Source organism: Streptomyces sp. NBC_00663, assembly GCF_036226885.1.
Lineage (GTDB): Bacteria > Actinomycetota > Actinomycetes > Streptomycetales > Streptomycetaceae > Streptomyces.
In genome coordinates, this window is record NZ_CP109027.1 from 3368805 (window position 1) to 3482636 (window position 113832).

Sequence of the window (113832 nt, forward strand, 5' to 3'; positions counted from 1 at the left end):
TCGTCGTGGCTGTGGTCAGCAGCGGTGTCGTTCACGGATTTCGGCCTACCCGCCGATCCGAGGAAGCGCCTCAGCACCCCTCCGCGATCCCCAGGCGCAGCCGCACCTCCCCTGTCGGCTCTGGTGGTGTCCAGTGGAGCCCCTACCATAGCCACCTCGCCCGTTAGCTCCGGATAAGCGGTTTTACGAGAATTTGATCTGGGCTGATACCGCTCGTGCGGCTGCGTCACCGCCCGCTCGGGGCGCTGCCTGAGTGCCTGCCCGTCGTCGTGATCCAACTGTGTCCCCCCGTGTGCGTCTCCACCCCTCTAAACGCCCGGTCCCATCAGCAGGTTCCCGGCCCCAACGGATACAGTCACGCCCAGGCAACCACGGGGACAGGAGAGGGTCATTACCGGCAACCGGCAGACGAGCTGGGCGTTCGCCGACGCCTATGTCGCCGAGGACGAAGCGCTGCACTGGGCTCGTGACCGTGCCCGTGAGGCAGGGCTGCGCTCGGTGTCGCCCGGCGCGGGTGCGGCGCTGCGGTTGCTGGCGGCCTCGGTGGACGCCAAGGCCGTCGCCGAGATCGGCACCGGTACGGGAGTCTCCGGCATCCATCTGCTGCACGGCATGCGTCCCGACGGTGTGCTGACGACCGTCGACCCCGAGCCGGAGCACCAGCAGTTCGCCCGGCAGGCCTTCCGCGCCTGCGGCTTCGCCAGCAACCGGGCCCGCTTCATCCCCGGCCGCGCGCTCGACGTCCTCCCCCGCCTCGCGGACGCCGGCTACGACCTCGTCTTCTGCGACGGCGACCGGCAGGAGGTCATGGACTACCTCGCTGAATCGTTGCGCCTGCTGCGACCGGGCGGCCTGGTGGTTTTCGAGGGCGTCTTCGCGCACGGCCGGACGGTGGACTCGGGCCCGCAGCCGACCGAGGTGCTGCGACTTCGCGAGCTGCTGCGCGCGGTACGGGAGAGTCCGGACCTGGTGCCGTCGTTGCTGCCGGTGGGTGACGGGCTGCTCTGCGCGGTCAAGCGTTAGGGCGGGTCGCGGTCAAGCGTGAGAGCGGGTCGCGGTCAAGCGTCAGGGCGGGTCCGCGGTCGGTGGACAACAGGCCCCGAACAACCCCGCCCGCGGACAACGACAACCCCGGCACCGCGTGGGATGCCGGGGTTGTCGAAAGGGTATGGTCGCTTCCGCGTCAGCCGACGACCTTCTTGAGGGCGTCACCGAGCGCGTCGGCCTCGTCAGGGGTCAACTCGACGACGAGCCGACCGCCGCCTTCGAGCGGAACGCGCATGACAATGCCCCGCCCCTCCTTGGTCACCTCGAGCGGGCCATCGCCCGTCCGCGGCTTCATGGCCGCCATGCTCGTTCCCCTTCCTGAAACCAGCTCATCGTCTAAGCCGACGGCCCCTGGGAGGGCACGCGTGTCGTGCGTGAGCACGCGACACCGGCATCGAACACATTGCTTCCAGGCCATTATCCCGCATCTCAGGACCCGATGACCAACATCAGTCGGCATCGCTTGGGCAACGCGCGCGAGCAAAACCACTCAATTCGGCGATGTGACTGCGATACTGCGCCGCCGCGCACATGTTCGGCGACGGATTTCGGCCGCGGATTCTTTGACGCAGGTCACACGTCCGTTCCGGTCCCCCGGCGGTGATCTCCGCCATGCTGTCCTTTGTAACCCGCAAGTAACCCGCAAGGACGCAGGAGGGGACGCACCATGGCCGACACCGTGCTCTACGAGGTGAGCGACGGACTCGCGACGATCACGATCAACCGGCCCGAGGCGATGAACGCGCTGAACATCGCGACGAAGGTCGCGCTGCGGGACGCGGTCCAAGCCGCGGCCGGCGACGACACCGTACGGGCCGTGCTGCTCACCTCCGCCGGGGAGCGGGCGTTCTGTGTGGGGCAGGACCTCAAGGAGCACATCGGGCTGCTCGTCGAGGGCTCGACCTCGGTCATGAGCACGGTGAAGGAGCACTACAACCCGGTCGTACGGGCGCTGACGGAGATGCCCAAGCCGGTGGTGGCCGGGGTGAACGGTGTCGCGGCCGGGGCCGGGTTCGGTCTCGCGCTCGCGGCCGACTACCGGGTGGTCGCGGACACCGCGGGGTTCAACACCTCGTTCGCGGGCGTCGCGCTGACGGCGGACTCCGGCGTCTCGTGGACGCTGCCGCGGGTGGTGGGGCCGGGGCGCGCCGCGGACCTGCTGCTCTTCCCGCGCACGGTCAAGGCCCAGGAGGCGTACGAGCTGGGCATCGCGAACCGGCTGGTCCCTGCCGGTGAGCTGCACGCCGAGGCCGAGAAGGTGGCGCGGGCTCTCGCCGAGGGGCCGACCGTGGCGTACTCGGCGATCAAGGAGGCCGTGGCCTACGGGTTCTCGCACTCTCTGGCGGAGACGCTGGAGAAGGAGGACGAGTTGCAGACGCGGGCGGGCGCGTCGGAGGACCACGCGATCGCTGTGCGGGCGTTTGTGAACAAGGAGCAGCCCAAGTACTTGGGGCGCTGAGCACCGCGGGGGCTGCGGGTCCGTTGTGGCTGGTCGCGCAGTTCCCCGCGCCCCTTCAGGTGCGTCTGCTCACGCATGTTTCCAAGTGATCGTTCACCAATCCGCACGCTTGCATCAGGGCGTACGCCGTCGTCGGGCCCACGAAGCGCAGGCCCTTCTTCTTCAATGCCTTCGACAGGGCCGTCGACTCCGGAGTGATCGCCGGGACGTCGCTCACCGACTTCGGGGCCGGGCCCGGGGTCTTCGGGGCGTGGGACCAGATCAGGGTGTCCAGGTCGCCCGGGGCCCAGTCGGCCAGTACGCGCGCGTTGGCGAGCGTCGCCTCGATCTTGGCCCTGTTGCGGATGATGCCCTCGTCGAGCAGCAGGCGATCCCTGTCCGCGTCCGTGAACGTCGCCACCTTGGCGATCTCGAAGCCGGCGAAGGCCGCGCGGAAGCCCTCTCGGCGGCGCAGGATCGTGATCCAGGAGAGGCCGGACTGGAAGGCCTCCAGGCTGAGGCGTTCGTAGAGGGCGTCGTCGCCGTGGACCGGGCGGCCCCACTCCTCGTCGTGGTACGCGATGTAGTCCTCGGTGGAGACGCCCCAGGGGCAGCGCAGGCGGCCGTCCGGGCCGGCGAGGGCGGCTCCGTCGCTCACTGGTCCTCCTGGGCGGGCTTCTCCATGGAGACATGCGAGCCGTGCGAGCCGTGCGAGGCATGCGCACCGTGGGTGGCGGCCTGGGCGCCGGCCAGCGCGGACTCCAGGTCCGAGATGCGGGCGTCGCGCTCCGCCAGCTCGGCGCCGAGGCGGCCGAGGGCGTCGTCCACGTCGGCCATGCGGTAGCCGCGCGCGGCGAGCGGGAAGCGGAGGGACTCGACGTCGGCGCGGTTGACCGGGCGGTCGTACGGCAGGGGGTCCTGGAGGCGCTCCGGGGCGGCGTCCGGCAGCGGGCCCGTCTCACCGCCGCCCACGACGGCGAGCGTCACCGCGGCGATCACGACGGCGAGCGCGACGACGAGGAACAAGAACATAACCATCGCTGTGGGCCCCCACGCTCGGTGAATGTGTCGGAGTCGAATGTGTCAGAGTCCGATCGTGCCATGCGAGTCTGACAGTTAGGGTCGCAGGCGGCCGTAGGCCGACGACTTGCCAGGACGTACTAGGAGAGGTCACAGGGGATGCTCAGGCTGGGCAGGCGGGAATTCGAGCCGCACGAGCCGGTGATCATGGCGATCGTGAACCGGACCCCGGACTCCTTCTACGACCAGGGCGCGACGTTCCGTGACGAGCCCGCCCTCGCGCGCGTGGAGCAGGCGGTGGCCGAGGGCGCCGCGATCATCGACATCGGCGGGGTCAAGGCCGGGCCGGGCGAAGAGGTGTCCGCCGAGGAGGAGGCGCGGCGGACCGTCGGCTTCGTGGCGGAGGTACGGCGGCGGTTCCCGGATGTCGTCATCAGCGTGGACACCTGGCGGGCATCGGTCGGCGAGGCCGTGTGCGAGGCCGGGGCGGATCTGCTGAACGACGCGTGGGGCGGGGTCGATCCCGGGCTCGCGGAGGTGGCCGCGCGGTACGGGGTGGGGCTGGTGTGTACGCACGCGGGGGGTGCCGAGCCTCGTACGCGGCCGCATCGGGTGACGTACGACGATGTCGTGGCCGATGTGCTGCGGGTGACGGTGGGGCTGGCCGAGCGGGCCGTGGCGCTGGGGGTGCCCCGGGAGTCGGTGATGATCGATCCCGGGCACGACTTCGGGAAGAACACGCGGCACAGTCTTGAGGCGACGCGGCGGCTCGGCGAGATGGTCGAGACCGGGTGGCCGGTGCTGGTGTCGTTGTCCAACAAGGACTTCGTGGGCGAGACCTTGGACAAGCCGGTGAAGGAGCGGGTGATCGGGACGCTGGCGACGACGGCCGTGTCGGCGTGGCTGGGGGCGCAGGTGTACCGGGTGCACGAGGTCGCGGAGACGCGGCAGGTGCTGGACATGGTGGCGTCGATCGCGGGGCACCGGCCTCCGGCTGTCGCCCGGCGCGGGCTGGCGTAGGCATCGAACGCCGGACGGGCTGACGGCGTCGGTCCGTCCGGCGTTGCAAAGGCGCCTCGCTAGCGGCCCGCCTCCTTCGACACCAAAGCCACCGCCTCGTCCACGTCGTCCGTCACGTGGAAGAGGAGGAGGTCCTTCTCGGACGCCTTGCCCTGGGCGATCAGGGTGTTCTTGATCCAGTCCACCAGGCCGCCCCAGTAGGCGCTGCCGAAGAGGACGATCGGGAAGCGGGTGACCTTCTGGGTCTGGACGAGGGTCAGGGCCTCGAAGAGCTCGTCCAGGGTGCCGAGGCCGCCGGGCAGGACGACGAAGCCCTGCGCGTACTTCACGAACATCATCTTGCGGACGAAGAAGTACCGGAAGTTCAGGCCGATGTCGACGTAGGGGTTGAGGCCCTGCTCGAAGGGGAGCTCGATACCGAGGCCCACCGAGATGCCGTTCGCCTCGCAGGCGCCCTTGTTGGCCGCCTCCATCGCCCCTGGACCGCCGCCCGTGATCACGGCGAAGCCGGCCTCGACCAGGCCTCGACCGAGCTGCACACCCGCCTCGTACTCCGGGGAGTCCGCCGGGGTCCGCGCCGAGCCGAACACGCTGATCGCGGGCGGCAGTTCGGCGAGCGTGCCGAAGCCCTCGATGAACTCCGACTGGATGCGCAGGACCCGCCAGGGGTCGGTGTGGACCCAGTCGGAGGGGCCGCCCGCGTCGAGGAGCCGCTGGTCGGTGGTGCTGGCCGTCACCTGCCCACGCCTTCGGAGGACCGGTCCAAGGCGCTGCTCCGACGGTGGCTGCTTCTTCCCCTCGGGGTTGCCGGTAGCCATGTGCGCTCCCTCCAATAGCGGGTAGTTCCGCTTCAGCGTAGATCCACGCCGGTTACAGAGGGGGGACGTATGCGTGTCCGCCGTGCAGTCCCGGGCCGTCAGGCGGTCAGCCAGTTCCTCAGCCGCTCCTCCGCCACCGGGATCAGCGACGCCTTCACGCGCTCGTCGACCTTGTGGGCCAGCAGCGGGTTGCCGGGGCTGTAGTTGACGGCGGGAACGCCGAGGCGGCTGAAGCGGGCCACGTCCGTCCAGCCGTACTTGGGGTGCACCTCGCCGCCCACGGCCTTCACGAAGGCCGCCGCCGACGGGTCGTTCAGGCCCGGTCGCGCGCCGCCCGTGTGGTCGTCGACGACGAACTCGTCCACGCCGCAGTCGGCGAAGTAGTCGCGGACGAAGGCCTCGGCCTCCTCCTCGCTCCGGTCGGGCGCGTAGCGGAAGTTGACGGTGACCGTGCAGGCGTCGGGGATGACGTTCGTGGCGACGCCGCCTTCGATGCGGACCGCGTTGAGGCCCTCGTGGTACTTCAGCCCGTCCACCACCGGCTGCCGGGGCTCGTACTCCGCCAGCTTCGCCAGCACGCGCGCGGAGGCGTGGATCGCGTTGGAGCCCATCCACGCGCGCGCGGAGTGCGCCCGCTCCCCCGTGAACTTGAGCAGCATCCTGAGCGTGCCCTGGCAGCCGCCCTCCACCTGGCCGTCGGTGGGTTCGAGGAGCACCGCGAAGTCGCCCGCCAGCCACTCGGGGTGGGCCTCGGCGACATGACCCAGTCCGTTCAGATGGGCGGCGACCTCTTCGTTGTCGTAGAAGACGAAGGTGAGGTCGCGGTTGGGGGCCGGGACCGTCGCCGCGATGCGCAGCTGGACCGCGACGCCGGACTTCATGTCGCAGGTGCCGCAGCCCCAGAGGTAGCCGTCCTCGTCGAGGCGGGAGGGGACGTTGTCGGCGATCGGGACGGTGTCGATGTGGCCGGCGAGGATGACCCGCTCCGCGCGGCCCAGGTTCGTACGGGCCACGACGTTGTTGCCGTACCGGTCGACCGTCAGATGCGGCAGGGCGCGCAGCGCGGTCTCGATGGCGTCCGCCAGGGGCTTCTCGGTGCCGCTCGCCGAGGGGAAGTCGACGAGCCGCGCGGTCAGCTCCGCAGCGTCCAGCGTGAGGTCAAGCGGGGTATCGGCCATGGTCCCGACCCTAGCGCCCGGGCCCTCGCGCCCGTCGTCCACACCCGGCTCGGGCACCAAAGAACCCTCCAGTACCTTGTACGGATGCCAGAGCCGTCCCCCGCTCCCCGACGCCGTCGTCGTGGCCGCCTTCTCCGTTCCATGGCGGCCTTCGTGGTCCTGTGTGCCGTCGCGGGCTATCTCGTGGTGCAGTACGTCACCGGAGGCACGGGAAAGCCGGGCTGCACGGTCGTCTCGGGCACGGACGACGGGGGGGCGTACGAGTTCACGCCGGAGCAGGCGGTGAACGCGGCGACCATCACGGCCGTCGGCACCGGGCGCGGGCTGCCCGAGCGGGCGGTGGCGATCGCGCTGGCGACCTCGATCCAGGAGTCGGGGCTGCGCAACATCACCCACGGCGACCGGGACTCGCTCGGCCTGTTCCAGCAGCGGCCGTCGCAGGGCTGGGGCACGCAGAAGCAGATCATGGACCCGGCGTACGCGGCCGGGAAGTTCTACGAGCATCTGGTCAAGGTCGCCGGCTATACGAAGATGCCGCTCACCGAGGCCGCCCAGCGCGTGCAGCGCAGCGGCTACCCGGAGGCGTACGCCAAGCACGAGCCGGACGCGACGCTGCTCGCCGCCGCGCTCACCGGATCCTCGCCGGCCACGCTGACCTGCGACGGACGGCCGGCCGCCACCCAGGCCGCCGGACCGGCGGGGGTGCGGGACGCGCTGGTGAAGGACTTCGGGCGGGACGCGCTGGACACGGCCGCCGAGGACGTGGCCGAGGGCGCGTCCCCGTCCCCCGCCGCCGAGGCGACGGCGGCGGAGCGGACGCTGACCGTGCCCGTCACCGCCGACGACTCGGCCGCGAAGCGCACCGCGCGGCAGCGGGGCTGGCAGCTCGCGCACTGGGCGGTGGCCAACGCCGCCACGCTGCACATCGAGAGCGTCCGCTACGCCGGGCGGCAGTGGACCGCCGGGAACACCCAGAGCGAGTGGCGGGCCGTGGCGGCCGACGGTGCGGGCGGGGCGGAGAAGGCCACCGGGTCCGTGCGGATCGTGACTGCTCAGTAGTTCGGGCCGTCACCCGCAGGGGTTACGTGGGCCCGTGGCGGAGGCGGGTGTGCGCAGGTTTTCGTGGTCTCACCCTCGTATCCGCCGAATCCCTTGAGAACACAGGGCTGTAAGGATTCGGCGGACTTTCGGATCGGGCGCCTTTTGCCCGTTTTTATCCGCAGCCGATAATGCGACGCATTGCCAACTCTTTACGTTGGGCGTCCGCAACCTTCGCGGGCTTCGAGCGGTAGTCACTGCGTCCGAGCCCGGTGATCAACTGCCGGGAGCGGTTGGACACTTCCTCGTTCTCTCCCGTCAAAGGAGCATCATGTCCCTCCCCCTGACCCGCAGGATCGCCCGTGCCGCGCTGCTCGTCGCTGCGGGAGCGGCAGCCGGGGTCGGTGCGGCCGGCTCCGCCAGTGCGGCCCCCGCCGAGCTCCCCGCCACTCCGAACCTGGGCGGTCTGACCGCTCTGGACGCGGCGAGCGTCGGCAACAACGTCGACGGTGCCACGCAGAACGTCACCAAGCTCGCGGGCAACACCGGTGGCAACGCGGTCAAGAAGGCCGTGCCGACGGCGGGCAAGACCAGCGGCAAGGTCGCGAAGAAGGCGGCGCCCGCCGCACAGCAGACGGCCGGTGACGCGGCGGGCTCCGCCGGGGACATCCTGGGCGACACCACGTCCACCGCGACGAAGGGCGGCCTGCCGACGGACGCCCTCACCAAGGGTGGCCTGCCCGCGGCCGACTCGCTGCCGGTGAAGTCGCTGCCGCTCGGCTGAACCGCTTGAACCGCTGAGGGGGTCCGGGGATTTCCCTGGACCCCCTCAGCCGTGTCCGGTGGCTACAGGCGCTCGACCGCCGCCCGCACCCGTTCGTCCGTCGCCGTGAACGCCACGCGGACGTACGTCTCGCCCGCCTCGCCGTAGAAGTCGCCCGGCGCCACGAGGATGCCCAGCTCTGCCAGGTGGGCGACGGTGTCCCAGCAGGACTCGTCGCGGGTGGCCCAGAGGTAGAGGCTGGCCTCGCTGTGCTCGATGCGGAAGCCGTGCCGCTCCAGCGCCTCGCGCAGGGCCGCGCGGCGGGCCGCGTACCGCTCGCGCTGCTCGTGGACGTGGACGTCGTCGCCGAGCGCCGCGACGACCGCTGCCTGGGTCGTGGCCGACGTCATCATGCCGCCGTGCTTGCGGATCTCCAGCAGGGGGCCGAGGACGGCCGGGTCGCCGGCCAGGAAGGCCGCCCGGTACCCGGCCAGGTTCGAGCGCTTGGAGAGGGAGTGGACGGCCACGATGCCCTCGTACGAGCCGCCGTTCACGTCCGGGTGCAGGACCGAGACCGGGTCTGCCTCCCAGCCGAGCTCCAGGTAGCACTCGTCGGAGAAGAGCAGCACCCCGTGCTCGCGGGCCCAGGCGACGATCCGGGTCAGTTCCGCCTTCGACAGGACCTTGCCGGTCGGGTTCGACGGGGAGTTGAGCCACAGGAGCTTCAGGCCGGCCGGGTCGAGCGTCGTGGGGTCGTCGTAGACCTCGTACTCGGCGCGGGCCAGACGGGCGCCGACCTCGTACGTCGGGTAGGCCAGGCGCGGGTAGGCGACACGGTCGCCGGGGCCCAGGCCCAGCTGGGTGGGGAGCCAGGCGACGAGCTCCTTGGAGCCGACGATCGGCAGTACGTGCCGGTGGGTGACCTCACGGGCGCCCAGACGGCGCTCCAGCCAGCCCGTGATCGCGTCGCGCAGCGCCGGGGTGCCCCAGACCGTCGGGTAGCCCGGAGAGTCCGCCGCGTCGATCAGGGCCTTCTGGATCAGGTCGGGAACCGGGTCGACGGGGGTGCCGACAGAAAGGTCGACGATGCCGCCGGGGTGGGCCGCGGCCGTCTTCTTGTACGGCTCCAGCTTGTCCCAGGGGAAGGTGGGGAGGCGGTCGGAGACTGCGGACACGGGGACTGGCTCACTTTCTGGTACGTACGGCAAACGCCTCGGTCCCGTACGGCGATCAGAGGTGATCTGGCCGTACGGGACCGAGGCGGCACGAGGTTGCGGGCCGCTTACGCGCTTACGCCTGCGGCGGCAGCGCGGCGATGAAGGGGTGGTCCCGCTCGATCAGACCCAGCTTGCTGGCGCCGCCGGGGGAGCCGAGCTCGTCGAAGAACTCGACGTTCGCCTTGTAGTAGTCCTTCCACTCCTCCGGAGTGTCGTCCTCGTAGAAGATCGCCTCGACCGGGCAGACCGGCTCACAGGCACCACAGTCGACGCATTCGTCCGGGTGGATGTACAAGGACCGGGAGCCCTCGTAGATGCAGTCGACCGGGCACTCCTCGATGCACGCCTTGTCCTTCACGTCGACACAAGGCTGCGCGATGACGTAGGTCACGCTGTCGTTCCTCCTCGATAGGGCGCTGGCGGGCCTCCTCAGGCCCTGCCGCCTGGCGCGCGGGAGCGCGGCGTCGTCGATGCCCGCCCCTAGTATCTCCGTTCTTGGGCATGATCCGAACAGGAGGGGTGAACTGACCTGTGGAAATCTCTGCGACAGGGCGCCTTGAGGTCCGTATCACCGCTGCTGACGTGGGTAAACGGGTCTCTGTACGCCGCATGAACGATCCTGCGGTTCCGGGTGAGAAGTTCACCGACACGGTGGGTGTTCTCGCATCATGGGACAACGGTGTGCTGCTGATCACACGCAAGGACGGCGAGACCGTCCACATCGCGGAATCCTCGCTGGTCGCGGGCAAGGTGGTGCCGAGCGCCCCGGCCCGCCGCCGGGGGCCCTCCGCCTCGTACGCGGAACTCGCCCATGTCGCCACGCGCGCGTGGCGGCCGGTGGAGAGCGAGCGGCTCGGCGAGTGGGAGCTGCGGGCCGCGTCGGGGTTCACCCGGCGAGCCAACTCGGTACTGCCGGTCGGCGACCCGGGCCTGCCGCTGGACGACGCCCTGGACGCCGTACGGCGCTGGTACGGCGCTCACGGGCTGCCCGCGTACGTCCAGACCGCGACCGGCGCCGAGGGCACGCAGGAGCTGCTGTGCGCGGAGCTGGAGCGGCGCGGGTGGGTGCGCGAGGTGACGGCCGAGCTGTGGATCGGGGCGCTGGCGCCGATCGCCGACCGGGCCGAGGGCGCCGGGGTGGAGCTGTCCCGGGACGTGGACGAGGCGTGGCTCGCCCGGTACCAGCGCAAGGGGGTGAGCGAGGTGGCGCTCAAGGTGCTGTCGAGCGGGCCGTCGGTGTGGTTCGCGCAGGTGCCCGGCAGCGGTGACGTTCCCGCCGCCATCGGACGGTGTGTTGTGGACGGGCGGTGGGCGTCCTTCGCCGCGGTCGAGGTCGGTCCTGAGCAGCGGCGGCGGGGGCTCGCCACCGAGGTGATGGCCGCGCTGGCCCGGCGGGCGCTCGACGAGGGCGCGTCGGCGGCCTGGCTCCAGGTCGAGGAGGAGAACGCGGGGGCGCGGGCGCTGTACGCCGGGATGGGCTTCGCGGCGCATCACGCGTACCACCACTACCGGGAACCGGCCGGCGGACCGGCTGCCGGGGGAAACGGCCGGTGAGCGGCCGGTACCGATCGCTGTGAGAGGGCACGAGCCAGCTATGCGTCTGCCGCATCCACCGTCCCCGGAACGCTCCGCCGAGCTGCGCGAGCGGTTCGCCGAAGAGGCCCGCTCCGAGCGGCCCGACCTGGCCGCGCTCTGTCTGCTGCTGGGCGCCCAGGCGGACGGGGGCCTGGACGAGGCGGGCATCGACGCGGCGCAGATCGAACTGGACGAGCTGGCCGGGCGGCTGCCGTTCCGGCCGGGCGGGCCGCGGTCATGGGCGGTGGCGCTGCGCGAGCTGCTCGGGGAGCGGTGCGGGTTCCGCGGCTCCGCCGCGGACTATCAGCGGCTGGAGTCGTCGTTGCTGCACGAGGTGCTCCGGCGGCGGCGCGGGCTGCCGATCCTGCTGTCCGTGGTGTGGATGGAGGTGGCGCGGCGGGCGGGGGCTCATGTGTACGGGGTCGCGCTGCCGGGGCACTTCGTGGTCGGGTTCGGCGCCGCGGAGGAGCAGGTGCTGGCCGACCCCTTCGAGGGGGGCCGGGTGCTGACCGGGTCCGATGCGGAGTTGTTGGTCGTGGGGGCCACGGGGGCGTCTCTGGAGCCGTCGATGTTGGCGCCGGCCGATCCGTTGGATGTGGTGGTGCGGATTCTCAACAACGTGCGGGCTTGGGCGGCGGCTCGGCCGGAGCGGTCGGATGTCGCTTTGTGGGGTGTGGAGTTGTCGCTGCTGTTGCCTTCTCATCCGGCTCGGCTGCGGTACGAGCGGGCGCAGTTGCTGGTACAGCGGGGGGATTTTCTTACGGGGGCCTCGGAGTTGGAGGCCTACGCGGAGGTCGTGGGGGCCGTGGATGAGGGAGCGGCTGAGCGGGTGCGGAAGCAGGCTCGGTCGGCTCGGGCGATGTTGAACTGAGTTCGCCGTGGGGGCTTGTGCCGGTGGATCAGTGCCGGCACGTCGTGGCTCGTCGCGCAGTTCCCCGCGCCCCTAAAAGCCCAAAAGCCAAAAAGCCTCTACAGCCAGCCCTTCTCCCTCGCCAAGCGCGCTGCCTCTGCCCGGTTCCGCACCGCCAACTTCTGGATGGCCGTCGACAGGTAGTTGCGGACCGTGCCCTGGGACAGGTGCAGCTTCGCCGCCAGCTCCGCGTTCGTCGAGCCGTCCTCCGCTGCCCGCAGGACCTCGCGCTCCCGGTCCGTCAACGGGTTCGCGCCCTCCGCCAGTGCCGCTGCCGCCAGCGTCGGGTCGATGACTCGCTCGCCCGCCAGTACCTTGCGTACCGCCGCCGCCAGTTGAGCGGCCGGGGCGTCCTTGACCAGGAACGCGTCGGCGCCCGCCTCCATGGCGCTGCGGAGGTACCCGGGGCGGCCGAAGGTCGTCAGGACGACCAGCTTCACGCCGGGCAGGGCCTTGTGGACCTGGGCCGCCGCCTCGATGCCGGTCATGCCGGGCATCTCGATGTCGAGGAGGGCCACGTCCACCGCGTGAGTCTGAGCGGCGGCCAACACCTCGTCGCCCCGGGCCACTTGGGCGACCACCTCGATGTCGTCCTCAAGGCCGAGGAGGGCGGCGAGGGCCTCGCGGACCATCGACTGGTCCTCGGCGAGGAGGACCTTGATCGTAGGGCTCATGCCCCGGATCCTACGGGCGCCGGGGCGCCGGCGGGGACGCGGGCGACCAGGCGGAAGCCTTGCCTGGTGCGGGCCGCGTCCAGGGTGCCGCCCGCCTTCTCCAGGCGCTCGGTGAGACCCGTGAGGCCGTTGCCGGGGCCCTTGCCGGAGCCGCCCGAGCCGTTGTCCTCGACGGAGAGTTCCAGCACCGGTCCGTCGAGGGTCTGGCGGTGCAGGACCTCGACCGTGCAGCGGGTCGCGCCGCTGTGCCGTACGACGTTGGTGACCGCCTCGCGCAGCGCCCAGGCGAGGGCGCTCTCGCTCTCCTCGGGGATGTCCCCGAGGTCGGGTTCGGCGGGGACGTCGGCGGTGACCGACGCGGCCGTCAACGCGACCTGGGCGCCCGCGAGTTCCTCGGAGAGCCGGGGGCGGCGATAGCCGGTGACGGCCTCGCGGACGTCCACCAGGGCCTGGCGGCTGACCTGTTCGATGTCGGCGACCTGCTGGGCCGCCTTGTCGGGGTGGTCCGGGAGCATCCGGCCGGCCAGTTCGCTCTTCAGCGTGATCAGGGAGAGGGAGTGGCCGAGGAGGTCGTGCAGGTCGCGGGCGAGACGCAGGCGCTCCTCGTTGGCGGCGAGCTGGGCGACGGTGGCGCGGGCCTTGCGCAACTCGACGGTGGTGGCGACGAGTTGCCGGATGCCGGTCATGGAGTAGCCGACCAGGAGCACCACCAGGAACAGGCCCCAGGCCTCGTCCAGGTCGTGGGCGTGCCAGCCCGCCAGCATCATCGCGGCGGTGGTGAGCGGGATCGTCCAGTAGGCGGTCCGCAGCGGGAAGGCCACCCCGCAGGTGACCGAGACGTACACGAACAGGCCGAGCCATTCGCTGCCGAAGCCGAAGGCCAGGGCGACCCCGAGCGCCCAGAGGATCGCGGCCAGGACGTGGATGATCCCGCCGCGGAAGGGCCGGCCCATGGTCCGGAAGACAAGGGTGAGATAGATCGCGACGAAGGCCACGAGACCCGCCCAGCCTGCCGCCGTGGCCACGGTGGTGTGGTGACCGGCGTTCAGGTCCCGCACCGGGGAGGCGAGAAAGACCAGCCAGGGCAGGACCCACACCAGCTTCCGGATCGCCTCGCCCCGGTTGCGGGGTGGCCGGCCGATCCGGATCAGCCGTTCCGCCCGCGCTTCCTCGTCGGGCCGCAGATCGTCCGTCATCGCGCTCACGCCTTCAGCGTGTCCTTCCGGTACAGCCAGGCCGCGCCGCCGGTGAACAGGGCGAAGAAGACGGCGAGGACGGCGATGTCCTTGGCATGCGGGGCCTGGCTCTGTTCGATCGCCTGTCCCAGGGCAGCGTACGCGTGCGTGGGCACCCATTTGGCGATGTCCTGGAGCCAGTCCGGGAAGGTCGTCGTCGGCATCCACAGACCGCCGAGGATGGACAGCCCGAAGTAGGTGATCATCGTGATCGGCCGGACCGCGTCCCCGCTCGCCAGATACCCGATGGCCACGCCGAGCGCGGCGAACACGAGGCTGCCGGCCCAGATCACGGCGGTGAGCGCGAGCCACTGCCAGGCGTCCAGCCGTACGTCCTTCACGGCCGCGGCGACGACGAAGACGACGACTATGGAGGGCAAGCTGACCACGGCCGCGCTCGCCGTCTTCGCGAGGACATAGCCGTGCCCGGGCAGGGTCGTCAGCCGCAACTGCCGTACCCAGCCGCTCTCCCGCTCCTTGGCGATGCGCTCGCTGTTGCCCATCAGGACGGCCGTGAGGGCGCCGAAGGAGGCCATGGAGACCATCATGTAGGTCGGCAGGGTCAGGCCCGTGCCGTCGATCCGGTCCGTGCCGTCGGCGCTGCCGGCGATGAGCAGGAAGAGCAGGGACGGGTAGAGGACCGAGAAGAACAGGAACTTGCGGTTGCGCAGGGCGCGGCTGAGTTCCAGCTTGATCAGGCCCCGCGAGGCAAAGGTGTTCAGCATGACGTACGGGCCTCCTCGGCCTCGGTGATGGCGACGAAGGCCTGCTCCAGGCCGAGCCCGGCGACCTCCAGGTTGCGGGGGTGGAGGCCGAGGCCGTAGAGGGCGTGCACGGTGGTGTCGGCGTCGGAGGACTGGATGCGGACGGTGGTGCCGGAGACGTCGAGGCGGACCAGGAAGGGCAGGGCGCGCAGGACGGTCTCGTCGATGTCGGTGTCGTACAGGTCGAAGGAGATCCTCCGCGCCCCCGCCTTCGCCTTGATCTCGGCGGCCGTGCCGTCGGCCAGCAGCCGGCCGCGGTGCAGGACGAGCACCCGGTCGGCGATGGCGTCGGCCTCTTCGAGGTAGTGGGTGGCGAAGAGGACCGTCCGCCCCTGGTCGGCCTGTTCGCGCATGGTGGCCCAGAAGGCCTGACGGGTCGTGACGTCCATGCCGGTGGTCGGCTCGTCCAGGACGATCAGGTCGCTGTCGCCCGCGGTGGCGAGCGCGAAGCGGACGCGCTGGGCCTGGCCGCCGGAGAGCTTGTCGACCTTGCGGTCGGCGATCTGGGTGACGCCGGCCCGGGCGAGGACGTCGTTCGCCTTGTACGGCCTCGGGTGCAGGGCGCAGGCGAGGCGCACCAGCTCGGCGACGGTCACCTCGTCCATCAGCCCGCCGCTCTGAAGCATCGCGCCCACCCGCCCGGCGACGATCGCCTCACGCGGGCTGGTGCCGAACAGCCGGACACTGCCGCTGTCCGCCTGCTTGAGCCCGAGCAGCAGGTCGAGCGTGGTCGACTTGCCGGCGCCGTTGGGGCCCAGCAGGGCCACCGTCTCCCCGGGGTGCAGGCTCAGTGTCAGGCCGTCGACGGCCCGGACCTCGCCGTACGCCTTGCTCACCTGGTCGAACGCGACCACTGTCGTTGTCATGTGATCCAGAGTGGCCTTCGGGGGCCCTCGGACGGCAGTGTCGGTGATCCTGACTGCCGGATGACAGATGTCATACGCGGGGTGCCGTACGACGAGCAGGGGGCACCCGGCGTGTGCCGGGTGCCCCCTGTGCTCCTGCTGTGGTCCGAGCGGTCGGGCTAGCTCGGGTTGGTGTCGATGGTGACGACGCGTTCCGCCGACGTCTTGCCGCGCAGGGCCTTGCGGAGGGCCGAGGCGACGTCCTCGGGCAGGACGTCGCGCTTGCCGCTCGCGCCGTTGATCTGCACGCCGGCGAAGGTGGTGCCGTACGCGGCCTTGAGCGCCTTGAGGTCGTAGTAGTCGACGAGCTTGCCGTCGACGGCCTTGAAGCTCAGGATGTCCGGCAGCGACAGCTGGCCGAACTTGATGAAGTGCGCCGCGTCGGTCTGTACCTGGACGGGGTTGGCCATCGCCGGTTCGGCGATCGACTTCATCATCGCGTCGACCTGGGCGTTCGAGATCGTCGGCTGCTTGGTGGTGGTCGGGAGCGTGACCGCGCCGGCCGAGCCGGTCTCCACCTGGGTGCGGTACGCCTGCTCGACCGCGGCCGTCGACCTGGCGACGTCGATGCCCTTGCCTGCCTTGCCGTAGACGGCGACGGCCTTGCCGTTCTTGAACTTGATCGTGCCGTCGGTGGCCGAACCGGAGCTGCCGGAGGCGTCCTCCAGGGCCGCGGTGAGCTTCTCCTCGTCGACCGGCATCTCGGGATCGACGACACGCTGGCCGCCGAAGAGCGAGCCGATCACGGAGACCGGGTTGTAGTCGCTGGTCGCGGCCTTGCTGACGGTGGCCTGCATGTCGAACTGAAGGCCCGCCTGGTCCGGCTGGAGCTCGACCGTCTTGCCGTCCACCGACAGCTTCAGCGGCTCGTTCACCTTCTTGTCGAAGGCGGCGTCGAGCTTCTTGACCGCGTCGTCGCGGGTGCCGCCGCCGATGTCGACGCCGAGGACCGTGGTGCCCTTGGGCACGTCGGAGTGGTTCATCAGCAGGCCGGCGCCGTACGCGCCGCCGGCGATGACGACCACGCCCACGCCGACCAGGGTCAGCTTGCTGCGGCCCTTCTTCTTCGGCTTCTTCTTCGAGGACGCCGGCACGTTCTGTGCGACGGGCTCGGGCAGCTTCGGGGGCGTGTGCGGCAGCGGTCCGTCGGCGCCGGCGCCCGGCCCGAACGGGGAGTTCTGGCCGGTGGACGGCACGACCGGGATGCCGCTGGTGACGGTGTGCCCGGAGACGTTGTCCGGCGGGGTGCCGTAGCCGGGGGTGCCCGGTTCGGGGGCCGGCTTCTGCGGGGTGAGGATCGCGGTGTCGTCGCTCAGACCACCGCCGGGACCGCGACCGGGGCCGCCCTGCGGACCGGTGTGCGGGCCGACGCCGGGGGCGCCGGGCGGGGCGGCGACGCCGGGGCCGGCGAAACCGGTGGAGGCGGAGGCCGCGCCGGGAACACCGGGGCCGCCCGGGCGGCGCTGACCGCCGGGGGCACCAGGACCGCCGGGGGCACCAGGACCGCCGGGGGCACCGGGGCCGCCCGGGGCACGGGAACCGCCGAGCGCACCCGGTCCGCCCGGTCCGCCCTGCGGGCCGCCGACCGGCGGCAGGACGGGGCCGTCGCCGGTGACCGGGCCGCCGGTCGGGCCTGCCGGGCCCTGCGGGCCGCCGTAGCCGGTCGGGCCGCCGAAGTCGTTCGGCCCGTTGAAGTCGTTGGCGGGCGGGAAGCGGTGCGAGCCGGTCGAGCTGTTGAAGTCGTCCGGGCCGCCGGGCAGGCCGCCCTGAGCGCCGTAACCGTTCTGCCCCATATGGCCATTCTGGCCGCTCTGGGCGTTCTGCGCGCCGTCGTTCTCCGAGAAGTACGGCAGGTCGTCGCGCCGCGGCTCGCCGCCGGGGCGTGTGCCGCCGCCCAGCGGGCCCGCCGCCAGCGCCTCGGTCACGTCGAAGGAGCCCGTGCCGCCGCCGTGCCCCGGGGCCACCGGGCCGCCGGTCGCGCCGGGCAGGCCCGCGCCGTTGGTGGAGCCGGACCGGGAACCGCCCGGCACGCTCATGGAGCCGACCACGCCACCGGGGCGCCCGGCACCGGGCCGCGCACCGCCGGGAGCGGCACCGGCCGGGGCACCCGGCGCGGCGCCGGAAGCGGTCGGCGCGGGCGCCGAACCCCCGGGCAGGCCTGCCCCGTTGGTGGCGCCGCCGCCCTGACCACCCTTGGCGGGGCCGGACTTGCGCGGGGCGAACCAGTCGCTCGTCTTCTCCTCGGCGGGCGGAGCCGGCTCGGCGGGAGCTTCGACGGTGCCGTTGGCCGCGCTGTCGGCGACGGGGGCGCTGGGCGCCGGCGTCTCGGCCGTGGTGTCGCCCGCGGTGCCCTCAGCGTCCGCGACGGGCGTCCGTACGACGACCGGCGGGATGGGCCGCGACCCGGGGATGTTGATCCGGATCCGGGTCGTCAGCGTGGTCTCGGTCTTGCGCTCCTCGGACTGCGAGGCCGAACGGCCCCCGTCCGTACCGTCGTCGGAAGCCATGGGGGTCCCGTAGGGCGGCGTGCCCGAGGGGTATGCGGCTCCGCCGCGCCCGTTGGGCCCGGAGGACGGACTGTCAGTTTCACGACTCAAGGCAGGTTCTCCCGGTTGGCTCCACCGCCGGTGTCGACCTCATCGCTTTGGACGGCTCGGCGGCGCGCACCACCATACTGGCCACTTCTGGCCCGTATCCCACGACCGCTGGGGAAACCCACACGGGACTCGCACGTCCCTGCCGCGGCGAAGTGGTACGTCACTTGGCAAGTCGGACGGGGGCGCCGTCCGGTTGCCGCCCCGCCCCGAGCGTGGCGCAGATCACAGCCGTAGCCATGCCACCGAGCAGGAAGAGGTACGAGCCCGCTCCCGCGCCGAAGAGGAAGTCGCCCTCCGGGCGGCTGGCGGTGAGCAGGATGACGGCGAGCATCCAGCCGCCCGCCGGTGCGACGGCCCCGCCCCGGCCGCCGACGGCGCGCGCACCGCCGAGGCAGAGTCCGGCCTCACCGGCGAGCGCGAGCAGCAGGCCGCCCGGGAACCAGCCGGACTGCACGAGGGACCCGGCGGCCCCGACGAGCGCGCCGAGCACGAACAGGCCCAGGTAGAGGAAGGCGCGTCCGACGGAGGGGGCCTTGAGGGGCTGGGCGAGCATGGATCCGTGGTCGTTCATGAGATGTCCCCGGTGCCGGCGAAGAGATCGGTCTCCCGATCCCCGGGTACCCGGTCCCCCCGTACCAACTCGTAGTACTCGGTGGTGAAGACGGGCTGGGCGAGTTCGTTGGAGAGGACGAAGTAGGGTGCCGCGACCGTGATCTGGGTGGCGTGCGCGGCCATCGCGGCGGCCTTGGCGGCGGCGTGGGCGGTGCCGTCGATCTCGGTGGTGATCCGCTCGTCGGCCACGACGCCCGGGACGTCGTCGAGGACGCCCGGCTTGTCGAAGGGCAGCCTCGGCAGCGCCTCGGCCAGCCGCTCGAAGGCCTGTTCGCCGACCGTGCGCGGGACGCGGTTCCAGTAGACCTTGGGGATCGTCCAGCCCGCTTCGGCCGCCAGGTCCGCGGCGCGCATGGCGACGCGGTGGGCCTGGATGTGGTCGGGGTGGCCGTAGCCGCCGTTCTCGTCGTAGGTCACGAGGACGTGCGGCCGTACCTCCAGGATCACCCGGACGAGAGCGGCGGCGGCCTCGTCGACGTCCGCCCGCCAGAAGCAGGCGGGGTCGTCGTTGTCGGCGAGGCCCATCATCCCGGAGTCCTGGTAGCGGCCCCGGCCGCCGAGGAGACGGAAGTCCTCGACGCCGAGTTCGCGCATCGCGGCGGTGAGCTCGCCGAGGCGGTACTCGCCCAGGGCGGTGCCCGACAGGTGCCGCAGCTCCGGCGGAATGACCTCGCCGCGCTCACCGAGCGTGCAGGTGACCAGGGTCACCCGGGCACCCTCGGCCGCATAGCGAGCCATCGTCGCGCCGTTGTTGATCGACTCGTCGTCCGGGTGCGCGTGCACCAGGAGGAGGCGTCGGGCCGGTGGTTCCGTCATGGGACCACCCTAAAGGCGACCTCGGGACGGGTCAGAACTTGATGCTGCCGATCATCCCCGCGATGTTCGTCGTCAGCTCGCTGATCGTCGGCGCCATGGTCGAAGAGGCCAGGTAGAAGCCGAGCAGCATGCAGACGACCGCATGTCCGGCCTTGAGTCCTGACTTCTTGACCAGCAGGAAGACGATGATCGCCAGCAGCACTACCGCCGAAATCGAGAGCGCCACGGCGGCTCACCTCCAAAGATCCCAAGAGCGCGGGGGGTTCGGACCAGGGGGGCAGATAAATCCATACGACAGCCAGCGGGTTCATACCCACTATGCGCTAGTGATCATAACTATCCGTACTCGCGCATCGGTCGGCGCACGGACGCACAAGGGGGCGTATGGCCAATATGGTCGGGGCATGACGACGACGTCCGACTCCTTTCCTCGCCGGCACGCCCGCACCCAGCGCTTCACGCTCGGCGCGCCGCGTGCGTTCACCGTGGCTCCCGACGGTTCCCGTGTCGTGTTCCTGCGCTCGTCCTCCGGTACGGACCGGGCCAGTTCGCTGTGGGTGCTCGACCCCTCGGACGGCGGGGAGCGCGTGGCGGCCGACCCGCGCGCCCTCCTCGGCGGGTCCACGGAGGATCTCTCGCCGCAGGAGCGGGCGCGGCGCGAACGCAGCCGGGAGGGCGGCGCCGGGATCGTCGGCTACGCCACCGACGCGGCCGTGGAGTTGGCGTCTTTCGCCTTGTCAGGACGGCTTTTCGCGGCCGAGCTGCGGGCCGGTACGGCCCGTGAACTCCGGGTCCCGGGACCGGTGATCGACCCCCGCCCCTCCCCCGACGGCCGCTTCGTCGCGTACGTCGCCCAGGGCGCCCTGCGGGTGGTCGGCGCCGAGGGCGAGGGGGACCGGGCCCTCGCGGAACCGGAGTCGGATCAAGTCACCTACGGTCTCGCCGAGTTCATCGCGGCCGAGGAGATGGGCCGGTCACGGGGGTTCTGGTGGTCCCCGGAGTCGGACCGGCTGCTGGTGGCGCGCGCGGACGACACGCCGGTGCGGCGCTGGTGGATCTCCGACCCGGCCCATCCGGAACGTGATCCACAGCACGTCGCGTATCCGAAAGCCGGGACGGCCAACGCGGAGGTCCGGCTGTTCACGGTCGGCCTCGACGGGGCCCGCACGGAGGTCTCCTGGGACCGGGTCCGCTATCCGTATCTGGCGCATGTGCACTGGTCAGCGGCGAGTGCCCCGCTCCTGCTCGTACAGGCGCGCGACCAGCGCAGTCAGCTGTTCCTGGCCGTGGACCCGGCCTCGGGGACGACCCGGATGGTGCATGCCGACGAAGATCCAACTTGGCTTGATCTTTTCCCAGGGGTGCCCTGCTGGAGCCCGTCCGGGCGGCTGGTGCGGATCGCGGACGAGGGTGGCGCGCGGGTCCTCGCGGTGGGCGACCGTCCCCTGACGGGGCCGCAGTTGCACGTCCGTGCGGTGCTGGACGTGTCCGACGACGACGTGCTGGTCTCGGCGTCGGCCGGGGAGCGGGCGGCGGCGCCCGAGACCGGCGAGGTGCATGTGTACCGGGTCAACGAGCTCGGGGTGGAGCGGGTCTCGCAGGAGCCGGGGGTGCACTCGGCGGTGCGGGCCGGGGGCGTGAGCGTACTGGTCTCGGCGGTGCCGGGGCGGCCCGGGTCCGTGGCGCAGGTGCTGCGGGACGGGAAGCCGACGGCGACGATCACCTCGTACGCCGAAGATCCCGGTATGTCCCCGCGCCTGACGCTGACCGAGGGGGGCGCACGGCGGATCCCGTGCGCCGTGCTGTTGCCTCGGGACCACCAAGGGGATGAGCGTCTTCCGGTTTTGCTGGATCCGTACGGGGGACCGCACGGTCCGCGCGTCCTCGCGGCCCACAACGCGCACCTCACCAGCCAGTGGTTCGCCGACCAGGGTTTCGCGGTCGTGGTCGCGGACGGCCGGGGCACCCCGGGCCGTTCACCGGCCTGGGAGAAGGCGATCCGCGACGACTTCACGGTGTCCCTGGACGACCAGGTGGAGGCGGTGCGGGACCTGGCGGAGCGCTACCCGCTGGACCTGGACCGGGTGGCGATCCGGGGCTGGTCGTACGGCGGCTGGCTGGCGGGGCTGGCGGTCCTGCGCCGCCCCGACGTCTTCCACGCCGGGATCGCGGGCGCTCCGGTGACGGACTGGCGGCTGTACGACACCCACTACACGGAGCGGTACCTGGGCGATCCCGGTACGGCACCGGAGGTGTACGCCAAGAGCTCCCTGCTGACGGACGAGGGCCTGTCCGCCCCCGCCGAGCCGCACCGCCCGCTGATGATCGTGCACGGCACCGCAGACGACAACGTGGTCTTCGCCCACGCCCTGCGCCTGTCCTCGGCGCTCCTCGCCGCGGGCCGCCCGCACGAGGTGCTGCCCCTGTCCGGGGTGACCCACATGACCCCGCAGGAGGAGGTCGCGGAGAACCTGCTGCTGCTCCAGGTGGACTTCCTGAAGCGGTCGTTGGGGCTGTAGGAGGCCGGGTACGGCAACGGGCCGGGACGACATGGCGCGTCCCGGCCCGTTTACGGCACCCGCACGGCCGTACGTTGTTCAGCCTGACGCGTCCGTATATCGGAACCGGGTCAGCCAAGTTGCCTCCGTGTTACTCCGGCTCCTCGGGTGGCACCACCTGCATCTCCTCCGCGAAATGGCAGGCCGAGTCATGGGCCGCCGGGCCCGGCAGGAGGCGGAACTCGCTCGGGACCGCCAGGGCCGGCACCTCCATGGCGCAGCGTTCCTGGGCCTTCCAGCAGCGGGTGCGGAAGCGGCAGCCGGAGGGGATGTTGGTCGGGGAGGGGACGTCGCCGGACAGGATGATGCGTTCGCGGTGTTCGCGGGCCTCGGGGTCGGGGACCGGGACCGCGGAGAGCAGGGCCTGGGTGTAGGGGTGGGTGGGGTGGTCGTAGATCTCCGCGTCCCTGCCGATCTCCACGATCCGGCCGAGGTACATGACCCCGACGCGGTCCGAGATGTGGCGGACGATCGAGAGATCGTGGGCGATGAAGATGTAGGAGAGGTCGAACTCGTTCTGGAGGCTGTCCATCAGGTTGATGACCTGTGCCTGGACCGAGACGTCGAGCGCGGAGACCGGCTCGTCGGCGACGATCACCTCCGGGCGCAGGGCCAGGCCCCGTGCGATGCCGATGCGTTGGCGCTGGCCGCCGGAGAACTGGTGCGGATAGCGGTTGATGTACTCGGGGTTGAGACCGACGACGTCCAGGAGGTCCTGGACCTTGCGTCTGCGGTCGCCCTTGGGGGCCACCTCGGGGTGGATGTCGTAGGGCTCGCCGATGATGTCGCCGACCGTCATCCGGGGGTTGAGGGAGGTGTAGGGGTCCTGGAACACCATCTGGATGTTGCGGCGCACCGACTTGAGCGCCTTGCCGGACAGCTTGGTGATGTCCTCGCCCTTGTACTTGATCGAGCCGGCGGTCGGCTGCTCAAGGTTGACCAGCATCTTGGCGACCGTTGACTTGCCGCAGCCGGACTCCCCGACGATCCCGAGCGTCTCTCCACTGTTGAGGGTGAAGTCCACACCGTCGACCGCCTTGACGGCACCGACCTGCTTCTTGAACAGCACACCCTGGGTCAACGGGTAGTGCTTGACCAGTCCACTCACTTCCAGGATCGGCTCAGCCATTGAGGCACTCCCTCCAGAAGTGACAGGCGCTCGTCCGGTCCTGCGACACCTCGTACAGCGGGGGTTCGTCCGTCCTGCACACGTCCTGGGCCATCGGGCAGCGCGGGTGGAACGCGCAACCCGGCGGGATGTCCATCAGGTTCGGCGGCAGCCCCTTGATCGCGTACAGCTCCTGGCCCTTCTGATCCAGGCGCGGGATGGAGTCCAGCAGGCCGCGCGTGTAGGGGTGCGCCGGGGCCTTGTAGATGTCGTGCACCGGCGCCTGCTCGACGATGCGGCCCGCGTACATCACCGCGATCCGGTCGGCGACGTCGGCGACCACACCGAGGTCGTGGGTGATGAGGATGAGCCCCATGTTGAACTCGCGCTGCAACTCCGCGAGCAGCTCCATCACCTGGGCCTGGACGGTGACGTCGAGGGCCGTGGTCGGTTCGTCGGCGATGATCAGGGCCGGTTCCAGGGCCATCGCCATCGCGATCATGATGCGTTGGCGCATGCCGCCGGAGAACTGGTGCGGGTACTGCTTGACCCGCTCCTTCGCCGCCGGGATGCGCACCCGGTCCATCAGCTCGATCGCCTTGGCCCGCGCGTCCTTCTTCGACATGCCCCGGTGGACCACGAACATCTCACCGAGCTGATCGCCCACGGACAGCACCGGGTTCAGCGAGGACAGCGCGTCCTGGAAGATCATCGCCATCTCGGCACCACGGACCTTGCGCCGCTCCTCCTCCTTGAGCTTCAGCAGGTCCTTGCCCTGGAAGAGGATCTCGCCGCCCGCGATCCGCCCCGGCGGCATGTCGAGAATGCCCATGATCGCCTGAGCGGTCACGGACTTCCCGGACCCGGACTCCCCGAGCACGGCCAGGGTCTCCCCCGCGTCCACGGCATAGTCGACCCCGTTGACGGCTTTGGCGACCCCGTCCCGGGTCTTGAACTCCACGTGCAGATCACGCACTTCGAGCAGCACGATTCACCTCAGTCTGGGGTCGGGGGCAAGCGCGACGCGCCACCGGTACGGTCGCCAGCGGTGCGAGCCCCGCGCGGTGGCGGCGTTCTTCCCGCGCTCTCGCCATCTCCCCCGCGCTCACGGTCTCCCGCACGCTCATGACTCCCCGCACCCGCACGCCCTCACCTCAGCTTCGGGTCGAGGGCGTCGCGGACCGCGTCGCCGAGCATGATGAACGCGAGGACGGTGAGGGCGAGGGCGCCGGCGGGCCACAGGAGCATGTGGGGGGCCTGGCGGATGTAGGCGGAGGCCGCGGAGATGTCGATGCCCCAGCTGACGGTGGGGGGTTTGAGGCCCACGCCCAGGTAGGAGAGCGTCGCTTCCAGGGCGATGTAGGTGCCGAGCGCGATGGTCGCGACCACGATCACCGGGGCCACCGCGTTGGGGGCGATGTGGCGGAGCAGCTGGCGGGAGTTGGAGGCGCCCAGGGCACGCGCGGCCTGCACGTAGTCGTTCTGTTTCGCCGTGATGACCGAGCCTCTCGCGATGCGGGAGATCTGCGGCCAGCCCAGCAGCACCATGAAGCCGATCACCGGCCAGACCGTGTTGCTGGTGACCACGGAGAGGAGGACCAGGCCGCCCAGGACGACGGGGATCGCGAAGAACACGTCGGTGATGCGGGACAGGATCGAGTCCCAGAAGCCGCCGAAGAAGCCGGCCAGGCCGCCGAGGACCGAGCCCAGGAGGGCGACCCCGAGCGTGGCGCAGACGCCGACCGTGACGGACGTACGGGCGCCGTAGACGGTGCGGGTGTAGACGTCGCAGCCCTGGCCGTCGAAGCCGAACGGGTGTCCGGGCTGGGAGCCCTCCTGTGCTTTGGCCAGGTCGCACTTGAGCGGGTTGCCGGAGGCGATCAGGGACGGCCAGAGGGAGATGACGACCAGGAAGAGGATGACCAGGCCCGAGATGATGAAGACCGGGTTGCGGCGCAGGTCGCGCCAGGCGTCCGACCAGAGCGAGCGGGGCTTGCCCTGGGGTCCTCCCGACGGGCCGGGCCCCTTCTCCAGCGTGGTCGCCTCGCTGACCGCGAGGTCCATGGCGCCACCCATGCCGGTCCCGGCGATCGCGCCCTCGGGCTCCTGGGATTCAGGCATAGCGGATCCTCGGGTCGAGTACGGCGTACAGGAGGTCGACGAGCAGGTTGGCGACCAGGAAGACCAGCACGAGGACGGTGACGAAGCCGACCACCGTCTGGGTGTTCTGGCGCAGGATGCCCTGGTAGAGCTGGTAGCCGACGCCATGGATGTTGAAGATCCGCTCGGTGACGATCGCGCCGCCCATCAGCGCGCCGATGTCGGTGCCGATGAAGGTGACCACCGGGATCAGTGAGTTGCGCAGGAGGTGGCGGGTGATGACCCGCCGTCGCGGGAGGCCCTTCGCCACCGCCGTACGGACGTAGTCGCTCCGTCTGTTCTCCGCGATCGACGTCCGGGTCAGCCGGGTCACGTAGGCCAGCGACACCGACGCCAGCACCAGGCCCGGCACGATCAGCTCGCTGAACGTGGCGTCCGTGGACACCGACGGTTTGATCCAGCCCCACTCGACGCCGAGGAGGAGCTGGAGCAGCAGGCCGGTGACGAAGGTCGGGACCGAGATCACGACGAGCGTCAGCATCAGCACCGAGGTGTCGACGGGCTTGCCGCGGCGCAGGCCCGTGACGACACCCAGCGTGATGCCGATGACGATCTCGAAGAGGATCGCGACGATCGTCAGGCGGATCGTCACGGGGAACGCCGTCGACATCAGCTCGGTGACCTTCTGCCCGTTGAACGCGGTGCCGAAGTCGCCGGTGAAGACGTTCCCCATGTAGGTCAGGTACTGCTGCCAGACCGGCTTGTCGAGGCCGAACTCCTTCTCCAGCTGGGCGGCGGTGGCGGCGTCGCACTGCCGGTCGCCGCACAGGCCCGCGATGGGGTCGCCCATCACGTTGACCATGAGGAAGATGAGGAGCGTGGCGCCGATGAACACCGGGATCATCTGGAGCAGACGCCGGACGACGTAGCGTCCCATGGCGGGTCAGCTGACCTTGATCTCGTTGTAGACCGGGACGCTGAACGGGTTGAGTTTGACGTTGGACAGCCGCTCCGAGTAGCCGGCGCTGCCGTTCTGGTACCAGAGCGGGATCGCGCCCATGTTGTCCCGCAGCACCTTCTCGGCGTCCTGGAACGTGGAGACGGCCTTGGCGGTGTCGGTCTCGGCGTTGGCCTCGTCGACGAGCTTGTCGAAGTCCTTGTTGGACCACTTGCCGTCGTTGGAGGAGGCGTTGGTGTAGTAGAGCGGCTGGAGGAAGTTCTGGATGAGCGGGTAGTCCATCTGCCAGCCGGCCCGGAAGGGGCCGCTCATCTTCTTCGCGGTGATCTGGTTGCGGAAGTCGGCGAAGGTGCCGACCGGGTTGCCGACGCAGGCCTTGTCGTTGTCGAGCGCGTTGTTGATGGAGTTGCACACCGCGTCCACCCACTGCTTGTGCGAGCCCGTGTCCGCGTTGTACGTGATCTTGACCTGGCCGCCGGGGAGGCCGCCCCCCTCCTCGATGAGCTTCTTGGCGGCGTCGGGGTCGTATTCACAGGCGTCCCCGCACAGCCCCTTCTTGAAGCCGCCGGCCTCGCCGAGGACCGGAGAGGTCCAGTCGGAGGCGGGGGTGCGGGTGTCATTGAAGATGGTCTTGGTGATCTGGTCCCGGTTGATCGCCCGGGACAGTCCCGTGCGGACCTTCTCCATGCCCGCCTTGCTCCAGTTCTTGTCGTAGAACGGGAAGGCGAGGGTCTGGATGATGCCGGCCGGGGTGTTGAGGTAGCGGTCGCCGAGGTCGGCCTGGACGTTCTTGAGCTGGGCGGCGGGGACGTCGTCGACGAGGTCGAGGTTGCCGGCCATGAGATCGGTGTAGGCGGTGTTGTTGTCGGTGTAGACCTTGAGGGTCACGCCGCCGTTCTGCGCCTTGTCCTCGCCGGGGTAGCCGTCCCACTTCTTCAGGCTCATCTGGGAGCCCTTGGTGTACGAGTCGATGGTGTACGGGCCGTTGCCGACCGGCTTCTTCAGCCAGCCGTCGTGGTCGGTGAAGAAGGCCTGCGGGAGCGGGGCGTAGGCCGGGTAGCCGAGGGTGTCGGGGAAGGTCGAGAACTTCTGGTTGAGCTTGACGGTGAAGGTCAGGTCGCCGGTGAGCTTCAGACCGGAGAGCGTCTGCGCGGTCTGCTTGCCGCCGTCCTCGGGGTGGACCTTGTCGTAGCCGTCGATGTACCCGAAGAAGTACGCGTTCTTCTGGTTGTTCTTGAGGCTGGCCCCGTAGTTCCAGGCGTCGACGAAGGACTTGGCGGTGACCTTCTCGCCGTTGGAGAAGGTCCAGCCGTCCTTGACGGTGACGGTGAAGTTCTGCGAGTCGCTGGTCTCGATCTTGTCGGCCAGCATGTCCTCGGCCTTACCGGTCTCCGGGTTGTACTTCTTCAGGGACCGGAAGATCATGTCGAGCACCTTGCCGCCCTGCACCTCGTTGGTGTTGGCCGGCTCCAACGGGTTCTGCGGGTCGCCCCAGGAGGCGCTGAGCGTCGCGCTGCTGTCGCCACTGCCGCCGCCGCTGTCGCTGTCCCCACCTCCGCAGGCCGTCGCCGCGAGGGCTACCGCCGCCGCGCATGCGGCCCACTTGGCGTGCGTGGCTCCACGCATGGAGTGCCTCCTGATTGACTGCGCTGATCCGTTACCGCCAAATATCGACGTAAATCAGGCAAACCGCACACGTATTGAGCCCTTTAGGGGAACGGGTGGAGACCTCCCGGGAACGTCCGACCTCTCCGTCAATGGATCTTGCGTGTAGTGCGCAATGGATCTTCACGTTCCGATACAGAACCGTTGGATTGCGACCCGCCTATGTACGGATTTCGACACGCCACAGTCCGCATATCGAACTCATTGCCCGATTGGGGCAGTTGGCCCGATGTAAAACACGGATCGATCACGAGGCGCTACACGCGTAGCTACAGATTGGTCAAGCTCGGGTAAAGAAAGTAAAGAGAAACCCAAGTCGACCGAGAATTTATTGACCTTGAATGAATTGCGTTGAAAAAGTCCGGCGTAGCCCGTAGGGGAGTGCCCTGCGGAGTCATCAGACCCTCCCTTGGGCCAGGAGCACCATGACCCCCCCAACTCCATCGGCGGCTGCCCCGCTCGAGGTGACCGAAGAGAGCATCGAGAAGTCGATCACTTCTCCCTCTCCGAAGGCCAACGAAAGCCGGTCTCCCGGGCAGCTCGCCTGGCGCCGGTTCAAGCGCGACCGTACGGGCGTCATATCGGCGTGCATCGTGATCTTCTTCTTCACGATCGCGGTCGCCGCTCCGCTCATAGCCAAGCTGTACGGGAAGAACCCGTACGACCAGTACGGCCAGGACGCGCCGATCGGCACCCTCTTCAACGAGTCCGGCTATCCCATCAAGCCCAACGGCGGCATCGACGCCGACTTCTGGTTCGGCCTGGAGCCGCAGATGGGCCGCGACGTCTTCACCTTCCTGCTCTACGGCATCCGGACCTCGCTGATGATCGCCACGATCACCACGCTGCTGGTCACGGTCATCGGCGTGGTCGTCGGTGTCTCCGCCGGTTACCTGGGCGGCAAGACGGACTACCTCGTCAGCCGGGTGATCGACATCGTGCTGTCGTTCCCCTCCACCCTGTTCTTCATCGCCTTCACGCCCGTCGTGTACGGCCTCTTCTGGGCCGCCGACGAGGAGATCCCCGCCTGGGGACGCGGCGTCTGCCTGGTCGTGCTGCTGACGGCCTTCGGCTGGGCCTCCATCGCGCGACTGCTGCGGGGCCAGGTACTGGCCCTGCGTGAGCGCGAGTTCGTCGAGGCCGCCAAGGTGACCGGAGCCTCCCCGGCCCGGATCATCTTCAAGGAGCTGCTGCCCAACCTGTGGACGCCGATCCTCATCCAGTCCACCCTCGCCCTCCCGGCGTTCGTGACCGCGGAGGCGGGCCTCGCCTTCCTCGGCGTCGGCATCCAGGACCCGACCCCGGACTGGGGCGTGATGATCCAGCGCGGTGCGCAGTTCTACACCGACGACATCACCTTCATGATCTTCCCGGGCGTCTCGATGATCATCTTCGTCCTGGCGTTCAACCTTCTCGGCGACTCGGTCCGCGACGCACTCGACCCGAAGTCCAAGCGCTGAGTTCCCCGGCCAGGACACAGTCGTCCACCGGCCGTCAGCGGCAGCACGTCTCTCTCATCCCTCACGTCTAGGCAGGTAGCCATGTCCTTTTCCCGCAGAAACTTCCTGATCGCCACCGGTGTGGCGGCGGGTGCCAGCACCGTCCTGAGCGCTTGCAGCAGCGGCAACGCCGGGGGTTCGGGCAGCAAGACCCCGTCGGTCGAGAAGGGCAAGGCCGCCGAGATCGCCATCGGCACCGCCACCGACTCCAAGGGCCCCGCCCCGGAGATGCCGGGTGCCCGCAAGGGCGGCACGATCTACACGCTCGACCAGATCGACTACGACCACCTGGACCCGGCGCAGATCTACTCCTCGTACACGGGCGCCGGTTCGGTCCTGTTCCTGCGTGGTCTGACCGGCTACCGCGTCGACTCCAAGGGCAACACCACCCTGGTCGGCGACCTCGCCACCGACGCCGGCACCGTCAAGGACGGCGGCAAGACCTGGTCCTTCACGCTGAAGGACGGCGTCAAGTGGGAGGACGGCAAGGTCGTCACCATCGAGGACGTCCGCCACTCCTTCGAGCGCCTCTTCGCCGACTTCGTCACCGAGGGCCCCCGCTACCCGCAGAACTGGCTCGAGGGCGCCGACAAGTACAAGGGCCCCTACGACGGCAAGCACCTCTCCTCCATCGAGACGGACGGCAACACCGTCACCTTCCGTCTGAAGGAGGCGCACGCCGACTTCCCGTTCATGCTCGCCATGCGCGGCTACGCGATCGTGCCCAAGGCCAAGGACACGAAGAAGAAGTACGACCAGCGTCCGTTCTCCTGCGGCCCGTACAAGATCCAGTCCCGCAGCATCGACAAGTCCCTGACCCTGGTGCGCAACGAGAACTGGGACGCCAGCCTCGACCCGTGCCGCAACGGTTACCCGGACAAGATCGTCATGCAGTTCGGCTTCCAGTCCCTGGCCTCCACGGACCGCTACATCGCCGACTCGGGCAACGACCAGTACGCGCTGTCCCTGCTGAACGAGGTCGCCCCCGAGCGGGTCACCAAGGTGCTCGGCGACGCCAAGCTGAAGCAGCGGGTGCTGACCCAGGTCGACACGACCTGCTACTACTTCCCGATCAACATGACGCGCATCAAGGACGTCAAGGTCCGTCAGGCGATCAACTGGGCGTGGCCGGCGCAGCAGCTGAAGCAGCAGCGTGGTGGCTCGCAGGTCACCGCGACCGCGACCACGATCATCTCCCCGCTGACCCCGGGTCACGAGGACTTCGACCTGTACGGCAAGAAGACCAAGCCGACCGGTGACCCGGAGAAGGCCAAGGCGCTGCTGAAGGAAGCCGGCAAGGAGGGCCAGAAGCTGGTCATCGCCTTCCAGCAGTCCGACCGTGCCGTCAAGGAAGCCGTCACCATCAAGAACGCCCTCACCAAGGCGGGCTTCGACGTGGTGACCAAGCAGGTCGACAAGACCACCTTCTACTCCGAGATCGGTCAGCTGGACAACGGCTTCGACCTGTTCGCCGCGGGCTGGGGCCCGGACTGGCCGGCCGGTTACGCCGTCATCCAGCCCTGCTGGGACGGCAGCCAGATCGCCGACGGTGGCGTCAACTGGTCGCAGCTGAACAACACCAGCGTGAACAAGGCGATCGCCGCCGCCACCGCGATCACCGACGCGGACAAGGCCAACGCGGCCTGGGGCGCGATCGACAAGCAGATCATGGAACTCGCGGCCCTGGTCCCCGACTACAACCCGATCCGTAACTATTTCTACGGCTCGAAGGTCGGCGGCGTGGTCTACAACGCCGGTGACACCTGCGTCGCCATCGGCAAGGTCTTCGCGAAGGCCTGACGCTTTCCCGGGGCGGCGGTCCGACCGACCGCCGCCCCGGCCCCGTCCAAGCCCGCTCCCCACACCCCGGCGACGGCGCCCCGTCCGGAAAGTCTCACCCCATGTTCCGTTTCCTGGTCCGCCGAGTGCTCGGCGCACTCGTGATTCTGCTGATCATCAGCGCCGTCACCTTCTTCCTCTTCTACGCCATCCCGCGTGACCCGGCGCGGATGGCGTGCGGCAAGGTCTGCCCCGACGACCTGCTGGCACAGGTGCGGCAGAACCTCGGCATCGCCGACCCGATGCCGGTGCAGTACTGGCACTGGCTCCAGGCCATCTTCGTGGGCCGGGACTACGTGGGTGTCGGGCACTGTGACGCACCCTGCTTCGGCTACTCGTTCAGCAACAACGTGAACGTGTTCGACACGATCATGGAGCGGCTGCCCACCACCATCTCGCTCGCCCTCGGCGGCGCCTTCTTCTTCCTGATCATCGGTGTCGGCACCGGCATGCTGGCCGCGCTCAAGCAGGGCAAGTTCCTCGACAAGGCGGCGAGCTCGTTCTCGCTCATCGGCTCGTCGATGCAGATCTACTTCGTCGGCTACATCGCGATGTTCTTCCTGGTATCCCAGCTCCACCTGCTGGACCAGCCCTCGTACACGCCGTTCACCGAGAACCCCGGCGCCTGGCTCTCGGGCCTGCTGCTGCCCTGGCTCGTGCTGTCCATCATCTTCACGGCCAACTACACCCGTATGACCCGCTCCCAGCTGGTGGAACAGCTCAGCGAGGACTACGTGCGCACGGCGCGGGCCAAGGGTCTGTCCCGCAGTTCGGTCTTCTTCCGCTTCGCCTGGCGTGGTGCGATGGGCCCGATCGTGACGATCTTCGGTATCGACATGGGCACCCTGGTCGGCGGCGCGATCATCACCGAGTCCACGTTCAGCATCCAGGGTCTGGGCGCGCTCGCGGTCCGCTCGGTCGACGACAGCGACCTGCCCATGCTGCTCGGCGTCACCATGATCGCGGCGGCCGGCATCGTCTTCGCCAACATCATCGTGGACGCCGTCTACGCCCTCATCGACCCGCGCATCCGGCTCGCCTGATCCGGTCCCCCTCCAGCTACCCCCCGGCATGACCCCCAGGAGCGTCCCCGTGACGAGCACCGATCAGCAGGCCTTCCTCTCCGTCAGGGACCTGAAAGTCCACTTCTCCACCGAGGACGGCGTCGTCAAGGCCGTCGACGGTCTCTCGTTCGACCTCGAAAAGGGCAAGACCCTCGGCATCGTGGGCGAGTCCGGCTCAGGCAAGTCCGTCACCAACCTGACGATCCTCGGCCTGCACGACCGGCACCGCACCGCGATCGACGGCGAGATCCTGCTCGACGGCAAGGAGCTGACCACGGCTCGCGAGTCCGAGCTGGAGAAGCTGCGCGGCAACAAGATGGCGATGATCTTCCAGGACGCCCTGGCCTCGCTGTCGCCGTACCACACCATCGGCAAGCAGATCGGTGAGACGTACCGCAAGCACACCGGCGCCTCCAAGGCGGCGGCCCGGGCGCGGGCGATCGAGATGCTGCGCCGGGTCGGGATCCCCCAGCCGGACATGCGGGTGGACGACTATCCGCACCAGTTCTCCGGCGGTATGCGCCAGCGCGCGATGATCGCCATGGCGCTGGTCTGCGACCCCGAGCTGCTGATCGCCGACGAGCCGACCACCGCGCTCGACGTGACGGTGCAGGCCCAGATCATGGACCTGCTCAAGGACCTCCAGCAGGAGTTCGGCACCGCGATCATCTTCATCACCCACGACCTCGGGGTCATCGCCGACATCGCGGACGACGTGCTGGTGATGTACGGCGGCCGGTGTGTGGAGCGGGGTACGAAGGAGGAGGTGCTGCGCACGCCGCAGCACCCGTACACGGTCGGCCTGCTGAGCTCCATGCCGAGCCTGGACGGCCCGGTCGACGTGCCGCTGTCGCCGATCCCCGGTTCGCCGCCCTCGCTGCTGAACCCCCCGTCCGGCTGCCGCTTCCACCCGCGCTGCTCCTTCGCCGAGAAGGTCCCGGGCGGGCGGTGCTCCACCGAGCGCCCGCTGCTCACGGTCGAGGACGGCCGGGGTTCCGCCTGCCACCTCACGCTGGACCAGCGCCAGGAATTCTTCGCCGACCTCGCCGCGACCCGGCACTGACGTAACCGAGACGGGACTTCACCATCATGAGCAACACGAACCCCCTCCTGGACGTCACCGGCCTGACGAAGCACTTCCCGGTCAAGGGCGGCTTCCCGATCCGCCGTACGGTCGGCGCGGTCCAGGCCGTCGACGGCCTCGACTTCCAGGTGAACGAGGGCGAGGCCCTCGGCCTGGTGGGCGAGTCGGGCTGCGGCAAGTCCACGACGGGCCGCCTGATCACGCGCCTCCTGGAGCCCACCGGCGGCAAGATCTCCTACCGCGGGCAGGACATCACGCACGCGGGCCGCAAGGCGCTGGCGCCGATCCGCTCCGAGATCCAGATGATCTTCCAGGACCCGTACGCCTCGCTGAACCCGCGGCAGACGGTCGGCAAGATCATCGCGGGTCCGATGGAGATCAACGACCTCAACCCGGCGGGCGGGCGCGAGAAGCGCGTACGCGAACTCCTGGAGATCGTCGGCCTCAACCCCGAGCACTACAACCGCTTCCCGCACGAGTTCTCCGGCGGCCAGCGCCAGCGCATCGGCGTGGCCCGCGCGCTGGCCCTGGAGCCGAAGCTGATCGTGGCGGACGAGCCGGTCTCCGCGCTGGACGTCTCCATCCAGGCGCAGGTGGTCAACCTGCTCCAGAAGGTCCAGCAGGAGCTGGGCATCGCGTTCGTCTTCATCGCCCACGACCTCGCTGTCGTACGGCACTTCTCGCAGCGCGTGGCGGTCATGTACCTCGGCAAGATCGTCGAGATCGCCGACCGTGACGACCTGTACGGCAACCCGCGCCACCCGTACACGAAGGCGCTGCTGTCGGCGGTGCCGGAGGCCACGGTCGACGAGACCCCGGCCCGTGAGCGCATCCGCCTCCAGGGCGACGTCCCCTCCCCGCTGAACCCGCCGTCGGGCTGCCGCTTCCGCACCCGCTGCTGGAAGGCGACGGAGAAGTGCGCGACCGAGGCGCCCCCGCTGGTCCAGGTCGAGGGCAACAAGCCGGGCCACCTGACGGCGTGCCACTACCCGGAGACGGAGGGAACCATTCCGGCCCCGCGTCTCTCCAAGGACCCCCAGGCGGCGAGCTGACACACCCCTTTCCGTCAGCCGTCTCCTACAGGGAACGGACTCTCAAGGCCCATTGACCCGAGCCCGAGACCGTCCGCTTCCAGGGGAACCAAAGGCCCGCACCCACCCAGGCGCGGGCCTTTGTGCTGCGCACCGTGTCAGGCGGGTCCGTCGAGCCCGAAGACGGTCCCGAAGGGATCGACGAGCTGGCAGATGCGTCGGCCGTCGTCGATGTCGAGCGGGCCCCGGTGGTGAGTGCAGCCCCTGTCCAGCAGGGCGGTTCGGGTCGTGTCCACGCTCTCCACGGCCCAGTAGACGACCGGGCTGCCGCCGCGGGGGTTGCGGGTGTCGTCGGCGGGGTGGAAACCGAGCTCCACTCCCCCGAGCATCACACCCCGGTCTTTCCGTCCACCAGTTCGCGGACGATGTCCAAGTGGCCGTTGTGGCGGGCCGTTTCCTCGATGAGGTGGAGGAGGATCCAGCGGAGGTCGGGGTGGCGGCCGTCGCGGATGGGGCGCTTCGACGGGGTGTCGAGGTCGTTCGAGGTGACCAGCTCGCGGTAGCGGGCGGACTGTTCCTCGTAGTCGCGCAGGACGTCCGCGAGGGGCATGTCGACGGCGATCCGCATCTCGCGGTCGGGGTCCTCCTCGGTCCAGGGGCCGTTGTCCTCCTCGCCGAGGAAGACGACCTGGAACCACCAGTACTCCACCCAGCGGAGGTGGTTGACCAGCCCGGCCAGGGTCATGAGCGGTGAGCCCGGCAGCGGGGCCCTGACCGCGTTCTCCGCGGAGACGCCCTCGCACTTGGCGACGGCGGTGGCCCGGGTGTAGTCGAGGAAGGTGGTGAGCTGGGTGCGTTCGTCCCAGGCGGCGGGGGTGTCGGTTCGTGTCATCGGGAGGGATGATGCCCGCCCGGCACCGCCCTGTCGAACCTTTTAGCGAGCGTCCGCGGCGACCAGCTCCACCTCGAACCCGTCCTCGTTCTCCAGATACGCCGCGCGGTGCTCCGGCCCGCCCGCGAACGGGTGCCGGTCGGGGAAGAGCAGGGTCCAGCCGTGGGCGGGCGCCGCCGTCACCAGTTCGTCCAGCGTCGAGCGATCCCGTACGTGGAACGCGAGGTGGTTCAGGCCGGGGCGCAGCCGGTCGTGGTGGTCGCCCGTCAGCGCCGGGGACTGTTCCAGGACGACGTACGTCTCCCCCATGCGCCAGCTGCGGCCCGCCGGCCAGCTCTGGTACGGCGCGCAGCCCAGCCGCTCCAACAGCCAGCCCCAGGACGTCACCGCCCGCTCCAGGTCCGGTACCCACAGCTCTACGTGGTGCAGCAACTCCCGCTCCCTCCAGGGTCGTGGAGGCCTGATCCTGTCACGCCGTTCAGTAGGGTGTGGCACACTGCCGCGATGGTCGATCGCTCGTTCGCGGATCCCTCGCTCGCCGCGCTGTACGACTCCCTCAACCCCTGGGGCCCGTGCGACGACTTCTACGCCGGCCTCGTGCGGGACGCCTCCACCGTCCTCGACGTCGGCTGCGGCACCGGACGGCTGCTCGCCCGGGCCCGGGCCACGGGGCATCGCGGACGGCTGGTGGGGATCGATCCGGCCGCCGCCATGCTGGTGCAGGCGCGGCGGCGGGCACCCGGGGTGGAGTGGGTGCTCGGCGATCTGCGGTCCCAGGTCTGGCACGGGGAGTTCGAACTCGTCGTGATGACCGGGCACGCCTTCCAGGCACTCGTCGCCGAGGAGGACGTACGGCAGACCCTGCGTGCCGTCCGGGACGCGCTGCGCGCCGGAGGGCGGTTCGTGTTCGAGACCCGCAACCCGGCGGCCCGGGCGTGGGAGGGCTGGGGCCCCGAGCACATCCGTGAGTGCGCCGACGCCGAGGGATCGGTCGCCTGGATGTGGCAGCAGGTCACCCGCCCCGTCCTCGGCGACCGGGTCACCTTCACCGAGACCTACGAGGGCGTGCGGTGGAACGGTCCCCGGGTCAGCACGACCACGCTCCGGTTCCTCGACCGGCACGGCATCGAGAGGTTCCTGGCCGAGGCGGGCCTGACGGTGGTGGAGCAGTACGGGGACTGGGGGCGGGGGCCGATGACCGCCGCGAGCCCCGAGATCATCACCGTCGCCGGACGCCGCTGACACCCCGTTCCGGCTCACCCGCCCGGCGGCCGTGCGGGATCCGTGCGGGATCCGAACAGCGGCCCGGCACAGTGGTGGTCTCAGTGGTTCCGGATACGGGGGACGCCATGGACATACAGCTGCTGGGATGCGTGGAGGCACGCGTCCGCACCGGCGAAAGGGTGCCGCTCCCGCACGGCACGAAGCTTCTGCTGGCCGCCCTGGCCTGGACCCCGGGCACCTTCGTGGCCGACGAGGTACTGGCGGAGCGCGTGTGGTCCGAGCGGCTGCCCCAGCATCCGCGCGAGGCGCTCTACATCCAGGCCACGCGGCTGCGCAAGGCGCTGGGCGGCGCCGACCGGACGGGCGAGGCCTTCGAGCTGTCCCGCAGGCGCGGCGGATACGTCCTCGCGATCGACGAGCGGAGCGTGGACACCATGCGGTTCCGCGCCCTGGTACGGCAGGCCCGGCTCAGCGCCAGGGACGGGAGCACCGAGCGCGCGCTCGATCTGTTCACCCAGGCCCTGGAACTGTGGCGCGGCGAACCGCTCTCCGATGTGCGCACTCCCTGGGCGGAGACGGCGCGGGTGGCGCTGCGGCGCGAGCACCGGGAGGCGCTGGTCGGCAGCGCCGAACTCGGTCTGCGGTCCGGGCGGGTCGAGGAGTGCCTGCGGCGGTTGAGCCGGCTGGCGGACATGCACCCCTTCGACGAGAAGGTCACCGGTCTGCTCATGCTCGCCCTCCACCAGGCCGGCCGGCAGGCGGACGCGCTGGACTGCTTCCATCTGCTGCGCCTGCGGATGGCCGATCTGCTGGGCTGCGAGCCGGGTCCCGAACTGCGTGCCCTGCGGGGGCGGATCCTGGCCCGGGACCCGGATCTGCTCCCGGCCGCCGCCGGCACGGCGACACCTCACTGACATCCGGCTCGACCGGGACAGCCCGGGGGCGACGCCACGCCCCCGGGCCCCGCGCCCGGCTCATCCGTCGTCGCCGGGCTCGGTGAAGTGTTCGGTCAGGTACAGGTCGAGCCGGGACTCCGCGTCCAGGGGCAGCTCACGGTGCGGGGCCGCGGGCCGCGGTCGTACGTGACCGGGGGGCGGTCCGGGCAACGCCGCGCGGGCGTGTTCCGGGGTGCCGGTCGCGTCGAACAGGGCGGCGGCCTCCGCCCGCGCCGCGGCGGCCGGCTCCGGGTCGCCCTGGGCCTCATGAGCGGCGGCCAGGGCCAGCGCGGCACGGGCGTGGATCAGGCGCTGGCCGGAGTCCCGGGCCAGCGCGACCGCCTCCTCCGCCACGTCCAGCGCCCCGGCCGGGTCACCGTTCTCCAGCCGGATCACCGCGGCGGCCACCAGGACCCGGGGCAGCGTGAGCGGGCTGCCGTCGACGGCCAGGCCTGCGGCGCGCTCCAGGTGGTCCAGGGCCACGCCGGGGAGGCCGGCCGCGCGGGCGACGGCAGCGCGTTCCACCAGGATCTCTACGTGGCCCGCGCGGTGCCCGGTCCGTTCGGCGATCTCGAAGGCGGCGTCCAGGTGGCCGGCCGCCTCGTCCGCCCACCCGGCCCGTAGCTTCAGTGCCGCCAGCCCCACCAGGGAGTCGACCTGGCAGTTGCGGTTCTCCGCCCGCAGCGAGATGGCGAGCGCGTCCTCGTAGGCCGCCAGCGCGCGTTCGTCCTGGCCCGCGTCGGCCCGTACCCGGCCCAGGGTCTCCAGGGCGACCGCCTCGGCGTAGGTGGACCCGGAGTCACGGCAGACGAGGAAGGAGGTGCGCAGCGCGGCCTCCGCCTCGGCGAACCGGGCCTGCTTCTGCCGGGTCAGGGCGAGGTTGACCAGGGCCAGCGCCCGGTGGTGGTCCGCGGTGGCGCCGATCAGGGCGAGCGCGGCGGTGGCCGCCTCCTCGGCCGCGTCGGTCCGGCCCAGGGCCAGGTTCAGCGAGGCCATGTTGATCAGCATGACCTCCTCGCTCCTGACCTCTCCCAGGGTGCGGTACAGGGCGAGGGCGCGCCGGTAGCGGGGCAGGGCCCGCAGGGGTTCGCCGAGCAGTTTCAGGGTGACGGCCGCGCCCTGGAGCGCCACGGCCTCGCCGTGGGTCCAGTCGGCCCTGCGCGCCCGTTCCTCCGCCTGCTCGTACTCGGCCAGGGCACCGCGCAGGTCCCCGTTGCGCCAGCGGGCGTGGCCCACGGAGACATGCATCGCGACCTGGCCGCGCAGGTCTCCGTCGCGTTCGGCGGCCGCGCGGGCCAGCAGGGCCAGCCGCATCCAGTCGGCGAGCGGACGCCGGTGGTGGAACAGGTCCTGCAAGGCGTCGACCAGTCCCCACGCGAACCGGGCGGGACCGTGCTCGGCGGCATGGACGATGGCCGCCGCGATGTCGTCCCACTCGGCGTCGAACCAGTCGTAGGCCTCCTCCGTCGTGCGGAACTCCCGCGGCAGCGAGCCGTCGACGGCGTCGGGGCGGTCCCGCATGACGTACAGACCCGCCGTCCTGGCCGCGTTGACGACGCTCTGCACATAGTGGTCGAGGACCCGCTCGACGGCCGCGGCGCGTTCGGCGGCCGTGTCCTCGGCGGCCGTGCGGTCGCGGGCGTACTCGTGCACGAGGTCGTGCCAGGCGGTGCGGCCGTGACCGGCGTCGTGCAGCAGGTGCACCCGCTGGGCCAGCCGCAGCAGGTCGGCCGCCTCGGCCTCGCCGGTGTGCGCGGTCGCGGCGGCGGCGCGGAGCGAGCGACCGGTGCCGGGGAGCAGACCCAACTGCCGGAAGACACGCCGGGCGGCGTCCGGGAGGGCGCCGTACGACATGTCGAGGGCGGCGCGTACGGCGATGCTCTCCTCGCCCTCGACATGCAGCCGGGCGAGCCGGCCGCGGTCGGCGAGGTCGCGGACGTAGGTCCGGATGCTGCCGGGTCTGCCGCCGATCCATGAACCGGCCACGCACAGGGCCAGCGGCAGGCGGTCGCAGAGCTCGACCAGTTCGGCGGCGGCCTCCGGATCGGCGTCGACGGCCTCGGCACCGACCACGGCGCTGATCAGCTCCAGGGCGCCGGTGTGTTCCAGCACGTCGCACGGCACCCGGTACGCACCGTCCAGGGTGACCAGCCCGCTGAGCTTGTCGCGGCTGGTCACGAGGGTCAGGGACCCGGCGGAGGCGGGCCGCAGCAGCCGTACGGTCGCGGCGTCCGCCGCGTCGTCCAGGACGACCAGGACCCGGCGGTCCGCCAGCAGGGTCCGGTACAGGGCGGTCTGCGCCTCCGTGCCGAGCGGGATGTCCCGCGGGCCGCAGCCCAGTCCCTGCAACAGCAGGGGCAGCGCTTCCTCGGGGCCCATGGGTTCGGCGTCGTCGAAACCCCGCAGGTCAAGGAAGAGCTGCCCGTCGGGGAACCGGTCGGCGACCTGGTGGGCCCAGTGCAGGGCCAGGGCGCTCTTGCCGACGCCGGCCGGGCCGACGAGCAGGGCGAGCGGTTCGGCGGTGCGCAGGCCGGAGTCCAGGCGCCGCAGTTCGGTGTCGCGGCCGACGAATCGCCGGGGCGCGGGCGGCAGTTGGCGGGGGACACGACGTCCGGGCGGCTCCGGGGCGGCGGAGGCGGGCCGGGCGGCGGGGGGCCGGCTCGTGGACGGCACGGTGGGTGGAGGGCCGCCGGCCAGCAGCCGCCGGTGCAGGGTCCGCAGGTCGTCCGAGGGCTCCATGGCGAGCTCGTCGACCATGCGGCGGCGCAGCTCGGCGTACACCTGGAGGGCCTCGGCGGGCCGCCCGTCCGCCTGGAGGGCGCGCATCAGCAGGGCGTGCGGGCGTTCGCGCAGGGGGTGGGCGGGGGTGAGGCGCAGGAGTTCGGCGACGGCCTGCCGGTGCCGGCCGGTCTCGAGGTCCGCCTCGGCCATGCTCTCCCGGGCCACGAGGTGCAGTTCGCCGAGCCGTCGCCGTTCCGCCTCACGGACGGCCGCCTCCGGCAGGTCGGACAACGGCTCGCCCCGCCACAGGCCGAGGGCCCGCTCGGCGTGCTGTCGCACGGTGTCCCAGTCGCCGTTCGCCGCGGCGCGTGAACCGTCCTCGACCAGGTGCTCGAAGGTGAGCAGGTCGAGTTCGCCGGGGCGGGCGTGCATGACATAGCCGGGCCGGCGGGTGGTCAGCAGGCTGGGGCCGAGCGGGCCGAGGACCCGTCGGACCTCCGCGACCAGGGCGCGCACCCGCGCGGCGCCCGCTCCGGGTGGGCGGCTGTCCCACAGGAAGTCGATCAGCCGGTCGACGGAGACCACATGGTTGGCGTGGAGCAGAAGCGCGGTGCACAGCGCGCGTTGCCGTCCGGTGAGTGCGGCGGGCTGCCCTTCGATCTCGACTTCCAGGGGGCCGAGTACACGAAAGCAAAGCCGGGGGGTGAGCATTCACAGAACGTAATCCAGGGCTGAAGGGCAGGCAACGCCCGCCCGGCTCACAGGAATTGGAGGGCCCCTCGCTCAGGCGCTCCGACCAGGCACTCCCACCCCAGGCAGGACCGTCAAGCAGCCCCCCGTCAGCCCCTCAGCCCGCGCCCCGCGTCGCCCACCCCCGCGCGGCGCGCACCGCCCCGCGCACCCGCGGCCCGTGCCGACGCCACCACAACCGTGCCCACAGCAGCTGAAGCCCCGCCAGGAGCAGCATCGTGACAAGGGCGTCGAGCCGCAGCAGCGGGCCGGTGTCGGTCAGCAGGCGGTGGCCGGAGCGGGCCAGCAGCGGCCAGGTGACGTCCAGCAGCAGCCGCAGCCCCACGAAGACACAGCCGATCGAGCCCGCCACCGCGCCCGCGGCGTACGCCTTCAGCATCCGGCGCTCGGCGGGTCGCCGCCCGGCCAGCGGGTCGCGGCTCGCCCGGCCCAGGAGGCGGGCCCCGAGGTGGCGGAGCCAGGCACCGGCGTCGCCGTACAGGTTGCGGCACCCGGTCAGGTCCTGGGCGACGAAGTACAGGTCGGTGCGCATGAAGACCAGGCACTGGTTGGCGAAGGAGGTGACCAGGGTCATCGCGACGACCGGCAGCAGGGGCGAGTCGGCACCGGCCGCGAGGGCGAGCAGACAGCCGCCCCAGACGGCGCCGTCCACGGCGAGCCCGGACAGATACACGGTGAGCCGCGCGCGGCGGCCCTTGAGCCAGATCCCGGACACCTCGGTCTGCGCCACCAGGAACTGGAGGCGGGTGCCCAGCCGCACCCGCCCGGCCACTCCGGCGGCCCGCGCGGTCACCAGGTGCGCCAGTTCGTGCAGGCCGATCAGACACCAGGCGGCGAGCGACTGCACGAGGAGGTTGACGGTGCCGAGGCGCGCCCACACCAGGTCGTCCCAGGACGGCAGACCGCGCCCCCGCAGCACGACGGCCACGAGTCCGGCCACGGGGACGGCGAGGACGGCGGCGTGCAGAACGGGAGCGAGCACCCAGCGGACGTGGCGCTGCCGCAGCCGGGGGAGGGAGACCGGGACCGGCGCGGTCTCGAAGCGCCGGGTGCCGATCGCGGCGACCAGACCGGCGGCGGCCAGCGACTCGGCGAACGCCTCGACATCGAGGTCACGGCCGCGGTCCCGCCGCAGCGCGCCGCGGGCCTGGCCCACGGTGCGCCCCTCGGCGAGCAGCCGGAGCGCGGCCATGCCGATCTCGGGCAGGGCGACGACCTGCTCGTTGCCCTGCCGTCCGACGATCCACTCGTCGCGGTCCTGCCGCACCTCCAGCGGGTGCAGGACCACCGTGGGGTCCGGTTCCGGCGGCGCGGCGGCCGTCACGGCCCGCACAACGGGCAGTCGGGCCGGGCCGGGTGCTGTACGAAGACATGCTGGTCGGGCGCGATCAGGTTCACCCCGCGCACAAAGCCGGGCGGGGTGGCACCGATGCCGGTGAGCAGGGCGACGACCTCATGGGCGATGAGCTGCCCGGAGACACCGGCGGCCGGGGCCAGGGCGCCGGCGGTGCCCAGGTGCGGGGTCCACCCCGGCTTGAGCTTGGCCTCCTCGCCGGCGCCGACGCACTCGAAGCAGGGGCCCTCGGGTGCGTACACCCCGACCGTCGCCAGGGGGCCGCTGTAGCCGGCGGACACCCAGGGCACCCCCAGGGACGCGCAGACCCGGTTCGTCATCTTGCGGATGAGGTCGCCGCGGGGCTCGTCCGCGCACAGCACGAAGACGTCCCGGTCCCGCACGAGTTCGGTGAGCGCGGCCTCGGTGTCGGCGCGACGGCTCTCGTGGGTGTAGCGGCCCGACGAGTTCACGGCCGCGAGCCGGCGGGCCGCTGTCTCCGCCTTGGGGCGGCCGAGGTCGGCCTCGGTGTAGAGCACCTGCCGGCTGAGGTTGGACTCCTCGACGACGTCGGGGTCCACCAGGTGCAGGGTGCCCACGCCCATGGCGGCCAGCGCCCACGCGGCGTGACTGCCCGAGCCGCCCACGCCCAGCACGGTCACGCGGGCCTGTTTGAGGCGCAGTTGGGAGGACCAGGCGTCGATGCCGGGGCGCAGGTCGACGTACCGGAAGTAGGTGTGGTTCCTGCTGTAACGCTCGCGCTCGCGGTCGGTGAGGCCGTCCGGAGGAGTGGCGGCGGCGTCCTCGACATAGCCGGTGTCCAGCAGTTCGGCGAGCAGCCGGCGGGCGCCTTCGGGGCCCAGCGCGGGGTGGCTGTCCGCGAGGGTGCGCTCGATCCGGTCCGGCGGTGTGGCGCCGTCGAGCAGGGTGAGTGCGTCCCAGACCCAGCCGTGCGGATCGGCGATCTCCGCCGCGACTCCGTAGACCCCGCCGCCGAGCCGGAGGGTTCCGTCGTCGAAGCGGTGCGGGGCGTGCTCCGCCTTGATCCGGGGCAGCTGCACGATCGTCTCCTTCGAAGAACGACCCCGGCGGCGGTTCGGGCCGCCGCCGGGGTCTGCCGTTGTCAGGTGTCGATCTGCTTGTTCTGGATCGTCTCGATCTTGTCCAGGAGCCGGACCTCGATGAACTCGGGCTGCTGCGGCGCCTCGGAGTTGCCGAGCGTGCCCTGGTCACCGAAGGTCTCGGCGTGCGTGGTGTGCTCCACGGTGCTCTTCCTTTCCGATGGATCGGATGCGGCGGGCGGCCGTCGGTGACGGCCATCCCGCTTCTGCGTCCCAGCCTCGGACAGGGGTCTTTCGCTTGTCTTTCGCCTGTCTTTCTCCGGTCTTTCAGCGGCCTTTCAGCGGCCTTTCGCCCGCCCCTCACCGGGCGTCGGCCGGCCCCGCGGGGCGCCTAGTCGTCGTTCAGCTCCTCCTCCAGCGCCGCCAGCGCCGGATCCAGCACGATGTCCTCGTCCCGCCCCTCGGTCGTCGGCTCCTCCGGGAAGTGGCAGGCCGTCAGATGTCCCTCGTGGTTCCCGGAGATCCGGACCAGCGGCGGCTCCTCCGCCGCGCACTTGTCCTGCGCCTTCCAGCACCGCGTCCTGAAGCGGCAGCCCGACGGCGGTGAGATCGGCGACGGAACGTCCCCGGCGAGCCGGATGCGCTCACGTCCCGCGGTCTCCGCCCCTCCCTCCACCAGGCTCACCTCGGGCACCGCGGAGAGCAGGGCGTGGGTGTAGGGGTGCCGGGGGCGGGTGTAGATGGACTCACGGTCGCCGACCTCGATGATCTTGCCGAGGTACATCACGGCCACGCGCTGCGAGAAGTGCCGTACGACGGCCAGGTCGTGGGCGATGAACAGGAACGCGATGCCCAGCTCCTGCTGGACCTTCTGGAGCAGGTTCACCACCTGCGCCTGGATGGAGACGTCGAGGGCCGAGACCGGCTCGTCCGCCACGATCAGCTTCGGCTCCAGCGCCAACGCGCGGGCGACACCGATCCGTTGACGCTGGCCGCCGGAGAACTCGTGCGGGAAGCGGTTGTAGTGCTCGGGGTTGAGGCCGACGATCTCCAGGAGTTCGCGGACCCGCCGTTCCCGCCCGCCCTCCGGCTCGATGTCGTTGATCTCCATCGGACCCGCGATGATCTTGCCGACCGTCTGCCGCGGGTTCAGGGACGAGTACGGGTCCTGGAAGATCATCTGGATCTCGGAGCGGATCGGCGCCAGCTGACTGCGGCTGGCGTGCGTGATGTCCTTTCCGCGGTACGAGATCGTCCCGGCCGTCGGCTCCAGCAGCCGGGTGATCAGACGGCCCGTGGTCGACTTGCCGCAGCCCGACTCCCCCACCAGGCCGAAGCTCTCGCCGACGTTGACCGTCAGATCGATGCCGTCCACGGCCTGGACCGCGCCGACCGTACGGCGGATCGGGAAGCCGCCCTTGACGGGGAAGTGCTTGGTGAGCCCCTGGACGACCAGCAACGGGTCGCCCGACGCCTCTGCGACTGCCTCGCGCGGGGCCGGGAGGACGAGGTCCTCTTTCATGACGTGTCCTCCTAGGACTGGGACTACGGACTAGCCCAGGCTGGGCTTGATCTCTTCGATGAAGATGGTCCGCTTCTGGTCCGCCGTGAGATGGCAGGCGGAGGCGCGGTCCGGGGCCAGCAAGGGGCGTTCGTCGGTGCAGCGGGTGCCGTCGACCCGGCTCTGGAAGGTGCAGCGGGGGTGGAAGCGGCAGCCGGACGGGGGGTTCAGCAGTGACGGGGGCTGGCCCGGGATCGGTGCCAGCGGGGCGTCGAGGTCCGAGTCGATGCGCGGCATCGAGTTCAACAGGCCCCAGGTGTAGGGGTGCTGGGGTGAGCGCAGGACCTCGTTGGTGGTGCCGCGTTCGATCGCGCCGCCCGCGTACATCACCATGATGTCGTCGGCCATGTCGGCGATGACACCGAGGTCGTGGGTGATGAAGATGATCGCGGAGCCGAACTCCTGCTGGAGGTCCTTCAGGAGGTCGAGGATCTGGGCCTGGACCGTGACGTCGAGGGCTGTGGTGGGCTCGTCGGCGATCAGCAGGTCGGGGTCGCAGACCAGGGCCATGGCGATCATCGCGCGCTGACGCATACCGCCGGAGAACTGGTGGGGGTAGTCCTTCGCCCGTTCCTTGGGGTGGGGGATGCCGACCTTGCCGAGCATCTCCACCGCGCGGTCCCAGGCGGCCTTCTTCGAGGCGCCCGTGTGCTTCATGTACGGCTCGGCGATCTGCCGGCCCACCGTGTAGTACGGCGACAGCGCGGTGAGCGGGTCCTGGAAGATCATGGCGACCTTGTTGCCGCGCAGCTTCTCCAGCTCATGCTCCCGGGCGGTGGTCAACTCCCGCCCCTCCAGCAGGATCTCGCCCTCGACGGTGGTGAACTTCGGGTTGTGCAGCCCAAGGATCGTCAGGTTGGTCACGGACTTGCCGGAGCCGGACTCGCCGACGATGCCGAGGGTCTTGCCGCGCTCCAGGTCGAAGGAGAGCCCGTCGACGGCGCGGACGGTGCCGTCCTCGGTGCGGAAACTGACGTGCAGGTCGCGCACCGAGAGGAAGGCACCCGCGTCGGAGGGAACGGGCGCCCCGGCCGGTTCGGTCAGAGTGGTCACCACAGAACTCCTAGGCCTAGGACAGCCGGACGCGCGGGTCGATGAAGGCGTAGCAGGCGTCGACGACGATGTTGCAGAGCAGGATCACGGCGGCGGCGAACAGCATCACGCCGAGCAGCAGCGGCAGATCGCTGAACTGCACCGACTCCACCGCGAGCCGTCCGAGACCGGGCAGTCCGAAGGTGTACTCGGTGATGATCGCGCCGCCGAGCAGAGAGCTGAGGTCGATGCCGAGGATGGTGATGATGGGGATCAGCGAACCACGCCAGGCGTAGCGGAAGAAGACGTAGCGGCCGCTCATGCCCTTGGCGCGGGCGGTGCGGACGTGTTCCTCCTGGAGCTGCTCGATCATCGAGGAGCGGGCCATACGGGTGTACTGCGCGGCGAAGATGGTGGACAGCACGGCCCAGGGGATGATCAGCCCGGTGAACCAGGCGACGGGGTTGTCGGTGATCGAGGTGTACTCGGGCTCCTCGAAGATGTGCGTCTGGTAGACGAGGATCGCGAGCGCCAGGGGCCCGAGGAAGTAGATCTGCATCGAACTGAGCACCATGGAACCGGCGGTGAAGGACTTGTCCACGAGGGTGCCGCGCTTCCAGGCGGCGAGCAGTCCGGTGCCGAGGCCGACGAACAGGAAGACGACGGTGGCGCCGGCCGCGAGCGACAGCGTGAGCGGCAGCCGGTCCATCAGGGTCGACCACACCTGCTCGTTGGTGTGGTACGAGTACCCGAAGCACGGGGCGGGGCAGGGCCCTTGCTCGAAGTCATTGCGTCCGGTGACCAGCCCGGACAGGAAGATCCAGAACTGTTCCGGGATCGACTTGTCGAGTCCCAGTGTGTGGTGGATGTTCGCCAGGGAGTCCGGCGTGCAGGTCTTGCCGCACATCAGCAGCGCCGGGTCGCGGGGCATGCCGAAGAAGAGCAGGAAGGCGACCACGGTCAGCAGGACCAGGATCACGAGTGAGCCGAGGATCCGGCGGAAGAGGAAGCGCAGCATCTCAGTGGCAGCTTTCGGGCGAAGCCTGGGCGGCGCGGTGCGCCCCGCCACGGGAACGGGACGGGACGCACCGGACGCCGCTTGGACGGGTTACTTCACGAAGAGCCTGCGCGGGTCGACGCCGCCGATGACGTCGTCGTACGCGAGGCCACCGATCTTGGACCCGGCGATCTGGGTCTGCTTGTAGTACGCCGTCGGGATGTTGGAGACGACGTCCTTCACGATGTACTCGTTGATCTTGTTCCAGGCCTCGGCGGCCTTGATCGGGTCGGTGATGGTGTTCGCCTTGTCGATGTCGGCGTTCACCTTGGGGTCGTTGATGTGTGAGTAGTTCGAGGAGCCGTCCTGGATCTGGCGGCCGTCGTAGAGCGGCGGGATCACGGTCGACGCGCTCGGCCAGTCGGCACCCCACGCGGTGTGGTAGATGTCGTAGTTGTTCTTGACCTTGCTGACGTTGTCGTAGTACGTCTCGGCCGGGATCTCCTGGCGCTGCACGTCGAAGCCGGCCTTCTCCAGGCCCGCCGCCATGGCGGTGGAGTACTGCTGGCCCTCAGGGGTGTTGATGTAGCCGAAGGTCAGCTTCAGGCCCACCTTGCCGGCCTTCTCCAGGAGCTGCTTGGCCTTGGCCGGATCACCGGCGGGCTTGGCCTTCTTGCCGAAGGGGTCGAACTTGGGGTCGTAGCCGGAGACGGTCGGGCTGATCAGACCGCCGGCGACCTCCATCGCGTCGGTGCCGCCGAAGGCGCGCACGAACGGCGTGATCGGCAGGGCGTAGGCGATGGCCTCGCGGACCTCCTTGGACTGCATCTCCGGCTGGGACAGGTTGATGTTCATCTGTCCCACGTACGGCTGGTAGCCGGAGACCGTGCGGTTCTTCATCGCGGCGTCGTTCAGGACCTTGGTCAGGTTGCCCGCGTCGACCTGGTTGCTGAGACTGATCGCCGTCGCGTTGGCGCCGGTGTCGTCGAGGATGGCCTTGGTCGAGTCCTCGAACTGCTTGTTGAACTCGATGTTGAACCGGTCGACGTACTGGTGCCGGACCGCGTCGGTCTTCGGGTCCCAGTTGGTGTTCTTGACCAGCGTCATCGTCTTGCCCGACTTGAACTCCGAGATCTTGTAAGGACCGGAGGTCATCGGGGACTTGTCGTACTTGACCTTGGTGTCCTTCTCGGCGGACACGACGGAGTAGCCGGCCATGGCGAGCGCGTACGGCAGGTCGGGCTTGGGCGACTTGAACTTGAAGACAATCGTTTTGTCATCGGGCGTCTCCAGGACGGTGTCCGGGAGGTGCTTGCCCTTGTACGGGCCGTCCGGGAGGAGCTTGCGGTACTCCGTGCCCGGGGTGTCGGCCAGCCACTGCTGGATGTAGGTCGGGCCGTTGGAGATGAACGGCGCGAAGAGCCGCTCGAAGGTCTGGCGCACGTCCTTGGCGGTGATCGCGGAGCCGTCGGCCCACTTGATCCCGTCCTTCAGCGTGTACTTCCAGGTCTTGCCGCCGTCGCTGGTGGTACCGCTGTCGGTGGCGAGGTCGCCGACGACCTGGTGCTTCTTGCCGTCGTCGCTGGTGGCCTTGTAGGCGGTCAGACCGCGGTGGATGAGCTGCGAGAGGGCCATCTCGTCGGAGACGTAGATCTGCCCCGGGTCCAGGTGCGCGAAGCTGTCCCGCTGGAGCACGTTGACGGTGCCGCCCGCCTTGGCGCCGGCGATCTCGGCGGCCGGCCCCGTCGAGTCCTTGGCGTTGCCGAAGGAGATGCCGGCCTGCTGGCGCTGGGCGTTCTCCTTGTCCTGCTTGTCGTTGTCGCTGCCTTTGCTGCCGCCCTCGCTGCAGCCGGTGAGCACGAGAGCCCCCGCCGCCAGCAGTGAGAGCGCGGCGTACGCGTGGCGTCCACCCTTACCCATCACTCAGATTCCACCCATCTTGTGTCACCGGTGCGACCTGCGCCAGTGCGGTTTGAAGTGCGGACCGGCAACGTGCCATCCGGTCGGTGTCGGGCGAGGACGCCCACAACTCCTCGGTCAGCGCGCCGTCTTGGGATCGAAGGCGTCCCTGACCGAGTCCCCGAGCAGGTTGAACGCCACGATGAAGATGATCATCGAGATGCCCGGGAAGAACATGTAGGTGATGTCGTTCTGCATCACGAGTTCGGTCGACGCCTTGGAGAACATCTGCCCCCAGTCCGGCGTCGGTTCGACGATCCCGACGCCGAGGAAGCTCAGACCGGCCTCGGCGGTCACGAAGTTGGGCAGCATGTACGTCGACTGCACCAGGATCGGGGTGACCACGTTGGGCAGGATCTCCCTGCGGATGATCCGGGTGGGAGACGCTCCGCTGACCTTGGCGGCTTCGATGAATTCCCGTTCCCGCAGGGAGAGTGTGGTGCCGCGCAGGATGCGGCCGAGGCTCATCCAGCCGAGGAACCACTGCACCGCGATGAGGGCGACGACCCGGACGTACACCGGCGTCTCGTCGCGCGGGCTGACGAACAGCGAGACCACGACCGGCATGCTCGCGATGAAGAACAGCTGGGACGGGAAAGCGAGCAGGAAGTCGATGACCCGGCTGATCAACTGGTCTGTCTTGCCGCCGAGATAGCCGGCCGCGACCCCGAGGACGATGCCGGTCAGCACGGTCGCGACGGTGACCGCGAGCGAGATCATCAGGGAGTTGCGGATGCCGTAGAGCAGCTTGGTGAAGACGTCGTAGCCGTTGCCGGGCTCCAGGCCGAACCAGAACTCGCCGCTGATACCGCCGTTGGGCTGGAGCGGGACGCCCGCGCTGTCGAAGAGTTCGGGGCGTTCGTCCGCGAACACCGTGTACGGGTCCTTGCCGTAGAGCTTGGAGATCAGCGGGGCCGCGAGGCCGACCACGAAGAAGAAGATCACGACGTACGCCGAGATCACTCCGGTGCGGTCGCGCTTGAAGCGGATCCACATCAACTGGCCCGGAGAGCGGCCCTCCAGCTGCTTGGCCTCCTCCGGCTTCGTCGCCGGCTGCTGGTCACCGTCGACGACGACCGGGGTCCCGCCGCCTTCGATGTCGATAGGACTGGTCACAGTTCGTCCGTTTCGCAGGTGTGGGTGTGCCGAACCGGCGACCGGCACGGGTGTGCGCGATCGCGGGTCGGATCATGAAGAAGCGTCGGCGCATGCCCCGGCCCACGGAAGAACCCGCAGCCGGACGCGCGTAGTGGTAGGAGCGAAGCCCCTCAGAGCCGATCGCCGTACGCCGGCGCGGAGTTGACGCAGTTTGCGGACGCTGTGACCCACCTGGTGCTTGTGACACCGCGCATGGGACTCCTCCTCATGACTCCACGTGTTCACCAACAGGAGGGGGTACTGCCCGTCCTCCGACACCCCTGACGGAGGGTCAGGCACCCCCTGGTGCTCGTGAGTCGGCGCCGTCCCCACGGCGCGAGACCCATTGACCCGAGCGCTACGCGGCTAACTATCTGCCATGAGCCAAGTACCGACCACTGTTCTTAAATCTCAATTCAGTCACAGCTGGCCCGTACATCTTCCAAAATCTGGACAAACTGTCTGGTGCGAGAAGGCCGCGAAACGGACGTGTTACATGGGTATCGGGCGAGGATCTCCGCATTACGGACATCGTTCACCGCTGATCCACAGGAACCTGACTGAAAATGGGTTGCAAAAAGCCCGGGTGCCCCCATGATGGGGGCACCCGGGCTCAGGAACTGATCGTGGATCAGCCGTGCTTGGCGCGGCTCGCGGCGCGGGCGCGCTCACGGGCGTCCAGGTTCACCTTGCGGATGCGAACCGCCTCCGGGGTGACCTCCACGCACTCGTCGTCGCGGCAGAACTCCAGCGACTGCTCCAGGGAGAGCTTGCGGGGCGGCACGATCGCCTCGAACGAGTCGGCCGACGACGACCGCATGTTCGTGAGCTTCTTCTCCTTGGTGATGTTCACGTCCATGTCGTCGGAGCGCGAGTTCTCGCCGACGATCATGCCCTCGTACACCTCGGTGCCGGGGTCGGTGAACAGCACACCGCGCTCCTGGAGGTTCGTCATCGCGAAGGCGGTGACGGCACCGGAGCGGTCGGCGACCAGCGAACCGTTGTTACGGGTCTGGAGGTTGCCGAACCAGGGCTCGAAGCCCTCGTGGATGGAGTGCCCGATGCCCGTACCGCGGGTCTGGGTCAGGAACTCGGTCCGGAAGCCGATGAGACCGCGGGACGGCACGACGAACTCCATGCGCACCCAGCCCGAGCCGTGGTTGGACATGTTGTCCATCCGGCCCTTGCGGACGCCCATGAGCTGCGTGACCGCGCCCATGTGCTCCTCGGGCACGTCGATCGTCATGCGCTCGACGGGCTCGTACGTCTTGCCGTCGACCTCCTTGGTGACGACCTGCGGCTTGCCGATGGTCAGCTCGAAGCCCTCGCGGCGCATCTGCTCGACCAGGATGGCGAGCGCGAGCTCACCACGGCCCTGGACCTCCCAGGCGTCGGGACGCTCGGTGTCGAGGACGCGGAGCGAGACGTTACCGATCAGCTCACGGTCGAGGCGGTCCTTGACCTGGCGGGCGGTGACCTTGCGGTCCTTGACGGCCGCCTTGTTGTCGGCGCCCTTGCCGGTGCCGCCCCGGCCGACCAGCGGCGAGGTGTTGGTGCCGATGGTCATGGAGATCGCGGGCTCGTCGACCGTGATCAGCGGGAGCGGGATCGGGTTCTCGGGGTCGGCGAGGGTCTCGCCGATCATGATGTCCGAGATACCGGCGACGGCACAGATGTCACCGGGGCCGGCCACCTCGGCGGGCTTGCGGGTGAGCGCCTCGGTCATCAGCAGCTCGGTGATGCGCACGTTGGACATGGAGCCGTCGCGCTTGATCCACGTGACGGTCTGGCCCTTGCGCAGCTCGCCCTGCTCGACACGGAGCAGCGCGATACGGCCGAGGAAGTTGTCGGCGTCCAGGTTGGTGACGTGGGCCTGGAGCGGCGCGTCCTCGTCGTAGGTCGGGGCCGGGATGTGCTGGAGGATCGTCGAGAAGAACGGCTCCAGGCTGTTGGAGTCGGCCGGGACCGTGCCGTTCTCCGGCTTGGTCAGCGAGGCGATGCCGTCACGGCCGCAGGCGTAGACGATCGGGAACTCGATCTGCTCCTCGTCCGCGTCCAGGTCGAGGAAGAGGTCGTAGGTCTCGTTGACGACCTCGTCGATCCGGGAGTCCGGACGGTCCGTCTTGTTGATGCACAGGATGACGGGCAGACGCTGCTGGAGCGCCTTGCGCAGCACGAAGCGGGTCTGCGGCAGCGGGCCCTCGGAGGCGTCGACCAGCAGGACGACACCGTCGACCATGGACAGACCGCGCTCGACCTCGCCACCGAAGTCGGCGTGACCGGGGGTGTCGATGATGTTGATGGTGATGACGTCCCCCCCGTCCTTCGGGTGGTACTTCACCGCCGTGTTCTTGGCCAGGATCGTGATGCCCTTCTCACGCTCCAGGTCGTTGGAGTCCATCATGCGGTCGTCGACACCTTCGAGCTGGTGCGCGGCGAAGGCGCCGGCCTGCTTCAGCATGCCGTCGACGATGGTGGTCTTGCCGTGGTCGACGTGGGCGACGATGGCGACATTGCGGATGTCGTGGCGCGTGGCCATAGTGCGGCGTACTCCCGGAGTGGTGTGGTAGGGGCCTGCGCGTACGTCTGTGTGACGCGGACCCTGCCGGGCTGTACATGCCACGGCCTCACCCCATGGTACGTGGCATTGACAGGAACGGCCTCCGGGGGCCGGTTCAGGCGGCCTCGGCGGCCTTGGAACCGGTCGGACAGCGGCGGGCGGCGGCCTCCCTGCCGCTCTCGCTCGGTGCCTTCTCGGCGCAGGACCGGAAGTCGGAGCCGGTCTTGTCCCAGGTGCGGACATGGCCCTTGACGGGCTCGCCGTCCCCGCAGGTGTAAGTGAAGTCGGCGTCGACGAGGTTGAGGTAGCTCCAGGCGTAGTAGGAGCCCTTCTCCAGCCCGGTCCCCTCCTCGTACCCGGCGCCGATCCGGGTGTCGACCTGCCCGCGTCCGCCGCCGAGCGGCTCGTCGGCCTTCAGATAGGTGCCCAGCGACGCGAGCACGTCCGAGGAGCTCGCGCCCTCGGGCCGGGGGCTGATCGTCTGGTGGTACACCACCGTGTCGATGACGTCGAGGTCGGCTTTGTAGGACGCCGTCCGCTTCTCGATCGTGATGGGCTCGGCGAGGTGGGTCACCTTCTCCGTGTGCCGGACACCCGACCACGCGAACGTCCCGTCCGTGCAGCCCCCCGCCTTGTCGTCCGTGCCCCCGCCGCAGCCCGTCAGCCCCGCCGCCAGAGCCACCGCCGCCGCCCCCGCCATCCACGTACGCATCCCCGTCGTCCCTTTCCCCTCGTCGTACGACGCACGCCGTACGAGCCCCGTACGACGAGAGGAATGATCCCCTACTTCTTCGACGGGCTCGCCGAGGGGTGTGCCCCCTTCTTCAGGAAGCCCATGTCCTCGTAGACCGGCGTCTGGAAGCCGAAGGCACCGGCGTTGGCGATGTTCTTCCTCGCGGCCGTGAGCTGGGGTCGCTGATACAGCGGGATCGATCCGGCGGCGGCCCAGATCCGGGAGTCGGCCTTGCGGATCAGGCCCCGGCTCTCGCCCTCGTCCAGCGTGGAGACGGCCTGGTCGAAGAGCTGGTCCACCTGGTCGGTGCCGACGCGGGTGTAGTTCTGCTCGACGTTCAGGGAGCCGTCGGCGGCCGGGACCGGCTTGGCGTAGATCGGGCGGGCGTCGGTGGCGGGGAAGGCGGAGGCGGGCCAGGAGTACAGGGCGAGGTCGAACTGGCCGGCCGCGACGTGGTCCTTGAAGTAGCTCTCGTCCGCGACCTCGGTGATCTCGGTGCGGATGCCGACCTTCTGGAGCATCCCGGAGATCCGGTCGGCCACCGTGCGCAGGGTCTGCGAGCCCGGTCCCGACGGCAGGACGAAGCGGAGCGTGAGCGGCTTGCCGTCCTTGGCGAGCATCCCGGCCGCGGCGCCGACGGGCGCGGCGGTGCCCCGGGGGGCGTAGGCGCCGGGGGCACCGCCCTGCTTCAGCTTGTTCGCGTACTGCTTGCCGTCCTGCGCGAGGTGCTGGGAGCCGTCCCCGCTCTTCCCGTGCTTCTTGGGATCCTGCTTCTTCTCCCGGTCGGCCTCGCGCAGGACCTTGTCGGCCTCACGCAGGACCTTGTCCGCCTCGCGCGGCGCCTTGTCGTCCTCACCGACGATGTACGTGTCGTCGTCACCGTCGTCCCCGGACTCGCCGTCCTCCGCGGCGGCCTTCTCGCCCTTGGCCCCGGCGGCCTTCTCGCCCTTCTTCTTCTCCTCCTTCAGCGGTCCGCCCGGCACCCAGCCGGCGTCCGCGAGGAGGGCCTGCGCCTCGGTGGTGTCCTGGCCGCCGAGGGCGCCGCTGTTGTCGGCGTAGGCGGCCTGCCCGGCGAGCGCGAGGTGGCTGCCGACCGGCTCGGCGGGCAGGCCGAGCGGGCTGAGCACGACCGAGGCGAGGGCCTCCCGGTCGAGGGCGCGGGCCACGGCACGGCGGACCCGCTCGTCGGCGAGGGGGCCCTCGGCGCCGTTGAGAGCGAGCTGGGTGTAGGCGGGCTCCAGGGAGCGGCGGACCTCGAAGCCACGCAGGGCCTGCTGCTGGCGGGCGTACGCGGAGATCTCCTCGCGCTGCTTCTCGCGGGCGCTGATCTCCTCGTCGGCGGCGTCCTCGTCGGTGCCCTTGGCGACGGCCCAGGAGCGCAGTGAGTCGGCGGCGCTGAGGTTGCTGCCGGGGCCCATGAGCGGCGTGGCGCTCGGCCGGCCCTTCGCCGCGACGGTGATCCGCTTGACCGACTCGGGGTCGATCTCGGCCAGGTCCAGGCTGCCCGCGGCGAGTGCGGCGGCCCGCTTGTCGCGGGGCACGGCGCGCAGCACGATCTCGTCTAGCTTGGCGGGCCTGCCCCACCAGCGCGGGTTGCGGGCGAGGGTGAGCTCGTCGTCCTTGCGGTCGACCTTCTTCAGTGCGAAGGGACCGGCGGTGACCTTGAGCTTCTTGCGGGCGCTGTCGTTGAAGGAGTCCGGGGTGCCCATGACGTCCTTCGGGTACAGCGGGGAGAACAGCGACTTCCAGTCGGCGTACGGCCGCGCGAAGGTGACCTTGACCTCAAGGTCGTTCTTGCCGCGCTCGATCTTCTCGATGCGGTCGTAGCCGGCGTTGCGGGCCGTCCAGTACGCGCTGTCCTTGCCGGACAGGGCGCGCCACTGGGCGGCGAAGTCGGCGGCGCCGATCTCGCGGCCGTCGCTCCAGACAGCCTGCTGGTTCAGCTTGTACAGCACGACCTGGCGGGGCTCGGTCTCGACGACCTCGGCCTTCTCCAGGTAGTCGGCGTCGACCTGGGGGCGGCCGTTCGCGTCGAGCCGGTACATCGCCGGCAGGACGGCCTGGGCGACCCGGGTGGTGGTGGCGTCGGCGTCCGACTGGAACGTGTTGAGGGTGTCCGGCACGGAGTCCACCGCCCAGCGCAGGGTGCCGCCGTCGGCGACCAGGGAACGCTCGGCGATTCCGATGTCCTGCCCGGCGAGCGGCTTGCCGGCCGGATCCTCGGAGCTGCACCCGGAGAGCAGCGGGACCGCGAGCGCGCCCGCGCTCAGGAAGGCGACCGAGCGCATCACCGCGCGCAGTGCGACGCCGTGTGGGGACATGCCGTCTACCTCCGGGGGTGTGCCGCCTGGTTTGGATCACGTTTGGCGGTATATGGAGCTGATCAGATGTATGCGGCCACTGAAGAGGAAAGGGTTCGGCACTCGGCGGCGACACGGCGAAGGGGGCCGGGAAGCCCACCCGTGCGGCGCAATGGACGGCGCACGAGGGGCGCGCACGCAGGCTCACGATCCGCCAATCCATGCACGTCCCTTCACATGGGCCGGTGTGACGCGCAACACTCGCAGGCGCACATGAACGTTGCCGTCCGAAGTGAGGTCACGTCATGGCCCTGCACGACGAACTGGCGTCAGCCCAGCGCTGCCTCGACGAGCTGCACCGGTATGTGAAACGCCTGGAGCAGCAACTCGGCAGCGGCGGCCTGGAGATGCGCCGTGTCCGCGTGGACACCGACCGCCTGCGCGAGAGCCTCGCCCTGCTCAAGGAGGCCGACCCCGCGCTCGCCCAGTCGAAGCGGACCGACCTCGTCTCCATCCCCGACACCCCGTACGACAACAGCCTGTGGACGGACTCGGACGACGAGGGTCTCGGCGCCCGCGACCGCCACGCCCCCTGAACCCGACCGGAGTCATGAGTTGGCCACTGGTACGGAACCCCATCCGAACAGCGGCGGTGTACGGTCCGGTACGCGCGCCGCGATCGCCGCTCCTCATCTGCGGACCGACCGCTGGTGGCTGGCGCCCGCCGCCACCACCGCCGGACTGCTCGCCTTCGTCGTGTACTCCGCGTGGAGGGCCTTCACGAACGCGGACTACTACGCGGCACCGTATGTCTCGCCGTTCTACTCCCCGTGTCTCGCGGAGAAGTGCGAGACCATGCGCGCGGGCCCCAACTGGGAGATCTTCGGCGGCTGGTGGCCGCTGTCCCCGGCGATCCTCATCCTGATCTTCCCACTCGGCTTCCGCCTGACCTGCTACTACTACCGCAAGGCCTACTACCGGGGCTTCTGGGCGTCCCCACCGGCCTGCGCGGTGGCCGAGCCGCACAAGAAGTACTCGGGCGAGACCCGCTTCCCGCTCATCCTCCAGAACCTCCACCGGTACTTCTTCTACGCCGCGATCCTGGTCGCCGGCATCCTCACCTACGACACCGTGCTCGCCTTCCGCGACGAGCACTACGCGTGGGGCCACATGGGCCTGGGCACCCTCGTGTTCCTGGTCAACATCGTGCTGATCTGGGCGTACACCCTCTCCTGCCACTCCTGCCGGCACATCGTCGGCGGCCAGCTCAAGCACTTCTCCAAGCATCCCGTGCGCTACCGGGCCTGGAGGCTCGTCGGGAAGCTGAACGCCCGTCACATGCTGTTGGCGTGGGCGTCGTTGGTGAGCGTGGCGCTCGCCGACTTCTACGTCTACCTGGTCGCCTCCGGCGCCTTCGACGATCCGAGGTTGTTCTGATGTCCGTGGTGGAGCGCCAGGAGTGGGACGTCGTCGTGGTCGGTGCCGGTGGTGCCGGCCTCCGCGCCGCCATCGAGGCGCGTGAGCGCGGCGCCCGTACGGCGGTCATCTGCAAGTCGCTGTTCGGCAAGGCGCACACCGTGATGGCCGAGGGCGGCATCGCGGCGGCGATGGCGAACGCCAACGAGCACGACAGCTGGCAGGTGCACTTCCGCGACACCATGCGGGGCGGGAAGTTCCTCAACCAGTGGCGGATGGCCGAACTGCACGCCCAGGAGGCCCCGGACCGGGTGTGGGAGCTGGAGACCTGGGGCGCCCTGTTCGACCGCACCAAGGACGGCCGGATCTCGCAGCGCAACTTCGGCGGCCACGAGTACCCGCGCCTCGCCCATGTCGGCGACCGCACGGGCCTCGAACTCATCCGGACCCTCCAGCAGAAGATCGTGTCCCTGCAACAGCAGGACAAGAAGGAGACCGGCGACTACGAGTCCCGGCTCAAGGTCTTCCAGGAGTGCACGGTCACCAGGGTGCTCAAGACTGTGCCGGACAGCGGCTCCGCCGCGGACAGCCGGGTCTGCGGGGTCTTCGCCTACGAGCGCGAGTCCGGCCGTTTCTTCGTCCTCGAAGCGCCGTCCGTCGTCATCGCGACGGGCGGCATCGGCAAGTCCTTCAAGGTGACGTCGAACTCGTGGGAGTACACCGGCGACGGTCACGCCCTCGCCCTGCTGGCCGGCGCGCCGCTGCTGAACATGGAGTTCGTGCAGTTCCATCCGACGGGCATGGTCTGGCCGCCGTCGGTGAAGGGCATCCTCGTCACGGAGTCGGTCCGCGGCGACGGCGGGGTGCTGCGCAACTCGGACGGCAAGCGGTTCATGTTCGACTACGTCCCGGACGTCTTCAAGGAGAAGTACGCCCAGTCCGAGGACGAGGCCGACCGCTGGTACGAGGACCCGGACCACAACCGCCGCCCACCGGAGCTCCTCCCCCGCGACGAGGTCGCCCGCGCCATCAACGCCGAGGTGAAGGAGGGCCGCGGCTCCCCGCACGGCGGTGTGTTCCTGGACGTGTCCACGCGGATGCCCGCCGAGACGATCAAACGCCGGCTGCCGTCCATGTACCACCAGTTCAAGGAGCTGGCGGACGTCGACATCACCGCGGAGGCGATGGAGGTCGGGCCGACCTGTCACTACGTGATGGGCGGCATCGCGGTCGAGTCGGACACGGCGGCGGCACGCGGGGTGCCGGGGCTGTTCGCGGCCGGTGAGGTCGCGGGCGGTATGCACGGCTCCAACCGGCTCGGCGGCAACTCGCTCTCCGACCTGCTGGTGTTCGGCCGCAGGGCGGGCCTGCACGCGGCCGAGTACGCGGCGGCCCTCGCCTTCGAGCGCCCCGCGGTGGACGAGACCCAGGTCGACACGGCGGCGGCCGAGGCGCTGCGCCCGTTCTCCGCGGAGGGCCATGCGCCGGGCGAGGAGGACGGCCGCCCGCCGGAGAACCCGTACACCCTGCACCAGGAGCTCCAGCAGGCCATGAACGACCTCGTCGGCATCATCCGCCGCGAGCCCGAGATGGCGCGGGCCCTGGAGAAGCTGGCGGAGCTGCGGGTACGGGCCCGGCGCGCCGGCGTGGAGGGGCACCGCCAGTTCAACCCCGGCTGGCATCTCGCCCTCGACCTGCGCAACATGCTGCTGGTCAGCGAGTGCGTGGCCCGGGCGGCGCTGGAGCGCACCGAGTCGCGCGGCGGCCACACCCGCGAGGACCACCCGTCGATGGAACGCGCGTGGCGCAACGTCAACCTGCTGTGCCGGCTCACCGACCCCACGGGCGGCCTGGCGGCCACGGACCCGGTCCGCGGCCAGATCGCCCTCACCCGCGAGACGACCGACCCCATCCGCCCCGACCTGCTCGCCCTCTTCGACAAGGAGGAGCTGGTCAAGTACCTCGCCGAAGAGGAGCTGTACGAGTGAGCAGCTACAAGGCCCAGTTCAAGGTGTGGCGGGGCGATGTGGGCGGCGGCGGCCTGGAGGACTTCACGGTCGAGGTCAACGACGGTGAGGTGGTCCTCGACATCATCCACCGCCTCCAGGCCACCCAGGCGCCCGACCTCGCCGTCCGCTGGAACTGCAAGGCGGGCAAGTGCGGTTCGTGCTCGGCGGAGGTCAACGGGCGGCCCCGGCTGATGTGCATGACCCGGATGTCGGTGTTCACCCGCGAGGAGACGATCACCGTCACCCCGCTGCGGGCCTTCCCGGTCGTCCGTGACCTGGTGACAGACGTCGGCTTCAACTACGAGAAGGCGCGCGAGGTCCCGGCGTTCGTGCCGCCGCAGGATCTGGGCCCCGGCGAGTACCGGATGATGCAGGAGGACGTGGACCGCTCGCAGGAGTTCCGCAAGTGCATCGAGTGCTTCCTGTGCCAGGACACCTGCCATGTCGTGCGCGACCACGAGGAGAACAAGCAGGCGTTCGCGGGCCCGCGCTTCCTGATGCGGGTGGCCGAGCTGGACATGCACCCGCTGGACGCGGCGGCGGAGTCGGGGCTCGACCGCAAGGCGACCGCCCAGGACGAGCACGGTCTCGGCTACTGCAACATCACCAAGTGCTGCACGGAGGTCTGCCCCGAGGGCATCAAGATCACGGACAACGCGCTGATCCCCCTGAAGGAACGGGCCGTCGACCGCAAGTACGACCCGCTGGTGTGGCTGGGTTCGAAGATCAGAAGGAGGTCTTCGTAGCGAGCCGCTGCACGTACAGGCCCAGGGCGAACACCACCATGCCGGCCATCGCGTACGGCACGTGCTCCATGCTGGGCCCGCTCAGCGGCCCGACGAACAGAAACGTCCCGATCCCGGCCTGCCCGATCAGCGTGCCGTACCCCCACACCCTGGGCCGCACCACCTTGGCACGCCCCCGTCCCGGGATCAGCCACCCGGTGGTGACGGCGGCGAGCCCGATCCCCAGCCCGGCCGTCAGGACGAGGACGGCCGCGATCACCAATGTCTCGTGCACGCCGATCATCGTCGCACCAGATCGAGGACGCGCACCAGGTTGTGCTCGGCAATGGCGCGCATGGATTCCGTAAAGGGAAAGTCCCCGTCGAGCAGCCGCAACGGCCCGGCGACCAGGGAGAGACGCAGGGCGAGCCGGTAGAACCGCAGCCGGTCCTCGTCGAGGCCGGGGCGGCGCAGGGCGTCGTACCCCTGCCCGAACCGGATCTCCAGGAAGACGTGCTCCCACTCCACGTCGAAGTAGAGCAGCCCTTCGATGTCGATGAGGGCGAGGTCTCCGTCCGGCGTCAACAGCACATGATCCGGCCCGAGTTCACCGTGGATGAGGGTGTGCCGAGCGCGCGGCCGGACCTCGGCGGCCAACCCCCGTACCCGCTCGGCGACCTGGTCCCGTACGGCGGCGAGACGCGGCTCCCGCCCGGCGACCTCCTCGATGTCGCGCAGGGCACCCTCCAGGACCCGCTGCTCGCAGGACGTCCCGTACGAGGAGCCGCCGGCGTCGACGAGGGCGACCTTGCCGAAGCGCGGGCCGGTGTGGGCGTGCAGGGTGTCGAGGAGGGCGGCCAATCGGTCCATCAGGGCCGGGTCGTGGGGCAGTGCCGCTTCCAGGCTGCCGCCGGGAAGGTCCTCGACGACCGCCTGGCGGGCCTCGGTGTCCAGGTGCAGCAGACGGGGTGTGCGGACGCCCGCGGCGGACAGACGGTCGTGCGCGGCGGTGAACAGGTCGAGGCCGGTGCCGTGGGAGAGGGGGTCGCGCGGGTCGGAGGGGCCCGCGTCCCAGTAGTCCTCGTCCGACGACCAGACGTACGCGATCGCGCTGGAGCCGTCGTCGAAGGTGAGCCGGTAGACGCCTTTCTTGCTGCCGCCGCGCAGCCGCGTGGCGTCGGCGAGGACCCGGCCACTGCCGACGGCGGCACGGGCGAGCGGGACGAGGTCTTCGCGGGTGAGGGCCCTGCGGGTGGCGGTCATCCGCCCGATCCTGGCACCCGGCCCCGCCGGCCGCAGCCGAATTCCTCCCCGCCCTCCCCTCCCGGTCGCGCCCCCGCATTCCTGCTCATACGCTCCGAAATGTGACGTCATCCCTGATACGAGGCCGGCCGCGGCGGGCGACCTCGCACATATCCGCGCGGGTGGTGCACGCCCTGCTGGGTGTGCTGATCGGCGTGGCGTGGCTGGTGCTGCCGGGGATGACGATCGAGCACCGTGCCCCGGTCGCGGACGGGCGCGCGCAGGCATCCGTCGCGCAGGAGGAGGACGAGTCGTCCGCCGCCGACCTCGTGCTGCCGCTCGTGGCGGTGGGCGCCGCGGTCCTGGTCGCGGGGTACACGTACGTACGGCGGACCCGGCGGGCCCGCACCCGGACCACCCCCGGTGTCGTCCCCGCCCCGCTCACGGCACCGCCGCCGCTCACCGAACTGGACGAGCAGGCCCGGGTCCTGCTGGTGGCCGCCGACGACAGCGTCCGCACCAGCCGGGAGGAGCTCGGCTTCGTCGAGGCCCGCTTCGGGGCGAGCGCGGTGGAACCGTCCGCGCTCGCCGTGCGGGACGCCGAGGCCGAGCTGGCGGCCGCCTTCCGGATGCGGCAGCAGTACGACGACGGTGTACCGGAGGAGGCCGCGGCCCGGCAGCACGCGCTCGCCGGGATCGTCGGCCGCTGCGAGGAGGCCGGGCGGCGGCTGGACGAGGCGGCGGCCGGCGTCGACCAGCTGCGCGGCCTGGAGCGGGGCGCGGGTGACGCGCTGGGGCTCGCGGAGACCCGGTTCCGGGCGCTCGCCGGACGCACCCAGGCCGTCGACGCCCTGCTCACCGAGCCGGCCGCCCGGTACGGCTCCGTCGCCGTCGGCGCGGTCACCGGGTACGTCGAGCAGGCCAAGGACCGGCTCGTCTTCGCCACCCTGCGGCTCAACCAGGCCCGCCAGGCCGCCGACCTCGCCGCCCACGACCGGGCCGCCCTGCATCTGCGCGCCGCCGAGGGCGCGATCGCCCAGGCCGCCGTCTTCCTCCACGGCGTCGAACGTCTCGGCACAGAGCTGTCCGGGGCCGCCGCCCTGCTGCCCGCCGCGCTGACCGGCGCGGAGGCGGAACTCGCCCGGCTGCGGAACAGCGGCGGCGAGACGCCCGTCGGCGAGCTGCGGGCACGGATCCTGCACGCCGACAACGTGCTGGCCTTCGTACGGGACGAGGTGGCGGGTGCCGATCCCTACGATCCGCTCGACGCCCTGCGCCGGGTCGTACGGGCGCTCGCGCCGCTCGCCGCGGAGCCGACGGCCGGGGTGCTGGGGGCCGCCGCGGCGCTGGTCGGGCGGGCCGCGGTCGCGGGTGCGGACGACTTCGTCGCCACGCATCGCGGCGCGGTGGGTGCCACGGCCCGCACCCGGCTGGCGGAGGCGAAGCGGCTGCTCGCCGCGGACCCGGTGGCCGCCGACGGACTCGCCGTGGCGGCCCGTGAGCTGGCCGAGCAGGACGTCCGCATGCACGGCAACCCCGTCGCCGGGGCGGCCGAGCACGAGAGCGGGGGCGCCGGGGCCGTGCTGGGCGGCATCCTGCTGGACGGCGGGGCGGCGGCGAGCTTCGGCGGCCCGCGCGGCCGGGGGCGGCGCGCCTGACACGGATGCCCGGAAGAGAGACGGCGGCGCGCCTGACACGGATGGCTAGAAGAGGCTCAGCAACGCCTCCGCCGGGTCCGTCAGACCCGTCTCGCCGTCCGGCAGCGGCAGTTCGAACCACACCGTCTTCCCGCGCGGCGTACGGCGTGAGCCCCAGGCCGCGCTGAGCAGACCGACCAGTTGCAGGCCCCGGCCGCCCTCGTCGGTGTCACGGGCGCGGCGGCGGCGCGGCTGGACCAGGCCGGAGTCCCAGACCTCGCAGACCAGGGTCCGGTCGAGCAGGAGCCGCAACCGGATCTCGCCCTCGCCGTACCGCAGCGCGTTGGTCACCAGCTCGCTGACCAGCAGCTCCGTGGTGTCGACCAGGGGCTCCAGATCCCAGCTGAGCAGCCGGCCGCGCGCGTACTCCCGCGCCCGGCCCACGCTGCGCGGCTCGCGCGGCAGGGTCCAGTCGCCGACCGAATCGGCGGGCAGGCCCTGGACGCGGGCCATCAGCAGGGCGATGTCGTCCTCGCCGTGGAGGGTGTCGAGGGTGTTGAGGACGTGGTCGCAGACGTCCTCCAGGGGGCGGGTCGGGTCGGTCAGCGCGCCCACGAACGCCTGGAGGCCCTCGTCGAGGGGGTGATCGCGGCTTTCGACCAGTCCATCCGTGTAGAGCGCGAGCAGGGCGCCTTCGGGCAGTTCGACCTCGACCTCCTCGAAGGGCTCCCCGCCGACGCCGAGCGGCATGCCGGGCGGGACGTCGAGCATGAGGGCCGCCTCGCCGGGCTCGACCAGGACGGGCGGCAGATGACCGGCGTTGGCGAAGGTGCACCTGCGCGTCACCGAGTCGTAGACGGCGTACACACAGGTCGCCAGGTACACCTCGGACAGGTCGGCCTCACGGGGCCTGCGGGCGGCCCGGGTGGCCTGCTGGACGCCGCCGGGCGCTCCGAGCCCGCGCGCGATCTCGTCCAACGCGCTGAGCACTTCCGCCGGTTCGAGGTCGAGCAGGGCCAGGGTGCGGACGGCGGACCGGAGTTCGCCCATCGCCACGGCGGCGCGCAGCCCGCGCCCCATGACGTCCCCGACCACCAACGCCGTACGGTGCCCGGGCAGTTCGATGACGTCGAACCAGTCGCCGCCGACCTCGCTGGGCCGGTCGGAGGAGGAGTTGCCGGGCCGGTAGCGGCAGGCGATGTCGAGGCCGGAGGCGACCGGGTCGCCGGGCGGCAGGAGGGACCGCTGGAGCATCAACGCCCGCTCGTGCTCGCGCCGGTACAGCCGCGCGTTGTCGATACAGACCGCGGCCCGCGCCGCCAGTTCGACCGCCAGCTCCCGGTCCCGGTCCCCGAACGGCTCGCTCCCCTTGGTCCGCGCGAACTGCGCGAGGCCTACGACGGTGTCGTGGGCGACCATCGGCACGGCGAGCGTGGACTGCACGAGGCCGCCCTCCTCGGCCGGGATGTACTGCGGCCGTGCGGTGCGCAGGGCGTCCGCGCAGGGCGAGTTGAAGGGGTAGTGGTGGACGGCGCCGACCGCTATGGGCGGGCCCGCGCCGATGAAGGGGGCGTCGGAGACGGCGCTGGCGAAGGCGACCCGGCGCAGTTGCGCGCTGCCGTCGGCCAGGCCCGGCGGGGTCTCGTCGCCGGCCAGGAGGCCCTGGTAGAGGTCGACGGTCGCCAGGTCGCAGAAGCCGGGGACGACGACGTCGAGGAGTTCGCGGGCCGTGGTCTCCAGGTCGAGGGAGTTGCCGATGCGCGCGCCGGCCTCGTTCAGGAGGGCGAGATTGCGCCGGGCGGCGGCGGCTTCCCGGGCGGCCTGACGGCGGGCGGTGATGTCGATGGCGAGCCAGGCGATGCCGATGGGGCGGCCGGAGCCGCTGTGCACACGGTAGAGGTTGACCGACCAGTGCCGGCGCTCCTCGGAGCCCGGCACAAAGCCGGTGACGTGCATGTCCGTGATGGAGTCGCCGGTCTCCAGGACGCGGCGGAGGGTGGCCGTGACCCGCTCGGCCTCGGGGCGCGGGAGGTAGTCCTGCACCCCTCTGCCCCGGTGGTCGTCCGGCGTTCCGCCGAACACGGTGGCGAAGCGCTGGTTGGCGCGGCGCACCCGCAGATCCAGGTCGATCAGCAGGAAGCCGAAGGGAGATTGACCGAATATCGACTGCGAGGCGGCGAGGTCGGTCTCGATGCTGCGCAGGGTGCGGACGTCGACGACGATGCAGACGGCGGCCTTCTCGCCCTCCTCGGTCCGTGTCGGCATGACATAGACCTCGGCGAGGCCCTCGGCCCCGGGGGTGCCGTCCTCCCCGTCCGGGGCCCGGAAGGGGACGACGCCGGTCCACTCGCGCCCGTCGAGGATCTCGGCCATCTTGCGCTGGCCGACCTCGCGCCGGTCCGGGTCGATGAACGCCTCGATGGGGTCCATGCCGACCGCCTGCCCGGCGGGGATGCCGAAGACCTGCTCGGCACGCAGGCTCCACTGGTCGACCAGCCCGTCGGGGCCGATGGAGAAGGAGGCGACCTTGATGTAGTCGTAGATCGAGCCGGGCGGACTGCTCTGCCACATGGCGTCACCCTGCGGGGCCACGGCGTCAGCCGCGGCCTGTGACCTCGCGCCGTCCGACGGGTCCTCGGACTCCGTGGCCCTCGCTGGTATCTCGCTCACGCGAACCGTCCCCTCCAGCTCACCGCGCCCGGCACCGGTCACCGGCAGCGGCTGCCCGCAGTATCCAGCACTACGGCGCCGCACAACACGGTGTTCACGATCACAGCACGGTCCCAGCGTTTTTTGGACCGCACCGCGACAACACTTCCAGTCTTCTAACCAGCCAACACACAGTCGAATCACGTACTCCGGCAACCGTCAGTGGCCTGAACCTGTCGGTGGACACCGCCGGCGCACGCGTACAGCCGATACGCCCCCGGCGCACCGCGGTGTTCACGGCGGCACCGCGAGCTCGAACCACACCGTCTTCCCGGCCGCGCCGGGGCGGGTACCCCAGCGGCGCGAGGAGAGGGCGACCAGCTGAAGACCCCGCCCGCTCTCGTCCTCGGGGCGCGCGACCCGCTCGCGGGGCGGGTCGGGGAGCGGGTCGGAGACCTCGACCAGCAGGACGTCACCGAGGCCGGCGGGACGTACGAGACGTACGCCGATCGGGCCGGTGGCGTGCCGCAGGGAGTTCGTCACCAGCTCGCTCACCAGCAGGGCCGTGATGTCGGCCAGGCTGTCGAGGTCCCACTCGTGCAGTCGCCCGCGGACGGCTCCGCGGGCGGCGCGCACGGCGCCGGGGTCCGCGGGGAACGACCACTCGGCGCAGTCGCCTTCGGTGTCGATCACGCCGATCACTTCCCAGGCACACCCATGTCCGGTTTCGTGGGGTTAATGGGCACATACCCGATATCCGGTGGGGATTACCGTGGGGCGGGGCGCACTGTGGTGCGAACGGGGGTATCGGGGGGCGCCTGGGAGCTCGGGGGTGCTGTTGTCGTGCGGGTGCGGGTTGCCTGTGGCTGGTCGCGCAGTTCCCCGCGCCCCTAGGTTGGCCACCCAGCCGCCAGCTTTTGAACAGCGGGGACGTCTTGGTCCAGCCACGGCACGGTCCAGAGCTCATCCCTGGTCAGCCAGCGGAGTTCGTCGTGGTCCTGTAGGGGCTTGGGGTCCGGGGAGTCCGGGAGTAGGCGGGTCGTCCAGACCTGGAGGATGTACGGGGGCCTCAGGGGCCACTCCCCCGGCACGCGGTCCTCGACCTCGACCTGCACCCCCAGTTCCTCGCGGAGCTCTCGCACCAGGGCCGCTTCCGGAGTCTCGCCCGGCTCCACCTTGCCGCCCGGGAGTTCCCAGCGGCCGGCCAACTCGGGTGGGGCGCTGCGGCGGGCGGCGAGGAGGCGGTCGGTGTCGAGGAGGGCGGCTCCCACCACCACCGTGCGTTCGGTCATGCGGGGGAGCCTACGGGAGGCCGGTTCCCGGTCAGTTGCGGGTGGCGTCGCCGTTCTGGCCGATGCGCTCGACCCAGTACAGCTGCTTGTGTCCGCGGTCGTCGAGGCTGTCGGCGATCTTCTGGGCCTCGGCTCGGGTGGCGTAGCGGCCCACGCGGTAGCGGTTGCCGTTGTCGTCCTGTCGTATGACGAGCCAGGGAAGAGTGATCGTGCCGTCGTTCATCGCCCCCCACTGCTCCTTCCCGACAACGCTCCGCCCGCTAAGGAAACCGCAATCCGCATATGCCCGAGCCTACGCCTAACCTTTACGCAGCGAATACGCCTTTTCACAAAGAGGTACGCAACCGGCCAGAACGTGGGGGGCGTGCGGCATCGAACGCGCCGTGCGCGGGCGTTGATGCGTCCGGTCAGGGGCGTGGCCGCGCGCACGGGGTCACCTGCGAGAACGGCCAGATTCCAACGCCGTTCGAAGGAGCGGCCGTTGACCCGGTGCAGGGGGCAACGGCCGTGAGGGTGTGCGCTACTTCACCGGAAGGTGGTACGCGACCCGGTAGCGGTCGGCCGGGATGACCACGTCGGCCGTCTCGACCGGGCGGCCGGAGGCGTAGAACGTCCGGTGGACGACCACGACGACATGGCCGGGGACGCCGCCCAGGGCGAGGAGTTCCTCGGCGAGGCCGGGTCGGGCGCCGACCTCTTCGGTGACGTTGTCCACGATCACGTCGATGGCCGCCATGCGCTCGACCACGCCCATGCCGCCGAGCGGGCCTTCCTCGGGCAGCATGACGGGGGTGCGGCCGGTGACGGCGAGGGGCTCCCAGGAGGTGGAGAGCATCATCGGCTCGCCGTTGTCCCGGTAGACGTACTTGGTGCACATCACGCGGTCGCCGGGGCGGATCGCGAGCCGCTCGGCGACTGCGACGCTGGCCTCGGCCTGCCGGCTGCTGGACTCCCAGGTGCCGCGCGCCTCACCGTCGGCCTGCTCCTGGCGGAACGGTGTGGCCAGGCCGTCCGGGCGGAAGCCGGAGCGGGCCACCCGGCGGGGCACGGGCCGCTCGCGGACGTAGGTCCCGGAGCCGGAACGCCCTTCCACCAGCCCCTCGGCCATCAGCACCTTGCGGGCCTCCAGGGCGACGGTGTCCGAGACGCCGTACTCCTCGCGGATTCTGGCCTGGGAGGGCAGCCGTGTGTGCGGTGGCAGCGAACCGTTGACGATCTTCTTGCGGAGATCACCCGCGACACGCAGATACGCCGGCTGCTCACCGAAAGTCACTGGCCGCTCCCATCAGGTTGTACAGACAGCAACAGCGTGGCAACCGTGGGTTGAGCCGTGCAAGCAAAGGCCAGAGAATCACTCGATGTAGTGACATGTGCCCGCGTCAGGCTTTACGCAGGCACTTTCTCCCCGCTATAGCGGCGATCACACATCGAGGTTGCCGGCGTCCCCGCCGCCGCCTCCGCCCTCGGTGTCCTCGTCGTACGACGGCACCGTGGTGGCCAGGCCCAGAGCCTTGCGTGCGGTGACAGTGGAGTCGCCGTCGATGAACTCGTAGCCGGCGTCGTAGTGCACGTAGTACGAGTCGACGTCCTTCGCGGCGGCGGCCTTCGCCCACTCCTTCCGGGCGTCCTCCATGTCGGAGGCGAGGTCGGCCACGGCCTTGTCGTCCGCTCCGGTCCAGGAGTGGCCGCGCAGCGCCTCGGCCTGCTCGCCGAGGACCTTGTCGACGTCGGCGGCCCACTCGCGGTTCGCCGGGAGGTCGTCCTCGGCGTAGTCCAGGGGCTCCTCGTAGAGCACCCGGTCAAGGGCGTTGGCCGACTTCAGGAAGGCGATCTGGTCCGCGTCGAGGGTCGTGGCGTCGTTACGCAGCGAACCCGTCAGGCTCTTCTTCTCGTCGACGTCGCCGAAGACGCAGGTGATCTCCCGGTCGCCGAAGGTCCAGCTGTCCTCGGACGGCACCAGGTAGTACACGTCCACGTTCTCCGGTACGGCCCACGCGTCCATCGCGTAGTCCTCCTGGAGCGCGTAGCACTTGTCGTCCGCGAGGTCGGTCACCTCGTCGTCGCCGGGGAAGGAGCCCGAGGGCAGGGTGACGACGGCGAACACCTCGCCGTGGTGGGCGCGGGAGCAGGGCACCTCGTCGACGTCGTAGGCGTCGCCCTGGAGGGAGCCTGTGCCCGAGTCGAAGCAGTCGCCCTTGGCGAGCGCGTAGGCGGTGCCCTCGCCACGCGCGGCGTCCTTGAGGCCGTCGACGACGTCGGAGGCGACGCCGGTCGACAGCGACACCGTCCACAGCACGAGCCCGACGGTGGACAGCACGGCCCCGGCGATCGCCATGCCCTTGCCGCGTTCACCCTTCCTCTTGATCTGCGCGAGCGCGATCAGCCCGAGGACCAGACCGACGGCCGGCAGGAAGCAGAGGATGCCGAGCACCAGGGCGGCGATGGCGACGCCGTTGACGGGCACCGGCTGCGCGTAACCGCCGTAGCCGTAGCCCCAGGGTCCGGGCGGGGTGAAAGGACCCGGCGGGTACGGCCCCTGAGGCTGGTGGGGGCCGGGAGGCGGAGGTATGGACACGGGTACCGTGCTCCTGGTTCGGACTGGGGTGGCGAACTGTCGTACGACTGGGCGCATGGTAAGCGCAGGGTGAGCGGGGGCGGAATGGCGGTCACTAATGCCACGATTCAGGCGGTCAACGGGCTGACCGCGCGGTGGGCCGGGGTCTCGGAGGGCGGAACGGTCTTCTCGGCGGCGGGAGTCTGGCCACTGCTGGCGTTTCTGGCGGACGGGGCGGCGGGGGCCGCCCGGGAGGAGCTGGCCGAGGCCGTCGGGATGCCGGCGGCGGAATCGGCGGGCGCCGCGCGGGAGTTGCTGGGTGCCATGGGGCGGATGCGGGGCCTCGACTCGGCCCTCGGGCTGTGGACCGGGCGGACGCTGGAGCTGCGGGAGCGGTGGGAGGCGGGGCTGCCGGCGGCGGCGCACGGCGTGCTGACGGGGGACGAGGCCGCCGACCAGGCGGCGCTGGACGCATGGGCGGCGAAGCGGACGGACGGGCTGATCGAGAAGATGCCCGTGCGGGTGACCCGGGACACCGAAATGGTGCTCGCGAGTGCGCTGGCGTTGCGGACGGAGTGGCTGAGCCGGTTTCAGGACTGGCCGATGTGCCCGGCGACGGGACCCTGGGCGGACCGAAGACTGGCCGGGCTCCACCGCAGCAGCGCCCTGCTCGACCGGGTCGGCGTCGCGGACACTCCGGCCGGCCAGGTCACCGAGCTGAAGGTGTACGGCGACAACGCGATCGACGTGCATCTGCTGCTCGGGGAGGAGGGGATGACGCCGGGGCAGGTCCTGGGGGCCGGGGTGGACATCCTCGCGCGGAGGGTGACCGTCCTGCCGGGACCGCAGCTGCCCTACGGGGAGGTGGGGCCTGGGCTGAGGGTGGTGAAGGTGCGTTCGGCGCATCCCGAGCCGCCGACGCTGAACGTGGCGACGACGGGCTTCGACATCGACGCCCAGCACGACCTCCTGGAGCTGCACCGGCTGTTCGGTCTCACGACGGCCATGGACACGAGCAGGGGCCACTTCCCCGGCATCAGCGCCACCACCCCCCTGGCCGTCGAGTCGGCCCAGCAGGCCGCCATGGCCCGGTTCACCGCCCTGGGGTTCCGCGCCGCCGCGGTGACCGCCTTCGGCGCGGCCGGGGCCGGCATCCCCCAGCTCCGCTGGATCACGACCCAGGTCGACGCCCGCTTCGACCGCCCCTTCGGCTTCCTCGCCGTCCACCGCCACTCACGGCTCGTACTGTCGGCGGGCTGGGTCACGGAGCCCACGGACTATCCCGAAGAGCCCGAATGCCCCGAATACGACGAGGACTACGAGGGCGACGAGGGTGACGAGGGTGACGAGGGCTTCTGATGATCGACGCGGTCAACGCGCTGACCGCCCGCTGGGCCGCATCCGTCCGGGGCGGCACCGTCTTCTCGGCGGCCGGTGTCTGGCCGCTGCTCGCCCTGCTCGCGGACGGGGCGACCGGCGCGGCCCGGGAGGAGCTGGCGGAGGCGGTCGGGGTACCGGCGGAGCAAGCCGCCGAAGCCGCGCGGGAGTTGCTTGCGGCCCTCGGCGCCGTCGACGGTCTGGACTCCGCCCTGGGGCTGTGGACCAAACGGTACGTGGAGCTGCGGGAGGCGTGGACGGCCGGGTTGCCGACGGAGGCGCACGGCGTCCTCACCGGCGACCCGGAGGCTGATCAGGCGGCGCTGGACGCGTGGGCCGCCGAGCGGACGTCCGGGGCGATCGCGCGGATGCCGGTGGCGTTGCGGACGGACTCCTCGCTGGTGCTGGCGAGCGCGCTGGCGTTGCGGACGGAGTGGGAGGTGCCGTTCAAGGGGGACCTCATGCCGTGGCGGGACCAGGACCGCGCCGGGTTGTCCCGTACGACGCCCGACCTGGACGCCGTGGCGGTGGCGCGGACGCCGGCGGGTGCCGTGACGGAGGCCCGGGTGCGCGGCACGAACGGGATCGACGTCCATCTGCTGCTCGGGGAGGCGGAGTCGACGCCCGGGGAGGTGATCGGTGCGGGGACGGATCTGCTGACCGGCGCCCTGACCGCCGTACCGGGAAGCCGGCTGCCGTACGGCGAGGCGGGGCCCGGCCTCAGGGTCGCGTCGGTCCGCACCGAGCGGCCCGAGCCGCCGAGCCTCACGCTCAACACCCCCGAGTTCACGGTCGACGCCGAGCACGACCTGCCGGCGGAGCCGGAGGTGTTCGGGCTGGCGACCGCGGGCGACGGCTCCCCCGGACACTTCCCCGGCATCAGCCCGGCGCCCCTCGGACTCGCGGCCGGGCGGCAGTCGGTGACGGCGGCCTTCAGCGGCGAGGGGTTCAGGGCGGCCGCCGTGACCGCGCTGGACATGGTGTGGCTGAGCTGGGAGCCCGAGCCGGAAACACGAGTCGAAGCGGGCCTACGCCACCTTCGACCGCCCCTTCGGCTTCCTCGCCGTCCACCGCGCGTCACGGCTCGCCCTCGCGGCGGGCTGGGTCACCGACCCGACCCCTTTCCGCGAGGACCGTCGCTGAACGCTCCTCAGCTGTCGAACGCCGTCGCCCTCGCGTCCTTCTCCCACGGGGCGATGTCCTCGCGGACCTGGTCGAGGTGGCCGAGGACCGCCGTGACGCCGTCGTCGCCGAGGGGGAGGCGGAGCGGGGTGCGGTCGGCCCGGAGGGCGGCCAGGATGAGGGCGGCCGCCTTGGCCGGATCGCCGGGCTGGGTCCCGTCGCCGCCGGCGATCAGGCCGCGGGTGGCGCTGACCTTGGGGTAGACGCCGCTGTCGGTGCTGACGCCCGCCCGGTCCTTCTCGAACAGCCCGGTCCGGAAGGCCCCCGGCTCGACGATCAGCACCTTGACGCCGAACTCCGCGACCTCGTCCGCGAGCGCCTCGGACATGCCCTCCAGCGCGAACTTCGTACCGCTGTACGCCGAGAAGCCCGCGAACGACATCTGCCCGCCCATGCTGCTCAGCTGCACGATCGCGCCCGAGCGGCGCTCCCGCATGGCCGGCAGTACGGCCCGCACCAGGGCCGCCGGCCCGAAGACATGCACGTCGAACAACGCCCGCAGCTCGTCCTCGCCGGTCTCCTCGAAGGCACCGACGTGGGTGCGGCCCGCGTTGTTGACCAGGACGTCGATCCGCCCGTGCCGGGCCACCACGTCCCGTACCGCCGCCTCGGCCGCCGCCGTGTCGGCGACGTCCAGGCGCAGCGCCTCCACCTGGTCGGGGTGGGCGGCCACCAGGTCGTCCAGCGCCTCGGGGCGGCGGGCGGCGCCCACGACCACGTCACCGTCGGCGAGGGCCGCCTCGGCGATCGCCCGCCCGAATCCGCTGCTCGCGCCGGTGATGAGCCACACCTTGTTCATGACCGCTCCCGTCACACTCTTGTGGGTCCGTCTTCCGTGAACCAGCTTGCTGCGGTGGACGGTTGCCCGTCCAAGACCCATGGTGATAACCGATGGGCATGACGAACGACGTTCATCTGCGGGACCTGCGCTACTTCCTCACGGTGGCCGAGGAGCTGCACTTCACCCGGGCCGCCGAGCGGCTGTACGTGTCCCAGCCCGCGCTGAGCAAGCAAGTACGGTCCCTTGAGCGGCAGTTGGACGCCGAACTCTTCCGGCGCGACCGGCACGGCGTGGCGCTCACCGCGGCGGGCGAGGCGCTGTTGCCGTACGCCCGGCGGGTGCTGGAGGGGTGGGCGGAGGGCGCGGCGGCGCTGGACGCGGCGCGCGCGGCGGGGCGGAGCACGCTCACCGTCGGGATGAGCACCAGCCCCGGGCGCGGCGGGCTGCTGCCGGCGATCCGCTCCCGCTTCACCGCCGTCCACCCGGAGGCGACGGTACGGCTGCGCCAGGTGAGCTGGGAGGATCCGACGGCGGGGCTGGCCGCCGGTGACGTCGACGTGGCCTTCGTCTGGCTGCCGTTGCCGGACGCGGAGCGCTACGCGTGGACGGTGCTCGCCGAGGAACCCCGCCTGATCGCCCTCCCGGAGAGCCATCCGCTGGCCTCCCGCACGGAGATCGACTTCGCCGACCTGGCCGACGAACCGTTCCTCGCCCTGCCCGAGAGCGCCGGCCCGCTGCGCGACCACTGGCTCGCCCTCGACTCCCGCGCCGGCCGCCCGCCCCGCGTCGGCGCGGAGATCGCCGGGACGGAGGAGACGTACGAGGCCCTGGTCGCCGGCCTCGGCATCTGCCTGGTGGCCACGGGCAACGCGCCCCTGATCACCCTGGGCGGCGTGGTGACCCGGCCGGTACGCGGGGTGTCACCCAGCCGGTACGCCCTGGCGTGGCGGAAGGGCGAGCGGAGGGCCCTGGTGCGGGCCTACGTGGAGGCGGGTCGGGGGGTGGCGGAGCGCTCCGCGTGACAGGGGCGGGCCTGTTCTCGGACGCCGATCTCGGGGTGGTGAAGAAGCCGCCTGTGCCGACGGTGCCGCCGCTGCCGACGGTTCTGTTCTCCTGGACTCACTCGGTCTCACCCCGGGTTCCGGACGGCCTCCCGGAAGGCGATCGGGGTCTGTCCGGTGCGCTGGTGGAAGTACTTGCTGAAGTGCGTCGCGCTGGCGAAGCCGAGGTGGCCGGCGATGCTCGTCGCGGTCCGGTCGCCGTGCGCCAGAAGGCGTTTGGCCTCAAGGACGACACGGCGGTCGATGAACTCCTTGGCGCCGAGTCCCGCGGCGGCGAGGGTGGCGCGGGAGAGGGTGCGGGTCGAGTAGCCGAGCGCGCGGGCGTAGTCCTCGACGCGTCGGGTTCCGGTGAAGTCCTGCTCCACGGCGTCACGGAAGCGCAGGTAGGTGGCGTCGGGTTCGGGTGCGGGGCGGCCGGCGGGCCCGGTGAGGTGGGCCAGGCGCAGCACGAGGACCGCGAGCAGATGGCGCAGGGCGGCGGTGTGGATCTCCAGGGGCAGCCGGCCGAGGGCGTGGAACTCGGTGGTGAGGTGGTCGGCGGCGAGCCGCAGGGCCGCCGCGTCGTCGGGCAGCGGGCGGCGCAGGACCATGGCGTGCCGGTCCTCCGTACGGGCACCGGCGGCGGTGGCCGGGTCGAGGAACTCCTGCCGGAACAGGATCAGGGTGCCGTCGACGCGGGTGAGGTCACCCCACTGGTGAACCTGGCCGGGGCGGACCCAGAGCCAGGCGCCGGGTTCGAGGTCGTACGCGGTGAAGTCGACCGTGTGCCGCAGGGTTCCGGAGGAGAGGGTGACCAGATGGTGGAAGTCGGGTCGCCGGGGAGCCGTGAGCCGCTCGGCGGGCATCCGGTGGCGCAGGTCGGCGAGGGTCAGCACTTCCACGCCGGCGGGGGTTCCGGCGGGCGCGGCGAAGGAGATCTCCGGGATACCGCGATCGGCAGCGTGTCGCATTCTGACCATGGTGAGTCACGAGCGTATCCGATTCGTCCTGTTCATTAACCTTACTTTGGAGATGTCAGCCCGTTTGGCGTGGAGCCGGTGTCGGAAAGCAGACATCTTGATCTTCGCTCCCACCCTGGCCCGACCTCGCAAGGAGTACCGCCATGAGCGACCCGGAGAAGAACAAAGCCGCGGCCCAGGCGTTCTACGATCTGATGTTCAACCAGTGCCGCCCCGCCGAGGCCATCGCGCAGTTCGCCGGCGACACCTACATCCAGCACAACCCGCACGTCGCCGACGGCAAGCAGGCGTTCGTCGACTACTTCGACCGCATGGCCGCCGAGTACCCGGGCAAGCGAGTCGAGTTCAAACGCGCCTTCGCCGAGGGCGACCACGTCGTCCTGCACTGCCACCAGATCTGGCCCGACGAGGAGTACGCGGGCATCGACATCTTCCGCTTCGACACCGCCGGCCGAATCGTCGAACACTGGGACGTCCTCCAGGTCGTCCCACCGACGTCCCAGAACAACAACACGATGTTCTGACATGGCGGGTGGGCGACTGCCGCGTGATCTGCACGATCTCCACCGTCTCCACCGTCTCCACCGTCTCCAGCACGGAATCAGTAAAGGGGCCGGGCTCCCACGAGCCCAACCCCTTCTGACCTGCATGTTTGCCGCGTCAGTGACGTGGTGTCACTTCATCCGCTCACACGTTGAACCGGAACTCCACCACATCCCCGTCCTGCATGACGTACTCCTTGCCCTCCATGCGCGCCTTGCCCTTGGCGCGGGCCTCGGTGACCGAGCCGGTGTCGACCAGGTCGGCGAAGGAGATGACCTCCGCCTTGATGAAGCCCTTCTGGAAGTCGGTGTGGATCACACCGGCGGCCTCGGGGGCCGTGGCGCCCTTCTTGATGGTCCAGGCGCGGGATTCCTTCGGGCCGGCCGTGAGGTAGGTCTGAAGGCCGAGGGTGTTGAAGCCGACGCGGGCGAGGGTGGCCAGGCCGGGCTCCTCGGCGCCCACCGACTCCAGCAGCTCCATCGCGTCCTCCTCGTCGAGCTCGGCGAGGTCCGCCTCCAGCTTGGCGTTGAGGAAGATCGCCTCGGCGGGGGCGACCAGGGCGCGCTGCTCGTCCTTGAAGGAGTCGTCGGTCAGCTCGTCCTCGTCGACGTTGAAGACGTACAGGAACGGCTTCGCCGTGAGGAGGTGCAGGTCGTGCAGGAGTTCCGCGCGCTCGCCGCCCTGGACGATGCCCTGCGAGAACAGCGTGTCGCCCTTCTCCAGGATCTCCTTGGCCGCCTCGACCGCCGCCACCTTCGGAGCGATGTCCTTCTTGATCCGCGACTCCTTCTGGAGGCGCGGCAGGACCTTCTCGATGGTCTGGAGGTCGGCGAGGATCAGCTCGGTGTTGATCGTCTCGATGTCGTCCTTGGGCGAGACCTTGCCGTCCACGTGCACGACGTTCTCGTCCTTGAAGGCACGGATGACCTGGCAGATCGCGTCCGACTCACGGATGTTCGCGAGGAACTTGTTGCCCAGGCCCTCGCCCTCGGAGGCGCCGCGCACGATGCCCGCGATGTCGACGAAGTCGACGGTCGCCGGAAGGATCTTCTGGGAGGAGAAGATCTCGGCCAGTTTCGTCAGGCGCGGGTCCGGGACGCCGACCACGCCGACGTTCGGCTCGATCGTGGCGAACGGGTAGTTGGCCGCGAGCACGTCGTTCTTGGTCAGGGCGTTGAACAGGGTCGACTTGCCGACATTCGGCAGACCGACGATTCCGATCGTGAGCGACACGTTGCGACTTCCCGTATATGAGGAGGAGAGGACTTCAGAGGGCCGATCCACCAGTCTACGGCGTGCCCGACCCCGCCCTCGCGACGCGTCGAACACTTGGCCAAGGTCGATCCCTCGGCGTGTCTGAGGGGCGATTCTGCATATAAACCGTCCTAAGTTGGTCCAGTGGAGCAACACAGGACGCGACCCCCGCACATCCGAGCACGGCGCGAGACGGCTTCCCTGCCCCCGCAGGCAGCCCGCGGCGGGCGTCCCGCGGCCCGTCCGGCGGCCGTACGGCGGCCCGCTCCCCCGGCCGTGCAGGCGGTACGACGCTTTCCCAACCCCCGGCTCACCGGACTCGGCGGTGGTCTGTTCTGCATCGCGACGATGCTGCTGCTCGGCTGCCTGGACGCCCTGACCTTCGGGTCGCTGACGGTCTACGGCGTGCTGTTCCTGCCGGTGTGCGTGCTGACCGCCGTCTGGGTGCGGCGGGGCGACCTGGTCACCGCGCCCGTGGTGGTCCCGATCGCCTTCGCCGTGGGGGTCGTACCCGTCACCGAGGGCGGGGACGGGCTCGGCGCCCGGCTGATGGGTCTGGTGACGGCGCTCGCCACCGAGGCCGGGTGGCTGTACGGCGGGACGCTCGTCGCCGGTCTGATCGTGACCGTACGGAAGGTCCGGCTGATGAACCGCCGGCGCCGGGCGAGCCGCCGTCCCGGGTGAGCTACCGCTTCGCCGCCCGCATCGCCGCGCCCACGATCCCCGCGTTGTTCTGCAACTGCGCCGGGACGATCTCCGCCTTGATGCCCTCGATGTGGGGCAGGAACTTCTGCGCCTTACGGCTGACGCCGCCGCCGATGACGAACAGCTCCGGCGAGAAGAGCATCTCGACATGGGCGAGGTACTTCTGGACGCGGTGCGCCCAGTGCTCCCATGTCAGCTCGCCGTCCTCGCGGGCCTTGCTGGAGGCGCGCTTCTCCGCGTCGTGGCCGTGCAGTTCGAGGTGGCCCAGCTCGGTGTTGGGGACGAGGACACCGTCGACGAAGACGGCGCTGCCGATGCCGGTGCCGAAGGTCAGCAGGATGACGGTGCCTCCGCGGCCGTGACCGGCGCCGAACTCCATCTCGGCGACGCCCGCCGCGTCCGCGTCGTTGACCACCGTCACCGGCAGACCGCCCAGCCGCTCGCCGAACAGCGCGCCCGCGTCCGTGTCGATCCAGCCCTTGTCGACATTGGCCGCCGTACGGATCGTGGAGCCGCCGGTGACCACGCCCGGGAAGGTCAGCCCGACCGGGCCCGTCCACCCGAAGTGGTCGACGACCTCCTTCACGCCGTCCGCCACCGCGTCCGGCGTCGCCGGGTGCGGGGTGAGCACCTTGCACCGCTCCTGGGCGAGGTCGCCCCTGGCCAAGTCGACAGGGGCGCCCTTGATCCCGGATCCGCCGATGTCCACACCGAAGATCTGCATGGCCCTACGTTACGACGGACGACGGACAGTCACTCGCCCGAGGTGCCCTTGCGCTCCGCGACCAGGGCCGCGGCCTCCTCGCGCAGATCGCGGCGCAGCTCCTTGGGGAGCGAGAAGACGATGGACTCCTCGGCCGCCTTCACCAGCTCGACGTCGCCGTAGCCGCGCTGGGCGAGGAACTCCAGGACCTCTTCGACGAGGACCTCGGGCACGGACGCGCCGGAGGTGACACCGACCGTCGTCACGCCCTCCAGCCAGGCCTCGTCGATCTCGCTCGCGAAGTCGACCAGGTACGCCTCGCGGGAGCCCGCCAGCTTGGCGACCTCCACCAGCCGCTTGGAGTTGGAGGAGTTGCGCGAGCCGACCACGATGACCAGCTCGGCCTCCGCGCCCATCTGCTTCACCGCGAGCTGACGGTTCTGCGTGGCGTAGCAGATGTCGTCGCTGGGCGGGGAGATGAGCTGCGGGAACTTCTCCTTGAGCGCGTCGACGGTCTCCATCGTCTCGTCGACGGACAGGGTCGTCTGGGAGAGCCAGACCACCTTCGACTCGTCACGGACCTCGACCTTGGCGACATCGGCGGGGCCGTCGACGAGCTGGATGTGCTCGGGGGCCTCACCGGACGTGCCGATGACCTCCTCGTGGCCCTCGTGGCCGATGAGGAGGATGTCGTAGTCCTCGTTCGCGAAGCGGACGGCTTCCTTGTGGACCTTGGTGACCAGCGGGCAGGTCGCGTCGATGGTGGCGAGCTGTCCCCGCGCGGCCTCGTCGTGGACGACGGGGGCGACGCCGTGCGCCGAGAACATGACGATGTTGCCCGGCGGGACCTCCTCCGTGCGCTCGACGAAGATGGCGCCCTTGTTCTCCAGGGTCTGTACGACGTACTTGTTGTGGACGATCTCGTGCCGGACGTACACCGGAGCGCCGTACTGCTCCAGGGCTTTCTCGACGGCGATCACGGCGCGGTCCACGCCCGCGCAGTAGCCCCGGGGGGCGGCGAGCAGGACACGGCGGCCAGGCGAAGCAGTCATGCGTCCCATCGTAAGGCCGCGCCCGACGGGTCAAAGATCGCGTGGCCCGCGAGACTGGCCGGGAAGTGTGAAGGACGGGGAACGCGCGACGACAGGCGACTGGCGGAGGCATCGATGTCCGAGACCGGCACGGCGAACCGAGCGCCCGACACGGGCCATGTCCTGCGGCGCAGTCTCGGTTTCCGGGATCTGGTGGTCTACGGGCTGCTTTTCATCGCCCCCATGGCGCCCGTCGGTGTGTTCGGCACGCTCGACGCCAGGTCGCACGGGGCGGTCGCGCTCGTCTATCTCGTGGCCACGGTGGCGATGGCGTTCACCGCCTTCAGTTACGCGCAGATGGTGCGGGTGGTCCCCCGCGCGGGCTCGGTGTACGCCTACGCGCGCGTGGCGCTCGGCGAGGAGGCCGGGTTCATCGCCGGGTGGATGGCGATGCTGGACTATCTGCTGATCCCGGCGGTCGCCTACCTGTTCTCCGGGATCGCGATGAACGCGCTGGTCCCGGAGGTCTCGCGCTGGGTGTGGACGGCCCTCGCCGTCGTCGTCACGACCCTGCTGAACCTGTGGGGCGTACGGGCCGCGGCCCGGGTGGGTTTCCTGGTGCTGGCGCTGGAGATCGTGGTCCTGCTGGTCTTCGTGGTCTCCGCGGCCGTCGTCCTCTCGCGCGACGGCGCGGAACGGGGCTGGCTGTCGCCGCTGTCCGGGGACGGCACACAAGGGGCGTTCGCGCTGACGGCGGTGATCGGCGCCGTGTCGGTGGCGGTCCTTTCCTATCTGGGCTTCGACGCGATCGCGTCCTTCGCGGAGGAGGTCACCGGCGGCTCGGAGAAGGTCGCGCGGGCGGTGCTGTTCTGTCTGGCGCTGGCGGGTGTGCTGTTCGTGGCGCAGACGTATCTGGTGGCGCTCCTGGAGCCGGTCACCTCCGCCGAACTGGCCGCCGACCCGGGCCGGCAGGGATCCGCGTTCTACGACGCCGTCGACGTGTCGGTGGGGACCTGGCTGCACGACCTGGTGGCCGTCAGCAAGGCCGTCGGGGCGGCGTTCGCGGCGCTGGCGGGGCAGGCGGCGGCGGGACGGCTGCTGTTCGCGATGGGCCGGGACCGGCGGTTGCCGCGGGCGCTGGCGCGGACGGAGTCCGGGGTGCCCCGGGTGGCTCTCCTCTGCGCGGCCGTGATCACGCTGGTCGCGGCGGTGTGGGCGGCCCGCCGGGACGACGGGATGGACCACCTGGTCTCGGTGGTCGACATCGGCGCGCTGGTGGCGTTCACGTTGCTGCACGCGAGCGTGGTGGGCTGGTTCGCGGTACGCCGGGCCGGGGGCCCGGTGAGCTGGTGGCGGCATGTGCTGCTGCCGGTGGTGGGCGCGGTGATCACGGTCGCGGTGATCGTGGAGGCTTCGGGAGCGGCGCAGGTGGTGGGGGCGGTGTGGTTCGTGGTGGGGGTGGCGGTGCTGGTGGGGCAGCGGGGGCGGACGGAGGCGAGTCCGTAGGCCCTTCGCTGCCCCTGGGGCAGCACCGGGCGCCAAGGCTCAGCCCTGGTGGCGTCCCCTGCGGCGGCGCCGCGCCCATACGGTGAGTGCGGTCCCGGCGCCGACGAGGCCGGCGGCCGCGGCCGCGATCGGTCCCGTGGGTGCCTTGGCGCCGGTGTCGGCGAGGTTGCCGCCGGGGTGGTCGGGCCCCGGATGGGGAGCGTGGGTGGTGGGCGCGGGCGGGGTGGGCGTCCCGGGATCCGTACTCGGCGTGGTGGGGGTCGGAGTGGGCGTCGGGGTAGGGGTGGGGGTCGGCGTCGGGGTGGGAGTGGGGGTCGGCGTAGGAGTAGGGGTCGGCGTCGGGGCCGGGTCCGTGTCGTCCTCCGTGTCGCAGGTGAGGGTCGCGTCGAACGGGAAGTAGTGGATCTCCCCCGCGTTCACCGCCGCCCCCGAGGGCCCGGACAGCGGCCCGGCGACCAGGGACTTCGCGATGACGTCGCCCTCGATGTCGGCCGGGTCGAGGTCGACGACATGGGCACGGGGCGCGTAGACCGTGCCCTCGATGGTGTCGCCGTCGGCGATGGTGATCTGCGTGGCGTCGGGGAAGTCCCACAGGATGTAGGGGGCCTGGGTTCCGGAGACTCCGGCCAGGTTGGGGACGTGCCAGGTGTAGTCGCCGCCGTCGGCGGTGGTGTCGACGACGATCAGCAGCGGGGTGTCCGCGCTCGGCTGGTTCAGGAACGTCAGCACGTCCAGGTTGGTGAGCTGCTCCCCCGTCAGGTGCAGCACATTGGTCTCGCCGCTCGTCAGGGAGACGGCCACGTCGGCGCCGACCGCGATGTTCTCCTGGTCCGCCAGGGGTGTGCCGCTGGTGTCGCGCAGGACCACGGTGTTGGCGCAGCCGGCCATCGCGGTGGCGCGGTCGCGGTACGTCGAGAAGAGCGACGTGAAGTCCATCGGGTGGGCCGGCCCCACCGAGTTCGCGGGCTGCCGGGTGGTCAGCTCGATGCGGGGTGTCGAGTCGTAGCCGGCGCCCGAGGCGACGAGGCGGGTGTTGACCGAGGCCCCGTTGGCGTCCGTGGTCAGCGCCCGGCCGCCGGTCGTGTCGCCGACCTTCGCATAGCCGTTGTTCAGCACTTTCAGCACCCCGTCCGGGCTGCCGCCGGCGTGGTCGACCTTGCCGCCGACGAGCAGTGCGGTGGGCCGCGCGTCATCGCCGACCACGTACGAACCGGCGGTGTGCAGCGCGACGTTGTAGCCGTAGCCGAAGCTCAGGTCGCCGCCGACCGCGACCGGCCCTTCCGACTCGGTGCTGCCGAGCACGGCGTCGTCCTCGGTGACGACGCCGAAGCCGTTGTTCCCGGCGACGGGGTTGCCGACGGTGACCGTGTCCCGGGCGAGGGCTGCGCCGGGCGCGGTGGCGAGGGCCGCACCCGCCAGGGCCGCGGAACAGGCGGCCCATTTGGCAGCCTTGATGTAGTTATTTCCTTTTTGCATGGTCAGACGCTAAGAAGTCCGGTCCGGCTTCGGGCCCCGGCGCGCCGCATCGATGTCGGCGCCTGCGGATACGCTCACCGGCATGGCTGTGAACACGTCCGCGGAATCCCCCATCCCCGTCGGTGAGGTGTCGCGGCTCATCGGGGGCTGGATCGACCGGCTCGGGGCCGTGTGGGTGGAGGGCCAGATCACCCAGCTCTCCCGCCGCCCCGGCGCCGGAGTCGTCTTCCTGACGTTGCGCGACCCCTCGTACGACATCTCGGTGAGCGTCACCTGCTACCGGCAGGTGTTCGACGCGGTCGCCGACGTGGTGAGCGAGGGCGCGCGGGTGGTCGTCCTGGCGAAGCCGGAGTGGTACGCGCCGCGGGGGCAGCTGTCGCTGCGGGCCGCCGAGATAAGGCCTGTGGGCGTGGGTGAACTGCTCGCGCGGCTTGAGCAGTTGAAGAAGTCGCTGGCCGCCGAGGGGCTGTTCGCGGCCGACCGGAAGAAGCCGCTGCCGTTCCTGCCGCAGCTCATCGGGCTGGTGTGCGGGCGGGCGTCGGCCGCCGAGCGGGACGTGCTGGAGAACGCGCGCCATCGGTGGCCCGCCGTCCGCTTCGAGGTGCGCAACGTGCCCGTGCAGGGCGTGCACGCGGTGCCGCAGGTGGTGCAGGCCGTCAAGGAACTCGACGCGCTGGACTCCGTGGACGTGATCATCGTCGCGCGGGGCGGCGGCAGCGTCGAGGACCTGCTGCCGTTCTCCGACGAGCAGCTCATCAGGACCGTCGCCGACTGCCGTACCCCCGTCGTGTCCGCGATCGGGCACGAGCCCGACACCCCGCTCCTCGACTACGTCGCCGACCTGCGGGCCTCGACGCCCACCGACGCCGCCAAGAAGGTCGTACCGGACGTGGGCGAGGAGTTCGAGCGGGTGCGGATGCTGCGGGACCGCGCGCGGCGGTGTGTCCAGGGGATCGTCGAGCGGGAGGAGCGCGGGCTGGCCCACGCGCTCGCGCGGCCGGCGATGGAGGATCCGCACCGGATGATCGACGAGCGCGCCGACCAGGTGGCCTCCCTGGTCGACCGGAGCCGGCGCTGCCTCGGGCATCACCTCGACCGTGCCGAGTCCGAGCTGACGCACACGCACGCGCGCGTGGTGGCGCTGTCGCCGGCGGCGACCCTGAAGCGGGGGTACGCGGTGCTCCAGAAGGCCGACGGGCACGTCGTGCGCGACCCGCAGGAGGTCACGGGCGACGAGGTGCTGCGGGCGCGGGTGTCCGAAGGTGAGCTCACTGTCCGAGTCGACTCTTAGGGTGGGCGCATGACCAGCAGCAAGGTGGATGAGGCGCTCGGCTACGAGCAGGCGCGGGACGAGCTGATCGACGTCGTACGACGGCTGGAGGCGGGCGGTACGACGCTGGAGGAGTCCCTCGCGCTCTGGGAGCGGGGCGAGGAGCTGGCCAAGGTGTGCCGGCGGTGGCTGGAGGGGGCGCGGGCGCGGCTGGACGCGGCGCTGGCCGAGGAGGAAGAGGGGTCCGGGGACGACGAGGACTCCGACGGCTGATGTTCTCCGCGTGATCTGTGAAGCGGATCACCACACCCCGCTTTTTGTTGAAGCTTCAACCTAACTGCCGTAGAGTCATGTGTGTCAGCAGGTCCGGCACCCCGGACCCGACGTCCCCACGAGAAGGTTCCCCGCATGTCTCTCGTTCTTGACCCCGCCGCCCAGGACCTGCTGTTCCGCGAGGCCCACACCGCGAACGCCTTCACCGACGAGCCGGTGACGGACGAGCAGATCCAGGCGATCTACGACCTGGTCAAGTTCGGCCCGACCGCCTTCAACCAGACCCCGCTGCGCATCACCCTGGTCCGCTCCGCCGAGGCCCGCGAGCGCCTGGTGCAGCACATGGCCGAGGGCAACCAGCCCAAGACCGCCACCGCGCCCCTGGTCGCGATCCTCTCCGCGGACAACGAGTTCCACGAGGAGCTGCCGACCCTGTTCCCGGCCTTCCCGCAGGCCAAGGACGTCTTCTTCGGCGAGCGCCCGGCCCGTGAGTCCGCCGCCCGGATGAACGCCGCCCTCCAGGCCGCGTACTTCATCGTCGGCGTCCGCGCCGCCGGTCTCGCCGCCGGCCCGATGACCGGCTTCGACCACGAGGGCGTCCGCAAGGAGTTCCTGGACGACGACCACACCCCGCTGATGGTCGTCAACATCGGCAAGCCGGGCGAGAACGCCTCCTACCCGCGCTCGCCGCGCCGCGCCTACGACGAGGTCGTGACGACGGTCTGACCCGCCTGAACATGAGAAGGGCCCCCGGTTTTCCGGGGGCCCTTCTCATGCGTGTCGGGTCACTTTCCTGCGTGTCGGGTCACTTCGCCTTGAGCGCCTTCGCCAGCTGCGCCAGCTGGTCGTAGCCGCCGGTGCCCGCGACCACGGTCGTGGCGCCGTCGCCCTGGTACACGAGCGCGTCGTAACGGCCGCCGTCGTAGCGGGTCCAGGTGCGGCCGCCGATCTCCGCGGTGGTGTCCGTCTCCTCGCCGCCCTGGCTGGCGCTGTCGATGAATGCCCCCGGCTTCTGCGTCGCCGACTGCTCAAGCTGCGCGTACTCCCCGCCCGGGGTGGAGAAGCCCAGGTGCCAGGCCTCCGACTCGGCGCCGTCGTAGCGGACCGACGTCGACTTCCAGTCGGCGGACAGGCCCTCGGGCGCGAGCACCGGGTACGAGGCCGCGCGGCGCGCTGTGAGCAGTTCGACGCGGTAGTCGACCCGCTTCACCTCGGGCTCGGAGTCGTCGTGCGGGATGAACAGGTAGATGACACCTGCCATGAGACCGATCAGGGCCAGGGAGAGCACCATGTCCCGGACCGTCTTCTGCTTGCCGCTCTTGCCATTCGAACCTGCCACGCCCCCATCGTCGCAGGTGCCCGGGCCGCTCATCCGTGGGGTCCCCTGCTCATTTTGTCGGACTGACGATAGAGTCGAGGATCGAACCCTCATCCGGCCGTCGTCGTATCAGAAAGGTGCGCTCCGATGACCGAGCATCATCATCTGCCGTCCGAACTCGAAGTCCCCTCCGAGGCCCCCGACCGCAACCTCGCCCTGGAACTCGTCCGGGTGACCGAAGCCGCCGCCATGGCCGCGGGCCGCTGGGTCGGCCGCGGCGACAAGAACGGCGCCGACGGTGTCGCGGTGCGCGCCATGCGGACCCTCGTCTCCACCGTGTCGATGAACGGCGTGGTCGTCATCGGCGAGGGCGAGAAGGACGAGGCGCCGATGCTCTTCAACGGGGAGCGGGTCGGTGACGGCACCGGGCCCGAGTGCGACATCGCCGTCGACCCGATCGACGGCACGACGCTGACGGCCAAGGGCATGCCGAACGCGATCTCCGTGCTGGCCGCCGCGGACCGGGGGTCGATGTTCGACCCGTCCGCCGTGTTCTACATGGACAAGCTGGTCACCGGTCCCGAGGCCGCCGACTTCGTCGACATCAACGCGCCGGTGTCCGTGAACATCCGGCGGGTCGCCAAGGCGAAGCGGTCCACGCCCGAGGACGTGACGGTCGTCATCCTCGACCGGCCCCGGCACGAGGGGATCATCAAGGAGATCCGGGAGGCCGGCGCGCGGATCAAGCTGATCTCCGACGGTGACGTGGCGGGCTCCATCTACGCGCTGCGCGAGGGCACCGGCGTCGACATGCTGCTCGGCATCGGCGGCACCCCCGAGGGCATCATCTCGGCCTGCGCCGTGAAGTGCCTGGGCGGCACGATCCAGGGCAAGCTGTGGCCGAAGGACGACGAGGAGCGGGCTCGGGCGATCGACGCCGGGCACGATCTGGACCGCGTGCTGATGACCGACGACCTGGTCGCCGGGGACAACGTGTTCTTCGTCGCGACCGGGATCACCGACGGGGAGCTGCTGCGGGGTGTGCGGTACCGGTCGGAGACCGCGACGACCGACTCGATCGTGATGCGGTCGAAGTCGGGGACGGTGCGCCGGATCGACTCCGAGCACCGGCTGAGCAAGCTGCGGGCCTACAGCGCGATCGACTTCGATCGGGCGAAGTAGGGAGACGGCGCCTACGGGTTGGGGGCTCCTGCGCATGGGCGGCTGCGGGTGCGTCGTGGCCGTTCGCGCAGTTCCCCGCGCCCCTTAGGCGCCTCATCGCCCCGTACGCCAAAAGCGAGGGGCGCTCCCGGTGCGGAGGGAGCGCCCCTTCGGCATGCTGCTCGCTAGCCTGCCTGCGCTATGTGGTCCGTCGTCCTGGCCGCCTTTTTCAGTTCCATGTCGCGGCGGCGGCGTCGGGCGAGGACCACTCGGCGTTCTGCTGCCGTGAGGCCGCCCCAGACGCCGTAGGGCTCTGGTTGCAGGAGGGCGTGCTCGCGGCACTCGACCATGACGGGACAGCGGGCACAGACCCGTTTCGCGGCCTCTTCGCGGGAGAGCCGGGCCGCTGTCGGTTCCTTGGAGGGGGCGAAGAACAGGCCGGCCTCGTCGCGGCGGCACACCGCCTCGGTGTGCCATGGTGCGTCTTGGTCCCTGTCTCGCACTGGCACCCGCTGAGCCGGAACAACAGCTACCTGAAGGGGCGAATGCGGCGGTTGCAGCACGGTCTACTCCTGACGACGGCTTCGCGAGCGAGAGACGATGCAGCAAGGCCTACCCGCTGTGCGCGTGCCTATGCACTGAGTTCCGAACCGCTGGATTCCGGGTGGTGTCGTGCGGGATTACGGGTGGACCGCGAGCGACCCGTGGACGGCCTGTGGGCGGACCAACCCCCTCCGGTCGGGGGCGGATTCACAACCGTCAACGGTCCAGGTGTTTGCGCAAACTCCGGTCGACCTTGTGCTGCACGCGATCGAGAATGTCCGCGACGAGCTTGCCGCGCCGGGCCCTGCCCTCGATGTTGCCGAGGACGGCCCAGCCGTCCACGTAGACCACCGGGGCCTCGGGGTCGGCCGCGTCGAGCGTGTGCACCTCGAAGTTGCCGAGGACACCGCCGCCGGTGCCGCGCAGCGACACGTTCTCCGGGACGCGGACCTCGATGGTGCCGAACACTGAGATCGCCTTGACGACGACCTGCTGGTACTCGAAGAGGGCCTCGCTCAGATCGATCTCGACGCTGCCGAAGACCGCGTACGCGTGGATACGGCGGCCCGCGCGCCAGCGGCCCTTGCGGACGGCGCTGCTGAACACCGCGACCACGTTCTCGTCGGGGTCGACCGGGATGGCGCCCGTGGTCGGGCGGTTGGGGGCCACGGCATACGTCGGCGTCTCCCGGCGGGCGTGCGCGGCCGGCAGGTCCTGGATGAAGACGTCCAGCTCGCCCACGGTCTTGGCGGCCAGCACGCCCTCGACCCGCTCGGCGTGCTCGTCGGCGGTCAGGCGCCCCTCGGCGAGCGCCTCGCGCAGGATGTCCGCGACGCGGTCGCGGTCGGCGTCGGAGGCGCGCAGGTCGGTGGCGCGCGGGCTGGCGGTGGCGGCGGGCGGGGTCGGCGGCTGCTGCACGTCCGGCTTCTGAAGGTCCACGGCAGCAGCGTACCCAAACGCGATAGATCGCGACCAGGCCTGTGGGCAACCGTGGACCGGTGGAAAACGGGCGCCGCCGAACTGAGCCTTACCTCACAACCTTCCCGCCTTGGACAGGTTCTAGGCTGGTGAGGCCTGCCAATGGAGGCCGGCCGCCGTCGTTCGAGTGAGGAATGGGCTGAGATGCCTGAGTTCGCGTACACCGATCTGCTCCCCATGGGAGAGGACACCACCCCCTACCGGCTGGTGACCTCCGAGGGTGTCTCCACCTTCGAGGCCGACGGGCGCACGTTCCTCAGGGTCGAGCCGGAGGCGCTGCGCAAGCTCGCCGAAGAGGCCATCCACGACATCCAGCACTACCTGCGCCCGGCCCACCTGGCCCAGCTGCGCCGCATCATCGACGACCCCGAGGCGTCCAGCAACGACAAGTTCGTGGCGCTGGACCTGCTGAAGAACGCGAACATCGCGGCGGCGGGCGTCCTTCCGATGTGCCAGGACACGGGCACCGCGATCGTCATGGGCAAGCGCGGCCAGAACGTGCTGACCGAGGGCGGTGACGAGGCGGCGCTGTCGAAGGGCATCTACGACGCGTACCTCAACCTCAACCTGCGCTACTCGCAGATGGCCCCGCTGACCATGTGGGACGAGAAGAACACGGGCTCGAACCTGCCCGCCCAGATCGAGCTGTACGCCACCGACGGCGGCGCCTACAAGTTCCTCTTCATGGCCAAGGGCGGCGGCTCGGCCAACAAGTCGTTCCTCTACCAGGAGACGAAGGCCGTCCTGAACGAGGCCTCCATGATGAAGTTCCTGGAGGAGAAGATCCGTTCGCTGGGTACGGCCGCCTGTCCGCCGTACCACCTGGCGATCGTGGTCGGCGGTACGAGCGCCGAGTACGCCCTGAAGACGGCCAAGTACGCCTCCGCGCACTACCTGGACGAGATCCCGGCCGAGGGGTCGGAACTGGGCCACGGTTTCCGTGACAAGGACCTCGAAGAGAAGGTCTTCGAGCTGACGCAGAAGATCGGGATCGGGGCGCAGTTCGGCGGCAAGTACTTCTGCCACGACGTCCGGGTGGTGCGCCTGCCGCGCCACGGCGCGTCCTGCCCGGTCGCCATCGCGGTCTCCTGCTCGGCCGACCGTCAGGCGGTCGCGAAGATCACCGCCGAGGGTGTCTTCCTGGAGCAGCTGGAGACGGACCCGGCGCGCTTCCTGCCGGACACGACGGACGAGCACCTCGACGAGGCCGGTGACGTCGTCAGGATCGACCTGAACCAGCCGATGGACTCGATCCTCGCGGAGCTGACGAAGTACCCCGTCAAGACCCGTCTCTCCCTCTCCGGCCCGCTCGTCGTCGCCCGTGACATCGCGCACGCCAAGATCAAGGAGCGCCTTGACGCGGGTGAGGAGATGCCGCAGTACCTGAAGGACCACCCGGTGTACTACGCGGGCCCGGCCAAGACCCCCGAGGGCTACGCCTCCGGCTCCTTCGGGCCGACCACGGCCGGCCGTATGGACTCCTACGTCGAGCAGTTCCAGGCGGCGGGCGGTTCGAAGGTGATGCTGGCGAAGGGCAACCGTTCCGCCCAGGTCACCAACGCCTGCGACACCCACGGCGGCTTCTACCTCGGCTCCATCGGCGGCCCCGCCGCCCGGCTCGCCCAGGACTGCATCAAGAAGGTCGAGGTCGTCGAGTACGAGGAGCTCGGCATGGAGGCGGTCTGGAAGATCGAGGTCGAGGACTTCCCGGCGTTCATCGTGGTCGACGACAAGGGCAACGACTTCTTCCAGGACCCGGCGCCCGCGCCCACGTTCACGTCGATTCCGGTGCGGGGACCGGGGCTGGCGTAGGTCGTCGGGCGCGATCTGGTGCGGCGGGGATGGTTTTCGCCCCCGCCGCCCCTACCCGTCCCATCCTCCAGGGGCTGCGCCCCGTCGACCCCGCCACTGCCCGTGGGGGCTGCCGCCCCCAGACCCCCGCTTCGGCCCCGAAAGGGCCTCGTCATCGAACGCCGGACGGGCTGAAAGTTGCGGGGCGGCGCCAGAGACGCACCGGCGTTGGAGGGCGCCGCGTTTCGTTCAGTCGCCGAGGTCGAAGTCCAGGCGCTGGTAGTCCCCGTCGTCCGTGAAGTGGATCTGGCCGCTCGCGCCGCGGTAGTCGTCCGTGCCGCCGGTGATGGACGCGACGAAGTCGGTCGGTTGCGCCGACTCGTCCAGGGGCACCGTCAGGAGCACCTGGGCGGTGAGCTGGCCGCCGGACAGGACGAAGGTGCCGACGCACTGGATGTCCATGGGGTCGCCCGCGCGGACGACCGTGCAGGCGGCGCCGTCCCGGCCGACCTTGTCGCCGCCCTTGTGCTGATAGAGGTCGTCGGCGGAGGCGAAGGCGTCACCGACCTTGGGGGCCTGCTGATCGCCCGGGCCCTCCTCGTCGGCGGGCACTTCCTTGGCGTAGAGCGTGAAATCGCCGTCGGTGGCCGACACGGGGGCGGCAGTGGTGAGGGCGGCCGCCGCGGCCAGACCGGCGGCCCCGAGCGCGCCGTAGATCCTGATCCTGCGCCTGCGGAGCATGGCTTGCCTCCTGGGGTGACGAGCCCCCCTTGCGAGTCCCCCCGTTCCCCGTCCTCCCATTGTCCGGCGATCACCCGCTGCCCGCCCGGTGGGCCCCGTCTCCGTTCGGCCCATGGTCCGGAACATCTCCACCGCCCCGAACGCTGTACCCGGCATGAGCGAATACCGCATCGAGCACGACTCCATGGGTGAAGTCCGTGTCCCCGTCGACGCCAAGTGGCGGGCGCAGACCCAGCGGGCCGTCGAGAACTTCCCCATCTCCGGGCAGCGGATCGAGCGGGCGCACATCGAGGCGCTCGCGCGGATCAAGGGGGCCGCCGCGAAGGTGAACGCGCGGCTCGGGGTGCTCGACAAGGACGTCGCCGAGGCGATTCAGGAGGCGGCCGAGGAGGTCGCCCGTGGCGAGTGGGACGCGCACTTTCCCGTCGACGTGTTCCAGACCGGGTCCGGGACCTCGTCCAACATGAATACCAACGAGGTCATCGCCACCCTGGCGACGCAGCGGCTCGGGCGGGACGTGCATCCCAACGACCACGTCAACGCCTCGCAGTCGTCCAACGACGTCTTCCCGTCCTCCATCCACATCGCCGCCACCGCCGCCGTCACCCGTGATCTGATTCCCGCCCTGGAGCATCTCGCCGACTCCCTCGGACGCAAGGCCGAGGAGTTCGCCGATGTCGTGAAGTCCGGGCGGACCCATCTCATGGATGCCACGCCGGTGACCCTGGGGCAGGAGTTCGGCGGGTACGCCGCTCAGGTGCGGTACGGCGTCGAGCGGCTCTACGCCTCGCTCCCCCGGCTCGCCGAACTGCCGCTCGGAGGCACCGCGGTCGGGACCGGGATCAACACGCCGCCCGGCTTCTCCGCCGCCGTCATCGAGGAGGTCGCCCGCGCCACCGGGCTGCCGCTGACCGAGGCCCGCGACCACTTCGAGGCGCAGGGCGCCCGGGACGGGATCGTGGAGACCAGCGGACAGCTGAGGACCGTCGCGGTCGGGCTGACGAAGATCGCCAATGATCTGCGGTGGATGGCCTCGGGGCCGCGTACCGGGCTCGCCGAGATTTCCCTCCCCGACCTTCAGCCCGGGTCGTCGATCATGCCGGGGAAGGTCAACCCCGTGATCCCCGAGGCCGTTCTCATGGTCGCGGCGCAGGTCGTCGGCAACGACGCCACCGTCGCCACCGCCGGCGCCGCCGGGAACTTCGAGCTCAATGTGATGCTGCCGGTCATCGCGAAGAACGTGCTCGAATCCGTCCGGCTGCTCGCCAATGTGTCGCGGCTCCTCGCCGACCGCACCGTCGACGGGATCGTCGCGCACCGGGAACGCGCCCGTGAGTACGCCGAGTCGTCACCGTCCGTGGTCACGCCGCTGAACAAGTACATCGGGTACGAGGAGGCCGCGAAGGTCGCCAAGAAGGCGCTCGCGGAGCGGAAGACCATTCGTCAAGTCGTCCTGGAGAGTGGGTATGTGGAGCGGGGCGACCTCACCCTCGAACAACTCGACGAAGCGCTGGATGTCCTGCGGATGACGCGTCCGTAACAAGAGACGCCGGTCCGCAGAACCGTGACGCGTGCCGCAGCGTCGTATGCCCAGGGCACCTAATATCTGTCCATGGCAGAGGGTGGAGCGGTGAGAGCAGCGGAAGCGGGTCCGTCGGCGTCCTTCTGGGAGCCCGGTGCCCAGATCCTGTGGCGCTACCGGGAGAACGGCGGCGAGCGGGTCCACATCGCACGCCCGGTGACCGTCGTGCGCGATGATCACGACCTGCTCGCCGTGTGGATGGCGCCGGGGACCGAGTGTGTGAAGCCCGTGCTCGCCGACGGCACCCCGGTGCACGCCGAGCCGCTGGAGACCCGCTACACCAAGCCCCGTACCGTCCAGCGCGACCGCTGGTTCGGTACGGGGGTGCTGAAGCTGGCGCGGCCCGGTGAGCCCTGGTCGGTGTGGCTGTTCTGGGAGCCGGGCTGGCAGTTCAAGAACTGGTACGTGAACCTGGAGACGCCGCTGGCCCGTTGGGACGGCGGGGTCGACTCCGAGGACCACTTTCTGGACATCTCCGTGCACCCGGACCGCAGTTGGCACTGGCGCGACGAGGACGAGTTCGCGCAGGCCCAGCGGGACGGGCTGATGGACGCCCACCTCGCCGAACAGGTGCGGCAGGCGGGCCGGTCGGCGGTGGAGGTGATCCGCGCCTGGGGCCGGCCGTACGCGGACGGCTGGCAGCACTGGCGCCCGGATCCGTCCTGGGCCGTACCGTTGCTCCCGGAAGACTGGGACCGTACGCCCGCGCACGTGTCCTCATGAGACCCTTGATGCGCCCCCGGGCAACAAACGTAGGATCGTCCTCCGCAAGAGCGCGCGGCGGCAACTACCGGAGCGTGCACTGAGCTTGACCATTCGTCACCGAGGGGCGGCAGGACGTGATCGAGGGGTACGAGGGCACCACGGACGACGCGGGCCCCAGGGTCGGACGGTGCGGCCGTGGCACAGGAACGGCCGCTGACCACACGGGAATTCCGTTCCTGGGGCAGGCAATCCGGGTATCGGCATTTCTGCGGGACGAACTGTGCGCGCGGCGCGCAGCCCCCAACGGACGGAATCGACACGCGTGACGGAGCAGCCCACCTCGTTCGAGCGCCCACAGACGGGCGCCGACCCCGCGGACCCTCGCGGGGCGCTCCTGCGTGCCTCCACGCCCCCGCACAACGCCTTACCGGCACAAGCCCGCGCCGGTGAGACGCCTGCCCCCGGACCTGACATGACCACACCGCAGCCCGGCAGCGACCCGGAGCACTCCCAGCCCACCGTCGCCGCCGAGCCCGACACCCACCGGCCGAGGCCCGTGCCCGAACTCCCCGACACGATCCCGGCCCAGAGCGGCGACTCCGCGGGCGGTGAGCGCCGCACCGGACAGAGTGTCCAGCCCGGCCGACCCACACCGATGCGACGGGACGGGGACCGGCTGCGCTTCGTGGGCGCGGCGACCCGGCGGATCGCACGCGGCATCGACCTCGACGAGATCGTGATGGGGCTGTGCCGGGCCACCGTGCCGACCTTCTCCGACGCGATCCTGGTCTATCTGCGCGACCCGCTGCCGGTCGGCGACGAGCGGCCCACCGGCCCACTGGTGCTGCGGCTGCGCCGCACCGACCGCATTCCGGAGGAGCGGGACACCGAGGGCGGCTTCGTCTCGCCCGCGCTTCAGCCGGAACCGACGGAGCTGACCGAGCTGTCGGCGGTCACCGCCGAACTGTGCGAGGTGCGGGCGGGAGGTGCGCTCGCCGAGGTGCTGCGCGGCGTACGTCCGGTCTTCACGGACTCCCCCGCGGCCCGCGCCGCGCTGCCCGAACTGCTCGGCGAAGGCGGCGAGTTGACCGTACCCGCGGGACAGCGGGCGATCCTCGCCCCGCTGCGCGGCCGGCGCCGGGTCATCGGTGCCGCGCTGTTCCTGCGCCGCCCCGAGCGCATCGCCTTCGAGCCCGACGACCTCCTGGTCGCCGCCCAGCTCGCCACGCACAGCGCGCTCGGCATCGACAAGGCGGTGCTGTACGGCCGCGAGGCCTACATCGCCGACGAACTCCAGCGCACCATGCTGCCGGAGACCCTTCCGCGCCCGACCGGCGTCCGGCTGGCCTCGCGCTATCTCCCGGCCGCCGAGACCGCGCGCGTGGGCGGCGACTGGTACGACGCGATCCCGCTGCCGGGCAGCCGGGTGGCGCTGGTCGTCGGTGATGTCATGGGCCACTCCATGACCTCGGCCGCGATCATGGGCCAGCTGCGGACCACCGCCCAGACGCTGGCCGGGCTCGACCTGCCGCCGCAGGAGGTGCTCCACCACCTCGACGAGCAGGCGCAGCGGCTCGGCACGGACCGTATGGCCACCTGTCTGTACGCCGTCTACGACCCGGTCTCGCACCGGATCACCATCGCCAACGCCGGTCATCCGCCGCCCGTCCTGCTCCACCTCGGTGGCCGGGCCGAGGTGCTGCGGGTGCCCCCGGGCGCGCCCATCGGCGTCGGTGGCGTCGACTTCGAGGCCGTAGAACTGGACGCCCCGGCCGGAGCGACCCTGCTCCTCTACACGGACGGGCTCGTCGAGTCCCGGCTGCGGGACGTGTGGACCGGCATAGAGCAGCTGCGCGAGAAGCTCGCCGCGACCGCGCAGCTGACCGGCCCTGACCATCCGCCGCCGCTGGAGGCCCTCTGCGACGAGGTGCTCGACATGCTCGGCCCCGGCGACCGGGACGACGACATCGCGCTGCTCGCCGCCCGCTTCGACGGGATCGCGCCCAGCGACGTGGCGTACTGGTTCCTGGAACCGGAGGACGCGGCTCCCGGCCGTGCCCGGCGGCTGGCCCGGCGGGCCCTGTCGCGCTGGGGCATGGAGGAGATGAGCGACTCGGTGGAGCTGCTGGTCAGCGAGGTCGTCACCAACGCGGTGCGCTATGCGACGCGGCCGGTCACGCTGCGGCTGCTGCGGACCGATGTGCTGCGCTGCGAAGTGGGCGACGACGTGCCTCAGCTGCCCCGGCTGCGGCAGGCGCGGGCCACCGACGAGGGCGGGCGCGGGCTGTACCTCGTCAACCGGCTGGCGCGGCGGTGGGGGGCGACCCGGCTGAGCACCGGCAAGGTCGTGTGGTTCGAGCTGAACCGAGGCGGCTAGGGCAGGCCCTGGGCCGCCCATTGCCTCGCAGGTGGAGACGGGTGTCCGGTGGAAACCGGGCACCCGTCTCCGTGTCGGTCACAGGGTGCCGAAGTCCACGTCACGAGCACGCTTCGGCCACGTACAGACGCACGTCCGCCGACCGGTCGAACTCCGTGCCCGCCGCGGGTTTCTGTGTGCACACCCGCCATTTCGCCAGCGGTTTGGGATCGGTGACCTGGGTCTTGGGGTCGTCCGTCTTGAACACCTTTACCCGATCCGGGTGATAACCGGCCATGAGCGCGTCCACAAGGGATGTGTCGACCCGATGTCCGGTGAGGTCGGGAAACTCCGGAGCCGACACCTTCGCCCCCAGTTTATCCGGGCATTTCTCGGCTTTCGGTACTGCATAAAGGTCCACGGCCTGAAGTTTGGGAACCTCTTTCCGGAAGCAGGCAATGTATCCATCAACCTGACCATGGTAGACATATCGCCCAAGGCCTGTCGCGTCCTTGAGGGCGAACCCCTTGCCGGCGTCGGCCACATTCTTCATCGCGGTGAGCAGCTTTTCCCCCGAAGGCTCCCGACGCACCTCTTGAGCTGCGCTTTCCTCGGCACCGCCGGCCGTGTCGCCTTTGCCATTCTGTCCGCAACCGGATATCGACGCCGAAAACGCTACAGCCAGCGCGACGAGAGCCGCTCCCCGCAATATCTTCATGCCGGCCACAATTACACGGAATACTTCCCTCCGCAATCATCCGCCGGTTATCGTCCGAACGGTTATCCGAACGCAGGAGGGGAATCCTTGTGAAATCACTCGCCCGTATTGCCGTCGTCGGTGCCGTGGCGGCCGCCATCGCCACGGCCACAAGCACCGTGGCTGTCGCCGAGGACGCGACCGCCTACGCCGCCGGCGGAGGCGCCAAGGTGGAATGGGTCGCGTACGGCGACGACATGTACATCACCGACACGAGCGCCGACGGGCACTCGGCCGTCGGCACGTACCAGTGGGGCGAGACCCAGTACTTCTACTGGAACAGCAACGGCAACGGGACCACGCGCTATGTGAACCTCAACCTCACGGAACACACCTACTTCGCCTTCGGCGCCATGCTGGGCGACTGGCAGGGCACCCCCACCGGCGGCCTCCTCTGGCGCACCCTCAACACACTGGACGTCTGGACCACCTGAGGGCCGGAACACGTCGGAAAAGTAGAAAAAGCAAGGGCGCTCGGCGAGAAGCCGAGCGCCCTTCGCGCTACTGCCCGTCCCCCGGGTCCAGGGGATCCTCAGGAATGCCGTCCGTCGGATCCTTCGTCGTCGGGGTCGACGTCGGAGTCTGCGTCGGGGTCTGCGTCGGCGTCTGGGTGGGCGTCTGCGTCGGCGTCTGCGACGGCGCCTCGCTCGTCGGCTCCTCGGTCGTCGGCTCCTCGGTCGGCGTCTGGGTCACCGACTTGGTCGGCGTCGGGGTCCAGGTCGGCTCGACCGCCGCGCCCTGGTCGGTGTCCAGGTCGAACTCGGCGGACGTGGAGGTCACACCGAACATGTACGCCGCCCAGATCTGCGCCGGGAAGCCACCGCCGTTGACGCGGTCGAAGCCGCCGGCGCCGTACATCTTGGCCTGTCCCGGTTTCGCGTGGTTCTCGCCGAACAGGCCGACCGAGGTGACCAGGTCGGGGGTGTAGCCGGTGAACCAGGCCGACTTGTTGTCGTCGGACGTACCCGTCTTGCCCGCGACCTCCTGGCCGTCGCGCAGCGGGTTGTCGCGGACGGACGTCTTGGCCGTACCGTCGTCGACCACGCCGGTCAGCACCGAGGTCACCGTGTCCGCGGTCTCGCGGCTGATGACCTGCTCGCCGATCGGGTCCGGCATGTCGACCTGACTGCCGTTGCGCTCGGCCGACTTGATGATGGTCGGGGTGACCTGCTTGCCGTGGTTGTCGAGGGTGGCGTAGACGCTGGCCATCTGGATCGGGCTCGCCTCCATGGTGCCGAGGGTGTAGGCGGGCAGCGCCTCCAGGTCGCCGGTGTCCATGCCGAGCTTCTTGGCCGTCGACAGGACCTTGTCCATGCCGACGTCGACGCCCATCTGCGCGAAGACGGAGTTGATGGACTTGTTCATCGCCGTCTGGACGGTGACGTCGCCATAGTCGGTGTCGTCCTCGTTCTCCGGGTCGAACGGGATGTCGCTGCCCTCGACGGGCCGCTTGCTCGTGCCGTCGTAGACCGTGCTCGTGGTGATCTTGTCGCCGTCCTGGGTCTTGGCGCCCTCCTCCAGGGCGGCGGCCAGGATGACCGGCTTGAACGTCGACGCGGGCTGGTAGTCGGTGCGGTTGGCGTTGTTGTAGTCGTGCTTGATGTAGTCCACGCCGCCGTAGAGAGCGACGATCTTGCCCGTCTTGGGGTCGACGGAGACGGCACCCGCCTGGATGTCCTTGTCGACCGACCGCTTGTCCGGGTCCAGCTTGTCCGTGAGCTGGGACTTGACGGCCTTCTCCAGCTGCGCCTGCTTCTTCTTGTCGATGTTCAGGGTGATGGTCCAGCCACCCTTGTCGACCTGGGCCTGCGCCTCGTCCTCGGTGAGGTCGTCGTTGGCCATCAACTGCTTGACGAGCTGCTGCTTGGCGAGCTTGACGAAGTAGCCCTTCTGCCCCTTGAGCCCGGCCTCGGCCTTCTGCTTCAGCGGCTTCGGGAACTTCATGTCCGCGCGCTTGCCGGCGTCCAGCCAGCCCTCCTCGACCATGTTGTCGAGGACGTAGTTCCACCGCTGCTGGACCAGTTTCTTGCTGTAGTCCGAGGCGACCGCCCAGTCGTACTGGCTCGGCGCCTGGAGCAGCGCGGCGAGATACGCGCCCTGCTCGACGCTGAGCTTGTCGGCGTCGACGTGGTAGTACGCCTGCGCGGCGGCCTGGATCCCGCTGGCGCCGCGGCCGTAGTAGCTGGTGTTGATGTAGCCCTCGAGGATCTCGTCCTTGGACTTCTGGCGGTCCACCTTGAGCGAGATCACCAGCTCCCTGAGCTTGCGGGTGACCGTCTGGTCCGGGGTCAGGTAGTAGTTCTTGACGTACTGCTGGGTGATCGTCGAACCACCCTGCTTGCCCTTGCCGGACAGCGTGTTGAGCAGACCGCGGGCGGTGCCCTTCAGGTCGACGCCGGAGTCCTGGTAGAAGGTCTTGTTCTCGGCGGCGACAAAAGTGAGCTGCACCTTCTTGGGGATCTTGGCGAGCTCCACGTTCTCGCGGTTCACCTTGCCGTCCCGGACCAGGACGTCACCGTTGCTGTACTTGATGGTGTTGCTCTGGAGCTGGGCCTCGGCGTTCCCCTCGGGAACCTCCACCATCATGTACAGCACGATGAAGGCGCCGATGCCGAGCAGGCAGAAGCCGAGGAACGTGCCCAGGATCTTCTTCCAGGTGAACAGCCTGCGTATGAGGCTCTTCCCCGCCCCGGCGCCGACGCTGGCACTGCCGGTCGCCGGCGACGAACGGCGCTTGGGCGCGGCGCGTCGACCGCCGCGCTGTCGCGCTCGTCTTTCTTCCGCTCGTCCCATGGGCCCGTTCCGCTCCGCTTCGTTCATGTGTGCGCGTCTGTCACACAGGTTCGCCGCTCAGGTCAGCTCAGAAAGCTAACACCGGGAGATGTGACAAAGGGCTGCCGATCCCGCCTTTTGCGGACGTGACAATCAGCACCCACCCCTATGGAACCGACGTACGAGGACTGTCCAAGGTTGCCCTGGCGAGCTAAAGTGATATCACTTAGCTAGACCAAAGCTATGCCGTACGAGAACGGGGATCCCCATGACCACCCACGACGACACGATCGCCGACGTACCCGCGATGCCCGCCCCGCGGGTCCGCGAGTTCGCCGCGCACAGCATCGGTGGCGGACTCGCCCTGCTGCTCGGCCTGCTGGGCCTGTTCGCCGGTGCCGGAATGATCGCGAGCGCTACGGCGGTCTCGGCAACCGGCGGAAAGGCGGCGCTCATCGTCGGCGGCATCCTGGTCGGCCTCGCCGCCTTTCTCGCCATGTGCGGGCTCAACACCGTGGCGCCGGGCGAGGCGCGGGTCGTGCAGCTCTTCGGCCGTTACCGGGGGACGATCCGGCAGGACGGGCTGCGCTGGGTGAACCCCTTCACCTCGCGCACCAAGATCTCCACCCGGGTGCGCAACCACGAGACGGCCGTCCTGAAGGTCAACGACGCCTACGGCAACCCGATCGAGCTCGCCGCGGTCGTGGTGTGGCGCATCGAGGACACCGCGCAGGCCACCTTCGAGGTCGACGACTACCTCGAGTTCGTCTCGACGCAGACCGAGGCGGCCGTCCGCCACATCGCCATCGAGTACCCCTACGACGCCCATGACGAGGGCGGCCTCTCGCTGCGCGGCAACGCCGAGGAGATCACCGAGAAGCTCGCGCTCGAACTGCACGCGCGTGTGGAGGCGGCCGGCGTGGAGATCATCGAGTCCCGCTTCACCCACCTCGCGTACGCTCCCGAGATCGCCTCGGCGATGCTCCAGCGGCAGCAGGCGGGGGCGATCGTCGCGGCGCGCCGCCAGATCGTGGACGGGGCGGTCGGCATGGTGGAGGCGGCGCTGGCCCGGATCAGCGAGCAGGAGATCGTCGAGCTGGACGACGAACGGAAGGCGGCCATGGTGTCGAACCTGATGGTGGTGCTGTGCGGGGACCGCGCGGCCCAGCCCGTCCTCAACACCGGGACCCTCTACCAGTGACGGATCCCGCAGAGGACCCCGTGGAGTCCACGCCCAAGCGGCGGCCGCAGCAGCGCAAGCAGGTGCTGCTGCGGCTGGACCCGTCGGTGTACGAGGCGCTGGCCCGGTGGGCCGGGGACGAGCTCAGGTCGGCGAACGCGCAGATCGAGTTCCTGCTGCGCAAGGCCCTCGCGGACGCCGGCCGTCTGCCCGGCGAGGCCAAGCCCATCCCTCGCCGCGGGCGTCCGCCGGCGCAGTAGCACAACCGTGACAATCGGCCGCGACCTGCGGTTCGGCACCCCGCTTCACCGTCTACACACTCGGCGTATACATGCGGGGTATACACCGCATGTACAGTCCTTCCCATGTCCATCGGTCACACCCTCCTGGGACTCCTGGAGTCCGGGCCCCGCCACGGCTACGACCTGAAGCGGGCCTTCGACGAGAAGTTCGGTCACGACCGGCCGCTGCACTACGGCCAGGTCTACTCGACGATGTCCCGGCTGCTGAAGAACGGCCTCGTCGAGGTCGACGGCATCGAGCCCGGCGGCGGGCCCGAGCGGAAGCGGTACGCGATCACCGAAGCCGGGATCACCGACGTACAGCAGTGGCTCGCGACGCCCGAGAAGCCCGAGCCGTACTTGCAGTCGACCCTCTACACGAAGATCGTGCTCGCCCTGCTGACGCACCGGGACGCGGCCGACATCCTCGACACCCAGCGTTCGGAGCATCTGCGGATGATGCGCATCCTCACCGACCGGAAGCGGAAGGGTGATCTCGCGGATCAGCTCATCTGCGACCACGCCCTGTTCCATCTCGAAGCGGATCTGCGGTGGCTGGAGCTCACGGCCGCGCGGCTCGACAAGCTGGCGCAGGTGGTGGCCAAGTGACTCCCGCCGGTTCCCTGCTGGTCGCCGACAACCTGCGCAAGGCGTACGGTCCGACCCTGGCGCTCGACGGCGCCGAGTTCTCGATCCACCCCGGTGAGGTCGTCGCCGTGATGGGCCCCTCCGGCTCCGGCAAGTCGACGCTGCTGCACTGTCTCGCCGGGATCGTCACGCCCGACTCGGGCTCGATCACGTACAACGGCCGCGAGATGGCGACCATGAACGACGCCCAGCGCAGTGAGCTGCGGCGCACCGAGTTCGGGTTCGTCTTCCAGTTCGGGCAGCTGGTGCCCGAGTTGACCTGCGTGGAGAACGTCGCGCTGCCGCTGCGGCTGACCGGCACCTCCCGCAAGGAGGCCGAGAAGACCGCCCTCGGGTGGATGCAGCGCCTTGAGGTCGACGATCTCAAGAAGAAGCGGCCCGGCGAGGTCTCCGGCGGTCAGGGCCAACGTGTCGCCGTGGCACGGGCGTTGGTGACCAGCCCGCGCGTGCTGTTCGCCGACGAGCCGACCGGCGCGCTCGACTCGCTCAACGGCGAGCGCGTGATGGAACTGCTCACCGACGCCGCCCGGTCCACCAACGCGGCCGTCGTGCTGGTCACGCACGAGGCACGGGTGGCCGCCTACTCCGACCGCGAGATCGTCGTACGGGACGGCAAGTCCCGGGACATGGAGCGGGTCGTATGAGTTCCAAGGGGGGACAGTGGGCGCGGGATCTGGCCATGGGGGTCAGATTCGCGTTCGCGGGGGGACGCGAGGGCTGGGTGCGGGTCCTGCTGACGGCCGTCGGCGTCGGGCTGGGCGTGGCGCTGCTGTTGCTGACGACCGCGATCCCGAACGCGATGTCGGTCCGGGACCAACGCGAGGCCGCGCGCCAGGACATGACATACAGCGCGACCCGGCTGAAGAAGGCCGACGACACCCTGATCGTGGGGTACGTCACCACGACGTACCACGACAAGAGCGTGCGCGGGCGGGAGTTGGAGCCCGAGGGGTCCAGATCGCCGCTGCCGCCGGGGCTTTCGGACTTCCCGGCGCCGGGCGAGATGGTGGTCTCCCCCGCGCTGAGGAAGCTCCTGGACTCCGCCGACGGCAAGCTGCTGCGGGAGCGGCTGCCGGAGCGGATCGTCGGGACCATCGGGGAGAAGGGGCTGATCGGCTCGGCCGAACTCGCCTTCTACCGGGGCGCCGAGGGGCTCGCGCCGAGGATCGACGGCGGCAATGTGGACCGCATCGAGCGGTTCGGTACGCCGAGCCCGCCGTCGGATCCGCTGGACCCGGTGCTGCTGCTGCTGATCCTCGTCGTCTTCGCGGTGCTGCTGACACCCGTCGCCGTCTTCATCGCCGCGGCCGTACGGTTCGGCGGCGAGCGGCGTGACCGGCGGCTCGCGGCCCTGAGGCTGGTGGGTTCCGACGCCCGGATGACCCGGCGGGTCGCGGCGGGCGAGGCGATGGCCGGGGCCGTGGTGGGGCTGGTGCTGGGCGCCGGGTTCTTCATGGTCGGGCGTCAGATCGCGGGCAACGTCGAGCTGTTCGACTACAGCTTCTTCCCCAGCTATCTCAACCCCTCGCCGCTGCTGGCCCTGCTGGTCGCCGTCGCGGTGCCCGCCGCGGCCGTGCTGGTCACCCAGTTCGCGCTGCGCGGGGTCGTCATCGAGCCGCTCGGAGTGGTGCGGACGGCGAAGCCCTCGCGGCGCCGCCTGTGGTGGCGGCTGCTGCTGCCGCTGGGCGGGCTCGCGATGCTCTACCCGATGATCGGCCAGGGCAACGACCGCGGGAACTTCAACCAGTACCTCACCGTCGGCGGCGTCATGCTGCTGCTGGTGGGCGTCACCGCGCTGCTGCCCTGGATCGTCGAGGCGGTCGTCTCCCGGCTCGGCGCGGGCCCGGTCGCCTGGCAACTGGCCGTACGCCGACTTCAGTTGAGCAGCGGTACGGCGGCCCGCATGGTCAACGGCATCGCGGTCGCGGTGGCCGGGGCCATCGCCCTGCAAATGCTCTTCGCCGGCGTCGACGGCCAGTACACGGACCGGAAGTCCGAGGACGTCAGCGGGGCGGAGATGGCCATCCGCATGACCGGCGACAGCCCGGTCGCCGCGGCCGAGAAGAAGCTCGCCGCGACCCGGGGTGTCGAGCACGTCTACGACATCTCCGAGAGCTACCTCGGCGACACCCGCACCGACCCCCAGCACTTCGCCCCCGTCTCCGTCGGCAGCTGCGCCTCCCTGCGCGAGGTCGCGAAGCTCCCCTCCTGCCGGGACGGCGACGTGTTCCTCCTCAAGGGCGACGCCTACGCCTACGAGACGGCCGACATCGCCAAGAGCGGCAAGAAGCTCTGGTTCGACGACTCCGACGACGATCCGGCGACGAAACCGCTCGCCTGGACCGTCCCGAAGGTCGTCACGGACGTCCAGCCCACCCAGGACGCGACCCGGCTCGGCCGCGGCGGCCTGCTGATGACCCCGGCGGCACTGCCCTCGGGCGCCGAGCGGATGCTCACCACGGAGCTGTACCTGCGGCTCGACCACTCGGTGCCGGACGCCCGCGAGTATGTGCGCAACACGGCGGCACTCCTCGACCCGTACGAGGAGCCCAACCAGTTCGTGACCATCGACCGCAACGAGAACTACGCCGCCATCCGCGGCGGACTGTTCGTCGGCGCCTCGTGCGTGCTGATGCTGATCGGCGCGAGCCTGCTGGTCTCCCAGCTGGAGCAGCTGCGCGAGCGCAAGAAGCTGCTGTCGTCCCTGATCGCCTTCGGTACCCGGCGCTCCACCCTGAGCCTGTCGGTGCTGTGGCAGACGGCGATCCCGGTCGGCCTCGGACTGGTGCTGGCCGCGACGGTGGGGCTGACGCTCGGCGTGGTCCTGCTGAAGATGACGGACACCCCGGTCTCCGTGGACTGGACGAGCGTGCTCCAGATGACGGGCGCGGGCGCCGCGGTCGTCCTCGCCGTCACCCTGCTCAGCCTGCCGCCGCTGCTGCGGCTGATGCGGCCGGACGGACTGCGCACGGAATGAGGAGAGGGGCCCCGAGCGGGGCCCCTCTTCCGTGTGTCAGAGGCTGTACTCCCGTACCACGCGCCGCACCTGGGCGAAGAGCATGCCCACGTTGACCGACTTGCGGCACACGACCACGGCCACCACGTCCTGCTGCTCGCTCAGCCGCACGAACAGGTGGGTGAGGTTCTCGCTGTTGACGAGGATCTCCTGGAAGAAGTGGTTGTCACTGCTGCTCCCGCGCCGCTCCTTGAAGACGTCCTCGATCATCACGACCGTACGGCCCTGGAAGAGGTCGAGGGTCGCGCCCGCCAGCAGGTCCAGGACCTCGGGCGGGTGGTTGTCGACGGTCTCGTACGACAGCAGCATGCCCGTGGACATGTCGACGATGCCCGCGGCCACACAGTCGGGGGCGTCGGTACGGAGGGACTTGACCAGGCCCATCACCTGGTCGGAGAAACCGGGGGTCATACGCTTCGTCGCCATCCCTTCAGACTCCTTCCGCCGCCTTCTCGGTGGGCGCGCTCAGGATCGTGTCGATCCGGTCCAGCGCCCGCTGACTGGCCCGGTGCAGGCCGTCCACGTCCATGCCCTCGTCTCCGAGTACGACCATGAGCGCGGTGTCGCCGACGGCGTAGAAGGCGGCACAGCCGTGGCTGCCGTAGGTCACCGTCCGGCGCAGGGTGCCGCGGGCGGTCGCGCCCACCGTGCGGCGGGCGAGGCCGAGACCGGCCGCGGCGAGGGCGGCGAGCCCCTCCGGGTCGATCGAGTCGGCGGTGTCGGCCGCGATGAGCAGCCCGTCGGCAGCGGCCACGGCGGTGTCGGTGATACCGGTGACCTGTTCCCGTAGTCCCCGCATTTCCAGGGCCAGTGCTTCGCGATCCATGCAATCAACTCCCCTATTTCTGTTCACATCTGTTCGGCTTCTTCATTTCGGGGCTCCGTTTCGCAGGCGGAAGAACCCTTTCCAGCTCACTCCGGTCCGGTCCGGGGCGAGTGCTTCGGCGATACCGCTGGCACCCGGGCGTCTTCGGGGCAGGGCGTCGGGCACGGCGGGCGGTACCGCGGCGGGCGGCGCCGGTGACACCGGAGCCGGTTTCCGCTGCCGGACGCCCTGGCCGTCGGGAGGCGGGCGGACCGGGATCGGGGCGGGTGCGTCGGGGCACTCCAGAAGCCCCTCGGCGAGCATCCGGGCGATCTCGACGGTCACCGTGTAGACCCCGCGACCGGTACGGAAGGCCAGGTCACGTGCGGTGCTCCGGCCGTCCGCCGCGTCGAGGAGGGCGCGTTGCAGCGGGCTGAGCGTGCCGCGGTCCGCGCCGGGGACGGGGGCCGGCCGCTCGCGGTCGGGGCGCAGCGGGTGGGGCAGGGTCGAGAGGGCGGCGAGCCGGCGGGTGGCGTCCTGGAGCAGCCGTACGCAGGTCTCGCCCACGGCGACGGTGGCGAACGGCTCGGCCTCGGCGACGCGTTCGCAGCCGTGCACCCGGCCGGCGACGATCGCGAAGGCCGCGTCGTGCAGCGCCATCACGCAGACGACCCTGAGCTGGGCGGATCCGGCGTAGCCACGGCCGATCAGCCCGGTCGCGGGCCAGCGTGCCCCACCCGACTCCCGTACCACCTCGGCCCACTGCTCGCCGCTGACCCGTCCGGAGCGCAGCAGCAGTGCCTCCGGTCCTGGCGCCCCGGGGCTCTCGGCGCCCACGACCAGCCCGGCCCGCAGATGAAGGGTGCCGCCGGGCGCCCCGGCCACCTGTAGCCGTCCGGTGAACTCCTCGCGCCCGCACCGGTGCAGGGCGTGCGCCAGGAGGTCGTAGCCGACGCGGTCGAGGGAGTACCGCATGCCGCCATCACTCCCCCTGGCATTTCGCACATACGCCTGGCGCGTAGCACTGAGGGGGGTATGTGTATCAGCCGTAGGGCATATGTCGAGCGGGGTATTCCTGCCTGCCCCCAGCTGACGGAATTTGAAATATGGCGCCATTCAATTCGCTGTGTTCGGCGCTCATTTGAACGAATCTCAGGTGAGATTCTCCGGTCGGTCGAGCACCCGTACGGGCAGGGGCCGCAGCGCTTCCCGCAGGGCGGCGGCCAGTTCGCCGTACTCCGCGCTGCGCGCCGCGCCCGTGCGCATGGCGAGGGCGACGCGGCGGGCCGGGGCGGGTTCGGCGAAGGAGGCGGTGCGGAGCTGGTCGCTGCGGGAGGTCTCGACCCTGACCGCGGTGCGCGGCAGCAGCGTCACCCCGAGCCCGCCGGCGACGAGTTGGACCAGGGTGGCGAGTCCGGCGGCTGTGGTGGTGACGGGGGCGTCCGCGCGTCCGGCCTCACGGCAGATGTCGAGGGCCTGGTCGCGCAGGCAGTGGCCCTCGTCCAGGAGGAGCAGGTTGAGCTCCTTCAGCGCCTCGCGCGCGATGCCCTCGCGCCCGCCGAGCGGATGACCGAGGGGCGTGACGAGAACGAAGTCCTCGTCGAAGAGCGGGAGTTCGACGACCCCGGGCACACCGAGCGGCACAGCGAGCAGGAGCAGGTCGAGGCGGCCGGTGGTGAGGCCGTCGACGAGGCTGGCGGTCTGCTCCTCGTGCACCTGGAGATCGAGGTGCGGATAGCGGTCGTGGACGAGCCGGAGGACGGTGGGCAGGAGGTAGGGCGCGACGGTCGGGATCACACCGAGCCGCAGCACGCCGGTGAAGGGGGCCCGTACCGCCTCGGCCTCCGCCATGAGCGCGCCGACCTCCTCCAGGACCGCTTTCGCGCGCACGGCGAGCCGCTCGCCCGCCGGTGAGAGCAGCACCTTGCGGGTGGTGCGCTCCAGCAGCGTGACCCCGAGGGCCTCCTCCAGCGCCGCGACGGCTCCGGACAGGGCGGGCTGGCTCATGCCGATCGCGGCGGCGGCGTCCCGGAAGTGCAGATGCTCGGCGACGGCGGCGAAGGCACGCAGCTGGGCGAGGCTCGGCTGGCGCCTCTTGGCCCCGACGCTACTCACGGTCACTGATAGCTCCTTTCGATCAACACTCCCAAGTGTAGCGATTTCCGCAATCAATGCACCTTGTGCAAGCATCGCCCCCGTCCAACCCATGGGAAAGGCCCTTCACAAGAGGGCGCTTTCCTCGCTGCAAGGAGAATTCGTGCTCACTGTCGGTGACAAGTTCCCCGCCTTCGAACTGACCGCCTGTGTCTCGCTGGAGAAGGGCAAGGAGTTCGCGACGATCGACCACAAGTCCTACGAGGGCAAGTGGAAGGTCGTGTTCGCATGGCCCGCCGACTTCACGTTCGTGTGCCCGACGGAGATCGCCGCCTTCGGCAAGCTCAACGAGGAGTTCGCCGACCGCGACGCGCAGATCCTCGGCTTCTCCGGCGACTCCGAGTACGTCCACCACGCCTGGCGCAAGGACCACGACGACCTGCGCGAGCTGCCGTTCCCGATGCTGGCCGACACCCGGCGCGAGCTGATGCGCGACCTGGGCATCGAGGGCGAGGACGGCTTCGCCAAGCGCGCGGTGTTCATCGTGGACCAGAACAACGAGATCCAGTTCTCGATGGTGACCGCGGGCTCGGTCGGCCGTAACCCCAAGGAGGTCCTGCGGGTCCTCGACGCGCTCCAGACGGACGAGCTCTGCCCGTGCAACTGGACCAAGGGCGACGAGACCCTGGACGCCGGCAAGCTGCTCGCCGGGGAGTGACCTGAGATGTCCCTCGACTCCCTCAAGTCCCGCATACCGGACTACGCCAAGGACCTGAAGCTCAACCTCGGCTCGGTCATCGGCAATTCGGACCTGCCGGCCCAGCAGCTGTGGGGCACGGTACTGGCGACGGCGATCGCCTCCCGCTCCCCGATCGTGCTGCGCGAGCTGGCGCCGGAGGCGGCGGCGAACCTGTCGCCGGAGGCGTACACGGCGGCCAAGTCCGCCGCCGCGGTGATGGCGATGAACAACGTCTTCTACCGCACCCGCCATCTGCTCTCGGACCACGAGTACGGCACCCTGCGCGCGGGCCTGCGGATGAACGTCATCGGCAACCCCGGCGTCGACAAGGTCGACTTCGAGCTGTGGTCCTTCGCGGTGTCCGCGATCAACGGCTGCGGCATGTGCCTGGACTCCCACGAACAGGTCCTGCGCAAGGCGGGCCTGGACCGGGAGGTCGTCCAGGAGGCGTTCAAGATCGCGTCGGTCGTCCAGGCGGTCAGTGTGACGCTGGAGGCTGAGGCGGTTCTGGCCGAGTAGCGGCGTCCTCGACGGGGTCCGGGGGCGGTGCCCCCGGACCCTGCGCGGGTGCCGCGGCGGGGTGGGCCGCCTCCACCCCCTGGGAGTACGACCGCAGATAGCCGACCACCGTGTTGGTCACCGCCACCAGCGGCACCGCGACGACCGCGCCGCCGATCCCCGCGACCATCCCGCCCGCCGCGACCGACAGCACCACCGCCAGCGGATGCACCCGCACCGCGCGGCCCAGGATGAACGGTTGCAGGATGTGCCCCTCGATCTGCTGCACCGCCAGCACGACCGCGAGGGCCATGACCGCCGTGAACACGCCCTGCGTCACCAGCGCGACCACCACCGCCAGCGCGCCGGAGACCACCGCGCCGACCAGCGGGATGAACGCGAACAGGAAGATGAAGACCGCCAGCGGCACGGCCATCGGCACACCCAGGAAGTAGATGCCGAGGCCGATGAAGATGGCGTCGATCAGGGCCACTATCACCGTGCCGCGCACATAGGCCGTCAGCGTGCGCCACGCCCGCGGACCCGCGCCCGCGACCCCCGGCCGGGCCGCCGCCGGCACCAGCTTCAGCGTCCACTCCCAGATGCGCCGGCCGTCGTACAGCAGGAACAGGGTGGAGAAGAACGTCAGCAGGATGCCGGTCAGCGCCTCGACCACGACCTGGACGCCCTCCAGGCCCGCGGAGGTGATCTGGTCGGTGTTGGCGCCGACCGCGTCCGCCAGGTTCTTGGAGATCTGGTTGATCTGCTTCTCGGTGACGTGGAAGGGGCTCTTCAGCAGCCAGTCACGCAGATCGTCGATGCCGTTCTGGATCTGGTCGGAGAGGTCGTCGATGTTCTCCATGACCTGCCAGGTCACGAACCAGCCGAGCAGCCCGAGGACGACGAAGCCGAAGATCGCGGTGAGCGCGGTGGCCAGACCGCGCGGCACGCCGTACCGCTTGAGCCGGGCCACCGTCGGTTGCAGCAGGGCCGTGATGAGCAGGGCCACCACAAAGGCGAAGACGACGAGTTGTACGGCGCTGATGACCCGCATCAGGACCCAGACGGTGCCCGCGAGGACGAGCAGCCGCCAGCCGGCCTCCGCGGCGACCCGCACGCCCCACGGCACCGCCTGCGCGGGATCGGGTCGCTGGACCACCACGGGCGCCTGGTCGGCGGGGGGCGGCGTCGGCGCGGGCGGCTCGGCGGAGTCCTCGGCCTCCTCCCGCTCCACCTCGGCGCGACGCTCGTCCAACCGTTCCCCCATCTCGCTCAGTCCGGCTCCGACCCGGCCGAGCCACCGTGGCACTCGCGACATGATCCGTCCTCTTCCCCCGTCTCTCCCCACCACTCCCCCTGGAGCCGTCCGTCCCGACCGTACATGCGGGGCCGGAGAACAGCGAAAGCCCCTCACCGAAAGGACGGTGAGGGGCTTCGCAAGGTTGAGCGGGGTACGGCTCCGTACCCGCGGCCCGCCTAGTACCAGTGGTTGGCCTGCCAGAAGGACCAGGCCTCGCACGGGCTGCCGTAGCGGCTGTCCATGTAGTTGAGGCCCCACTTGATCTGGGTGGCGGGGTTGGTGCGCCAGTCGTCGCCGACCGAGGACATCTTCGAGCCGGGCAGCGCCTGGAAGAGGCCGTAGGCGCCGGAGGAGGCGTTGACGGCGGTGTAGTTCCAGCTGGACTCGTGGTCCACGATGTTGCTGAAGCACTGGAACTGGCCGCTCGGCACCATCTGGGCGGCCATCGCCTGGATCTGCGCGGCGGTGTACGAGCTCTGCACCGGGAAGCTGGAAGAGCTGCGGGACGCGGCGGCCTTGGCCTCCAGGCGCTCCTTGGCTTCCTTGGCGGCCTTCTCGGCGTCGGCCTTCTTCTGGATCGCCGACTCGGCAGCGGCCTTGCGGGCCGATTCCTCGGCGTCCTTCTTGGCGCTGGCGTCGGCCTGGATGGCCTGGACGTTGGCCTGCTGCGTCAGGGATGCGGTCTGCACCTGGGCCTGCTGGCCCGCGGGTATGTCCGCGAGGAGCGTCGAATCGGCTACTGCCGCCTCGGCGTCGTTGGTCTGTGCGGTGCTGCCCGAGGCAACGCCGACGACGCTTCCGACAGCGGTGACCGCGGTGGCAGAGGCCACTGCGAATCCCCGGACCGAAATCGGACTCACACGGTTTCCTTCCAGCGTCGTCCGCTTCGGTGACCCTGGCGGACGCAATCTTGCCCCTGACGCTGACCTCCCAACTGCGGGTCACGGGAGGTACGGGCCCGGTGGGCAACTCCCGTGCGGGAGGCGCCGCGTGGTGCTCGGGCGGCATACGACGTCGACTATGGAGTTGAAGCTGGTGTTGCTGTGGTGCCGTACCGCTGGCGGTACAGATGTGTCGTATGCGGGGCCTGACAGGAGTGAGACTCTGCCGTAACCGGACGCCGGGTGGCAATTCTGAGTTGCGTGTGAAAGCTCACATCCCGTTTGGCCCCAGGGATTCTGAGAAACAGCAACACGCGAAGGCGCCGCCCGGCTAGGCTCTTCGCCTTTCCGGACGGCGCCAACTGGCCGTGATTACCTCAGATTTGCCCGTCCTCCAGCATTTCGGTCACAAGGGCCGCAATCTGGGACCTCTCGGACCGCGTCAGCGTGACGTGGGCGAAGAGCGGATGTCCCTTCAGCTTCTCCACGACGGCGACGACACCGTCGTACCGCCCCACCCGCAGGTTGTCCCGCTGGGCCACGTCATGGGTGAGAACCACCCGTGAATTGGCGCCGATTCGGGACAGAACGGTGAGAAGCACATTCCGTTCCAGCGACTGCGCCTCGTCCACGATCACGAACGCGTCGTGCAGCGAGCGTCCGCGGATATGGGTGAGGGGCAGTACTTCGAGCATCCCGCGCGCGGTGACCTCCTCGATGACCTCGCGGCTGGTGACCGCGGACAGCGTGTCGAAGACCGCCTGCGCCCAGGGGCTCATCTTCTCGGACTCGGAACCGGGCAGATAGCCCAGCTCCTGCCCGCCCACCGCGTACAGCGGCCGGAAGACCATCACCTTCTTGTGCTGGCGTCGCTCCAGCACGGCCTCCAGGCCCGCGCACAGCGCGAGCGCGGACTTGCCGGTGCCGGCCCGGCCGCCCATCGAGACGATGCCGACGTCCGGGTCGAGGAGCAGGTCGAGCGCGATCCGCTGCTCGGCGCTCCTGCCCTTGATGCCGAACGCCTCCCGGTCGCCGCGCACCAGACGGACGTTCCCGTCCGGCGAGACGCGTCCCAGCGCCTTGCCGCGCTCGGAGTGGATGGTCAGCCCGGTGTGCACGGGCAGGTCGGACGCCTCGGGCACATACACATGCCCTTCCTCGAAGAGGATGTCCACCTGTTCGCCCGGCAGGGTCAGTTCGGACATTCCGGTCCAGCCGGAGGAGCCCGTGATGGCGAGCTCCGCGCGGTACTCCTCTGCGAGGAGACCGACGGAAGAGGCCTTGATCCTGAGCGGGAGGTCCTTCGAGACGACAGTGACGTCGTATCCCTCGGCCTGCAAATTGCGGGCGACCGCGAGGATGCGGGAGTCGTTGTCCCCCAGGCGGTAGCCGCTGGGCAGCACGCTGGGGTCCGAGTGGTTGAGCTCGACACGAACGGTTCCGCCGAGTTCCCCGATCGGAATGGGGGCGTCGAGACGGCCGTGCCGGACCCGGAAGTCGTCGAGCAGCCGCAGGGCCTGCCGGGCGAAGTAGCCGAGCTCGGGATGGTGCCGCTTGGCCTCCAACTCCGTGACCACGACGATGGGGAGCACTACCTCGTGCTCGTCGAAGCGGTTCAGGGCGTTCGGGTCCGACAGCAGAACACTGGTGTCGAGAACATAGGTGCGCCGGTCTGGCTTGTGGCGCTTTGTGCTGGTCACCACGGAAGGACGTACCCCCTCGGATGAGGTCGGGGAGCGACGGAGTGGAGCTGGACCGGTCGACGGCCCGTCTGCACGGGCCGGAAACCGGCCCTCCGCCTGTTCGTCCGTGCGGTCGCCGCACGATCGGGCTGGTGCAAAGGGCCTCCCGGGCGGACGGCCCCGTGCCGCCCGCTGAGGATCCGACACCCGTGGTTCGGGCGTCGACCTGCTTGGCTTATGCCCTCGAACATGCGTCACCATGCCGACGCGTAGGTCGGCGCGTAGGTGAACTCCTTGTTACTTCCGTCCCGAAGGGGGTAGGCGGCCCGCCCCTTGAGGGGGTACGTGCGTCAGCCGCCGTAACGCCGGTGGCGTGCCGCGTAGTCGCGCAGGGCGCGCAGGAAGTCGACCTTGCGGAAGGCCGGCCAGAAGACCTCACAGAAGTAGTACTCGGAGTGGGCCGTCTGCCACAGCATGAATCCGGACAGCCGCTGCTCGCCACTGGTGCGGATCACGAGGTCGGGGTCGGGCTGGTCGCCGGTGTAGAGGTGGCGGCTGATCGCGTCGACGGTGACGGAGTCGGCGAGCTCTTCCAGCGAGGTGCCGTTGTGGGCGGCGTCCAGCATCATCGAGCGCATCGCGTCGACGATCTCCTGGCGGCCGCCGTAGCCGATGGCGACGTTGACGAGTATCCCGTCGACATGGACGGTCGCCTCCTCCGCCTCCTTCAGCGCCATCTGCATCTGGGAGGGCAGCAGGTCGGGCGTGCCGACATGGTGCACCCGCCAGCGGCCGTCCGCCGCGAGCGTCCGTACGACGTCCTCGATGATGCCGAGCAGCGGACCGAGTTCGTCCTGCGGCCGGTCGAAGTTGTCCGTCGACAGCAGCCACAGCGTGACGACCTCGACATCCGTCTCGGTGCACCAGCCGAGGAATTCCTCGATCTTTTCTGCACCCGCCCGGTGACCGTGCACGGTGGTGGAGCCGGCGGCCTTCGCCCAGCGGCGGTTGCCGTCCATGATGACGCCGATGTGCTTGGGCACCTGAGCGTGGTCCAGGTGGCCTTCCACCCGGCGTGCGTAGAGCCTGACCAGCAGGCCCCGCAGCTTGTCGCGCAGGTTCACGAGATTGTCAGCCCCTCCGTGCAGATGCGGTCCCCGCGCGCGGAAGCCTACCGGGACACTGGAGGGACGCTTGAGCGCGGGTCGCGTCCGGCTGGAGTACGGGGACGGCGTTCGGGGTGCGGGCGGGGGTGTGGCGGGCACGCCTCGTGCGGGGGTCCGGGCAGGTGGGCGTGGGTCGCGCCCGGGCCGGGGCAGCTGGGGGCGCCGGGCCTGACGGGGTGTGCGAGGGCACAAAAAACGGGCCGGTCCGTGGGGGGGAGACGGACCGGCCCGAGGGGGGGTTTCCACCATAACCCTTCGTAAGTGATGCTGCGTGCATCGGCGTGCCACAACTACTCTCCGCAGTCATGCGGCGACGGCCCGGTGGGCGCGAAACGCCTCATTCACGGCGGGCTCATGGCTGGAACACAGCTGATTCCCAAGGTAGTTGCGCGAGATCCGACGACATCCGATGAGATCCGGCGAGACCCGGAGGGTTGGTGGCGCCGCGAACTCGGTCCGGGCGTGTCGTGTTCGCATCCCCCACCCGGGTGACCCGGCCCTGTGCGCGCCCTTGACGCCGCCCCCTCGGCCCCGCGAGCTGCGAGGCAGGGCACCGCGCAGCCCCCTCCGCCGCGCGGTGCCGCCCGCGCAGCTTTGCTGACGCGAATTACCTTGGTCTGAACTTACGTGAGGAGAAGGTAAGAAGCGAGCCGACGGTGATAACGATGTGGAAACCGCGTGAATCCCGTCGATACGAAGGGGGGATAGGCGATTGATGCACGGATTGCCCGATTTGCGATCCCTCTCTTAGTGCGCCCTAGAAGCCCTAACTCTTAGGTGCAAGGTGCGGCCCCGAAAGCCCTAAGAGGACAGCCCTCGACCTCATGCCGCCCTAGCGTCGACCCCATGACGACGAGCATCACGTGGGATCAGGCGAGCGCACGCCGACTCGAACGCCAGTTCCTGGCCATCTCCGCCCCCGAGGACGTCCCGGCCGCCGAGGTGGTCGCCGCGATGCTCGGGGCGCACGCGCAGGTGATGTCCGCGGCCGAGCTCTCGGTAGGAGTACGGAGCACCGCACTGACCCGCGCGGACGTACGCAGCGCGCTGTGGGAGGACCGCTCCCTGGTGAAGACGCACGGTCCACGCGGCACCGTCCATCTCCTCCCCACCGCCGAACTCCCCCTGTGGTGCGCCGCCCTGCCCGCCGTCCCGTCCGGCACGAGCGGCCAAGCGCCGGACGTACGGCTGAGCGAGAAGCAGGCCGAGGAGGTCGTGGCGGCGATCGGGGACGCCCTGGACGGCGTACACCTCACCATCGACGAACTGAGCGAGGAGGTCGTGGCCCGCACGGGTCCCTGGGCCGGCGACCTGGTGATGCCCGCCTTCCAGGCCCTGTGGCCACGCTGGCGCCAGGTACTGCACCGGGCCAGCCAGTCCGGCGCCCTGTGCTTCGGCCCGAACCGGGGCCGCAAGGTGACGTACACCCGCCCCCCGCACTTCGCCCCGCTGCCGCCGGACGAGG

The 113832-nt window shown here is 70.3% G+C and carries 107 protein-coding genes and 1 pseudogene (2 of these 108 running past the window's edge); 43 read left to right on the plus strand and 65 right to left on the minus strand.

Features of this window, described 5'->3' with window-relative positions:
* Positions 1 to 77: the 5' portion of an RNA polymerase sigma factor SigE gene (sigE, locus tag OG866_RS15110; protein WP_329335035.1), read on the minus strand. Its footprint begins 622 nt before the window's first position; 77 of the gene's 699 nt are visible here — the first part of the coding sequence; the start codon lies at positions 75 to 77; the stop codon falls past the left edge of the window.
* A gap of 247 nt (positions 78 to 324) precedes the next feature.
* Between sigE and OG866_RS15115 the strand changes: the two genes are divergently transcribed.
* Positions 325 to 1023, plus strand: coding sequence for an O-methyltransferase (locus OG866_RS15115; RefSeq protein WP_329344111.1), 699 nt, complete (start codon positions 325 to 327; stop codon positions 1021 to 1023).
* A 160-nt stretch (positions 1024 to 1183) separates the two neighbouring features.
* Here the strand turns inward: OG866_RS15115 and OG866_RS15120 are convergent, their stop codons facing one another.
* A complete protein-coding gene (locus tag OG866_RS15120) occupies positions 1184 to 1351 on the minus strand; it encodes a DUF3117 domain-containing protein (protein WP_003966491.1) in 168 nt (55 codons plus the stop codon).
* A 145-nt stretch (positions 1352 to 1496) separates the two neighbouring features.
* The gene (locus OG866_RS15125) at positions 1497 to 1661 is read right to left on the minus strand and encodes a hypothetical protein (protein ID WP_329335037.1); all 165 of its coding nucleotides are present in this window, start codon (positions 1659 to 1661) and stop codon (positions 1497 to 1499) included.
* Between the two features lie 53 nt (positions 1662 to 1714).
* Between OG866_RS15125 and OG866_RS15130 the strand changes: the two genes are divergently transcribed.
* Positions 1715 to 2506, plus strand: a complete 792-nt coding sequence (locus OG866_RS15130; RefSeq protein WP_329335038.1) for an enoyl-CoA hydratase/isomerase family protein — start codon at positions 1715 to 1717, stop codon at positions 2504 to 2506.
* Positions 2507 to 2561: 55 nt separating this feature from the next.
* On the opposite strand, the gene OG866_RS15135 is transcribed toward OG866_RS15130, so the two are convergent.
* Both OG866_RS15135 and OG866_RS15140 read right to left on the minus strand, forming a co-directional pair.
* A complete protein-coding gene (locus tag OG866_RS15135; protein ID WP_329335039.1) occupies positions 2562 to 3143 on the minus strand; it encodes a DNA-3-methyladenine glycosylase I in 582 nt (193 codons plus the stop codon).
* Complete coding sequence (locus tag OG866_RS15140) at positions 3140 to 3523, minus strand: DivIVA domain-containing protein (protein WP_329335040.1); 384 nt, start codon at positions 3521 to 3523, stop codon at positions 3140 to 3142. Before OG866_RS15140 ends, OG866_RS15135 begins: the two co-directional genes overlap by 4 nt.
* Before the next feature lie 141 nt (positions 3524 to 3664).
* Between OG866_RS15140 and folP the strand changes: the two genes are divergently transcribed.
* Positions 3665 to 4525 (plus strand): dihydropteroate synthase, encoded by an 861-nt coding sequence (folP, locus tag OG866_RS15145; protein ID WP_329335042.1) that lies wholly within the window; start codon positions 3665 to 3667, stop codon positions 4523 to 4525.
* A 59-nt stretch (positions 4526 to 4584) separates the two neighbouring features.
* Here the strand turns inward: folP and OG866_RS15150 are convergent, their stop codons facing one another.
* Positions 4585 to 5343, minus strand: coding sequence for a TIGR00730 family Rossman fold protein (locus OG866_RS15150; RefSeq protein WP_329335044.1), 759 nt, complete (start codon positions 5341 to 5343; stop codon positions 4585 to 4587).
* Positions 5344 to 5441: 98 nt separating this feature from the next.
* Positions 5442 to 6521, minus strand: coding sequence for a succinyl-diaminopimelate desuccinylase (dapE, locus tag OG866_RS15155; protein ID WP_329335046.1), 1080 nt, complete (start codon positions 6519 to 6521; stop codon positions 5442 to 5444).
* Between the two features lie 84 nt (positions 6522 to 6605).
* On the opposite strand from dapE, the gene OG866_RS15160 reads away from it, so the two are divergent.
* A complete protein-coding gene (locus OG866_RS15160) occupies positions 6606 to 7580 on the plus strand; it encodes a heavy metal transporter (RefSeq protein ID WP_329335048.1) in 975 nt (324 codons plus the stop codon).
* Between the two features lie 310 nt (positions 7581 to 7890).
* Positions 7891 to 8343, plus strand: coding sequence for an ATP-binding protein (locus tag OG866_RS15165; protein WP_329335049.1), 453 nt, complete (start codon positions 7891 to 7893; stop codon positions 8341 to 8343).
* 62 nt (positions 8344 to 8405) lie between these two features.
* On the opposite strand, the gene OG866_RS15170 is transcribed toward OG866_RS15165, so the two are convergent.
* Together OG866_RS15170 and fdxA are read right to left on the minus strand one after the other, a co-directional pair.
* Positions 8406 to 9497, minus strand: coding sequence for a bifunctional succinyldiaminopimelate transaminase/glutamate-prephenate aminotransferase (locus OG866_RS15170; protein ID WP_329335051.1), 1092 nt, complete (start codon positions 9495 to 9497; stop codon positions 8406 to 8408).
* A 115-nt stretch (positions 9498 to 9612) separates the two neighbouring features.
* The gene (gene fdxA, locus OG866_RS15175) at positions 9613 to 9930 is read right to left on the minus strand and encodes a ferredoxin (RefSeq protein ID WP_010047804.1); all 318 of its coding nucleotides are present in this window, start codon (positions 9928 to 9930) and stop codon (positions 9613 to 9615) included.
* A 140-nt stretch (positions 9931 to 10070) separates the two neighbouring features.
* Between fdxA and OG866_RS15180 the strand changes: the two genes are divergently transcribed.
* Both OG866_RS15180 and OG866_RS15185 read left to right on the plus strand, forming a co-directional pair.
* Complete coding sequence (locus OG866_RS15180) at positions 10071 to 11093, plus strand: GNAT family N-acetyltransferase (protein ID WP_329335054.1); 1023 nt, start codon at positions 10071 to 10073, stop codon at positions 11091 to 11093.
* Positions 11094 to 11133: 40 nt separating this feature from the next.
* On the plus strand, positions 11134 to 11985 hold the full coding sequence (locus OG866_RS15185) for a transglutaminase-like domain-containing protein (protein WP_329335056.1): 852 nt from the start codon (positions 11134 to 11136) through the stop codon (positions 11983 to 11985).
* A gap of 98 nt (positions 11986 to 12083) precedes the next feature.
* On the opposite strand, the gene OG866_RS15190 is transcribed toward OG866_RS15185, so the two are convergent.
* The 8 genes from OG866_RS15190 to OG866_RS15225 form a co-directional block, all read right to left on the minus strand.
* A complete protein-coding gene (locus OG866_RS15190; RefSeq protein ID WP_329335058.1) occupies positions 12084 to 12698 on the minus strand; it encodes a response regulator transcription factor in 615 nt (204 codons plus the stop codon).
* Positions 12695 to 13894: a sensor histidine kinase gene (locus OG866_RS15195; protein ID WP_329344113.1), complete on the minus strand. Its 1200-nt coding sequence runs from the start codon at positions 13892 to 13894 to the stop codon at positions 12695 to 12697. Before OG866_RS15195 ends, OG866_RS15190 begins: the two co-directional genes overlap by 4 nt.
* A 5-nt stretch (positions 13895 to 13899) precedes the next feature.
* On the minus strand, positions 13900 to 14658 hold the full coding sequence (locus OG866_RS15200) for an ABC transporter permease (protein ID WP_329335060.1): 759 nt from the start codon (positions 14656 to 14658) through the stop codon (positions 13900 to 13902).
* Positions 14652 to 15563, minus strand: coding sequence for an ABC transporter ATP-binding protein (locus OG866_RS15205; protein WP_329335061.1), 912 nt, complete (start codon positions 15561 to 15563; stop codon positions 14652 to 14654). The genes OG866_RS15200 and OG866_RS15205 overlap by 7 nt, the downstream gene beginning before the upstream one ends.
* Before the next feature lie 158 nt (positions 15564 to 15721).
* On the minus strand, positions 15722 to 18199 hold the full coding sequence (locus OG866_RS15210) for a peptidoglycan binding domain-containing protein (RefSeq protein ID WP_329335062.1): 2478 nt from the start codon (positions 18197 to 18199) through the stop codon (positions 15722 to 15724).
* Between the two features lie 160 nt (positions 18200 to 18359).
* Positions 18360 to 18770: a DUF6113 family protein gene (locus OG866_RS15215; RefSeq protein WP_329335063.1), complete on the minus strand. Its 411-nt coding sequence runs from the start codon at positions 18768 to 18770 to the stop codon at positions 18360 to 18362.
* The gene (mshB, locus tag OG866_RS15220) at positions 18767 to 19627 is read right to left on the minus strand and encodes an N-acetyl-1-D-myo-inositol-2-amino-2-deoxy-alpha-D-glucopyranoside deacetylase (RefSeq protein WP_329335064.1); all 861 of its coding nucleotides are present in this window, start codon (positions 19625 to 19627) and stop codon (positions 18767 to 18769) included. The genes OG866_RS15215 and mshB overlap by 4 nt, the downstream gene beginning before the upstream one ends.
* Positions 19628 to 19658: 31 nt before the next feature.
* Complete coding sequence (locus OG866_RS15225) at positions 19659 to 19853, minus strand: hypothetical protein (RefSeq protein ID WP_266888429.1); 195 nt, start codon at positions 19851 to 19853, stop codon at positions 19659 to 19661.
* Positions 19854 to 20031: 178 nt separating this feature from the next.
* Between OG866_RS15225 and OG866_RS15230 the strand changes: the two genes are divergently transcribed.
* Entirely contained in the window at positions 20032 to 22146 is a 2115-nt protein-coding gene (locus OG866_RS15230; protein WP_329335068.1) for a S9 family peptidase, read from the plus strand.
* 130 nt (positions 22147 to 22276) lie between these two features.
* On the opposite strand, the gene OG866_RS15235 is transcribed toward OG866_RS15230, so the two are convergent.
* The 5 genes from OG866_RS15235 to OG866_RS15255 form a co-directional block, all read right to left on the minus strand.
* Positions 22277 to 23314 carry an ABC transporter ATP-binding protein gene (locus OG866_RS15235; protein ID WP_329335070.1) on the minus strand — a complete coding sequence of 346 codons (1038 nt, stop codon included), beginning with the start codon at positions 23312 to 23314 and terminating at the stop codon, positions 22277 to 22279.
* Complete coding sequence (locus tag OG866_RS15240) at positions 23307 to 24281, minus strand: ABC transporter ATP-binding protein (RefSeq protein ID WP_329335072.1); 975 nt, start codon at positions 24279 to 24281, stop codon at positions 23307 to 23309. The genes OG866_RS15235 and OG866_RS15240 overlap by 8 nt, the downstream gene beginning before the upstream one ends.
* Before the next feature lie 161 nt (positions 24282 to 24442).
* Positions 24443 to 25414, minus strand: a complete 972-nt coding sequence (locus OG866_RS15245; protein WP_329335074.1) for an ABC transporter permease — start codon at positions 25412 to 25414, stop codon at positions 24443 to 24445.
* Entirely contained in the window at positions 25407 to 26330 is a 924-nt protein-coding gene (locus tag OG866_RS15250) for an ABC transporter permease (RefSeq protein ID WP_329335076.1), read from the minus strand. The genes OG866_RS15245 and OG866_RS15250 overlap by 8 nt, the downstream gene beginning before the upstream one ends.
* A 6-nt stretch (positions 26331 to 26336) precedes the next feature.
* Entirely contained in the window at positions 26337 to 27977 is a 1641-nt protein-coding gene (locus tag OG866_RS15255) for a peptide ABC transporter substrate-binding protein (protein ID WP_329335078.1), read from the minus strand.
* Between the two features lie 503 nt (positions 27978 to 28480).
* Here OG866_RS15255 and OG866_RS15260 point away from each other — a divergent pair.
* From OG866_RS15260 to OG866_RS15280, 5 genes are all read left to right on the plus strand, one after another.
* Positions 28481 to 29476 (plus strand): ABC transporter permease, encoded by a 996-nt coding sequence (locus OG866_RS15260; protein ID WP_329335080.1) that lies wholly within the window; start codon positions 28481 to 28483, stop codon positions 29474 to 29476.
* An 81-nt stretch (positions 29477 to 29557) separates the two neighbouring features.
* Positions 29558 to 31315, plus strand: a complete 1758-nt coding sequence (locus OG866_RS15265) for an ABC transporter substrate-binding protein (RefSeq protein WP_329335082.1) — start codon at positions 29558 to 29560, stop codon at positions 31313 to 31315.
* Positions 31316 to 31416: 101 nt separating this feature from the next.
* On the plus strand, positions 31417 to 32397 hold the full coding sequence (locus OG866_RS15270) for an ABC transporter permease (RefSeq protein ID WP_329335084.1): 981 nt from the start codon (positions 31417 to 31419) through the stop codon (positions 32395 to 32397).
* Between the two features lie 49 nt (positions 32398 to 32446).
* Positions 32447 to 33481 (plus strand): ABC transporter ATP-binding protein, encoded by a 1035-nt coding sequence (locus tag OG866_RS15275; RefSeq protein WP_443063526.1) that lies wholly within the window; start codon positions 32447 to 32449, stop codon positions 33479 to 33481.
* 26 nt (positions 33482 to 33507) lie between these two features.
* Positions 33508 to 34554 carry an ABC transporter ATP-binding protein gene (locus OG866_RS15280; protein WP_329335088.1) on the plus strand — a complete coding sequence of 349 codons (1047 nt, stop codon included), beginning with the start codon at positions 33508 to 33510 and terminating at the stop codon, positions 34552 to 34554.
* Between the two features lie 137 nt (positions 34555 to 34691).
* Here the strand turns inward: OG866_RS15280 and OG866_RS15285 are convergent, their stop codons facing one another.
* The 3 genes from OG866_RS15285 to OG866_RS15295 are packed head-to-tail and all read right to left on the minus strand — an operon-like array spanning position 34692 to position 35857.
* Positions 34692 to 34910 (minus strand): VOC family protein, encoded by a 219-nt coding sequence (locus OG866_RS15285; protein WP_329335090.1) that lies wholly within the window; start codon positions 34908 to 34910, stop codon positions 34692 to 34694.
* Positions 34911 to 34921: 11 nt separating this feature from the next.
* A complete protein-coding gene (locus tag OG866_RS15290) occupies positions 34922 to 35425 on the minus strand; it encodes a DinB family protein (RefSeq protein WP_329335092.1) in 504 nt (167 codons plus the stop codon).
* A gap of 42 nt (positions 35426 to 35467) precedes the next feature.
* Positions 35468 to 35857 (minus strand): VOC family protein, encoded by a 390-nt coding sequence (locus OG866_RS15295; protein ID WP_329335094.1) that lies wholly within the window; start codon positions 35855 to 35857, stop codon positions 35468 to 35470.
* Between the two features lie 72 nt (positions 35858 to 35929).
* On the opposite strand from OG866_RS15295, the gene OG866_RS15300 reads away from it, so the two are divergent.
* A complete protein-coding gene (locus OG866_RS15300; RefSeq protein ID WP_329335096.1) occupies positions 35930 to 36667 on the plus strand; it encodes a class I SAM-dependent methyltransferase in 738 nt (245 codons plus the stop codon).
* Positions 36668 to 36774: 107 nt separating this feature from the next.
* Positions 36775 to 37563 (plus strand): AfsR/SARP family transcriptional regulator, encoded by a 789-nt coding sequence (locus tag OG866_RS15305; protein ID WP_329335098.1) that lies wholly within the window; start codon positions 36775 to 36777, stop codon positions 37561 to 37563.
* A gap of 60 nt (positions 37564 to 37623) precedes the next feature.
* Here OG866_RS15305 and OG866_RS15310 read toward each other — a convergent pair whose 3' ends face one another.
* The 12 genes from OG866_RS15310 to OG866_RS15365 form a co-directional block, all read right to left on the minus strand.
* Positions 37624 to 41016 carry an AfsR/SARP family transcriptional regulator gene (locus OG866_RS15310; RefSeq protein WP_329335101.1) on the minus strand — a complete coding sequence of 1131 codons (3393 nt, stop codon included), beginning with the start codon at positions 41014 to 41016 and terminating at the stop codon, positions 37624 to 37626.
* A gap of 136 nt (positions 41017 to 41152) precedes the next feature.
* Positions 41153 to 42379: a hypothetical protein gene (locus OG866_RS15315; protein WP_329335102.1), complete on the minus strand. Its 1227-nt coding sequence runs from the start codon at positions 42377 to 42379 to the stop codon at positions 41153 to 41155.
* A complete protein-coding gene (locus OG866_RS15320; RefSeq protein WP_329335103.1) occupies positions 42376 to 43449 on the minus strand; it encodes a HesA/MoeB/ThiF family protein in 1074 nt (357 codons plus the stop codon). The genes OG866_RS15315 and OG866_RS15320 overlap by 4 nt, the downstream gene beginning before the upstream one ends.
* 62 nt (positions 43450 to 43511) lie before the next feature.
* Entirely contained in the window at positions 43512 to 43652 is a 141-nt protein-coding gene (locus tag OG866_RS15325) for a hypothetical protein (protein WP_159059481.1), read from the minus strand.
* Positions 43653 to 43840: 188 nt separating this feature from the next.
* Positions 43841 to 44971, minus strand: a complete 1131-nt coding sequence (locus OG866_RS15330) for an ABC transporter ATP-binding protein (protein WP_329335106.1) — start codon at positions 44969 to 44971, stop codon at positions 43841 to 43843.
* A gap of 30 nt (positions 44972 to 45001) precedes the next feature.
* Positions 45002 to 46063, minus strand: coding sequence for an ABC transporter ATP-binding protein (locus OG866_RS15335; RefSeq protein ID WP_329335107.1), 1062 nt, complete (start codon positions 46061 to 46063; stop codon positions 45002 to 45004).
* 16 nt (positions 46064 to 46079) lie between these two features.
* Positions 46080 to 47060: an ABC transporter permease gene (locus OG866_RS15340; RefSeq protein ID WP_329335109.1), complete on the minus strand. Its 981-nt coding sequence runs from the start codon at positions 47058 to 47060 to the stop codon at positions 46080 to 46082.
* 90 nt (positions 47061 to 47150) lie between these two features.
* Complete coding sequence (locus OG866_RS15345; protein ID WP_329335111.1) at positions 47151 to 48959, minus strand: ABC transporter substrate-binding protein; 1809 nt, start codon at positions 48957 to 48959, stop codon at positions 47151 to 47153.
* A 117-nt stretch (positions 48960 to 49076) separates the two neighbouring features.
* Entirely contained in the window at positions 49077 to 50114 is a 1038-nt protein-coding gene (locus OG866_RS15350; RefSeq protein WP_329335113.1) for an ABC transporter permease, read from the minus strand.
* A 652-nt stretch (positions 50115 to 50766) separates the two neighbouring features.
* Positions 50767 to 52674, minus strand: coding sequence for a translational GTPase TypA (gene typA / locus OG866_RS15355; RefSeq protein WP_329335115.1), 1908 nt, complete (start codon positions 52672 to 52674; stop codon positions 50767 to 50769).
* A gap of 136 nt (positions 52675 to 52810) precedes the next feature.
* A complete protein-coding gene (locus tag OG866_RS15360) occupies positions 52811 to 53407 on the minus strand; it encodes a hypothetical protein (protein ID WP_329335116.1) in 597 nt (198 codons plus the stop codon).
* A gap of 71 nt (positions 53408 to 53478) precedes the next feature.
* Entirely contained in the window at positions 53479 to 55749 is a 2271-nt protein-coding gene (locus tag OG866_RS15365; RefSeq protein ID WP_329335117.1) for an ABC transporter family substrate-binding protein, read from the minus strand.
* A gap of 284 nt (positions 55750 to 56033) precedes the next feature.
* On the opposite strand from OG866_RS15365, the gene OG866_RS15370 reads away from it, so the two are divergent.
* The 4 genes from OG866_RS15370 to OG866_RS15385 are packed head-to-tail and all read left to right on the plus strand — an operon-like array spanning position 56034 to position 59899.
* Positions 56034 to 56324: a hypothetical protein gene (locus OG866_RS15370; RefSeq protein WP_329335119.1), complete on the plus strand. Its 291-nt coding sequence runs from the start codon at positions 56034 to 56036 to the stop codon at positions 56322 to 56324.
* A 19-nt stretch (positions 56325 to 56343) separates the two neighbouring features.
* Positions 56344 to 57165 (plus strand): hypothetical protein, encoded by an 822-nt coding sequence (locus OG866_RS15375; protein ID WP_329335120.1) that lies wholly within the window; start codon positions 56344 to 56346, stop codon positions 57163 to 57165.
* Positions 57165 to 59132, plus strand: a complete 1968-nt coding sequence (locus OG866_RS15380; RefSeq protein ID WP_329335122.1) for a fumarate reductase/succinate dehydrogenase flavoprotein subunit — start codon at positions 57165 to 57167, stop codon at positions 59130 to 59132. The genes OG866_RS15375 and OG866_RS15380 overlap by 1 nt, the downstream gene beginning before the upstream one ends.
* Positions 59129 to 59899 carry a succinate dehydrogenase/fumarate reductase iron-sulfur subunit gene (locus OG866_RS15385; protein WP_329335123.1) on the plus strand — a complete coding sequence of 257 codons (771 nt, stop codon included), beginning with the start codon at positions 59129 to 59131 and terminating at the stop codon, positions 59897 to 59899. Before OG866_RS15380 ends, OG866_RS15385 begins: the two co-directional genes overlap by 4 nt.
* On the opposite strand, the gene OG866_RS15390 is transcribed toward OG866_RS15385, so the two are convergent.
* Positions 59880 to 60173 carry a hypothetical protein gene (locus OG866_RS15390; protein ID WP_329335125.1) on the minus strand — a complete coding sequence of 98 codons (294 nt, stop codon included), beginning with the start codon at positions 60171 to 60173 and terminating at the stop codon, positions 59880 to 59882. The two genes, OG866_RS15385 and OG866_RS15390, sit on opposite strands and share 20 nt — an antisense overlap.
* Positions 60174 to 60178: 5 nt before the next feature.
* Positions 60179 to 61141 carry a phosphotransferase family protein gene (locus tag OG866_RS15395; protein ID WP_329335127.1) on the minus strand — a complete coding sequence of 321 codons (963 nt, stop codon included), beginning with the start codon at positions 61139 to 61141 and terminating at the stop codon, positions 60179 to 60181.
* A 101-nt stretch (positions 61142 to 61242) separates the two neighbouring features.
* Between OG866_RS15395 and OG866_RS15400 the strand changes: the two genes are divergently transcribed.
* The gene (locus OG866_RS15400; protein WP_443063527.1) at positions 61243 to 62778 is read left to right on the plus strand and encodes a hypothetical protein; all 1536 of its coding nucleotides are present in this window, start codon (positions 61243 to 61245) and stop codon (positions 62776 to 62778) included.
* A 45-nt stretch (positions 62779 to 62823) separates the two neighbouring features.
* Here OG866_RS15400 and OG866_RS15405 read toward each other — a convergent pair whose 3' ends face one another.
* The 6 genes from OG866_RS15405 to OG866_RS15430 form a co-directional block, all read right to left on the minus strand.
* A complete protein-coding gene (locus tag OG866_RS15405; protein WP_329335128.1) occupies positions 62824 to 65427 on the minus strand; it encodes a SpoIIE family protein phosphatase in 2604 nt (867 codons plus the stop codon).
* 273 nt (positions 65428 to 65700) lie between these two features.
* Positions 65701 to 66108 carry an ATP-binding protein gene (locus OG866_RS15410; RefSeq protein WP_329335129.1) on the minus strand — a complete coding sequence of 136 codons (408 nt, stop codon included), beginning with the start codon at positions 66106 to 66108 and terminating at the stop codon, positions 65701 to 65703.
* Positions 66109 to 66296: 188 nt separating this feature from the next.
* Entirely contained in the window at positions 66297 to 66698 is a 402-nt protein-coding gene (locus OG866_RS15415; protein ID WP_329335131.1) for a (deoxy)nucleoside triphosphate pyrophosphohydrolase, read from the minus strand.
* Between the two features lie 31 nt (positions 66699 to 66729).
* Entirely contained in the window at positions 66730 to 66921 is a 192-nt protein-coding gene (locus tag OG866_RS15420; protein WP_329335133.1) for an SPOR domain-containing protein, read from the minus strand.
* Positions 66922 to 67218: 297 nt separating this feature from the next.
* Positions 67219 to 67971, minus strand: a complete 753-nt coding sequence (locus OG866_RS15425; protein WP_329335135.1) for a GntR family transcriptional regulator — start codon at positions 67969 to 67971, stop codon at positions 67219 to 67221.
* 147 nt (positions 67972 to 68118) lie between these two features.
* Positions 68119 to 69273 (minus strand): DUF4190 domain-containing protein, encoded by a 1155-nt coding sequence (locus OG866_RS15430; RefSeq protein WP_329335137.1) that lies wholly within the window; start codon positions 69271 to 69273, stop codon positions 68119 to 68121.
* Positions 69274 to 69357: 84 nt separating this feature from the next.
* Here OG866_RS15430 and OG866_RS15435 point away from each other — a divergent pair, with 84 nt between their 5' ends.
* Together OG866_RS15435 and OG866_RS15440 are read left to right on the plus strand one after the other, a co-directional pair.
* Positions 69358 to 70611 (plus strand): serpin family protein, encoded by a 1254-nt coding sequence (locus OG866_RS15435; RefSeq protein ID WP_329335138.1) that lies wholly within the window; start codon positions 69358 to 69360, stop codon positions 70609 to 70611.
* A pseudogene (locus tag OG866_RS15440) lies at positions 70611 to 71021 on the plus strand (serpin family protein); the annotation flags it as partial. The gene OG866_RS15435 and the pseudogene OG866_RS15440, both read left to right, overlap by 1 nt.
* A gap of 758 nt (positions 71022 to 71779) precedes the next feature.
* On the opposite strand, the gene OG866_RS15445 reads toward OG866_RS15440, so the two are convergent.
* Positions 71780 to 72610: an oxidoreductase gene (locus OG866_RS15445; protein WP_329335139.1), complete on the minus strand. Its 831-nt coding sequence runs from the start codon at positions 72608 to 72610 to the stop codon at positions 71780 to 71782.
* A gap of 92 nt (positions 72611 to 72702) precedes the next feature.
* Here OG866_RS15445 and OG866_RS15450 point away from each other — a divergent pair, with 92 nt between their 5' ends.
* Positions 72703 to 73614, plus strand: a complete 912-nt coding sequence (locus OG866_RS15450; RefSeq protein WP_329335140.1) for a LysR family transcriptional regulator — start codon at positions 72703 to 72705, stop codon at positions 73612 to 73614.
* A 107-nt stretch (positions 73615 to 73721) separates the two neighbouring features.
* On the opposite strand, the gene OG866_RS15455 is transcribed toward OG866_RS15450, so the two are convergent.
* Positions 73722 to 74612 (minus strand): helix-turn-helix domain-containing protein, encoded by an 891-nt coding sequence (locus tag OG866_RS15455; RefSeq protein ID WP_329335141.1) that lies wholly within the window; start codon positions 74610 to 74612, stop codon positions 73722 to 73724.
* Between the two features lie 143 nt (positions 74613 to 74755).
* Between OG866_RS15455 and OG866_RS15460 the strand changes: the two genes are divergently transcribed.
* Positions 74756 to 75136, plus strand: a complete 381-nt coding sequence (locus OG866_RS15460) for a nuclear transport factor 2 family protein (protein ID WP_329335142.1) — start codon at positions 74756 to 74758, stop codon at positions 75134 to 75136.
* A 163-nt stretch (positions 75137 to 75299) separates the two neighbouring features.
* Here the strand turns inward: OG866_RS15460 and ychF are convergent, their stop codons facing one another.
* A complete protein-coding gene (gene ychF / locus OG866_RS15465; protein WP_329335143.1) occupies positions 75300 to 76388 on the minus strand; it encodes a redox-regulated ATPase YchF in 1089 nt (362 codons plus the stop codon).
* Between the two features lie 165 nt (positions 76389 to 76553).
* On the opposite strand from ychF, the gene OG866_RS15470 reads away from it, so the two are divergent.
* A complete protein-coding gene (locus tag OG866_RS15470; RefSeq protein WP_329335145.1) occupies positions 76554 to 77093 on the plus strand; it encodes a DUF6542 domain-containing protein in 540 nt (179 codons plus the stop codon).
* 1 nt (position 77094) lies between these two features.
* Here OG866_RS15470 and ppgK read toward each other — a convergent pair whose 3' ends face one another.
* Both ppgK and OG866_RS15480 read right to left on the minus strand, forming a co-directional pair.
* Complete coding sequence (gene ppgK, locus OG866_RS15475; RefSeq protein WP_329335146.1) at positions 77095 to 77838, minus strand: polyphosphate--glucose phosphotransferase; 744 nt, start codon at positions 77836 to 77838, stop codon at positions 77095 to 77097.
* Positions 77839 to 77867: 29 nt separating this feature from the next.
* Complete coding sequence (locus OG866_RS15480) at positions 77868 to 78878, minus strand: 4-hydroxy-3-methylbut-2-enyl diphosphate reductase (RefSeq protein WP_329335147.1); 1011 nt, start codon at positions 78876 to 78878, stop codon at positions 77868 to 77870.
* A 105-nt stretch (positions 78879 to 78983) separates the two neighbouring features.
* Here OG866_RS15480 and OG866_RS15485 point away from each other — a divergent pair, with 105 nt between their 5' ends.
* On the plus strand, positions 78984 to 80354 hold the full coding sequence (locus OG866_RS15485; RefSeq protein ID WP_329335149.1) for an APC family permease: 1371 nt from the start codon (positions 78984 to 78986) through the stop codon (positions 80352 to 80354).
* A 39-nt stretch (positions 80355 to 80393) separates the two neighbouring features.
* Here the strand turns inward: OG866_RS15485 and OG866_RS15490 are convergent, their stop codons facing one another.
* On the minus strand, positions 80394 to 81830 hold the full coding sequence (locus OG866_RS15490) for a choice-of-anchor A family protein (protein WP_329335151.1): 1437 nt from the start codon (positions 81828 to 81830) through the stop codon (positions 80394 to 80396).
* A gap of 82 nt (positions 81831 to 81912) precedes the next feature.
* Here OG866_RS15490 and xseA point away from each other — a divergent pair, with 82 nt between their 5' ends.
* From xseA to OG866_RS15505, 3 genes are all read left to right on the plus strand, one after another.
* Positions 81913 to 83121, plus strand: coding sequence for an exodeoxyribonuclease VII large subunit (xseA, locus tag OG866_RS15495; protein WP_329335153.1), 1209 nt, complete (start codon positions 81913 to 81915; stop codon positions 83119 to 83121).
* 9 nt (positions 83122 to 83130) lie between these two features.
* Positions 83131 to 83373, plus strand: coding sequence for an exodeoxyribonuclease VII small subunit (locus OG866_RS15500; protein ID WP_329335155.1), 243 nt, complete (start codon positions 83131 to 83133; stop codon positions 83371 to 83373).
* A gap of 135 nt (positions 83374 to 83508) precedes the next feature.
* Positions 83509 to 84099 (plus strand): malonic semialdehyde reductase, encoded by a 591-nt coding sequence (locus OG866_RS15505; protein ID WP_329335157.1) that lies wholly within the window; start codon positions 83509 to 83511, stop codon positions 84097 to 84099.
* A 79-nt stretch (positions 84100 to 84178) separates the two neighbouring features.
* Here the strand turns inward: OG866_RS15505 and OG866_RS15510 are convergent, their stop codons facing one another.
* Positions 84179 to 84712: a DUF4245 domain-containing protein gene (locus OG866_RS15510; protein ID WP_329335158.1), complete on the minus strand. Its 534-nt coding sequence runs from the start codon at positions 84710 to 84712 to the stop codon at positions 84179 to 84181.
* A gap of 126 nt (positions 84713 to 84838) precedes the next feature.
* Between OG866_RS15510 and glpX the strand changes: the two genes are divergently transcribed.
* The gene (gene glpX / locus OG866_RS15515; protein ID WP_329335160.1) at positions 84839 to 85873 is read left to right on the plus strand and encodes a class II fructose-bisphosphatase; all 1035 of its coding nucleotides are present in this window, start codon (positions 84839 to 84841) and stop codon (positions 85871 to 85873) included.
* Positions 85874 to 86037: 164 nt separating this feature from the next.
* Here glpX and OG866_RS15520 read toward each other — a convergent pair whose 3' ends face one another.
* On the minus strand, positions 86038 to 86415 hold the full coding sequence (locus OG866_RS15520) for a WhiB family transcriptional regulator (RefSeq protein ID WP_329335162.1): 378 nt from the start codon (positions 86413 to 86415) through the stop codon (positions 86038 to 86040).
* Between the two features lie 196 nt (positions 86416 to 86611).
* Positions 86612 to 87334 (minus strand): DUF1707 SHOCT-like domain-containing protein, encoded by a 723-nt coding sequence (locus tag OG866_RS15525; RefSeq protein ID WP_443063528.1) that lies wholly within the window; start codon positions 87332 to 87334, stop codon positions 86612 to 86614.
* Between the two features lie 183 nt (positions 87335 to 87517).
* Between OG866_RS15525 and OG866_RS15530 the strand changes: the two genes are divergently transcribed.
* Entirely contained in the window at positions 87518 to 89185 is a 1668-nt protein-coding gene (locus OG866_RS15530; RefSeq protein WP_329335164.1) for a fumarate hydratase, read from the plus strand.
* A 228-nt stretch (positions 89186 to 89413) separates the two neighbouring features.
* Here OG866_RS15530 and OG866_RS15535 read toward each other — a convergent pair whose 3' ends face one another.
* A complete protein-coding gene (locus OG866_RS15535; protein WP_329335165.1) occupies positions 89414 to 89905 on the minus strand; it encodes a hypothetical protein in 492 nt (163 codons plus the stop codon).
* A gap of 154 nt (positions 89906 to 90059) precedes the next feature.
* Between OG866_RS15535 and OG866_RS15540 the strand changes: the two genes are divergently transcribed.
* The 3 genes from OG866_RS15540 (at position 90060) to OG866_RS15550 (ending at position 94569) form a co-directional block, all read left to right on the plus strand.
* Positions 90060 to 91445 carry a class II fumarate hydratase gene (locus tag OG866_RS15540; RefSeq protein WP_329335168.1) on the plus strand — a complete coding sequence of 462 codons (1386 nt, stop codon included), beginning with the start codon at positions 90060 to 90062 and terminating at the stop codon, positions 91443 to 91445.
* A gap of 72 nt (positions 91446 to 91517) precedes the next feature.
* A complete protein-coding gene (gene fomD / locus OG866_RS15545) occupies positions 91518 to 92210 on the plus strand; it encodes a cytidylyl-2-hydroxypropylphosphonate hydrolase (RefSeq protein WP_329335169.1) in 693 nt (230 codons plus the stop codon).
* A 304-nt stretch (positions 92211 to 92514) separates the two neighbouring features.
* The gene (locus tag OG866_RS15550; protein ID WP_329335171.1) at positions 92515 to 94569 is read left to right on the plus strand and encodes a SpoIIE family protein phosphatase; all 2055 of its coding nucleotides are present in this window, start codon (positions 92515 to 92517) and stop codon (positions 94567 to 94569) included.
* Between the two features lie 100 nt (positions 94570 to 94669).
* Here the strand turns inward: OG866_RS15550 and OG866_RS15555 are convergent, their stop codons facing one another.
* The gene (locus OG866_RS15555) at positions 94670 to 95275 is read right to left on the minus strand and encodes a hypothetical protein (protein WP_329335173.1); all 606 of its coding nucleotides are present in this window, start codon (positions 95273 to 95275) and stop codon (positions 94670 to 94672) included.
* An 80-nt stretch (positions 95276 to 95355) separates the two neighbouring features.
* Between OG866_RS15555 and OG866_RS15560 the strand changes: the two genes are divergently transcribed.
* A complete protein-coding gene (locus OG866_RS15560; protein ID WP_329335175.1) occupies positions 95356 to 95739 on the plus strand; it encodes a hypothetical protein in 384 nt (127 codons plus the stop codon).
* A gap of 67 nt (positions 95740 to 95806) precedes the next feature.
* On the opposite strand, the gene OG866_RS15565 is transcribed toward OG866_RS15560, so the two are convergent.
* Positions 95807 to 98098: a transglycosylase domain-containing protein gene (locus OG866_RS15565; RefSeq protein WP_329335177.1), complete on the minus strand. Its 2292-nt coding sequence runs from the start codon at positions 98096 to 98098 to the stop codon at positions 95807 to 95809.
* A gap of 247 nt (positions 98099 to 98345) precedes the next feature.
* On the opposite strand from OG866_RS15565, the gene OG866_RS15570 reads away from it, so the two are divergent.
* From OG866_RS15570 to OG866_RS15590, 5 genes are all read left to right on the plus strand, one after another.
* A complete protein-coding gene (locus tag OG866_RS15570; protein ID WP_329335178.1) occupies positions 98346 to 99278 on the plus strand; it encodes an SPFH domain-containing protein in 933 nt (310 codons plus the stop codon).
* Positions 99275 to 99517 carry a hypothetical protein gene (locus OG866_RS15575; RefSeq protein WP_329335179.1) on the plus strand — a complete coding sequence of 81 codons (243 nt, stop codon included), beginning with the start codon at positions 99275 to 99277 and terminating at the stop codon, positions 99515 to 99517. Before OG866_RS15570 ends, OG866_RS15575 begins: the two co-directional genes overlap by 4 nt.
* A gap of 105 nt (positions 99518 to 99622) precedes the next feature.
* A complete protein-coding gene (locus OG866_RS15580; RefSeq protein WP_329335181.1) occupies positions 99623 to 100147 on the plus strand; it encodes a PadR family transcriptional regulator in 525 nt (174 codons plus the stop codon).
* Positions 100144 to 100830 carry an ABC transporter ATP-binding protein gene (locus OG866_RS15585; RefSeq protein ID WP_329335183.1) on the plus strand — a complete coding sequence of 229 codons (687 nt, stop codon included), beginning with the start codon at positions 100144 to 100146 and terminating at the stop codon, positions 100828 to 100830. The genes OG866_RS15580 and OG866_RS15585 overlap by 4 nt, the downstream gene beginning before the upstream one ends.
* Positions 100827 to 103163, plus strand: coding sequence for an ABC transporter permease (locus OG866_RS15590; RefSeq protein WP_329335185.1), 2337 nt, complete (start codon positions 100827 to 100829; stop codon positions 103161 to 103163). Before OG866_RS15585 ends, OG866_RS15590 begins: the two co-directional genes overlap by 4 nt.
* Positions 103164 to 103199: 36 nt before the next feature.
* On the opposite strand, the gene OG866_RS15595 is transcribed toward OG866_RS15590, so the two are convergent.
* The 4 genes from OG866_RS15595 to OG866_RS15610 all read right to left on the minus strand — a co-directional run bounded on the left by OG866_RS15595 (position 103200) and on the right by OG866_RS15610 (position 106128).
* Positions 103200 to 103628, minus strand: a complete 429-nt coding sequence (locus OG866_RS15595; protein WP_329335187.1) for a hypothetical protein — start codon at positions 103626 to 103628, stop codon at positions 103200 to 103202.
* Between the two features lie 4 nt (positions 103629 to 103632).
* Entirely contained in the window at positions 103633 to 104028 is a 396-nt protein-coding gene (locus OG866_RS15600) for a roadblock/LC7 domain-containing protein (protein WP_329335189.1), read from the minus strand.
* 42 nt (positions 104029 to 104070) lie between these two features.
* Positions 104071 to 104982, minus strand: coding sequence for a MarR family transcriptional regulator (locus OG866_RS15605; protein WP_329335190.1), 912 nt, complete (start codon positions 104980 to 104982; stop codon positions 104071 to 104073).
* 177 nt (positions 104983 to 105159) lie between these two features.
* Complete coding sequence (locus tag OG866_RS15610) at positions 105160 to 106128, minus strand: LysR substrate-binding domain-containing protein (protein ID WP_329335191.1); 969 nt, start codon at positions 106126 to 106128, stop codon at positions 105160 to 105162.
* 136 nt (positions 106129 to 106264) lie between these two features.
* On the opposite strand from OG866_RS15610, the gene OG866_RS15615 reads away from it, so the two are divergent.
* Together OG866_RS15615 and OG866_RS15620 are read left to right on the plus strand one after the other, a co-directional pair.
* Positions 106265 to 106819, plus strand: coding sequence for a peroxiredoxin (locus OG866_RS15615; RefSeq protein WP_329335193.1), 555 nt, complete (start codon positions 106265 to 106267; stop codon positions 106817 to 106819).
* 6 nt (positions 106820 to 106825) lie between these two features.
* Positions 106826 to 107359 (plus strand): alkyl hydroperoxide reductase, encoded by a 534-nt coding sequence (locus OG866_RS15620; RefSeq protein WP_329335195.1) that lies wholly within the window; start codon positions 106826 to 106828, stop codon positions 107357 to 107359.
* Here the strand turns inward: OG866_RS15620 and OG866_RS15625 are convergent.
* From OG866_RS15625 to OG866_RS15640, 4 genes are all read right to left on the minus strand, one after another.
* On the minus strand, positions 107319 to 108656 hold the full coding sequence (locus OG866_RS15625; RefSeq protein ID WP_329335197.1) for an AI-2E family transporter: 1338 nt from the start codon (positions 108654 to 108656) through the stop codon (positions 107319 to 107321). The genes OG866_RS15620 and OG866_RS15625 overlap by 41 nt on opposite strands.
* A 158-nt stretch (positions 108657 to 108814) precedes the next feature.
* Complete coding sequence (locus OG866_RS15630; protein WP_329335198.1) at positions 108815 to 109498, minus strand: transglycosylase SLT domain-containing protein; 684 nt, start codon at positions 109496 to 109498, stop codon at positions 108815 to 108817.
* Between the two features lie 398 nt (positions 109499 to 109896).
* Entirely contained in the window at positions 109897 to 111222 is a 1326-nt protein-coding gene (locus OG866_RS15635; RefSeq protein WP_329335200.1) for a PhoH family protein, read from the minus strand.
* 329 nt (positions 111223 to 111551) lie between these two features.
* The gene (locus tag OG866_RS15640; RefSeq protein ID WP_329335201.1) at positions 111552 to 112325 is read right to left on the minus strand and encodes an isoprenyl transferase; all 774 of its coding nucleotides are present in this window, start codon (positions 112323 to 112325) and stop codon (positions 111552 to 111554) included.
* An 888-nt stretch (positions 112326 to 113213) separates the two neighbouring features.
* Here OG866_RS15640 and OG866_RS15645 point away from each other — a divergent pair.
* Positions 113214 to 113832, plus strand: partial view of a winged helix DNA-binding domain-containing protein gene (locus tag OG866_RS15645; protein WP_329335202.1) — the 5' portion only. Its footprint extends 569 nt past the window's final position; 619 of the gene's 1188 nt are visible here — the first part of the coding sequence; its start codon is at positions 113214 to 113216; its stop codon lies beyond the right edge, outside the window.

Bases quoted from the DNA above. Each gene is read 5' to 3' on its own strand.
- OG866_RS15620 (WP_329335195.1), top strand. From the start codon at position 106,826: ATGTCCCTCGACTCCCTCAAGTCCCGCATACCGGACTACGCCAAGGAC.
- OG866_RS15205 (WP_329335061.1), bottom strand. From the start codon at position 15,563: ATGACAACGACAGTGGTCGCGTTCGACCAGGTGAGCAAGGCGTACGGC.
- OG866_RS15580 (WP_329335181.1), top strand. From the start codon at position 99,623: ATGTCCATCGGTCACACCCTCCTGGGACTCCTGGAGTCCGGGCCCCGC.
- typA (WP_329335115.1), bottom strand. From the start codon at position 52,674: ATGGCCACGCGCCACGACATCCGCAATGTCGCCATCGTCGCCCACGTC.
- OG866_RS15435 (WP_329335138.1), top strand. From the start codon at position 69,358: ATGGCGGTCACTAATGCCACGATTCAGGCGGTCAACGGGCTGACCGCG.
- OG866_RS15190 (WP_329335058.1), bottom strand. From the start codon at position 12,698: ATGAGCCCTACGATCAAGGTCCTCCTCGCCGAGGACCAGTCGATGGTC.
- OG866_RS15250 (WP_329335076.1), bottom strand. From the start codon at position 26,330: ATGGGACGCTACGTCGTCCGGCGTCTGCTCCAGATGATCCCGGTGTTC.
- OG866_RS15365 (WP_329335117.1), bottom strand. From the start codon at position 55,749: ATGTCCCCACACGGCGTCGCACTGCGCGCGGTGATGCGCTCGGTCGCC.
- OG866_RS15160 (WP_329335048.1), top strand. From the start codon at position 6,606: ATGCCAGAGCCGTCCCCCGCTCCCCGACGCCGTCGTCGTGGCCGCCTT.
- OG866_RS15340 (WP_329335109.1), bottom strand. From the start codon at position 47,060: ATGCTGCGCTTCCTCTTCCGCCGGATCCTCGGCTCACTCGTGATCCTG.
- xseA (WP_329335153.1), top strand. From the start codon at position 81,913: ATGGCTGTGAACACGTCCGCGGAATCCCCCATCCCCGTCGGTGAGGTG.
- OG866_RS15360 (WP_329335116.1), bottom strand. From the start codon at position 53,407: ATGCGTACGTGGATGGCGGGGGCGGCGGCGGTGGCTCTGGCGGCGGGG.
- OG866_RS15305 (WP_329335098.1), top strand. From the start codon at position 36,775: ATGGACATACAGCTGCTGGGATGCGTGGAGGCACGCGTCCGCACCGGC.
- OG866_RS15120 (WP_003966491.1), bottom strand. From the start codon at position 1,351: ATGGCGGCCATGAAGCCGCGGACGGGCGATGGCCCGCTCGAGGTGACC.
- OG866_RS15460 (WP_329335142.1), top strand. From the start codon at position 74,756: ATGAGCGACCCGGAGAAGAACAAAGCCGCGGCCCAGGCGTTCTACGAT.
- OG866_RS15140 (WP_329335040.1), bottom strand. From the start codon at position 3,523: ATGGTTATGTTCTTGTTCCTCGTCGTCGCGCTCGCCGTCGTGATCGCC.
- OG866_RS15480 (WP_329335147.1), bottom strand. From the start codon at position 78,878: ATGGGACGCATGACTGCTTCGCCTGGCCGCCGTGTCCTGCTCGCCGCC.
- OG866_RS15505 (WP_329335157.1), top strand. From the start codon at position 83,509: ATGTCTCTCGTTCTTGACCCCGCCGCCCAGGACCTGCTGTTCCGCGAG.
- OG866_RS15540 (WP_329335168.1), top strand. From the start codon at position 90,060: ATGAGCGAATACCGCATCGAGCACGACTCCATGGGTGAAGTCCGTGTC.
- OG866_RS15455 (WP_329335141.1), bottom strand. From the start codon at position 74,612: ATGGTCAGAATGCGACACGCTGCCGATCGCGGTATCCCGGAGATCTCC.
- fomD (WP_329335169.1), top strand. From the start codon at position 91,518: ATGGCAGAGGGTGGAGCGGTGAGAGCAGCGGAAGCGGGTCCGTCGGCG.
- OG866_RS15255 (WP_329335078.1), bottom strand. From the start codon at position 27,977: ATGCGTGGAGCCACGCACGCCAAGTGGGCCGCATGCGCGGCGGCGGTA.
- ppgK (WP_329335146.1), bottom strand. From the start codon at position 77,838: ATGCAGATCTTCGGTGTGGACATCGGCGGATCCGGGATCAAGGGCGCC.
- OG866_RS15625 (WP_329335197.1), bottom strand. From the start codon at position 108,656: ATGTCGCGAGTGCCACGGTGGCTCGGCCGGGTCGGAGCCGGACTGAGC.
- dapE (WP_329335046.1), bottom strand. From the start codon at position 6,521: ATGGCCGATACCCCGCTTGACCTCACGCTGGACGCTGCGGAGCTGACC.
- OG866_RS15500 (WP_329335155.1), top strand. From the start codon at position 83,131: ATGACCAGCAGCAAGGTGGATGAGGCGCTCGGCTACGAGCAGGCGCGG.
- OG866_RS15600 (WP_329335189.1), bottom strand. From the start codon at position 104,028: ATGGATCGCGAAGCACTGGCCCTGGAAATGCGGGGACTACGGGAACAG.
- OG866_RS15450 (WP_329335140.1), top strand. From the start codon at position 72,703: ATGGGCATGACGAACGACGTTCATCTGCGGGACCTGCGCTACTTCCTC.
- OG866_RS15150 (WP_329335044.1), bottom strand. From the start codon at position 5,343: ATGGCTACCGGCAACCCCGAGGGGAAGAAGCAGCCACCGTCGGAGCAG.
- OG866_RS15230 (WP_329335068.1), top strand. From the start codon at position 20,032: ATGACGACGACGTCCGACTCCTTTCCTCGCCGGCACGCCCGCACCCAG.
- OG866_RS15270 (WP_329335084.1), top strand. From the start codon at position 31,417: ATGTTCCGTTTCCTGGTCCGCCGAGTGCTCGGCGCACTCGTGATTCTG.
- OG866_RS15420 (WP_329335133.1), bottom strand. From the start codon at position 66,921: ATGAACGACGGCACGATCACTCTTCCCTGGCTCGTCATACGACAGGAC.
- OG866_RS15595 (WP_329335187.1), bottom strand. From the start codon at position 103,628: ATGGCGACGAAGCGTATGACCCCCGGTTTCTCCGACCAGGTGATGGGC.
- OG866_RS15195 (WP_329344113.1), bottom strand. From the start codon at position 13,894: ATGACGGACGATCTGCGGCCCGACGAGGAAGCGCGGGCGGAACGGCTG.
- OG866_RS15200 (WP_329335060.1), bottom strand. From the start codon at position 14,658: ATGCTGAACACCTTTGCCTCGCGGGGCCTGATCAAGCTGGAACTCAGC.
- OG866_RS15345 (WP_329335111.1), bottom strand. From the start codon at position 48,959: ATGGGTAAGGGTGGACGCCACGCGTACGCCGCGCTCTCACTGCTGGCG.
- OG866_RS15395 (WP_329335127.1), bottom strand. From the start codon at position 61,141: ATGACCGCCACCCGCAGGGCCCTCACCCGCGAAGACCTCGTCCCGCTC.
- OG866_RS15185 (WP_329335056.1), top strand. From the start codon at position 11,134: ATGCGTCTGCCGCATCCACCGTCCCCGGAACGCTCCGCCGAGCTGCGC.
- OG866_RS15565 (WP_329335177.1), bottom strand. From the start codon at position 98,098: ATGGGACGAGCGGAAGAAAGACGAGCGCGACAGCGCGGCGGTCGACGC.
- OG866_RS15280 (WP_329335088.1), top strand. From the start codon at position 33,508: ATGAGCAACACGAACCCCCTCCTGGACGTCACCGGCCTGACGAAGCAC.
- OG866_RS15380 (WP_329335122.1), top strand. From the start codon at position 57,165: ATGTCCGTGGTGGAGCGCCAGGAGTGGGACGTCGTCGTGGTCGGTGCC.
- OG866_RS15125 (WP_329335037.1), bottom strand. From the start codon at position 1,661: ATGGCGGAGATCACCGCCGGGGGACCGGAACGGACGTGTGACCTGCGT.
- OG866_RS15130 (WP_329335038.1), top strand. From the start codon at position 1,715: ATGGCCGACACCGTGCTCTACGAGGTGAGCGACGGACTCGCGACGATC.
- OG866_RS15215 (WP_329335063.1), bottom strand. From the start codon at position 18,770: ATGAACGACCACGGATCCATGCTCGCCCAGCCCCTCAAGGCCCCCTCC.
- OG866_RS15490 (WP_329335151.1), bottom strand. From the start codon at position 81,830: ATGCAAAAAGGAAATAACTACATCAAGGCTGCCAAATGGGCCGCCTGT.
- OG866_RS15300 (WP_329335096.1), top strand. From the start codon at position 35,930: ATGGTCGATCGCTCGTTCGCGGATCCCTCGCTCGCCGCGCTGTACGAC.
- OG866_RS15330 (WP_329335106.1), bottom strand. From the start codon at position 44,971: ATGAAAGAGGACCTCGTCCTCCCGGCCCCGCGCGAGGCAGTCGCAGAG.
- OG866_RS15590 (WP_329335185.1), top strand. From the start codon at position 100,827: ATGAGTTCCAAGGGGGGACAGTGGGCGCGGGATCTGGCCATGGGGGTC.
- OG866_RS15370 (WP_329335119.1), top strand. From the start codon at position 56,034: ATGGCCCTGCACGACGAACTGGCGTCAGCCCAGCGCTGCCTCGACGAG.
- OG866_RS15245 (WP_329335074.1), bottom strand. From the start codon at position 25,414: ATGCCTGAATCCCAGGAGCCCGAGGGCGCGATCGCCGGGACCGGCATG.
- OG866_RS15535 (WP_329335165.1), bottom strand. From the start codon at position 89,905: ATGCTCCGCAGGCGCAGGATCAGGATCTACGGCGCGCTCGGGGCCGCC.
- OG866_RS15265 (WP_329335082.1), top strand. From the start codon at position 29,558: ATGTCCTTTTCCCGCAGAAACTTCCTGATCGCCACCGGTGTGGCGGCG.
- OG866_RS15235 (WP_329335070.1), bottom strand. From the start codon at position 23,314: ATGGCTGAGCCGATCCTGGAAGTGAGTGGACTGGTCAAGCACTACCCG.
- OG866_RS15570 (WP_329335178.1), top strand. From the start codon at position 98,346: ATGACCACCCACGACGACACGATCGCCGACGTACCCGCGATGCCCGCC.
- OG866_RS15445 (WP_329335139.1), bottom strand. From the start codon at position 72,610: ATGAACAAGGTGTGGCTCATCACCGGCGCGAGCAGCGGATTCGGGCGG.
- folP (WP_329335042.1), top strand. From the start codon at position 3,665: ATGCTCAGGCTGGGCAGGCGGGAATTCGAGCCGCACGAGCCGGTGATC.
- OG866_RS15165 (WP_329335049.1), top strand. From the start codon at position 7,891: ATGTCCCTCCCCCTGACCCGCAGGATCGCCCGTGCCGCGCTGCTCGTC.
- OG866_RS15485 (WP_329335149.1), top strand. From the start codon at position 78,984: ATGTCCGAGACCGGCACGGCGAACCGAGCGCCCGACACGGGCCATGTC.
- OG866_RS15530 (WP_329335164.1), top strand. From the start codon at position 87,518: ATGCCTGAGTTCGCGTACACCGATCTGCTCCCCATGGGAGAGGACACC.
- OG866_RS15605 (WP_329335190.1), bottom strand. From the start codon at position 104,982: ATGCGGTACTCCCTCGACCGCGTCGGCTACGACCTCCTGGCGCACGCC.
- OG866_RS15290 (WP_329335092.1), bottom strand. From the start codon at position 35,425: ATGACACGAACCGACACCCCCGCCGCCTGGGACGAACGCACCCAGCTC.
- mshB (WP_329335064.1), bottom strand. From the start codon at position 19,627: ATGACGGAACCACCGGCCCGACGCCTCCTCCTGGTGCACGCGCACCCG.
- glpX (WP_329335160.1), top strand. From the start codon at position 84,839: ATGACCGAGCATCATCATCTGCCGTCCGAACTCGAAGTCCCCTCCGAG.
- OG866_RS15310 (WP_329335101.1), bottom strand. From the start codon at position 41,016: ATGCTCACCCCCCGGCTTTGCTTTCGTGTACTCGGCCCCCTGGAAGTC.
- OG866_RS15415 (WP_329335131.1), bottom strand. From the start codon at position 66,698: ATGACCGAACGCACGGTGGTGGTGGGAGCCGCCCTCCTCGACACCGAC.